Genomic DNA, 115343 nt, shown 5'->3' on the forward strand with positions numbered 1-115343 from the left:
TGCGGATTGCGGAACAAAGCCAACTACTGTTCCTCGGATCTTAGAAAAGTCTTTCTCTCCCCATGCCAGCGGTTTCCCTGCGACACTCACGCGCCCTATCAACTTGGAATACTGCGGCGCAATTCCCACAATTGATTTGCCCAAGGTGGTCTTGCCAGAGCCTGAGGCACCAATCAAACCATGGATAGAACCGGGTTCCACATGAAGCGACGCATCTTTGAGAATACGCTGTTGCGAAGCGTCTTTTCCGTGTACCACAACGCTCACATTGTGAACTTCCATGCCCGTGCTCGGAGCCACCACGTCGGTCTCTATCTGTTCCTCGGCTTCAGTGACATCAAGGTCAGTGACAACCTCAGGAACCTTTCGTGCCAGCGACACAGCAGAAAGCGTCGTGGCCAGCAATACGGCTGCAGGGAACACTAATGCCCACCAAGCGCCCCGCATGATGTCCTCACGCGCTAGGTCCATAAGAGTGCCTAACGACGGCTCATCCGCCTGGATGCCCAATCCCAAGAATGACAAAGCAGACTCGTGCCACACAGCGTGGGGCATCAGCATGATCATGGCAACCACGGCCTGACCAGCAGCTGCAGGAGCTAGATGCTTAATAAGCACCCACTTGAAGGGACCGCCAGCGGCATAAGACGCATCCACATAATCCGAAGTTCGTACTGCAAGCACAGAAGAACGAACAATGCGGGCAACCGGAGACCAGTGCGTTAGCGCAATAGAAAGCACAATTGCGACAAGTGAACCACGGAACAATGCAACAATGACCACTGAAAGAATCAAGTGCGGAATAGAGTTCACCGCATCATTGAGTCGCATGATTATCCGGTCTGTGCGTCCGCCCACTGCAGCAGCAACCAATCCGACTATTACGCCGAGCGCTGTAGCTACTAGCGCTGACAGCGAGCCAATGACAAGCGATACCCGCAAACTCTCCGCTGTGCGGACAAAGAGGTCAAAACCAAAGTGATCGGTGCCAAAAAAGTTAGTGGAACTTGGAGGCTTCAGCGCTTTAGAAAAACTCGGGTTCCCAGCATCAAAAAAGACGGGGATCAGCAAGCCGTACAAAACCACACCGATAAAGACGGAAATGCTGATTCGATGGTACTTAGCCCATTTTTGTACGTGCATTGCCACGGGAGATTTAGCTTGTTTAGACATCGCTCACCCTCGGGTCGATAATCATGTAAGAAACGTCACTGGCCAGCGAACCTAGCATTACGACGACCGTGGTGGCAGCCGTGGTGAAGGCCAACAGCGGGAAATCAACTGCAATCGCAGACTCCACGGTCGCCTGAGCCAATCCCGGCCAAGAGAACACGGTCTCCACGATCACGGCCCCCACAACCAGCTCACCCAAGCGCGCGCCAATCAATGTAATCAAGGGCATCAGCGACAACGGAAGCACGTGGCGCACAAGAATAGTTTTCTCACTTAGTCCCCGTAGTCGTGCATTGGCGACCGCCGGGGATTGCGATGCCTCAAGCGTGGACTGCTGCATGGTCAGCAACGGCCAGGACAGTTGCGAAACCGCTAACACTATAGCGGGCGCAATCAAGTACGGCCCCACTGTCAACAGCGACGGAACATCGCCAACGCGTGACGCTCCACCCACAGGAATGACGTGCAAAAACACTCCAAAAAAGAGAACAGCACCGAGCGCATAAATATATGACGGAGTAGCCGCCACGAAAACTCCGATCGCGTTAACAGAGCGGTCTACCAGGCCCCCAGGACGACGAGCAGCCCAGACACCCAGAATTGCAGCGATCACGAGCATGAGGAGCAGGCCAACTGAAGACAACACAATCGTCCACGGAAGCCGCTCCCAGATCACATCTGCGACCGACTTATTGTAAACACGCGACCATCCAAGGTCGCCCCGTAGAACATCAGCCCACCATTGCAGCCATTGCTGCCACCAAGGCCTATCTACTCCCAATGACGCTGCGATTCGCGCGCGCTCGTCATCGGTGTAATCGCCATATTCAGCGCCCAAATAATGAGCGAGCGGATCAAACGGCGACAATGCCGCCAAAGCAAACATAATGAACGTAACTACGACCGTAGTACATGCGATAACAAGCAGGCGCAGCCCCACCATCACACCTATACCGTCGAGGTTGTCTCTTCTTCCAGGCAACAACACTGAAAAAGATCCTTCCGTAGAGAATGCGTATAGCTCCGGTGCCAAAACGCACGGAGCTATACGTCAAAGATGGGGCGGCTTACTTGGTCCACTCGGCGACACGCCACCATGGTCCCCAGGTGACACCATGAATGTGAGGCTCGAGTAGGTTTTCTGGCTTCTTCCACTCGTTACGCTTGCTTGCGTAAACGTGCTCAAGGTTGAGCAGGCACAGAGCCGACGGATCGTCCATGTACATTGCCTGAGCCTTCTGCCACAGCTTGTTGCGTTTAGCGGTATCCACCTCGCTGCGGGCTTCGTCGAGAAGCTTGTTCAGCTCTTCAGAGCCGTAATCGCCGGGGTTAGCCCACTTGCTGGTAGAAGGTGTGCGGGTATGCAGGTACTCGTACGCCATGATGGTGACGTCATAAGGAGCCGAACCGCCGCCAAGCACTGCTGCTGCCTTGCCCAAAGCCGGGCCGATTTCATCCCACGTTCCAGCCTTGGTCTCAAAATCCAAGCCAAGCTTCTTCATCTGGGAAGCAAACTCAATAGCGATGTCGCGACGCGTGGTATCGCTAGATGCGTAGTAGAGAGGGATGTGGAAGGGCTTGCCGTCCTTCTCACGCATACCTGCGGCATTCTTCTTCCAGCCGGCTTCGTCGAGAAGCTTCTCTGCCTTGGCTACGTCGTAGCCGAAAGTCTTCGACGAGTCGTGTGCGTCGCCGTACAGTGGCGAGATCAGGGTCTCCAAGGTTGTGCCGTAGCCACCCAGCGGCCCATCCACGAATGCCTGACGGTCCACGGCAAAGTTAAGGGCCTGGCGGACCTTGACGTCTTGCAGTTCCGGGACCTTAGGGAAGGAAATTCCACGCCAGTCAGCCGTCTTGGTAGAAACAACCTCAATACCGTCTTTGCCCTTCACCGAGTTGACCTGTGCCGGCGGAATGGCAGCGCCGTCGACCTCTCCGGCCGCGACACGTTGTGCACGCGCTGCATCATCGGAAGCAGTGGTCACTACGATTTCTTTCACCTGAGGTGCCCCACCCCAGTAATCCTCATTAGCTTTGAATACGACCTCATCGCCACGGTTTTCTACCAGCTTATAAGCGCCGGTACCTACTGGCTTGGTATTCAGTTCTGCCTTGGTGATAGGCCCATCTTCCTTCAGTTTCTCCGAAGGGGCGATTGCGTACAGCAACCGTGAATTCATCTCAGCAAGTGGGTGATTCAGCTTGAACACCACGGTGTGAGGATCCTTGACCTCTACCTCTTTGATGACTTCATAGCGAGCAACAATCTGCGATCCCGCATCAATATTGCGGGCCATGTCGTAAGAGGCTTTCACGTCTTGAGCATCAAAGTCCGAGCCATCGCTGAACTTCACTCCCTCACGCAGCTTCACTGTCCACTCAGTTGCATCAGCGTTGTGCTCAGGCATTGCGGAGGCCAACGCTGGAACAAAGTTCGGGATTCGATCTGGACCAGCTGATTCTGGACGCAACAGACCGTCATACACCGGGCTTACGCCAGTTTGACCATATCCAGTGGCCGGATGGAAGCCATCGCCGGCTTCGCGATCAGCTAGCACAATTCGAGACGGGTACCCTTCCTCACCGCTCGCTTCTTTGTGGCTGGGGTCGCCGCAAGCAACAAGAACGCTTCCGGCAAGGGCCATGGACAATAGTGCTGCTCCACTGCGCTTGGAACACAGCGCAAGGAACGAGGGGGAACGTCGCATAGAAAGATCTTTCCTAAGAATGAAGGGTTAGGTATTACTTAGAAAGAACTATCAAGAAGACAATTGAATTTCAATATCTTGAACTCGTCCTTGATGAATCTGAACCCCATTACATGCCCCTACCACCAACTTTAGTTTTAGTGAAAAGAGACACAATGTGTTTTTCGCCCCACCTACCTCACTCATTCTAGGGCCATTTACCCCCTAAATGATTTCACTTTGCAAGTAGCCCCAAGGCGGCAGAGTTGACCCCCTTTTAGAACGACGCCATTTTCATAAATTCAACTTAATGGAAAACTTACATTTTCCACCGTCACACCTAATACAACTGTGACGGTGCTGAGCCTCAAGCTTCCGCTTAACCCCAAATAGCATTCAAAACAAGCACGGCCATACCGGATACAAAAGCCGCAGCCGGAAGCGTGATCACCCACGCCATCGCGATGGGCTTCATCAGGCGCCAGTTGGCAGCTTTGTTCACAATGCCGATACCCAGAATTGCACCGATCAAAATATGCGTAGAAGACACGGGAAGTCCAAGGACAGAGGAACCCATCACGACCGCAGCCGCAGCCAACTCAGCCGAGAACCCGGACGCCGGATGCATCTCCGTAAGCCCCGATCCCACCGTATGGATCACATAGCGCCCGATAAACCACAGGCCAGCGATCAACGCGACACCGCAGGTAACCATCAGTGCGGTAGGAACAGCAGCCTTGCCGTTAATACTGTCAGTCCGCAAGACATCTAGCACTGCAGAGAACGGGCCAATCGCATTCGCGATGTCATTAGAACCGTGGGAAAAGGCGAATGCCGATGCCGTAAAGACTTGCATCCAGGAGAAGATGACAAACGTTGCTCGCGAGAGTTCTTGCTGTTTGAGGGTCCGAGAAAAAATCAGCACTGCCATCCACACAACGGCAGAGATCATCCCAAGAATCAGGATGTTCCCCAACGTACTGATGTGCAAGTTAAGGTTTTTCAGCCCCTTAAAGAGCATCATCGCACCGATCAGAGCCGCTCCACCTGCAGCAAGCAAGGGGACCCAATTTTCCAGGGCCTGATGGGTGTTGAGGTTATCGCGGCGGTGGTTAATACGATAGAGATCGCGATAATACTCGGACTCCAGCTCACTAGGATCAAAATCGCGCTCCTGGATCAACGCAGCGTCGCGCGTCATGGCATTGGTATACGCGAGCTGCTGAATCTCATTCAAGCGCTCAAAAGACGCCTTGAAAGACTTGTGGAGCTCAATGCGGTCAGACTTAATTTGCCGCAATTGCTCGTCCGCATCTTCGTTATAAACCAGAATGTGCCTTTTAATAAACCCGAACAACAGCCACGCAGCCAGGCCCCCCAACACGGGAGAGAGAACCCATGACAACGCGATCTGACCGATTTCTCCCCATTGCACCATTTCCCAGCCGCCGAGGCCCTGAGTAAAGCCCAGCACTAGGGATGCTCCCACAATGCCACCAATGATCGAGTGGGTAGTAGACACCGGCCATCCCATCCGGGTAGCCAGCAACAACCACACTGCAGCCCCCAGAAGAGACGCCATCATAATGAAAGCAAAATGGTGCGGGCTTAAATCGATGGCGTCAAGATCCACGATCCCGGATTTCACCGTATCGGTAACCTCACCGCCTGCAAGAACCGCACCAGAAACTTCAAAAATGGCCGCAATAACCAGGGCTTGCTTCATGGTGAGGGTCCCCGCACCCACAGAGGTGCCAAAGGAATTAGCTACGTCATTACCGCCAATATTGAAGGCCATGAAAACACCAAACAATATTGTGGTGATCAAAATACCCTTGTTAGCGGTATCGCCCACGTAGCCGAATGACCACAGGGTGAAAACAATCAGCGTAATCGCCAAGAGTCCACCAAAAGTAAGGTGCCACCATCGATCTGAACCGGCGCCCTCAGTGGACGGTGTGGTCAGCATAGTGCTGTCCGCCATTGTCGCTCTACTTTCTCGAGTCAGTCATTCCTCCGAGTAGCCAACATGATCAAGGTAAACAGAAAGTTAACCCCAACAGCGTTTACTGCGATAACCATCCCCCGCAGCACACCTATCCCCTCCCCTTCTAGACAATATGGTGTTAAAGTTAAGTACCAACCTGTCTATATCTGCTTTACTCAAAGTAATGGCAGGTCGGAACGTCGTAAAGCACAGCACGAGCAGAAAGGTAACCAGCAATGTCCTCCACATTTCGCATCGCCGTCGTCGGCGCTAACGCAACTGGTCTCTATGCCTCCGATCTGCTCCTGCAGTGTCCACACGCAATCCACGTCGACCTTATTAACGACTCCCCCGTTCCCGCCGGAATCAGCCCCTTCATCCAAGCACCACAGCCTCCTCATGACTCAGGCTTCGGGTCTTCTATCCGTGTTATCGGGAATATCCATCCCGATGTTTTAGCGAAGACTCGCTTGGAGGACTATTACGATTCGGTCATTATCGCCGATTTTGCCGATGCATCGGATGTGCGTAATGCAGTCTTAGCAGCTATATCTTTACCCAGCGATTACTCTTCCGTGAGAAAATCACTCGGCCGAAAAGATTTAGTTGAAGCTCTCCGGGAACGCGGAATCGTGCACACCCTGTGGGCTGATGCTTCCTCGCTACCCACGGGTCGCGACTTGGACGCTTGGCAGCGCGCGATCCATACGGCTCAAGGAGCTCCCATCTGCTTCTGATTAACTAATGCAAGCCACCGCTTGCTAGTTATCGGCCTACGCCAGCGATTACTTTAAGGTAGAGAGCAGTACTCATCCCGTTTTAGCTGTTTCCCCCTCAAGGATCGTGATTTACCGCATGCCGCTTGCAGCAGCCAGTGCAGTCACGCCCACCACTGTAGTGCTGGGCGTTTTCGGCATCGTCTTATCGCTACCCGCGTGGTTTTTCTTCCTCCGCGCGGCATGGCGTCTCTATTCTTTCATTGCTTCTGGGCAACCGTCCCCAGGTCGCATGAATAACCCCGTGCGCAGAGCTTGGCAAACATGCAAGGAAGTCTTCTTCCACACCGAACTCATGCGCAAACCAGCCGTAGCTATTGCACATTGGTTTGTCATGTTGGGGTTCCTCTTTGGCTCTATCGTCTGGTTCGAGGCATACATCCAAACCTTTAACCCAGCAGGTGGCTGGCCTTTCCTCTCACATTGGCGTGCTTACCATCTTGTAGAGGAAATCTTGGCCCTGGGCACTGTCTTTGGAATTCTTTTCCTCATCGTGATCCGTCTCAACGCAGGCATACGCAGCCGTTTTTCCCGTTTTTATGGCTCCAACGCCAAGGCGGCCTACTTTGTGGAAGCTGTTGTCTTTATTGAGGGCCTCGGCATGGTTCTGGTGAAAGCCGCCAAGATCGCCACGTTTGGAGACGGCTCCGCCTGGGCGGATTTTTCCACGATGTACCTAGCCAAGCTCCTCCCCAGCAGTCCAGTTCTGGTCAGCGCCTTTGCCCTGGTAAAGCTACTCAGCGGCATGGTGTGGCTTATCGTCGTTGCTCACAACCTGACATGGGGTGTGGCATGGCACAGATTCCTGGCATTCTTCAACATCTTCTTCCAACGTCATCCTGACGGTAGCCCGGCGTTAGGCAAACTGCAGCCGATGTATTCGGGAGCGAAACAGCTCACGATGGACAACGTGGAAGAAGAGGATAGCCTCGGCGTAGGCAGCCTTGTAGACGCACCCTGGAAGATGCTTCTCGACGCCACCACGTGCACCGAATGCGGCCGATGCCAAGAGCAGTGCCCCGCCTGGCACACCGAAAAGCCTCTCAGCCCGAAGCTCTTTGTCACTGATATTCGTGACGCAGCAGTCGCGCAGTCGTCCTACTTACAAGACCCCACCGCCTTTGCCGCGGATGATTCCCACGCTCACGTCGACGTGCTCAAGTTAGTAGGAGAATCACATGTGATTTCCCCCGATGTTTTGTGGTCCTGCACTAACTGCGGTGCATGCGTCGAGCAATGTCCCGTAGACATAGAACACATCGATCACGTAGCTAATCTTCGGCGCTTCCAGGTCCTCGCAGAATCTGACTTCCCCTCTGAGCTGACGGGGATGTTTAAAAACCTTGAGACTAAAGGCAACCCGTGGGGAAGAAACTCCGTCGAGCGGAAGACGTGGATTGACGAGGCCCGCCGCGACGGCATCGAGGTGCCCGTATTAGGCGAGGATGTTACAGACTTCTCCGACACTGAGTACCTCTTCTGGGTAGGCTGCGCAGGCGCCTTTGACGAGGACGGCAAGAAAACAACGCGTGCCGTCGTCGAGCTACTGCACGTCGCTGGGGTTAAATTCGCGGTGCTTTCCAAAGGTGAAACCTGTACCGGCGATCCCGCGCGCCGCGCCGGTAACGAGTTCCTCTTCCAGATGCTCGCCGTAGAGAACGTGGATACCCTCAATAATGTTTTTGATGGGGTTCCACAGGGCAGTCGCAAAATTATCACCACGTGCCCGCACTGCTTTAACACGCTGCGCAACGAGTACCCGGACTTTGACGGACACTTTGATGTCTTCCATCACACCCAACTACTCAACCGCCTGGTACGTGAAAAACTCCTCACTCCGGTTCCGCGCCGGCCTGAAGATCGCAAGCCCATCACATATCACGACCCATGCTTCCTGGGCCGTCACAATAAAATCTTCGACCCACCCCGTGAACTTCTTAGTGCAACGGGGATGGATCTCACGGAGATGGAGAGAACCAAAAACGAGGGATTCTGCTGCGGTGCCGGCGGCGCCCGGATGTTTATGGAAGAAAAACTCGGCACCCGCATCAATGAAAACCGTGCGGCCGAGGCCATCAAGACTGGCGCTCAAGAAATCGCCGTGGGCTGCCCCTTCTGTAACTCCATGCTCAGTACTGGCGTTAAATCCGTTGCCGACGCACAAAAAGCGCCCAAGGTCCACGACGTCGCGCTGATGCTCCGCGATTCCGTGCTTATCGACGGCCAGCTCCCCGAACCCAAGGACCGGGTATTCCTGGATCCACCCGTCCGCCAACCAAAGAAGAAGCCTGCGGCCACGCCGGAGCCTCCCACAGCTCAACCCACCGCAGCGCCTCCGGCCGCGCCACAACCGCCGTCTATTCCGGCACCGACTATCCCCACCCCACCAGGTGGAACCCCGCCGATGCCACAACCCCCACAGGTGCCTACTCCGACTGTGCCGCCTATACCGATGCCGCCTAGCGCTGTTCCGCCTAGCGCTGTTCCGCCTGTCGCCACACCACCGGCACCAGTTCCTCCAGCAGCAGCTCCTCCAGCGGCTGTGCCGCCAGTTGCAGCACCGCCTATCCCTGTTCCACCAAGCGCTGTGCCCCCGGTAGCCGTGCCACCAGCACCACCCGCAGCTGCACCACCTGCAGCCACGCCTCCGGGAAAGCAATCAGCGTATCCTGAGAATAATTCCAAGGAGCAGTAGAGCATCCCCCGCAAAGATGGAACTTTTTAGCAGTGCTATACGTTTGTCTTATGCGGTCGGGGCAAGCGCTTCTGCTTCGACCGGGAGCATAGTCTACAAGCGCAGATAGGTGGCCTGAGTGCGATGACGAACCCATATCAACCCGATTACCGCATCGGCGATGCCGAGCGCTCACAAGCGATGGATGACCTTGGGGTGCACTTCTCTGCCGGTCGACTCTCGTTTGAAGAATATGACGAACGCCTTAAGCAGGTCACCCAAGCAGTTACCCGATCTGATATTTCTTTGCTTTTCGACGATCTCCCCGCTGCACGTTCACCCAAGGAGACTGCCCCTCCCGCTAACTTCCTACCAGCTACGAATGTGCAAGGAGCCGATTTCCCCGACACATATTCGACTAACGAAATCGACAATGCTTACTCCACCGGACGCAATATCCGCGGTGGAATTCTCGGACTCACCGGGATCACCGCAGTCACGCTCACTGCGCTCACGGAAACTGGCGCGTGGATAATGCTGGTCCCAGCCATCTTCATCATGTTGTATGTGATGAAGCTCGGACCGGAATCCTGGCATGCTCCCAGCCGGATGAAGCTGGACCGCCAGCGGATGAAACAAGCCCGGATGCTCCAGCAACAACAAGTCTTTGCCATCGAGACTCATAATGCACAGCAACGCGCACTCGCCCGTGCCGAGCGTAAACGCAAGCAAGACGAGCTCAACAGCATTGCCACAGAACTCGCAACTGACGCGCTTAAGCGATTCCGGGGGAAGAAGAACGGCTAGTGCCGGTGTTTATCCTTGCCGTGACGCATTCCGATATCGTGAAGTACCCCATGGATGCGTTCGTCGACAAGCGAATACCGCACCTCACGTCCAAAGCGTTCCCCCTTAATTGCGCCCATGTGTTCCATGGCGCGGAGCGCTCCTGACGCAGTAGGGACCCGCACTCCTGCGGCCTCAGCGATCTCGGTGACTGTGGTGGCCCTCGGCCCTGCATAGTGCAAAACTACAAGAATGCGTAGCCGGGTCCGATCCCCCATGAGTTTAAAATAACCAGACCAGTCATCGGCTTGTTCCAAAAGGTCATACATACGGTGTACCTCTTTATCTCGGGGCGGCCGCCAACAAGGCAGCGGCGCCTTCGGGAGAACGGAGAATCTCTGCTTCTACGTTGAAAAACTCAGCAATATTGCGTGACGATAAAACAGTGTCTACCGACCCCTCTGCGACACAACGTCCAGAGTGCAGGATAAGGGCAGTATCAGCATATCGTGCCACCAGGCCCAAATCATGCATAACCGCCACGACAGTCAGCCCTTCTTGGGTGACCAAGCGGTGCAGCACCTGTAGCAAAGTCAGCTGATGTTCGATGTCCAGGTGGTTAGTTGGCTCGTCGAGAAGCAACACGCGTGCCCCCTGCGCGAGGCCGCGCGCGATAGAAACGCGCTGCTGCTGCCCACCCGATAGCTCGCTCCACTGGCGTTCAGCGAGGTATTCCAGCCCAAGTAGTTCCAAGGCATGAGAAACCCGGTCATGATCCTGCTTAGTCCTACGATGGAAAATTCCTCGGCCAGCAACAGCGCCCAGCCCCACGAAATCGACCACCGTCATATCCCCGTTGAGCGTGGCCACTTGGGGAACATAAGCCACGGTCTCCACGCGTTGCCGCGCCGGCATACGAGCGAGAGGCCTATCGTCAAAAACCACGTCACCAGTAAAAGGGACCACTCCCGCCACCGCGTTTAACAACGTGGACTTTCCGCTGCCATTAGGGCCAACCAATGCCGTGATCGTGCCTGGTTGCAGCGTCGCGGTGACACGATGCACTGCGGCGGTATCGTCGTAACTAATACTGACATTTCTGAGATGTATCAAGGTTATTTCTTTCCTTTCTTCCACAAGAGGAAGAAAATCGGAACACCAATGAGAGCAGTAATAATTCCTACCGGGAGTTCTTGACCTTTAAACAAGGAACGAGCAATCGCATCTGCCACTACCAGCAGAATTGCCCCTACCAGGGCACTTATGGGGATTACCCGCACGTGAGCGCTGCCTACCACCAGACGAACCGCATGGGGAACGATAAGGCCTACGAACCCGATGGCGCCCACCGAGGCAACCGTAGCGGACGTCATAAGGGCAACAATGACCAGGACGGCTCCCCGCGTCAGCACTACGGGAACGCCCATGGTGTGCGCAGTGGCGTCGCCAAGCCTCAGCGTATCTAAATGACGCGACAGCGCCCACAAAGCAGCGACCGCCGTCATGCACACAATGGCCGTAACCAATAGCCCGTCTTGACGCGAAGCACCCAACGCGCCCATAAGCCATGCCATCACGGCCTGAATAGAATCAGCGTCACCCTTGCCCATCATGATCAGGAATGTCACGGCCTGAGCGAACTGCCCGACCAACACGCCTGCTAGAACCACCTGTTGAGATTGGAAGCCCGAGCCCCGCAGCAGCATCAACAGGACCACAAAGGATCCCAGCCCGCCCAGCGCGGCGCCAGCCGTAAGCCCCAACACACCTTGAGTTCCGATAACCAGAACAACAACTGCGCCCACAGACGCGCCACCGCTGATGCCTAGGAGATACGGTTCCGCTAGCGGATTATGCGTGACAGTTTGCAAACATGCGCCGGCGACGGCAAGACCCGCCCCCACCACTATCCCCATCAAGATGCGAGGAATACGCAGTTCAAAAAGGATCGATTGCCTTAGCAAACTGGGAGTATCGTATCCGGCAAATCCGAACGCCCCCATCACTTCATTCCAGCTTAACGACGCCGTTCCCACGAACACCGAACCAATCGAAAGGGCGATGAGCAGTATTATTCCGCCCATAACCACCAACGGAAACGCCGGACGAAACCGGCGTTTCTGAGGTGCAGAATCGATTCCTGGCGCAACCGTTTGTGTGGTTAATCCCGAATCAAGATCCACGTCTGAAGTAGTAATGATTACTTCATTTCTGCCAGCTTTTTGCTGACGATCTCTAGAGGCTCAATCGACCTCGCACCTGGGCTCAAACCAGCGCCTGGGACCACAATGAACTTGTCGCCCTGAACGGCCTTCATGTTGCGAGTAGCAGGGTTGGACTTGAGGGCTTCGATCTTCTCAGTAGCCAAGTCTCCCGGAGAACCGCGACCAGGCAAGTCCACCAAAACGATCACATCTGGGTCTGCATCTGCGAAAGCCTCCCAAGAAATCTGGGGCCACGCCTCATCGAGGCCAGCAAACACATTGGTGCTTCCGGTTGCCGTGCTGATAGCGCTAGGAATGCCATAGTTGCCCGCTACATACGGCGCATTATCAAAGATCGAATACAGGTACCCAACAGACTTATGAGAGTTGCTGTTAGCTTCCTTGGCAGCCTTGACAGCGGCACGCTGCTCTTCGATCAGCTCCTTGCCGCGAGCCTCTTTACCCAACAGGGTTCCAAGCTGCTCGTAGTCGCGTTCCAAGACCGTGTACGGATCCTCATCAGGCTTAGCGCACTCTACGTTCGTGGTGAATGTGCCCACGCCCAGCTTGGAGTATTCTTCGCGCGTTCCCGTACCCGACTCAGTCCACACAGATTCAAATGGAGAAAGAACCAAATCCGGGTCTACGCCACGAATAGCCTCAGCATTAGGAATGGAGTCCGAAATCACGGGGAGGTTCTTTGCCCGATCCTCATAGCGCTTCCAGTAGTGGTCTTTGGTGTGTCCAACGCCCACGATGTCCTTTTGAACGTCAAAAGCCAACAGTGTTTCCGTGGTCCCTTGTTCCACACTGACCAAACGGTGAGCAGGCTCCGAAAGGCTTACCTTGACGCCACAGTTTTCCACGCTGACAGCTTGGTTGGCTTTAGCTGAAGAATCCGTCTTGTTGTCGCTGGTGTTCGAGCAAGCAGAAAGGGTGAGACCTGCTGCGACTACCACGCTGGTTGAAATCAATGCCCTGCGGTGGCAGGAGAAAAAGCTCATCATGAATTTTAGTCCTTGGTCAGGAAGAATCGACCCCCGCCGATTCTCATACAATCAATTGACTGTAACCATACCTTTTATTCACAAGCCTCACGTGGGTATTGGAAAAAAATACTTTCCTCCTGCCTTTTCCCCCGCAAAGAATCCCACATTTGATTAAACATACAGTTCAAACAGGTATTTTTCGCATTCACCCCTACCCACCCCCAGGGCTGCCTAATAGACCCATACTTTAAACCTATAAAGCAAGGGCATGGCTACGCAGGCCCAACAACTTTTCCGGCAAGGACAATTGATTGCATGTGCCTGACCAGGGCAATCCTCACCAAAATATGCCGGGCACGCATCCGCCACCACAACAGCAGCGAACGCGCCCGCCAAAACAAACCTTTTTGCCCAAAACCACACTTTCCTTAGCGCAGGGAGAGTAAATGCGACCTTAATCACCCTTGAGACCAGTCAAGTTCCAGCATTGAGTATCAAATTTTTGCGATAGCGTGACAGCCTCGGCGCATGCCGCGACCATCTGCGCCAAAGATTATCAATTAGTTGATTGACAGTGCAAGTTGGGCGGTTCACACATACGAGTTTGGCGGGCGGCATACATGCCACCCGCCAAACATACAGTGCTACCGCCCCTTAATACTGGCGCAAGTTAATAGGCCCTTGGCCTCGCGTCCTACTACGGACGACGTGTGCTACATCCAAGATGAGCTCCATTAATTCTTCAGTGCGGTTACCCAAGGCCCTGAGCACAAATCCAGGCCTATCGCACTCAGAAATCGCAGCGACCACATCCGAGTTTTCCGCAGCGTGCGCAGAAACGCGCTCTCGCACTGCTTCAATGAACTCAGAATCAATGCTCGGATCAAAACAAATCGCAGTCGCAACGTGGGTTTTACCACCCATCATCAGATCAGCGTCTTGAGCAAACTCCGATTCCAATGGGTTAATCCGCAGGTTGTCCACCAAAACAACTTCGCCGTCCATCCGAACCACAGAGCGGATATGGGCCTGCTTATACAAGAAGTTCTCACCCTCGGGCGACCAACCAGGGGTAATTACATCAGAGATAAACAGCGAGCCTTCTGGGTGAACATCCGCAGTAATCTGCTGACGGAAATCTGCATCCCGATACAAAATTAACTGATCAGGGACATACTCCAGAACGCCACCAGCATCTACTTTTATCTCAATATTCTGGACTACAAAGTCACCAGGTGTGCGGTAAACCTTGGCTGCCGACTGATCAGTCAGCAGCATCGAAGCGCCGGATTCCACTCCAAGCTTGAGTCGATATGCATCGCCACCCACATATCCGCCACCCGGGTTGACGATGATGTAATACACCTGGCCCGAGTCATCAAGATAGTGAGGGCGAACGATCTTGAGCGCCCGAGTATGGTACTGGGTCTTTGCAATCGACTTTCCGCCGCTGAGTCCAATGCCCAGCTCAAGCACGCCCATGTCCTCATGAGGCGGGTCGTGCTCAAAAATTCCTTTAGCTACGTCCCACATTTAATCCGCCAGGTCAAGCATTAACACATCATGACGGATCCAATCGATGACCTTGTCCAGGCCCTCATCCGTCTTGAGATTTGTGAGCACAAAAGGCTTATTACCACGGAAGACCTTGGAATCATCTTCCATCACCTTCAGGTCTGCGCCCACATGGGGAGCAAGATCCGTCTTGTTGATCACAAACAAATCAGACTTGATCATGCCCTGACCAGCCTTGCGCGGAATCTTCTCACCTTGAGCAACGTCAATGATGTAGATAGAGAAATCCACGAGTTCAGGGCTGAAGGTTGCAGACAGGTTATCTCCGCCCGACTCCATGAAGACCAACTCAAGATCAGGGTGACGCTTAACAAGCTCTTCAAAAGCCGCATCATTCATCGACGTATCTTCACGGATAGCCGTATGTGGGCAACCACCGGTTTCCACACCAATAATGCGATCCTCTGGCAGAAGGCCTTCACGCGCGAGGATCTTTGCGTCCTCGGTGGTGTAGATATCATTAGTAATGGCAGCCATAGAGATCTCGCCATCCAGTGCACGGGTGATTCGCTCAATTAATGCAGTTTTACCCGACCCGACTGGACCGCCAACACCAATTTTAATAACACTCATCGTAGAACTTTCCTTCAATCTTCTTTTTAAGACATAAACATGCGGCTACGCAGCATCTCATGCTGCATCTGCGCAACTTCTAGCCGTGGGGCGACTACACCCAAATCTGCTACTCCGTGAGACATGGTCATCTCTGCAGCCTGCACAACAGCGTCATAAGCGCTTACCAGCACCCGCTGTCCAGCATCCTGTCCTAGTGGAATCGCACGGATAGCATTCTGAGTCATGGAATTAGCCATCTGCATGAGATACGCCATGACAGCCCTCTCCGGAGAAACGCCCTCCGAACCAAGGACCAAACCAGCAGCGATAGCAGGGTTTCCGCGCATCTCTCCCGCAGCTACGGCACGGCAGTACTCAGCCACCATAGGCTGATCGGGAGAAATGGTAGCTGCGACCTTGGACATGCGCTTTCCCATGGAATTCATGGAAGTACGCACCTGTTTAGGGGTTTGGCAAGCGTGAACCAACTGATCCAGCTCTTTCAAAGAAGCCTGTGCCTCCGCAAAATCCAGCTCAGCCTGTACGAGTTCAACGGCGAAACGCACCGCTAGAGCCTCGGCAAAGCTGGCCTGCCGTAAATAACCATGCAACCAGTGCTTATAGGAATCCGGATCGTGGACTTCATCTGCTTGGATGAAAGTCTCTAGACCTGCAGAATGCGCGAATCCTCCAGTAGGTAAGGCCGAGTCAGTAAGATGCCAAATAACTAACTCGGTCCGAGCACTAGTGGCTATGCTCTGCATGACGGAATGCCTCAGGCATAACATGATCTCCTCGCGTGTATTCCACGCCTACGTGCTCCAGATAGTGCTCTACCGTGTGGTCAAATCGCACTACCATAGCAGGCTTACCAAAGGCGCTGTCCTGGTCAAAGAACTGAGCCTGCAGGTGCCGATTGCCCAGAGTATGAGCGACAGCCAAAGCCTCTCGAATATCGCGAGGGGTGATAACCAAGACATCGGTAGCAGCGATTCGAGCCACAATCACCTTGTTGTCTTCCTTGGCTAGGATATCGCCATCCTTGATCTCGCGGAGTTCATTGCCCAAACGCAATGCATGCTCTGCGCCACTTTCTGTGGTCACTCGCTGCACGCGCTTGAGACGTGACTCGTTATCAAAGATAACTGCATCCAAGTCCAATGCGTCACGCTCTGCTGATTCCAGGTCATTGAGGTTGCCCTGTATCTCAGTAATAATCATTTTTAAATGCTTTCTGCGAAGTTCGTTAAAAAAGGCGGAACCAGTGTACTCACACCGGCTCCGCCTCATTTCCTAATCCCAGCGAATTGTCCACATACAGTAGGACATTCCGGTGACTATCCGGATCAATACTAGAACAGGAAGTAACGCTGAGTCATCGGCAGCTCTGTAGCAGCCTCAGAAGTGACCTTCTCGCCGTCAACCGTCAACTCGTAGGTCTCTGGATCAACCTTGATGTCTGGGGTTGCATTGTTGTGCTTCAGATCAGCCTTGGAGATCGCGCGCATGTTCTTTGCTTCAACGAACTTACGATCAATACCAAGCTTCTCCGGTACGCCAGCCTCGAAAGCTGCCGTGGGGAGGAAGGTAACCGAGGTACGACCAGCAGCTGCACCGCGAGCACCATAGGAGTAACGCATAGTACGTGGCTGCGGGGTCGGGATCGAAGCGTTAGCGTCGCCCATGATGGAGCGAGCGATGATGCCGGACTTGATCACGATGCTTGGCTTCACACCGAAGTAAGCAGGATCCCAAACAACCAGGTCAGCTAGCTTGCCTTCTTCAACAGAACCAATGGTATCTGCAACACCGGAAGCAATAGCTGGGTTGATGGTGTACTTAGCAATGTAACGCTTGATGCGCTCGTTATCGTTGGTAGCGGTGTCACCCTCAAGCGGTCCACGCTGCTGCTTCATACGGTGAGCAACCTGCCATGTGCGCAGGACAACCTCGCCGACGCGACCCATTGCCTGAGAGTCAGAAGAGGTGATTGCCAAAACGCCCATATCGTGCAGGACGTCTTCCGCTGCAATGGTTTCCTTACGGATACGTGAATCAGCGAATGCAATGTCCTCAGGGAGGTCAGAGTTGAGGTGGTGGCACACCATGATCATGTCAAGGTGCTCATCCATCGTGTTCACGGTGAACGGAAGAGTTGGGTTGGTAGATGCTGGAAGAACGTTAGGAAGACCAGCTACCTTCAGGATGTCCGGAGCGTGTCCACCGCCAGCACCTTCGGTGTGGAAGGTGTGGATAACGCGGTCTTTGAACGCCGCAATGGTGTTATCGGCAAAGCCGCCCTCGTTCAGGGTATCCGTGTGGATAGCAACCTGAATGTCCATCTCATCGGCAACGGTCAGTGCGTTGTCGATGGTGTTAGCGGTAGCGCCCCAGTCCTCGTGGATCTTCAGGCCGATAGCACCTGCACGGATCTGCTCGCGCAGACGCTCGGTGTTGGAAGCGTGGCCCTTGCCCAAGAAACCGACGTTCACGGAGAAATCGCGAGAAGCCTCGATCATCTTGGTGATGTTGCCGGCACCTGCGGTAACGGTCGTAGCGTTGGTGGAGTCCACTGGACCCGTTCCGCCGCCAATAAGAGTGGTCGTACCGTTATCTAGTGCTGCTTCCACCTGCTCTGGGGAAATGAAGTGGATGTGCGTATCAATAGCACCAGCGGTGACAATCTTGCCTTCGCCACCGATAACCTCAGTTCCTACACCGACGATGATGTCGATGTTGTCCATAATATCGGGGTTGCCAGCTTTACCGATCTTCATGATCTTGCCGTCTTTCACAGCAATATCAGCAGAGTAAATACCGGTGTAGTCCACGATAATGGTGTTCGTGATAACCAGGTCTGGGACCTGATCTGCCTCGACGCGCGAGTTTTGGCCCATGCCGTCGCGGATAACTTTTCCGCCACCGAAGGAAACCTCGTCGCCGTACTGGGTAAGATCTTTCTCGACAACGGCGATGAGCTCTGTATCAGCCAAACGGATTCCGTCGCCAGTGGTCGGACCGTTCAGTTCTGCGTACTGGCGCCGACTCATTTCAAAAGACATTGTGCTTTGCTCCTCTAAACCTTAATGTGCGCTGTTTGTGGGGTTGTATTTTGAATGCCTGCGCAGGTTAGTCAAGTTTTCCGTTGACTTTGTTGTTGAACCCGTAGACTTCACGCGTACCAGCGAAATCAATGAGGTTAACGGTGCGCGAGTCGCCCGGTTCGAGGCGCACTGCGGTACCAGCCGGGATGTCGAGGCGCTTACCCATAGCTGCATCGCGGTCGAATTCCAGCTCGGAGTTCGCCTCAGCGAAGTGGAAGTGCGAACCAACCTGTACTGGACGGTCGCCCTTGTTAGTTACCACGATGGTGATGGCTTCGCGGCCTTCGTTCATGATGATGGGGGCAGTATCAGAGATGAAGTACTCACCAGGGATCATGTTGTGTCTCCTTAAAGCTTCAGCGCCATTAGCGAATCGGTTTGTGGACGGTAACCAGCTTGGTTCCATCGGGGAAGGTGGCTTCTACCTGAACATCGGAGATCATCTCCGGTACGCCTTCCATGACTTCATCGCGAGTCAAGATAGTCACGCCCTCGCACATAAGCTGGGCCACGGTTTTACCGTCGCGGGCCCCTTCCAAGAGCTCAGCGGTGATAAGCGCAACTGCTTCTGGGTGGTTGAGCTTAAGTCCGCGCTCTTTACGACGTCGAGCCACGTCAGCAGCCACAACAATCATGAGCTTATCTTGTTCACGTTGGGTGAGGTGCATGAGAATCCTCCATAGGAAAGTTGGATTATGAAAAGTTCCTCTACTTTACAGCGATAATGGAACTTCTTCTTTTCGGGTGCTGCATGCATGCACACAAGCACCCTTATCTCAAGGGAAGCCGGCACGTGAGGCAACCTCATGTGCCGGCTCGAGGGTTTTAGTTAGGGGCGATCATCTGGCAGGGGTTTCGCATCATCAGGACTGCGTCCTGGAGCTAACCCTTCTCTTACGAGTTGCTCTTCTATGTTGTCCCCCGGCGCCGCTGGCGCCGCTGTTTTCTTCTTATTCCCAAAGAACTTGTCAAACAGCCCATTCTGATACATCACTGTTCCCAGAATCATAAGGATACCGACGAACTGCAGGATGGATGGGATCTCACCGAACAGAGGCCATGCAATAACAACGGAGCTCACAGGGGAGAGCAGGAGGATACCTGCAGACAGGGTCGGATCCAACCACACGGTACCCCACTGGACGAAGGTCCATGCGATAGCCTGACCCAGGATTGCGAGGGAGATCAGGGAGATCCAGTTCATCGTGGTGAGCGGATCGCCAACAGTGTTCTCAGGATCAACCATTGGGAGCTGTCCGTTGACCAAAACGCCGTGGGTGAAGTCCAGGCCGCCACGTGGTGAGCCGATGTGTGCCCAGGTGAATGGAGCAACCATCTGCGCTGCCATGGTGTACATCATTGGCTGAACGTAAAGGTCCTTACGAGGAGCCGTGGTTCCTGCTTTACGAGAGAAGTAAAGGTAGAAGGAGTAGCAGATACCGGAGGTAAGGCCGAGCATGGTGCCCAACGTGGAGGTCTTGATGCCGTAGATTGTGGCAGGACCCGTAGCTTCTGCAGACTCAAGAACACCACCGGTGAGCAAAACGCCCACGAACATGATGGGAACGAGAATGAGGAATACCGGCGGAATCTTGTACTTGTCAAAGATCGCGGTAAGCATCGGCACAACGATAACCTGAAGGTTCAGAAGAATCGCGGCGATGCCAGCGCCAACATAGAAGATGGAGTAGTTCCAAGCGGTGAAGTCCACACCGAGGAACAAACCAGCGGCGATAGACATCGCCACGCCCTTCTTAGGGAGGGCTTGCTTGTTTTTGATTTCCCACAGGCCGATCGGCAACAGAACAAGGAAGCCAATCAAAACGCGTAGGAATGCCTGAGTTGCCGGATCCATGTTCGAAGCCTTGACCCAGATCGGGGTAAAAGCTAGGCACGCGGTGCCCAGGGCAATAATCAGGACTGCTTTGCCGTGTCCAACTTTTTTGACCGGCAGGGTCTGATTTAGTGATTTGGTCGCATTCACGTTTCGGATGCTACCGATAAATTCACAGTTCGCACCAATCTCAATGAGATCTCAGAAACCACCCCCGCTACGCAACTAGCGCAACGGCCCCTAACTGCGGAAATGAATTTAATACGCATGAAAATAACCCCGTAAACCGCCCCCTTCAGGGGGTATTGCATAGATAACAGAAAAAACGGACTGTGAATTAAGTCACTTTAAAAATGGGAGGAGTTAGATTGACCCCGTACCAACCCACATCGGACTAAAAATAATAGAAAAACAACCATCAGCTCCCCCCTAATGCCAACCCCACAGCAATCGCGGATTGAGTCAACAACATGGAGATTTAGAAAATTCAAACACCTGTTCCATTGGGAAAAACTTCATCTCAGCTTTTTATCCATCAAACGGTTGATTTATTATTATTTTTTAATGTTTCCTGTTAGTGGAAGAACATAAAGATTTTCACTGTTACGTATCACACAAAATTTTGGAGACTTAGGCTAGTGTTCTTGACCACTTTTCACAAAAAATCCGCCAATTAAACGCATAACGGGCCTACATTTTCCGTAATTCTCTATAAGAATTCAGAGAGACAAAACATCCAATCAGCGTCTCCAATAACAGCATTGTGGGTTTAACGGCGCGACAGCTCACTTTGTTCCCGAGCCCCGCGAAAGATAGGTTTTCCGCGTTCCGCCATTCCCCTGCGTTCTAATAGCACCGGTGTTTCCCCCTGATGTGTCCTTAACATTAGGGTGCTACCCCGCGCAGTACCAACGGCCTGTTAATTGCCTCAGAAAAGTGGCAACATTAGGCGGGTGACTAAAAAAGACACCGCTCCCGAATCAACACTTATGGGCTCCGCCAGCAATCCGACGCGACGTAAACGTCGTGTCTTTGACCAGTCGGATAAGCTCAAAAACGTTCTGTATGAAATCCGCGGACCGGTGACTGCTTTAGCCGAAAAAATGGAGCTTGATGGGCACACCATCTTAAAGCTCAACACAGGTAATCCAGCAGTCTTTGGTTTTGAAGCCCCCGATGTCATTATGCGTGACATGATCGCGGCGCTTTCGACGTCGCAAGGCTATTCCACGTCGAAAGGCATCATCCCTGCCCGGCGCGCCATCGTCACGCGCTATGAAGTCATACCCGGTTTCCCCGCATTCGACGTAGATGACGTATATCTAGGCAATGGCGTCTCTGAGCTCATCATGATGACCATGCAGGCTTTGCTGGATAATGGCGATGAAGTCCTCATTCCTATGCCAGATTATCCTCTGTGGACGGCCGCGACCTCGCTGTCCGGCGGCACGCCAGTGCATTATCTCTGCGACGAAGACGACGACTGGAACCCCTCCATCGAGGATATTCGGTCAAAGATCACCGAGAAGACCAAAGCCATCGTGGTCATCAACCCCAATAACCCCACGGGCGCTGTCTATTCTCCTGAGGTCCTCCGAAATATCGTCCAGGTGGCCAGGGAACACGATCTGCTCATTCTGGCCGATGAGATCTACGACCGAATCCTTTACGACGGTGCCGTCCATACCAGCATCGCTGCACTCGCCCCCGACCTGCTGTGCATCACGTATAACGGCTTGTCCAAGGCCTACCGCGTCGCCGGATACCGTGCTGGGTGGATGGTCATCACAGGCCCTAAACACTATGCACGCGGTTTTATCGAGGGAATCGATCTGCTCTCCGGAACTCGCCTGTGCTCCAACGTGCCGGCGCAGCATGCAATTCAGGTGGCGCTGGGAGGTCGACAGTCCATCTACGATCTCACTGCTGAAGGCGGCCGTTTGCTGGAGCAACGCAACGTCGCGTGGGAGAAACTCAATCAGATACCCGGCGTCAGCTGTGTAAAACCCATGGGCGCACTCTATGCATTCCCCAAAATTGATCTGGATTATTATGACATCCACGATGATGCACAGCTCATGCTCGATCTGCTTCGTGCAGAAAAAATCCTCATGGTTCAAGGCACGGGCTTCAACTGGCCCAAACCCGACCATTTCCGTGTGGTTACACTCCCCTGGGCAGCTGATCTTGCCGTAGCAATGGATCGCTTAGGCAACTTCCTCTCTAGTTATAAGCAGTAAGGGATGACCGACAGTGGGAAGGCATAGCATGGACCGAGGAACAAATCCTTCGCGTTCGCAGCGGACATCGCCGCAGCGTCAAGCCGCGCGACAGGGCGGGCACTCCGCTCGCGCCACGCAGCCTGCGTCGCGTCGTCGTTCCCCGGCAAACAGCCGTTCCCACACTGGCGACCATCCTCAAACGCGCAAGCGTCCCCCGTCGGGAAACCGCTCCCACACAGTAGCCCGTCCCCCGTCGCATCATCATTCCCGTGCAAGTAGCCGCTCGCGTATCAGCATCGGCGCGATACCTAAGCTAGCAGCGCTCTATACAGGGTCTTCGCGCCTTGAGCTGTGGCGACGCCTTCTGCTTATCTTCCTTATTGTCTGGGCAATAGCTACTGTTATTGGAGTAGCCAAACTATGGCCGAGCGGTGAACCCAATATTGCCCCCGAGTTTTACAAGACGTTCAGTCTTGGACAGAACCAAGTAAATGGCGAGATTGTTGCGGAATCAAAAGGAAGTTGTACCGCCCCAGAATCTGGAACAGTTTTTACTACGTCACCACGCATCGTGCCTGGTTCGGATACCTCGTGTACTTGGTATATCGCTGAGATAACTGAGGGCGATGACGCCGGAAAGCGAACACTTATTATCAATTCAGGGCAACCTGGTGAAGCAACGCTAGCCACAGGTGATCAGATTCGCTTACTGCAAGCTCAATCCAACGATGGGTCCGTCCACTATTCTTTCAGCGATTATCAACGCGCGCTTCCGCTAACGCTATGGGGAATCCTTATTGCAGGAGCAATCATTCTTTTTGCGGCACTCCGTGGTTTGCGATCCCTGATCGGTTTAATGATCACCATGGTGGTCGTAATCGCCTTTACTCTCCCTGCGCTCCTTTTGGGTACTTCTCCTACCGGGATAGCCATATTCAGCGGTGCTGTTATTTTGTTCCTCGTTGTGTTCCTGGTCCACGGGTTTAACTGGAAATCCGCATCTGCATTAGGCGGGACGCTCCTTGCACTACTGCTTGCAGCACTGCTAGCCAATGTAGCAATCGACAATAACCAGCTCCGCGGCTTGGGCGATGAAGGTAACCTACAAATTCTGTTGTATTTACCAGATGTATCTGTCACTGGTTTGATGCTCTGCGGCTTTATTATCGGCGCTCTAGGTGTGCTCAATGATGTCACCATTGCGCAGTCTTCCACCGTCAACGAGCTAGCAGAGCTGGACAACGACGCGTCCTGGTGGAGGCTCTTCCTAGGCGCAATGAAGGTAGGACGTGACCATATTTCATCTATGGTCTACACCTTGGTGTTGTCTTACACGGGAGCATCCTTACCGTTGCTGCTTCTTTTGTTTGCAGCGCATCGTCCATTCCTGCAGACCCTGACCAGCGATATTATGGCCACAGAGCTGCTGCGCTCTGGAATTGGCGCTTTGACGCTCACCCTCGCGGTGCCATTAACCACAGCTATAGCGGCTCTTACGGTTCCTGAGCAAAAGGATCCCACATAACATCCATTTTCCCGAGCGCGGGTGGGCATTCCGCTCTATGTTGCATATTATCGATTGCATGCAGAAACGCTGGGAAACCCGAGTAATCCTCTTTACAACGCAGTTAGCCACGATCTGGCTACTGATTGGTTTGGTGCTGAAACATATAAACCATGATCTCACCATAAATATTGGTTTTATTTTCTCACTATTCGGTTTCCCTAGTACTCCTACTCTATTCATCACCATTTTGATGGTGTTGCTTACCTCGGGAATGCTGCGAGGTCACCGAGGGGCCTTGCTGTTTTATCTCTTAGGGTTCCAAGTACCTGATTTACTGTCAGGCATCATTTTCTTCGCCTTCGGGTTCTTCAATGATCCCGAGATTACCGGCGATGCTCCTCAATACACGATTATCGCGTTTGCGGTTTCTACGCTTTTTTCTCTGTTCTATCTTGTCTGCGGTTACCGGGCAATCAAGGACTTCCCTGCCAGGGTTGTCGGCTCTTGGGCACGCGCACTCAGCACATTAATCGTTGGCTTGATCATCTCGTTTGCTGTGATGTGGGGTGTTCTGGTTCTGCAAGAGCACCAAAACAGTGGCGCTGCAGCGGCATGGTCCTTCTTTACAGCCATCGGGCTCAGTCCTGCAGAACCACCTTTCCCAACCGACCTGCATAGCCCTCACTTTATCCGCGTTATCGGCGGTATTCTTTCCTCTATTGCGCTTTTTGCGGCTCTTGCCATTCTCTTTGGATCGCGCAAACACGATGCTGCGACTGCTGAGGAGCAGCTCCTTGCACGTAAATTACTGCTCAGCCCTCCTTCTCAAGACTCGTTGGCGTATTTCTCCACTCGCTATGATCGCAGTCTGATCACGTCCCCGGATGAAAAAGCGGCCGTGTCCTTCCGTGTTATAGACGGTGTATGTCTTGCTGCCGGAGACCCTATCGGTGACCCGGAATCCTGGCCCGCTGCAGTAGAGGCGTGGCGCCAGCATAGCCGTAAGAATGGTTGGGTCCTAGGTGCTGCTTCTGTTTCGGAGGCCGGGGCAAAAGCATACTCAGCAGCAGGCATGAGCGTTATCGCCCTTGGCGATGAAGCAGTGGTGGACGCAGAGAATTTCCACCTCAAGAACATGCCGGAGGTGCGTAAGGAAATCGCAGGTCCGCGTAAAGCGGGATATACCGTTCGGGTACAGCGTCAATCGCAAATTCCAGCCGAAGAACTACAACGTTTGTCTCAGCTCGCTGAGACTTGGCGACGCGGCAACGAACGCGGGTTCACAATGGCTTCTGGCCGTATCGGTGATCGCCGTGACTCACGCACGGTTCTAGTCACGGCTCACGACGCCGAAGACAACGTCATGGGATTGCTTTCCTTTGTCCCATGGGGACGACGAGGCCTCTCCCTAGACGTTATGCGTCGAAACCCTGATGCGATCGGCGGCGTCACCGAGTTTATGGTGACAGGTCTTGCACAGGAAGCCGGAAGCCTTGGAGTAACCAAGTTCTCGCTGAACTTTGTTACTTTCCGCGAGGCCCTTGATCGTGGCGCCTATGTGGCTGCTTCTTTGAGGGAACGGCTGCTGCTCAAGCTACTTCTTCTTTCCTCTCGTTGGTGGCAGATCCAGTCGCTGTATCAGTCCAACATCAAGTATCACCCACAGTGGCAGTCGCGTTTCCTGTGCATTGATAATGGCTTCCACACTGCCCGTGTCCTCATTGCCTTTGCTAGTGGTGAGGGATTCCTGCCGTGGATGAAGGAACATGGGTCTCCTGTGGGAGATCCCGAGGAAATCGTCGCTCTTGAAGCCGCTGCACTCATGCCGGCCATCGAGCCCCCAGCCCTGTCGACTCAGGAACGCATGCGCAAGACAAAGCTGGAGGAGCTTGAGGCCCTCAACATGCAGCCTTATCCACCGGCAGTGCCTCGGACTACGTCGATCAAAGAGCTGCTTGCATCGGGTGATTCGGATGCCCCGGTCTCAATCACCGGTAGGGTCGCGTTTATCCGCGATCATGGTGGAGTGCTCTTTGCAGATCTGGTTGAGGAACACACAAAGCTCCAGCTGGTGATTGAACGCACCACAGAGCAGACGCTGCGTTTGTTTAAACGCTTGGTCAGTCGTGGTGATCTGATTTCCGCGACAGGTCAGTTGGGAACGTCTCGCAATGGAACGCGCTCTCTGCTGGTTTCTTCCTGGGATATGGCAGCTAAGTCGCTTACTCCGATGCCGCGCGTGCCGCTCAGCAATCCTCACTTGCGGGCTAAATTCCGCCACATGGACTTTGCGCTTAATCAAAAAGCCACGGACATTTTCATGGCTCGTTCCAAGGCTGTGAGCGCAGTGCGTTCTGTCCTGCAGGAACAGGGGTACATGGAAGCCGAAACGCCCATTCTGCAGACGATTCACGGTGGAGCAAATGCCCGCCCCTTCAGAACTCATATCCGCGCATACGACCAAAATCTCACGCTGAGGATTGCGCCTGAGCTATATCTCAAGCGCCTCGTGGTCGGCGGCATTCCTCGTGTCTTTGAGATAGGAAGAAACTTCCGCAACGAGGGCGTGGACGCCACCCACAATCCCGAGTTCACGTCGCTGGAGGCCTACCAGTCTTATGGAAACTGGGACACCATGCGGATTCTTACGGAAGACCTCATTCGTTCCGCAGCGATCGCAGTCTATGGAAAACCAGAGGTAACTACAGCGGATGGCCAGGTCCTTGATCTGAGCGGATCCTGGCCCGTCGTGCCTGTTTATGACGCGGTGTCCGAGGCCGTCGGCAAGCATATTTCTCCGGACGCGGATGTCTCCGAATACGCAGACATCGCAGAGAAATATAACATCACCGCAGCCACCGTGGGCGATCTGGTCAACGAGCTTTACGACGAACTCATCGAACCAAACACCGTCTTCCCCACCTTCTACGCGGGCTTCCCAGTAGAAACCTCCCCGCTCACGATGGCAGACCCAGATCAGCCACGCATCGCTCAGCGTTGGGACCTCGTGGCCTGCGGCATGGAGCTAGGAACTGCCTACACAGAGCTCGCGGATCCGCTGGAGCAGCACGCTCGACTTTCCGACCAGTCCCTGCGCGCCGCCGGTGGCGACGCCGAGGCCATGGAGTTGGATGAGAACTTCCTCAAAGCCCTGCAATTTGGCATGCCGCCCACTGGTGGCCTCGGAATCGGAATCGATCGTCTGGTCATGTTCCTCACCGGACAAAACATCCGTGAGGTTCTGTCCTTCCCCTTTGTTAAACCAGATACGGACGGATCAGCTCGGGGCTGTTAACCGGGAACATATGGTTCTTGCCGCGTAGGAACACAGTTTCTGCGCGGAGTTGTTCCCCCAGCTTTCTCTGTGACTCCAAAAAACCACGCTGCAAACCCAGGCCCGCGCCAACCAGCAGCGTGGTTTTTGCCATCGGTGCAGGGTTCTTTCCCTCAAAAGCGGTAGCTAAACGACGCTGCCGAGCCTCCACTTTGAGAAATTCATCAAAGAGAAAACGCGCATTGTCTTTCCCGCCAAAGCGACGGTACAGCTCCGAAAATCTGCCATTGGACTCGCCACTAGCCACTTGGGTGAGTTTATGTCCTAAGGGGAAAAGCTCGCCGAGGGCGGCACTCGTTCCTTCCTTGAGCCATTCCGGGACCAGCCTTCTGCGCACATGCACGGGTTCGGAGGGATCGGCTAGAACCAACCGATCGACTTCCTTGGGATACAGCCATGCCCACTCCATGGCGACCAACCCCCCGACGGAGTGCCCAAAGATGTTGATCTTTTCGCCGGGCTGTAAATGCTCGCGCAGATCCGCGATGGAAGAGCTCAACGGTTTCTCCCAGCTATCGAGGATTTTGGCATCCAACCCCGAAACGAGCTCTTCGTAGTTATCTGTTGGGCATGCCCACCCTGGCAGAACGATCCACATGCTTAAGCAGAATAATCGAAGATGTGACGATGAGTACGCAGGCAAAAAATGCTTGGCCGCGTTGCTCGTATCCCATAGGCGCCTGAATTACCGTCGCAAAAAGCAAAGCCGCAGTTGAAGCTATAAAACCCACCCCGGCAGCCACAGGGATAAGGGCCCACTTCCTAGGAGAGGAAAGTTCCTTCCACACGAAAATGATTGCAGCTATAGCGATTGCCCCATGTCCCGAAACCGCCAAACTTGAGGCAAAAACATGGGCGTTAAGATGCGACTGCACGGGGCAGTTTGGAAGCGACTCCGCGCAAGGAAGCGGAAATAGAACATCCAAGATTGTCGCCGCGCTGGCCACAAGCAGACCCGCCAAGATCGTCTTCTGGTGCCATGTCCACCGATCACGCAGCGCACCGACAGAAACAAAGCAAAGCACTCCCACCGTAACAAGTACGGCAGAAAGCACATCGCTACCAGCAAAAATCCAGCGCAGTGGGTTATCCGCCGCTGCATATTCTGAAAGGTACGCATACTTGGGATCCAGCGGATAACCATAGATGGCTTCCGTAATAAAAGAGGCGTATGCCATCCCACCGAGAGCCAACAGTATCTTTCCGAGGTACACCATGCGCATTAAGAAATTCTAACGCACATGTGCTTCAGTACGCCCCCTGATACGCCCGAAGGCCTGCCATCCATCACGACGGCAGGCCTTCTTATTCTTCTCTTTACGCTTGTCAGGGATTGTTCGCGCCCGGTTTTTCAGCTGCAGATGTTGTTCCAGTCTCTCTGGGCTCATCTTCCACATCCGCCTATCGGGTTTCGCCATGATGCACCTCCTTCACGTGCACCTAGAGAGCCTAGCCCCTCCGACCCCGCTGGTACAGCGACCAACCAGACCAGCGCTGCCTATCCACAACATTCCTGGCATCAAGGATATTCTTCTTCCGAACCAGTTTTTCAGCGAAGCACGGATCGAGGGAGACAAACTCCGGCCATTCTGTGGCTAGGACGATCGCGTCGGCGTCGATAAGCGCATGCGCAACAGATTCCACGTAGTCGAGTTCTGGTGCCACGCTGCGAGCAGTCGCCATCGCCTGCGGATCGTAGACGCACACACATGCGCCTTTATGCGCAAGCTGCTGCGCCAAAGCCAACGCTGGCGACTCCCTCACATCATCCGACCCTGGTTTGAAAGCACAGCCTAAAAACGCTACCCGGGCACCACACAAATCCCCAAGCATGTGATTAAGCGCATCAGCATAGGCCCTAGGTAGCTGTCTATTGAGTTTCTCCACACCCCACAGCAGCTCCGCAGCCCCCGCGGCACCCATGTCGCTTGCCGTGGCAGCGAATCCTCTCACATCCTTGGGCAGACAACCCCCGCCAAACCCGAGGCCAGACCCCAAAAACTCCGCGCCAATACGGGCATCACAACCCATCGTCTGCGCAACCGCAACCACGTCCCCGCCCTGCGCCTCACACACCTCTGCGATCGCGTTAATAAAACTCACCTTGGTAGCCAAAAAAGCATTAGCTGCCAACTTGGATAGCTCCGCCGACGCAAAATCCGTGGCAATCAAAGGAGTACCACCAGCCAACGCCTCCGCATATACGTCCCGCAGAATCGCAGCAGCGCGCCCCTCGGGGCGAGATCCCAGCACGATACGGTCCGGCCTTAGTGTGTCCCCGACCGCATGACCTTCCCTCAGAAACTCGGGATTCCACGCGAGTTCCACATCGGCATCCGGATGGCTCAGATCTCTGCACAGTCGCTCCAGTCGTGCGGCCGTGCCCACCGGCACTGTCGATTTCCCCACGATGAGATGAGTTCCGCGTAGTAGCGGCACCAAAGACCGCAGCGCCGACTCAACACACCCCGTATCAATGCTTGCCGACGCCAACGAGCCCGGCGTTCCCACCGTAATAAAATGCACGCTCGCACTCTGAGCGGCGTGAGAAATATCGGTCGTAAAATCCAACCCTCGCCCATTATGGCGCGCCAGTAGCTCGGCGAGGCCTGGCTCAAAAAAGGGCGGGTCTCCGGCACACAACGCAGCTACTTTTGCCGCGTCGATATCAACTCCTATAACCTCATGGCCCAGTTCGGCCATACAGGCAGCATGAGTTGCGCCAAGATAACCCGTCCCGATGACGGAAAGCTGCATCTGACTAGTTACGGAAGTTCAAATACGCCTTCGAGGGAGTAGGACCACGCTGCCCTTGGTACTTAGAACCCAAAGCACCCGTGCCATAAGGCATTTCTGCTGGAGAAGTCATCTTAAACAGCGCCAGCTGGCCCACCTTCATCCCCGGCCACAGGGTGATAGGAAGATTAGCCACATTGGACAGCTCCAGCGTGATGTGCCCTGAGAATCCCGGATCAATAAAACCAGCAGTCGAGTGTGTTAACAGACCTAGGCGTCCCAGCGACGACTTCCCCTCCAAGCGACCCGCGATATGAGCAGGAAGCGTGAACTTTTCCAAGGTCGCACCCAGGACAAATTCCCCAGGGTGCAGAACAAACGGCTCCCCCTCCGGAACTTCCACCAGACTAGTCAACTCGTCCTGCTGCAGCATTGGATCAATGTGGGTGTACTTGGAATTGTTAAAGACCCGGAAAAAACGGTCCATGCGGACGTCAATGGACGATGGTTGGATCAACTCTGGGTCAAAAGGCTCAATGCTGAGCTCACCAGCGTCAATTGTGGCTCGAATATCGTGGTCTGAATAAAGCACGGCACTAGTCTACGTGCTTCGACGCCCCTTTTGGTAACACCCCCGACTATTCGTGCTAAACTAACTCTCGTTGCTTAAGCAGCATTGCCGATGTAGTTCAATGGTAGAACATCAGCTTCCCAAGCTGAATACGCGGGTTCGATTCCCGTCATCGGCTCCATTTTTTGAGCCGGAGCATGGTATTCATCATGTTCCGGCTCCTTTTGTGTTTGTCAGCATCCCCACTAAAACCTGCATTTCCATAGACAAAGTCCCCACATCAGACCGCAAAAGGCCCCTTTGTCTATGGAAATGCAGGCTGCCCGGCTCAACCCCCCAAGGTTTTTGTCGTTTTTGAGAACGCTAGAAAACCTCACCTGGACTTTTACCCAGCGCGCCCCCGCTAGCGTTCTCAAAAACGACAATGCAGGCACAGAGTTCCACGCTGCTTTTCCATTCTGCACAAAAAAGTACCGTAAGAAGCTCCCTCAATAAGCCTCTTACGGTATTTTCTATATCCAACCACTAAACTTTACATTTTAAAAATCGCCATCAATATCGGTGACCACCACCACTTTCTGATTCACAAATTCGTGCAACCCTAAGTCAGTGAGCTCACGGCCAAAACCGGAGCGTTTGGTTCCGCCAAAGGGGATATCTGCTTTCACTCCAGTGGGTTGATTTATGTAGACCATGCCAGTGTCTAGACGGCGCGCAACGGCATGAGCTTTATCTTTATCCTCGGTGAACACGGATCCGCCAAGACCAAAGGGGGAAGAATTGGCAATCGCAACAGCATGATCTACATCCCGAGCACGATAGATCTGCGACACCGGCCCAAAGAATTCCGCATGCGCGGTATCGGAATCAAGGGGAATATCGGTAAGAATCATCGGGGGGAAGAAAGAACCATGCTCGGGTATTATTACGCCTAGCTCCGCTACTGTTGCGCCTTCGCTTCGCGCCTTTTCTACTAGCTTTCCAAGGTCCTCGGCTGCCTGCTGAGAGGATAGAGGCGCCAGCTGAGTCTCGGGGTCCATGGGGTCCCCGGCTTTTAGTTCTGCAACTTTGGCTTTGTATTGGTTAAGGAAGGCGTCGTAAAGCCCCTCTTCAACGATGATGCGCTTGGAGGAACAGCACACCTGTCCAGCATTCCAGTGTCGGCCAAAGACCGCCCAGTCGACGGCTTTATCCAGCTGGGCATCATTGAGCACGATGAAAGCATCCGCACCGCCTAACTCCAGAGTGGACTTTTTCACATGCTTCGCAGCGATAGCGGAAACCGCTGCGCCTGCGGCTTCTGAGCCGGTGAGCGCTACTCCACGGACTCGGGGATCGGAAATGATCGTCTCTGTAGCGTCGTGACCTGCGAATATATTGACCAAAAGCCCTTCAGGAGCACCTGCTTCACGGAAAAGCTCAACCATCTTCAACGCCGACTGAGGCACATTAGATGCATGCTTGAGGATGATAGTGTTACCCGCGGTGAACTGCGGAGCACCAATGCGAATGACCTGGTAGTAAGGGAAATTCCAAGGTTCCACAGCATAAAGAACACCCAAAGGCTCGTTCACTATCTGTACGTCTTGCGCACCAAACCCCTGTGCAGGCAAATAGCGCGGAGCTAGCTGTGCTTCACCGTTCTCCACGTAATAGCGCAGCATGTTTATGCAGATATCTACTTCTGCCTCGGCTTCTGCCAGAAGCTTGCCCATCTCCAATGTCAGGATTTCCGCGTACTCGCGCTTCTTGGATTCCAGAATCTCTGCGGCTTTGGCCAACACCTCCACCCGCTCCGAGACGGGCCTGAGACTCCACTCTTTAAAAGTTTCATCCGCACAAGCAATGCCGTGTTGAATGTCCTCTGGAGTGGCCATAGGGAACTCTTTGAGCACTTCACCGGTATAGGGGTTTGTGGTCTTATAAGCCATATATTTCCTCCTAGGATCTCGCGTGAGCCTCGAACTTTGAGCCCACACTACGCCCGCGTAAGGACACATGCAGTACTTCCTGACCGTGATGTTCGTCCCCTTTTATCTCGTGGGTAACCCTACGAATTTGTGAGATCTAAGCCTTTGCCTAAACCATTCAAAATAAAATGGATTTTTTTATCCATCCAGCCTCTTTCAATCCACGACGGCTCAGGTAAAAAGAACGCCCGCTCCTCTTCCGCCTCTATCTCCTTGTAATGCCTGCGTACCGCCACTATTTGATAATGCGTGGATACCACCGTGTCAAATATAAAATCGATGGCAAATTCCATTCGCTTCTTGTCCCCTGGAAAACCAGCCCTGCGTAGTTGTCCCGTAAATTTTTCAAAGAATTCCTGGAAATATCGAGTAGCCGTCGGCATGGTGATAAGGGTGTGATCGAGCCCCGGATAACGTTCAAACAGTTCCCATAAAAGATCTACTTGTTTTAAAAAAAGCTGATCCCACATGCAATCTGAATCTTCTAAGAGAGATTCTTTGGCAATATATTTTAAACAATCAGCCACCAGATCATCCCGAGACGAGATAACGCGGTACAACGAAGAAGTACCCACCCCCAGCTTCTTTGCCACTTGAGCCAAAGTAAAAGTTTCCAGGCCAATAGATAATGCAGCGTTGATTGCATCCTGCTCGTTAAAGCGTGGCTTCGGGCCGGTTTTTAAGCCTGGGGGTGTCATAAACCTAGCTTAGCGCCCAGCCTTTTGCAGCCTTACGACGCTCCCAAAAGCGGCGATACAATCCAGGTTCTGCGTAGAGTTGGGCATGCGTGCCTTTCTGGCAGATGCGACCCGACTCATCCAAAACGATTATTTGGTCCGCCGAGCGAATCGTATCTAATTTGTGTGCAATAACAATAAATGTGGAACGCTCACGTAATTTCTCTACGGAAATCAGAATATTTTCCTCATTTTCCTGGTCCAAGGCAGACGTGGCTTCGTCGAAAAGCACGATCGGAGCCTGTTTAAGCAATGCCCGTGCCACTGAGACTCTTTGGCGTTCGCCCCCGGAAAGCAAAGCACCGCCCTCCCCTACCGGTGTTTCCCAGCCCAAACGCTCAGCGATCGAGGTCACTCCGGCAAGTTCTGCGGCTTTGCGAATCTCCTCTTCCGATGCTTCAGGGCGACCAACCCGAATATTGGCTAATAAAGTGTCATCAAAAAGATAGACATCTTGGAACACCATGGAAAGCTTGGACATGAGCCGTGTGGTGCCCAAATCCCTGACGTCTACACCATCTATCAACACAGCACCACAGTTAACATCCCAGAACCGAGACGCTAAACGCACAAGAGTTGTTTTACCGGAACCCGATGGTCCCACTATTGCGGTAACAGTCCCTGGTTCTACAACAAAACTAATGTCGTTGACCACTGGTTTTTCCGTGTAGCCAAAGGTGACGTTATGAAACTCAACGCGTCCAGATCCATCCCCTGACACCGGAGAAATCGGTTCAGGTAATGCAGGAGACCCTACAATGGGCTCAGCTTCAGCCACTGCAACTCGACCAACATCCAGCCCAACAAAAGCAGTGCCCATTTGTTCTAAGCATCGAGTAAATCGCAAAGTAATTCCGATAATCGCAATAGCTTCTAAGCCGCTAAGAGATCCTTCAACAAACAAATGCGCGCTGACGCTGATGAGCGCTACTACAAAGAATTGGACCACTATTCCATTCAGCAGAAGTGCGCCCGTTGACTGCCATAGTTCACGAAATCGGACAGACCGATCACGTTCTAATGCCTGAGTTAGGGGCGTGAAATTGTGTGATCTTCCAGTCGCTCGAAGCACAGGTTGATGCCGAACGTATTCAACAATCCGCGCTGAAAGTTCTCGCCCCGAAGGTAGGGCTTGTTGGGAGGCTTTTCCCCGAATTACGCTCGCCAGCTTCATCGCGGCGAGGGCGCATGGTGCGATAATAACAAGTGCTAACCCTAAAAGGGGATCAAAAAACCAACTGCCCACGAGCAAGACGGCTAATGCCGCTGCTTCGCGGAAAAAAGTACCCAGCAAGTGTGCCAGGGTCTCTGTGGCAACCATGAATCGGTCGGAAACCAGTCGCGATATTCCTCCCGTTCGCGCTGGTGTAAACCATCCCAGGGGCAGCGTCGCAAGTTTATCGCCGATAATAGAATGCCCTGTTTTCAAAAAGTCCAATGCAGATTGATAGCCCACCATGGCCGAGAAATACCTCAACGCAAACGAAACGACGGAGATAGCCACCAAGATGCTGAGCCAGCTGCTGATCGACTCACCACGAGTAAGCGCCGTAATAACAGGTAGCAGGATGAGCACGGCAAGGCCGTCGAAAAGCCCGACAAAGGTCACGAGGATCAGATAATAAAGCCGGCGCTTTCTTCCATCCGCACTTTGTAGCTCCCCCAATCTCCGTAAAAGTAGTGGATCAAACATTGGTGGCCTCCTGTGGGATCTCTGTAACCGGTGTCAGATGAATTATTTGATCGACCCCACGGATCGATTCCGGTTTGTGTGCAATAACAAGAACTGTTTTCCCAATGACCAAAGTGCTAAGCGCCGACTGGATCTCAGCCTCACAATCGGGATCAGTAGCCGCTGTTGCCTCATCCAAAATCAAAATCGGGGCCTGCGAAAGTACTGCCCGAGCAATCGAAATTCGCTGCTGCTGGCCGCCGGATAAGGACGTATCTTCTCCCACGATGGTGTCCATCCCCTGAGGTAACGCCCGGATAGCTGCCGCTATGTGGGCTACTCGGGCCGCCTCCCAAATCTCTTCATCCGTGGCATCCGTCCTATACAAAGCAATATTGTCTCGTATGCTCATGCGCAGTATGTGGGGGTCCTGCAACACAAAAGAAACCGTGGAATAAAGTGAACTGAAGCTAAGCTCGCGCAGATTTATGCCGTCAATCATGATGCGCCCAGCATCGGGATCTTGAAACCGCGCCAGCATAGTCGCCACAGTTGATTTTCCGGCACCAGACGGCCCAACCAGCGCTGTTATGGTTCCAGGCGCAAGCGTCGCACTAAAGTTTTTTATTACTGGAACTCCTGAGTAAGCAAAACTCACATGTTCAAATTCCACAGTGGGATTACGCTTCTCGACGCTCCGGCTCCCTTCCGACACCGCTTGCAAGGACATCACGGCATCGAGTCGAAGTGCCGCGTTACCAGCGAGTTGATAGGACCACATCATCATTCCCATGGTTTGGATAGTCCCTGGGATAACAAACGCAACCAGGCTGCTTATCAGTACTTCTGCTACTGTGACCTCACCAGCTGCCAAAAGTATTGAGCCACCACCAACGTTGATGAGTAACAGCAATGGAATCGCAATGACTGAATCGGATACAGCGCTGACCTTTAATAAGGGCCTCACCCACGCGTAGTAAAAAGCAGAAAATCTATCCGCCGCTTCCTGATAACGCCGATGCGCTTTCCCCACGGTCCCAAAGGCTTTCACTACGGCGATCCCCTCTGCAAACTCAACTGCGGTAGCAGAAACATCGCCTAAATAAGTGTCCATTTCTGCCGTTTTGTCTCCCATGCCTTTCATCGAATACGCCTGTATGGCGAGGTAGACAGGTACCGTCGCAACAGCAAGGATCCCCAGACGCCAGTCAATGCTAAAAACATAAAGTAGGAGAGCCAGAGGGGTCGCAATCGCGGTGACCGTATCCACCGGAGCATGAGCGGTCAGCGAATGCAGAGTTATGGTGTCGTCTTCTATCGCCTTGCGTACTTTTCCAGAATTTGTTTGGCCACACCACGCTAGTGGTGCACGTCCAATCGCACGGATAATACGTTGCCGGTTAAGGCTGACCAGTTTCGCATCTGCAAGATGCGAAATAAGAAGGGCTATGAAGTACAAAGAAAGTTGGCTTAAAAAAGCAACGATCAACCATTTCACAGTCTCTTTTATTAAGCCCACGTTGCCTTGTGCAAACGCATCTTCCAAAGCCACCAACGCTATATAAGGAGCTACAGACAATAGCGCAGAACAAAACGCAATAAATTGCGCACAATAGAGCTGGGCTCGAACAGGCTTGAGCAATTTTCGCAATGCCTTCTGCCCATTTTTAAGCTTATCTTTCGGCGAAACTTCTGCTACCGCATTAGTTGTCATTAACCTTCACTTCTTCCCACGATGTATGAGTTATTTTGTTTATGTTCTCCATATTCACCAGCCGAGTTGCAGATTCTTCAATGAGTTCCGCATCGTGTGTGATCACTATGACTACGGCACCTTGTGCGGCGAGACTACGCAGGTGAAGAGCAATTTCTTTGAGATGACGCCATCCCACTCCAGAGGTGGGTTCGTCGAAAATGTAAACCTTGGACTTTTGCGCACGAGCGGTAGCAATCACTAACCGTTGTTGCTGTCCACCAGACAAAGCCTGCGGGTGGCACTTTTCGTATCCGCTTAAACCCGATTGCTTCAAGAGCAAAGGAGTATCCACATAACTACGTGCCGTCGGAGAAAGTCCTAGGGTCACTTCTTCTTCCACTGTGGCAGCAAAAAGTTGGCGACCTACGTCTTGCATCACCAGATAACAAGTTCGTTGCCGTGCCACTGCAGACAATGAGCGACCGTTTAAAGAAATTCGGGCCCCTCGACCCGGTTTTTCTAAACCGCATATAACACGGGCAAGCGTAGTTTTCCCGCTACCATTTGGGCCCACCACTACCGTCACTTCACCCGCAGCAAAACCCACATGATCAATGCTCAACACAGCATTATCGCCGTAGGAGAAGCGGATATTTTCCAGTCTGAGATCGTCTCTATCCGAGGAAGGAAAATCCGTTATCGGTACCGGCTCAAAGGACCTCAACCCCAAATGTTTTCTCTCAGTGTCATGTAGAGCATAGAAGTCTTCAGCCGAAAAGCTTTTCTGTATTCTCCCGTCTCTCAGATACAGAACTTCATCTACCAGGCCTTTCATGCACCCCACACGATGCTCTGCAATAACAAGCGTCATTCCCAGTGCACGAAGCCGGGTTATGCACGAACGCAATGTTTCTATTGCTTTCGGGGATAGATTTGACGTTGGCTCGTCGAAAAGCACGATGTCACCGGGCGTTGTAAGGGCACAAGCACATGCCAATTTTTGTAGTTGTCCGCCAGAAAGCTCTTGCAATCGGCGCCCCCGGAGGCCCGAAATTTCCATAAGCTCAACCGCACGATCTACGCGGCTGTGGATCTCTTGTGGAGAAACCCCTAAGTTCTCCAGACCAAACGCTAGTTCAGAATCTACATGTTCAGTAAAAAACTGTGTGCGAGGGTTCTGAAAAACACTCGCGCTATATTCAATAGCTCGCGATAGTGGTTGTTCCGAAGGGACAAACTTTTCCGTCAAAGTGCTAAGTTGCAGGATTCCGTTCAGTTCGCCGGGATAAAAATGAGGAGCTAGACCACTGATGAGTCGCAGAAAAGTACTTTTCCCCGCCCCGGAGTCTCCCGTAAGCAACACAGTGGTTCCAGGTTTTATCTCATAGGTAATGTCACGCAGACAACCCCGGAGCGCATACGGTCCCGTAGCATATTCAAAGCTAAGGTTCTTTATCTCGATACCAGCGCGTTGGGTCATGCTGACCACCACAAGGAGCTAACCGTCACGAGAAGAAGCGATAATATCCCCGCATCAACCACTCGAAACCGCAATGTAGTGACAGTAGTCGGATATGATTCACCGCCCAGTCCTCGTACGAGCGCCGCAGCAGCCAGCTCATCTCCGACCCTCATTACCGCGCCAAGTAATGGGATCATAAACATCCCTGAGGATTGAACAGGTCGACGAATCCAGGACCATACTCCCGGCCTTAACCCTCGTAGCCGCATGGCGTCATAAATCGCCCGAGCCTCCGCGAGAATAACGGGCACAATCCGCAGGAATACTACAGGCGGGATGGTCAACCACTGCGGCAATTTTAAGCGTCGCAAGGCCGAAGTAAGGTTCGAAGGCGTCAGTGTAGCTAAGGCAAACAACCCTACTGATACGCTGACGGAGAAGCGGCTAAACCACATCAACGTTGCTGCTAGAAAAGCTATTGCCGTGTTTGCACTTGGCAGACTAAGGATTCCACGGTATGCCAAATAGAATCCTAGAAAAAATGCAACGGACCATAGACCATATCGGATCCGCACTAGAGAGAGCGCCAGCGCAGCACATCCTGCGCATAGGAAAAGAGTCGCTGTGGAAGCAGAACTGAGCACCGACATATTGATCACAACAACAGCAACAATTACTGTGCGCGGATCGCATTGCTTGAGAATCACAACAAACCCGAGCTTTCAAAATACTTACGGTGCACTCGAATTCCTATAACGCCACCGACGTATCCGAGTACGAGCGCAGCAATACCCACTCCGACTATCGTCCAGGGTTGAAAAATACGTGCCATTGTTTCCGCATACTCAGGCCCCATCTGAGATGCGATATCCACGTAATAGGCATCAGTGTTTAGGATCAACGGAACAAAAGGCATAACAATCCAGACCGAAAAAACTGCATAAGCAAAGGGATAGCTTGTGTCCAGCGGCATTGACGTTTTTTGAAGGAGAAGGTCCGCGAGAAATCCCAAAGCCACGCATCCTATGAACGACCACACATAGTGTCCGGTCATCATGAACATGAGGCCGTTTACCATTCCGACCAAGGCAAAAGCACCAAATTTTGGTGTTTTTGCCGCATAAAGAGCCAAGACGACGCCGCCCATAATTGTGCTGAGGGCAAAACCGAGCAGCATAAACGCAGGACCTATAAAGCCCGTCATTCCGAAAAGAAATGTAGTGACAAAGTAAAGGGCGGAAAAGATACCTGCATTTATTAAATCTCGGGTACTGAGGTGGGTTTTATAAGACATAAGGAACTTTCAACAGGGAAAATCATGGCAAGGCCACCCTAACTCCGAACATCGTTCGTAGTTATATACGCTACCCCCGCAAACTCATTAATTAGAGATAACATGCACTAAAAAAGCATTTTATTCAAAATGTAAAATATTGATATCCATACCCCCCTTAACGCCTATGCGCTACATATAGCGATCACGCAGCCGACGTGTCTGGCCTTAAATCAACCAGATTCCCTCGCCGCTTTGAAAGCACTAGCTCCCCTACCCTCAGAGCCCCACCGCTTCTTCTAGAGGCCCCAAAGTGCCATTCCATGCAAAAAGCGCGCGACCTGCTGGCCGCGCGCTTTCATACCGCTTAAGAACAAGTCACGATCGGTGACGGATCGTAGACGGTAGTCGTGGTTTCCCGCGAAATTTGGTTGCCGCTGAGATCTCGTACAATGCGGGTATCAGATGTGGTGAAACCTTGGGCACCGCCGGAAGGCGTGCAATCCGGACCAGAGAGTCGGATCGGCCTCGGCGGGGTGTAATTCCAGCGCCCTCCGTTGATGGATTCCACGTTGACGGTCTTTACTCCCGTGAGTTTAACGGTCACGTTGCCGCCACCTGCAGAGGTCACGATTCTGACGGGATATGGGGAGGTGTTCTTAAACTGCAGATCGATAGCACCTTCATAGACCGTGGCCTCGCGTCCCGCGGGATAGCGCGAGATGTAGAAGCTGTGATTGGTGTGTGCTACGTCTTGCATCCCGGCAAAGTAGGAGGCGTTGTACAAGGTAGTGGCAAACTGACTAATGCCACCGCCTACCGCCTTGTCTGCTCGTCCGTTGAGAATGACGCCGGATTCCACAAAACCTTGTGCGCGCCCGCGCGGCCCCGTGTAGCCATTCAATGAGAATGTATCTCCCGGCGCGACAATTGCCCCGTTGACCATCTCCGCAACGCGAGCGATGTTCACGCCCGAGGCTTGCGAATAACCGCCCGTGGTGAATTCGCCTACGACCTCGTCAAAAGTGGCCCGTTCCGCCTGTTCAGTGGTAAAGGTCGCGGGTTCATCAATGTAGACAGCGTCGAAGGTTCGTTTGTCTTTGGAAGTCACACGCTCATGGAAGTTTTCTAGGGTCTTCTCCCAGTCAATGGTGATGCCATCCACGCTAGGGGTGACAGTCTTGGTTCCACCGCGGAAGATGATGTTAGCGTTTTGCCTTTTCACCTCAGTCACCCCGAGGTTCTCCAGGAAAATTCCCTTAGCTGCTTCTACGTTAATGTCTGGTCGCAGCGAGTCATTATCTGGAACAAAGGTGAGGACCTCAGCCAGCCGTTCCACGGGAATGAAGCCGTCGATGTTATCGCGTCCATGCAGTACCAAGGGGCCTTGAAGCGCAGCGTTGGCTGTCTCTTCCGCTTTCTTCAGTGCGGATTCGCCAATAGCCGGCTTGGTGGTGTTGACCTTCACGTTCACACCGTCGGGTTTGAGCCAATCAGAGACGACTGCACTATTGAGCTCCTGACGGCTCAGGCTCTGCCCGTTCACGGATGCGTGTGAGTTGACCTTGCCACCGTGGATATCCAAGCTGGCGTCCTGAGGTGCAGGAGTTAGTTCTTTTTCCACTCGGTCCAGCTGCGGGGTCAACTTAGCCTCATCGACGGTGGAGACAATGTTGATCTCATGGGTGGTGAAGAAGCTAGCCAAGCGGGTAAACGGGTTGGCAGATTGTGCGCCTGCCCCGTCGATTGTTTTCTCCCAATCCACTCCAAGCCCTGAAGCTTCAGGCGAGAGGCTAGAGTGCTGTTCTCCCGCAGTGATCTGCACTTGGGCGCTCAACGCCAAACCCTTTTTTAGTGTCGAGATGGCTTCATCTTTGTCCATCCCGCCGATGTTGATTCCGCCAACGCTTGTCCCCCGAGGGACAGATCCTTGGTTGATCACATAGTCCGTGCCGTACCCGACGCCGCCGAGCAAAGCGATGCCCAGAACCACGCCTGCGCCGAACTTAGCTGCCTTCTTTGAACTCACTCACACCAACTTAGTGGACACGGGGTGTTAGCGACTATTCCAAGAACCCTAAAGCTCCGCTGTGCAATTTTTTCGTACCGCCATTCTCGTGGCTACGAACCCCTTATAACCTTTACTGATCCTGTTTTTATGGATTTTCATCACACGATAATCGCACGATAATAATTTTTTACTTAACTCTTCCCAAAGAGATCAAAGAACACCGACCCTGCGTACAGAGTCTTCAAATTGGGCTCTGGGATATGCGCCCGTTTCGACGGCCGCAACGGTAGCGTCGATAGCCTCTTTGAGCCCAGCAGTGGTCACCCACAATGCTTGATCGGCACCTGACTGCAACGACGCCACCACAGCCTGGGGAACAGGCATAATTCCTGTGATTGCGCCCATAGCAAGATCGTCGGTATAGACCACACCATCGAAAGGATGCCCGCCGCGATAAGAACCAGTGCGTAGCAGCTGGTAGGCGGCTGGATTAAGGGTGGAGGGAAGACCATTCTTGGGCGAGCCTAGGTCGGGAACCACCATGTGCCCGAGCATCACGCCAGCACCGGGGACATTAATCCGGCTATAGGGCACCAAATCAATGTTCTCTAGGTCTCCCAATGGCGGGGTAAACACCTGCCCTGTGTGGGAGTCGCCACTGGCACGTCCGTGTCCGGGGAAATGCTTAAACACTGGCCGGACCCCTGCGTCTAGCATTCCTTGAGCAAAGGCTGCCGCATACTCTGCATCAATATTGGGGTCCGCGCTAAAGGCGCGATCGCCCACGACATCGAGTCCAGCGTCTATGTCCGCAACTGGCGCAAAGTTCACCGTCACCCCGTGTGCGAACAGTGAGTCGCCCATCGTTTTAGCCATGCCTCGAACCTGCTCAGGGTTCATGGTTTGCGCCATCACTTGAGGTGAGGGGAAGGTCCCTAGGATTCCTTGGTGTCGGAGAACCCGCCCGCCTTCAAAGTCGATGGAGACAGAGAAATCGCGCCCCACGGCCTTACGCAATGCCTCGATGTTTCTACCCGGCGCGGTGAGAAGGTTGGGATCTGTACCTGACCCTATGAAGATGCCTCCAACACCTTGGTTTAAGGCAGAGAGGGCGTCGTCGTAGTTGCTTACTCCCACCATCATGAGGCTCGCGGCTTGAGCGCGGACGTCGTTAGGCTGCGTCTTTGCGCTTGGGGGCGCACTGGTTTCCTGCGTTGCAGACGCAGTAGTGGACGCAGTAGTGGACGCAGTAGTGACCTCGGTGCTGGCGGAATCCGTATCGGTTCCGGCGTCGCTGCATGCGGCGAGCGCACCGAGGAGGGCGGCGGCGAGAAGTCGTTTCATGTGCATTGCCCATCCAGTAAACCACGGTATTGTTATATGTATGGCTTTTGAATCCGATTCCCTTAACCGCCGCACCCTCGGCCCCACCATAGCCAGCGCCGTTATCGGTATCGCGGTGGGTATTGTGGCTGTGATTGGTGTGTCGCTCGTCGATTCTGGGCCAGCCAACGGTGCCGCGAACGCCGATTCTTCGGTCCTCGGTGACCCGGAGTATGGCTCACGTCAGTAGACCCGGCTTTGGCATCCCCTTCACAGATACAGGCACCAAAGACTCGGAGCATAGCTGACTTCCTGGTCGCGCATGTGTCTTTGCTCTTGTTGTTCTTCGCTCGCCGATCTCATCTTTCCGGCTGGATATGCGCTGCTCTGATTAGTTTTTCACAACCGTGGGGCTTAACTGCTGCAGACACAAAACACGATCTCGTTGCTAATCCAGCTCGTTTTCTTAGCGCAGCTCTTCATCCATGGACTGATATTTTCCCCATGGGCCAGCTGCAAAATCAGGCCTACGGTTACCTCTTCCCACAGGGGGCCTTTTTTCTCCTTGCTTCCCCGCTCCCGGATTGGATAGCCCAGCGTCTGTGGTGGACCTTGCTTCTGGGCTTGGCTTTTTCGGGTTTTTTGTTGCTTACCCACAGACTAGGGGTCGGCTCCAGCGGCTCGCGTGCGTTAGCAGCCGCGTTGTATGCACTTTCTCCTCGGATTCTGACCACCTTGACCGCCATTTCCTCAGAGGCCTGGCCGGTGGCGCTGGCGCCCTGGGTGCTGTGGCCGCTGCTCCCGGTGGTTGGCACGGTGGCTGGCACTCCCCACGCTAGCCGACGGCCTCCCGTACAGGGTTTCCCCGGAGTAGCAGCATCGTTGCTGGCAGTGATAGGTATGGGCGCGGTGAATGCGACGGCCACGGTGGCCGCGTGTGTTCCCGCCGCGTTGTTGTTGCTGTGGCTGCGGCGCTGGCGGTTCTTTGCTGTTTGGGCTGTTGGTTGCATTGCGGTGAGCGTGTGGTGGTTGGTGCCGCTGGCCGTCCTCGGTACGTATTCCACTCCTTTTACTGATTTTATCGAGAGCTCCTTTGTCACCACGCGCTGGCTCAACGCCGCTGAAGCCTTACGCGGCACCACGTCGTGGACGCCTTTCGTAGAAACCGAGCGAGAAGCCGGCCATGCGCTTGCCACCAGCCCCTATTTTGTCGTGGTGACGCTGGCCATCGCAGCCATCGGGCTGATCGGCCTATGCCGCCCCGGCCTGAGGTTTCGTTCATTCTGGATTGCGTTGCTCTTTGTGGGCGTGATTGTTGTGTGCGGGGCGCATTTAGTACCTGAGTTTCTCGACGGCCCCGGCGCCGCACTGCGCAACGTGCATAAGTTTGACCCGCTTTTACGAATCCCACTGCTCATAGGCGTTGCCCACGCTATCCAGATTCGCTGGACTCGGGATGTTCCCCGTCGCGCAGCGGTTTATGCCCTCGTCATGCTCGTTGCGGCAGCAGCGGTTTCTCCTGCATGGTCGGGACGCTTGCTTCCCTCGGGTGCCTATAGTCAGGTCCCCTCGTATTGGCCGGAGGCTGCTGATTTTCTCAATGAGAAAGCCTCGGGCACCCGCACCTTGATACTGCCCGCGGCCAGTTTTGCCCGCCAAGACTGGGGGTGGACCAGGGATGAGCCGCTGCAGCCGTTGTTGTCTGTTCCGTGGCTTGTTCGCGATGCCGTGCCCCTTGTTCCTCCAGAGGCAATCCGCACGCTCGATGGAACGCTTGCGGCTATTGATGAAGGCGAATTGAGCGAGCTACCAGCCCAGCTCGAACGTCTCGGTGTCGGCGCGCTGGTACTCCGACATGATCTTGACGATTCCGTCGTGGGCACCACCGGGACAGCGCTCACCTTGAGCAAAGTCCAGCGCCTGTTCCCCACTGCAGAGGTCCGCACCTTTGGCGAGGTCGATGTGATCGTGTTTGCCCCCCAGCGCAACATGCTGCTTGCCGACGCAGAAACGGCCGCCCCCACACCCACAAAGCTTGCAGGTGGCGGCGAAATCCTCCCGCTGCTACCCCGCGGCCTCTACGAACTCACTCATGAAGGCGCAGAGATAGTCACCGATACGCCCATGTTGATGGCTCGCAACTTTGGCACCATAGAGTCTGCGATCTCCGCCCCGCTCGCCTCCGCTGACGAAGCCCATGATGCTAAGGGCGCAGCGCTCGATTATCCGTCGCAAGGCTCTTATACGCGCGTCGTAGAGACCGGCGGCAGCGTGGCAGCATCTTCGTCTGCCTCGGATGCCACTGCTTTCGGCGGCGCGCACCCCGAGCGTTCCCTGACCGCTGCCGTTGATGGCGACCCAGACACCGCATGGTTTCCCGCCCCAGGGACGCAAGAAGGGCAATGGCTAGAACTACGGGCGCACTCCGATAACCCAACGCTGAGGCTCACCATCACTGGCTCTCCCGCAGAGGTCACCATAAGCAGCGCAGGAGCCCACACAAAGGTCAAGCTCAAACCTGGAATTCCCACCACCATCAAAGTGCCCGGCGGCCCCACCGATGCCGTGCGCATCACCTTGGGACCACAACGTCCAACCACAACGCAATCCGGAAAAGTAGGCATTGCCGAGGCCACCATTGAAGGCACATCGATCCAACGGGTGGTCACGGTACCGGAAGCCCCCGCGAGCGTCCGGGAATTCCTGTTTCAAAAGGTTGCGGTGGATACCGGCGTGATCATCAGGAGTTTTAGCCTCCCCAAAGACCTCACAGTTCGACTGTCCCAGTCCGACTGCCATCAACCCACGCATATCGACGACACCCCCCACACCTGCGGCGACGACCTCGTGCTCACCGCCGGTCACCATGAGATCCGCACTCGCTCCAACTGGGTCCGCCTCAGCGAACCGGGCTACTCACCGAGGAGTAATCTGCGCGATATCGCTCGCGGAGAAAGCATTCCTCCCGCTGACCACGACAGAATCCTCGTAACCACCCGCGCCGCCAACAAAGGGCTCACGGCAACGTTGAGCGATGGCACGGAACTACGTCCGGCGGAGTTTAACGCGGCGTCGCAAAGCTTTATCGTCCCGCCAGGCGCCCACGGCACCGTAACACTCAGCATGCGTGCCGACGCCACCTACCGCCGCGGGCTGCTCGGCGGCGGGGTGCTTGCGATGGTGATCGCGGTGGGGTGTGTCCTGGCGATCAGCCGGCGACGGCGCACCACCGAGCCTCCTGTCAAGCCCTGGCCTGCGCTCATCCTTCCCCTTGTTGGTGCGGCGGCGATCTGCTGCGTCGTGGGATGGTGGGGACTGCTGATGCTTCCTAGCCTCTGGGCTATCCGGCGTTTTACCACCATCACTCCCACCATCATCATCGGCGCAATGATGGCAATCACCGCCCTCTGGCTCGCGCGTACCCCCTGGCCCAGCGCCCACTACTTTGATCTTGTGCCTTTTACTGACGTGCTGTGTTGCCTGGCGTTACTATGCCCGTTGCTAAGCAAGAATTGTCGTTTTTGGGAACGCTAGCGCTTGTGGCTCACATAAAACCCCAGGATGCATTTTCTAGCGTTCTCAAAAACGACATTATCGCGCCCAACGGGCATTCTTTTCCACCAACGTAAAGCTCGCCGCTGCCACAACGACGCTTGCCACAAAGCAGACTGCGGTGACAAGAATGAAATGCCCAGAAAACGGCGCGATCCCCAACAGCGGGAAGACCATCGACAACACCGGGAGGTGCCAAAGAAACAGCGAGTAGCTCCACCGTCCCAAAGTAAGCAGGGGCCGACTACTGAGAAGCGATGCCCGCGCGCTCCCTGTCCCCCAGGCATAAGGCAGCAATATCAGCGCCCCAAAAAGCGCCCCTGCCAGGATTTTTCGCACAAATTCTCCGGGTGTGGGATGCGTCAAACCCTGCGGACCAAACCATGGCTGGCTCGCCACCCACGCCACGCCAAGGGCTAGCACCCACCACAGCCACGTGAGATTAAAGCCTTTCCATGCGGTTATCCGTGTCCCCTCCAGCTCAGCTGCGATAAGGCCGACGACAAACCAGGGCGCATAGGAAGGCGGGAAAATCTGAAAGTTAATTCCGCCGGCTAGATCGAGAGGCCACGGCACCGCAGCCCATCCGATCCCCGCCGCAAACATCCCGAAAAAGCACAGCAGGCGCTTGCTTTTCGACGCCCCCCGCAGCGCCCACACCAGCACCGGCAGGAAAAGGTAAAACGCTACTTCCACGCTCAGCGACCAGAGGTGAGTCAAACCGCCGGCAAGGCTGTGAGCTGGGTACACCTGAGTGAGGGTCAAGGTGGCTAAGATTGTGCGCCATCCCGTGCCAAAAGAATCCGGCAAGAACGCAAAAACAAGCAGAACGCACACCCAATAGGCCGGGAGGATGCGTAAGGCACGGCGGCGGAAATACGAGAGTGGGGAGCCCGAGTGATCACCACGCCAGAGCAAGAATGCTGAAAGACCAAAAAATACTGCGACAAAGAAGTCAAAGCGCGCGAGTATCGCCCCTACGATTCCCGATTGGCTCATCCCTGTTTGAAAAGCCGTGTGTGTGAGGAGCACCCCGGTGGCAGCCACACCTCGTAGCCCCTCGAGCTGGGGGAGGAAGTTTCGCGTGCGCGGTGGGTACGATGGAGACACTTTAAGGGATCCTAGCGGAAAGTAGAGAGTCGTCAGGGTGATGGACAGCAAAGACACCGGTGTGGATGCTGCTGGTATGGGCGCACGGAATACCCTATTTGTGCGTTCCGAAAAGCATGCACGACGTGCCCCTATTATTGCCTTTGTGGCGGCAGCCGCGCTCTTTATCATTGCAGCGGCTGGACCTGCACTTATGATTAGCAGAATCAAGCCTATTCCGGTAAACACCACCAGACAGATCACCACTACCCCTGCGGCCACTACTCTCTACGATCCTGAGGCCCCTTGCCCCGCCGATGCCCCGCAAAGCTGCTTTGTGGTTAACACCACCACCCAACTGCATCGAGAGATCAAAACGGTCAAAACCGATGTCCGCGACGAAGTCGACCTCCACGTCACGGAAAACCTCATACGTACAGACACCAAAAAATCCATCATCGATATCGATGACAAACTGCGCCTTATCAGGCATTCCACCTATCCGGTCTTGGATTTCGCTTCGCATATGAAGGTCACCGCACCAAGCCTTAATTTGAGCTTTGACACCGGAGATTTTGCCCGCGACGGACTCCAATACTTTTACCCGTTCAATACAGAACGCCGCTCGTATCAATTCTTTGACCCCATCGCACAAAAACCCTGGCCACTGGATTATGTGGAGGAAGATAACGGGATCTACAGGTTTACCCAAAATATCCCCGCCACGGACTTGGTCAAAGCCGCGACACGATCTTTCACCCAACCCGAGGACATCTCCGATGAGCCCTCGATGGAAGCCACCACGAGTGATCTCAGCCAGGAACAGCAAGACCAGATACGCAAGATGCAGATCACGGCCCCCGCGTCCAAGTTCTATGGCGAGGGTCGTCCCGGTACGGTCAAGCTCACCCCTTATTACACCGTCAAGCGCACCCTGTGGGTAGAGCCCAAGAGCGGTGTGGTGGTTAATCAGAGCGAAGACGTGTTCATGTTCTATGCCACCGACCAGCAGGACGCAGATGCTACCGCGCAGCGTGGTCAGGATCCCATGCGCACAATTTTAAAGACCAAACTTCAATGGGATGCCACGACTCAAGAATATGCCCACGATGAAGCTCAGCCGACAGTGAATACTTTGCACCGGCTGCGCATCGGCGGGTTCGTCGCAAAAATGCTTGGTTTTGCCCTGCTTGTGGTAGGTCTTTGGCTTGCTGTACGACGCCCCCACGACGTTCCTTCACAGCCTTAGCATGTCTGCCCCCGGCGCGCGTTCTTCGTCGTATCTGCTCGTCGCATGGACTGCGATGCTGCTCACCCTGCTCATGTGGGCCTTGTGGCTACCTTCCGGGTGGTCCGGAATGTTGGGGCTGCGCGACATGGTGGTGCTCAATCACCCAGCACTGACCGCGGGCGCCGTGGGTTTTGGCGATCTTCCCGCACGTAATGCGCCCCAAGACGGAGTGCTTGCGCTGTTGGGCCACGTGGTTCCAGCTACGTGGGTAGTGCGGCTGCTGTTGCTGGCGGCTGCTGTCGCCGGGGCTATCGGGGCTGCCCGACTGGGTAACACTCCATGGTCACGGGCTGCCGCGATAACGCTTACCCTGTGGAATCCGTTTGTGGTGGAGCGGCTATTGCAAGGTCATTGGTCTTTGGTAATCGCTGCATGGTTATTGCCGATGGTGATCACGGCCCCGACGCGGGGGCGGATTGCGGCGATGTGGCTGAGTTCTTTGACCCCCACGGGGGCGGTCGTGGCAACTATCACGGGTCTGGTTGCCGCTCGTTCTAAACTCCCTGTCTTGTTAGCTGGTGCGGCTGCCAGCCTGCCGTGGCTCATCCCGAGCCTTGTCACTGTGCCGGCGTCTTCCACAACAGTGTTTCTCGCCCGCGCAGAAACCTGGACTGGCACCTTGGGCGCACTTATGGGTCTAGGTGGCATATGGAATGCTGAGGCGGTGCCGCCTTCACGAGCTGCGGGCTTTGCGGTGTTTGGGATAGCACTAGGCGTGCTCACATTCTGGAAAGCTCCCCGGCGGTGGCAGTTGCTCGGTGCCGCAGCAGTGGCGGCCTGCCTCGTGCTGAATACTCCGGCTGGCGGGTGGTTGCTCACCCATGTACCCGGTGCAAGCCTTTTCCGCGATTCTCAAAAACTCATCATGCTGCTTATCCCCGCGCTGGTGACAGGAGCGGGCAGGATGCGATACCGACCGCTTGCTCTTATCACTCTCTTTCTTGTGATTCTGCAGGTTCCTGATGCCCCGGTGGCTCTCAAACAGCTCACCCCGGTAACCGAGCGCCCCTGGCCAAGCTCCGAGGGGGACGTGCTCTTCCCGGATTCTCGGGGGCTGGTGACCTACCGCGGGCGAACCATGGTGGATCCGAGGATCAAAGCTCAGTCGAGTGTGGAAGCAGGAGGCCTGGTGGTAGATGGCACGCTGGTAGACGAGCTTTCCCCTCGGTATGTGGCTGCGGTGCAGGAATGGCGCCGCGGCTGTACCGAGTGTCTTAAGGAACGCGGTATTGGGGCGGTGGTGACGTCGACAAGCTCCGGCGCGGAAATCATCACGGAGATCGGCGGCACCACCCACCGCGGGCGTAGTTACTGGTTAGGCGTATCGCTTGCCTCGTTGTGGCTGGCGGGAGGCGTGGGCGTCGCCGGAGCATGGGCGACGCGTTCCATGAGATCGAGGAAGCGGCGACCGGTGTCGTCCCAGGAGTAATCCTGTGCCGCTTCATAAGCAAGCGCACCTACAGCTTCTCGACGATCCGAGTCCGCCAACAACCGGCGAGTCTCCGCAACAAACTCGTCCCGATCCCCGACCAGCACGCCACCTTCCCGGACGGAGTCTACAAGCCCGCCCGAGGAGCGATAACCGATCGTTGGCACCCGATGCTGAGCCGCCTCAATCACCGCCAGCCCCCAACCCTCCTTGCGGGAAGGCATGAGGTGTATCGCTGCGCGGTCCAAAAGGGCGTGCTTGTATTCCTCGGAAACCTGGCCGTGGAATACCACCCGGTCTGCAACATCCGCCGCTTTATCCCGTAACTGCTGCCCCCACCAGCCAGAACCGATGATGTCTAACACTACGCCGTCAAGCGAGCGCACCACCTCGATGGCATCTTCAATCTGTTTGTGAGGCACCAGGCGCGAAAGCGTGACCAGGTGCAGTCGGCCATCGTCTTCCAGCCGCATATGCGTGGGTGGATGATCCACCCCATTGCGAATGATGTCCACACGTTCGGGATGCACTCCGAGCCCAACGAGTTCATCCTTGCTGGGTTGGGAGACCGTGACATAACGCAACGACTGATGCAACCACGGCGATACTCGAGATTCCAAAAACCAGCCGATCTTGGACAGGATCTTTCCGGCCACTGGCCATTGCTCACGATGGCAGTGGTGAGTGAGCAAGATGGTGGGCTTGCCAGAAAAAAGTGCAGCAAAAAAGGGAATTCCGTTTTGGGTATCCACCACAACGTCAACTCCACGCATGGTGCCCAATCCTAAGCGTCCAGCAATCATCCCCAATGCGGCTTTAGGATAAACCCCAAATTTGCCACCGCTGCGAGAAAACCTCACGCCTTCGCGCATGCTGCGACGAGGAGCATCTGTATAAGACGATGTACGGAAGATGACCTCGTGTCCGTGGCGTGCACAATATTCCGCGACCCGTTCAAGGTAGCGTTCACTCCCGCCACCTTGAGGATGCGTCGTATCACGCCAACATAATAAGAGAATCTTCATATCACAACCCACCCTAGAGCATGAAAAGATAATCTCCATGGCGAAACCACCACAGCATACTGCAAAACTTGCCAACCTACGTCGATCCCTCACCCTTCTGAGGAGTTTTCGCCATGAGCAAACCGCGCCTGACAAATTCTATGCCCCATTAGCAGCAGACACTGCGAATCTCATAACAAGTCTGTGTAGAGACACTCACTCGCCCATAGGCAGTGTCTTAGACGTCGGAGGTGGTCCCGGATATTTTGCTGACGAGTTTGAGCGTCGCGGGATTCATTACGTCAGTGTTGAACCCGACGCTGGGGAAATGTCAGCTGCAGGTATTAGCATCGCGAATGCTGTCCGCGCTAGCGGAACTGCCTTGCCCTTTAGCGCAGATGCTTTTGATGTTGTGTATTCCTCTAATGTGGCAGAACACATCGCTGACCCTTGGCTCATGGGTGAAGAAATGCTGCGAGTAACACGGCCGGGTGGTCTAGCAATCCTGAGTTATACCGTGTGGCTCGGGCCCTTTGGCGGGCACGAGACCGGCCTATGGCAACACTATATTGGCGGTAATTTCGCCCGCGATTATTACAGCCGCCGCCACGGGCATCCGCCCAAAAATGTTTTTGGGACATCCTTATTTAATGTCTCGTGTGCCGCGGGATTGCGCTGGGCGCGTAGTGTATCCGACGCTCAACTGGTTCTGGCTTTTCCTCGTTACCACCCCCGCTGGGCATGGTGGCTAGTACGGATCCCGATCCTCCGTGAATTTCTTGTGAGTAACCTCGTGGTAGTTCTGAAAAAGCCGGAGCTCCCTTACGACTAAAGAGAAGCTCCGGCCCAACAGTTCTTGCTATTCTGCAGCAGCCACGCGCTGCTTCAGAGCCTCAAACTGCTCAAGCACCTCTGCAGGCACTGCGGATCCCTTGGAACCAAGGAACTCAAGGTACTGCTCGTTATCCTCAAGGTCGCCCTTCCATTGAGCGGCAGGGGCAGAGAGTGCCTCCTTGACGTCTTCAATCGGGGTGTCCAGACCAGTAAGGTCGAGGTCCTCTACGCGTGCGGTGTAGCCAGCGATGGTCTCATCGGCTTCTACGCGGCCTTCAATGCGGTCCACAATCCACTTAAGAACGCGGCTGTTGTCTCCGAAGCCAGGCCACAGGAAGCGGCCATCGTCGCCACGGCGGAACCAGTTCACGAGGAAGACAGCCGGCATCTTGTCGCCGCCCTTCTTGCCCATGTCGATCCAGTGCTGCAAGTAATCAGCAGCGTTGTAGCCGATGAACGGCAGCATAGCCATGGGGTCGTGACGCAAAGCACCCACGGTGCCCTCGGCGGCGGCCGTCTGGCCGGAGGATAGCAGCGCACCGATCATGGTGGCGTGGTTCCAATCGTGAGCCTGAGACACCAGCGGAACAGTGTCTGGGCGACGTCCACCGAAAAGGATTGCGGAGATCGGAACGCCTTCTGGGTTGTTGAACTCTGCGGCGGCAACGGGGCACTGCTCTAGTGGCACGCAGTAACGAGAGTTCGGGTGGCTGGAAGGCTGATCGCTCTCCGGAGTCCAGTCGTTGCCTTTCCAGTCGATAAGGTGCTCCGGCTGGTTTTCCAGTTCCTCCCACCAGATGTCGCCGTCGTCGGTAAGCGCAACGTTGGTGAACAGGGTGTTGCCCGGCTCCATGGTCTTCATGGCGTTGGGGTTAGAGGAGTAGTTGGTTCCTGGTGCTACGCCAAAGAATCCGTTCTCCGGGTTGATGGCGTAAAGACGTCCGTCCTCGCCAAAGCGCAGCCATGCGATATCATCGCCAACGACCTCGGCCTTCCATCCTTCGATGGTCGGCTGCAGCATCGCCAGGTTGGTCTTGCCACATGCCGATGGGAAGGCGGCGGCAATGTAATAGACCTTGTCTTCTGGAGAGGTGAGCTTGAGGATGAGCATGTGCTCAGCCATCCAGCCTTCTTCTTTAGCCATGACAGAAGCAATACGCAGCGCGTAGCACTTCTTGGCCAGGATGGCGTTTCCGCCGTAACCGGATCCAAAGGACCAGATCTCCTTGGTCTCCGGGAACTGCGTAATGTACTTGGTTTCATTGCAAGGCCACGCAACATCTTCCTGGCCCGGCTCTAATGGCGCGCCCACGGAGTGGAGACACGGAACGAAAGAACCGTTGTCGCCAATCTTGGCGAGCGCCTCAGCACCCATGCGGGTCATCACGCGCATGGAAAGCACCACATAGGCGGAGTCCGTGAGCTGGACACCCAGCTTGGGCGCGGGGTCGTCGATAGGCCCCATACAGAACGGAACTACGTACATGGTGCGCCCCTTCATGGCACCACGGTATTGTTCCGTCATCTCGGCTTTCATCTCTACCGGATCTGCCCAGTTATTGGTTGGGCCAGCACCCTCCGGAGTGGAGGTACAAATAAAGGTACGAGACTCAACGCGTGCGACGTCCGCAGGGTTGGAACGTGCGAGGAAGCTATTTGGGCGCTTCTCATCGTTGAGGCGGATAAGCGTGCCTGATTCAACGAGCTCCGAGGTAAGTCGGTCCCACTCTTCTTGAGAGCCGTCTGCAAAGACGACTTGCTCCGGCTGGAAAAGCTCTACATTCTCCGCAATCCAATTCAGTAATACTTCATTCTTTGTAGGGGCTTCACCCTTAAGGCCCTTAATGGACACGGTGGACATCGCTTCTCCTGACATAGTTGCGCGTGTCAATTGACTGTTCTTCCTCACCACACAGTAGCCATTAAGACACGAGGAAAGGAACACTAACTCAGAGACGCGCATCACAAAAAGTGCCCATTCGCAGCTCCACCCCCGATATTCGCACCAGACCGAGGGAAAATCTTTGAAAATTCCCCCTCACACACCCACCCCTTTCGGGGGCAAAAGTGTGCAAAATATTCATAAGGTGCCGCAAATAATCGCGCGCGCTGCAGTTTTGCCAACCAAGAATGTACACAACGCCACACACAAAACAGAGACCATTACCGAACTCCCAACGTCCACTATGGACCTGCGCTACACATCCACCTCCCCCGGAAAATCTCCACATCTTCCCGCACCAACCAACCCAAAGAGGTCTGACGTCTAAGTAATCCATAGGGGAATATCAGCTAAAAATCGCTCCCCCAACAACCACTTTGGTCACACTTTTCACTTTAATTCACTCTTTTTTGCCCTGCGCTGGGGCTTACACATTGAACAAATTCCAGCGGAGGGGCAAAATAGCAGGGATGTCTAATTCTGATAATTCCCAAAATTCGCTCGGAGAGCTCCCCTCCGGGCGCCCTTTGCAAACCGATTTTAATAACCAGTTCAACAACGACCTTGATTATCCCCGCCTCGGATCCGTCAGTTTCCGTCGCGGAACACTCACCGATAATCAAGAGAGTATGTGGGAGGAACACTGGCCTAAGCTGGGAACAGTCCTGTCCGACGAGCGCATAAACGTCGCGGAATGGTTCGGTCGTGACGGCGCCCGCACCATCTTAGAAATCGGATCCGGAACCGGAACCTCTACCGCAGCCATGGCCCCACTTGAGGCCGATACCAACGTTATTGCCGTCGAGCTGTATAAGCCTGGTCTTGCCAAGCTCCTCGGCGCGATCGTCCGCAATGACATCGATAACATCCGCATGGTCCGAGGCGACGGGGTGGAAGTCCTCACCCGCATGTTCGGAGAATCCTCCCTCGACGGAGTCCGTATCTATTTCCCGGATCCCTGGCCCAAAGCGCGTCACCATAAACGTCGCATCATCCAGTCGGGCGTGCTTAACCTGATTGCCACCCGGCTTAAGCCTGGCGGTGTTCTTCACGTAGCCACCGATCACGCCGACTATGCCGAGTGGATTACCGAGCTGGTCGATGTAGAACCCATGCTGGAGTACATGGGCTGGCCGTGGCCAGAGTGCCCGCAGCTCACAGATCGTCAGGTCATCACCAAATTTGAGGGTAAGGGCCTGGACAAAGACCACACCATCACGGAATTCCTGTGGAGGAAGAAATAAAATGACTTCCTTTGATATCCCTCTCCACATCCCCGTAGCACCCGATAATGAGCTTCTTCTGGTGTGGGACGCCCCCAACCTAGACATGGGGCTGGGTGCCATCCTTGGTGGCCGCCCTAATGCAGCCCACCGCCCGCGTTTCGACGCCGTAGGTAAATGGCTGCTAGCAAAAGCAGGCGAACTCAGCCACACCACCGGCATCAAGATCGAGGCTGAGGCGACCGTCTTTGCCAATATCACCCCCGGTGGTGCGGATAATGTTCGCCCTTGGGTTGAGGCATTGCGCAACATCGGATTCGCGGTGTTTGCCAAGCCCAAGCTGTCCGAAGAAACCGACGTGGATCCGGACATGCTCGCCCATATTCGCCTACGTCACCAGGCCGGCAAGCTCAAGGGCTTAGTGGTAGCCAGCGCAGACGGGCAGAATTTTAAAGACCTCCTCGATGAGCTAGCCGCCGAGGGAGTCGCCGTCACCGTCCTAGGATTCCACGAACACGCAGCTTGGGCAGTAGCCGATGAAGCATTGACGTTCGTAGACTTAGAGGAAGTGCCCGGAGTATTCCGTGACCCGCTACCCCGTGTCAGCCTGGACAAGCTTCCTGACGAAGGCGCATGGCTACAGCCATTCCGCCCACTTACTGCCTTATTGTCTAATCGCTAGGATCAATACACATGTTCTCACGCTGGGGAGACTTCGCTTACCGCCACCGTCGCGTGGTGCCCGTAGCAATCGTCGTGTTTATCGTGGCGATCTACGGTATCTTTGGCATCCGCCTTGCCGAACGCATGAGCCAAGAAGGCTGGGACGATCCCGGTTCTTCCTCGACTCAGGCTGCCAATATTGAGCAAGAAGTCTTTGGTCGCGACAACTCCGGCGACGTTGTTCTCCTCTTCTCTTCCGAAGATGGAATAGCTAAGAACAAGAACTTCGATGAGATCAAGCAGTATCTGGGCGACCTCAAAGCTTTACATCCCGACCAGATCGCGGACGTCACATCGTACTTTGATAATCGCAATGCTCAGTTGCTATCCAAGGACGGAAAAACGGCCTTTGCCGCGGTCTCCCTCAAAGGTGACCACGAGCAGACCTTGAAAGATTTCCGAGCGATCAAAGGAAATCTGAAGCCGAAATTTGACGGTGTGACTGTCCAAGTAGCCGGAGCTACTGCAGTCGCCGACGCCCTGGATTCCGGTATGGCGGGCGATATCAAACGTGCGGAAGTGGTAGCACTTCCGCTCGTGGCTATTTTGCTGTTGTTTGTTTTCGGCTCAGTGGTAGCCGCTTTTATGCCGCTTATCGTGGGCATTCTCTCCATTCTGGGTTCCCTCGGCGTGCTGTCCATTCTCGCCGGTTTCGCTCAAGTAAATGTGTTCGCACAATCTGTGGTCACGCTGCTTGGTTTGGGCCTAGCCATTGACTACGGACTTTTCATGGTGTCCCGCTTCCGCGAGGAGATGGACCAGGGCCGAGATATCCGCGACGCAGTGCGCATCACTACGTCTACCGCTGGAAAGACCGTGGTCTTCTCTGCAGCCATGGTGGCCGTGGCCCTTTCCGGGCTACTGGTCTTCCCGCAAGCATTCCTCAAGTCGGTGGCCTACGGCGCCATCAGCGCCGTCGGTCTCGCCGCTTTGCTGTCCATCACGGTGCTGCCCTCGATCTTTGCGATGCTAGGGACAAAGATCGACAAGTGGACACTGCGCCGCACTAAGCGCAGCGCTCGCACACTCGCCGATACCTGGTGGTACAAGCTACCCGCCTGGGCCATGAAGCGTTCCAAAACCGTCGTTGTCTCTCTCGTCTTCCTTTTGATCGCGTTGACGGTTCCGCTCGCGGGAATCACGTTCGGCGGAATCAATGAGACATACCTGCCGCCTAACAGCGATGTCCGTAAGGCTCAGTCCACTTTTGATCAGGAGTTCCCTGCGTTCCGCACAGAACCCATCAAACTGGTGGTCTCCAACGCTACTAACGATCAGCTGATCAAGGTATACCAGCAGGCAAACGCGATCACGGGCCTCACCGATAGGTTTAAGCCGTCGACTGCCACTAAAGACGGCACCACCGTTCTTTCTGCTGGCATCGCCGAGCGCAAAGACAACGAGTCAGTGGTAAAACAGCTCCGAGCAATCGAGGTTCCTGAAGGCGTCAGCGTGCACATCGGCGGCACCCCGGCAATGGAGGTTGAATCCATTGAGGCGCTCTTTGACAAGCTGCCGTGGATGGCAATCTACATCGTGCTAGCCACATTCATTTTGATGTCTCTGGTGTTCGGCTCGATGATCCTGCCGGCAAAAGCCATCATCATGACTATCTTGGGCATGGGAGCCACCCTGGGCATCCTCACCGCAATGTTCGTTGACGGCATCGGCTCCAGCCTCTTTAATTTCTCCGCCGGCCCATTGATGAGCCCCGTCTTGGTTCTCATCATGGCGATTGTCTACGGCCTATCCACGGACTACGAGGTGTTCTTGGTCTCCCGCATGGTGGAGGCACGCGACAACGGCGAGTCCACCGACGAAGCCATCAAGTACGGCACCGCCCACACCGGCGGCATTATTACGGCTGCCGCGCTGATCATGATCGTGGTCTGTGGCGCGTTTGGATTCTCCGAGATCGTGATGATGAAGTACATCGCGTTTGGCATGGTCGTAGCATTGCTTTTCGACGCCACCATCATCCGCATGCTTCTAGTCCCCGCGGTCATGCACCTGCTGCGTGAAGACAACTGGTGGGCTCCCCGATGGGTCAAGCGAGCCTCCGAAGCCATGGGCCATAACTCTGCCCCTGAACCACTGCCTGTTGCTTCTCCACCGGCGGAGAGCGTCGATACGCCTGTGAGGCGCGTCGAACCCGTGCAACCTCGCGTCCCAGTATCCGCCTATATGGACGACACGAGCACCATGGCCCCAGTGAAGGAACGTCTTTACCCACCTCGCCCCGCTCAGCAGCAGCCTGCTCCCCAGCAGCCCACTCCCCCACGGCCCGCACCTCCGCGACCTGCGCCTCCGCGCACACCTCCGCACGCTGCTGCACCTGCTTTTAACCCAAAGCGCACATGGGGCAGCACTGCTGCTACATCGCACGATTCAGGAGCCGCCGATACAGTGGAGGAGCAAGGCTCACATACCTCGAAGCGTAAACTCCATCACTCGCGACGCGAAACCCTCGTGTCCGATACAACAGTGGTGGATCCCCGGACCGCAGGTCGATCCGGACGTATCGCCTCCGAGGATAACGAGCTCGTCCCCTTCTCTGAGCTGGTGAAGCGTCTGCGTGAAGAACATTAGAGCCCGATGGTGGCATAACAAGTGGGTGCGGTTTTTAGGGCCGCTGGTGATCCTTGTGATCGCCGCCTTCTTGCTACGCGATAAAATGCCGTTCCTCGCCGAGGGTTACCGCGAGGTGTTAGAGGCAAACAACACTGGGCTCGTTCTGTCCGTTGTCGCGGTTCTTATCTCTTTGATCGCGATGGCCGAAGTCATGCGCCAGCTCCTCCGGGCCGGCGGCTCCAAGGTTAGCCTGCTGCACACCACTCAGCTGGTGTTCATCGCCAACTCCTGGTCGGGCACGTTCCCCGGGGGCGCAGCAATTTCCACGGTGTATCAATTCAAAACCATGCGCACCTGGGGCGTGAGTATCCTCGTGAGCTCGTGGTTTATCGTAGTCTCCGGCGCCCTGTCCACGCTCTGGCTGGTGGCCTTGGGAATTGTCGGCGTCTTATTCATGGGGGCCCAGTTCAGCATATGGCCACTGCTAGGCACCGCTGGCGTTATGATCGGCGTCTCCGTCTTGCTCTACGCAGCAACCAATAATCCACGCACGACCAGTCGATACGCCACCGGCATCGTCCGCGCCTTTAACCGCCTCATGCGCAAGGACCCCGAACGCTGGATCCCCACCATCAAAGGGCAGATCTCTCAGCTCGACGCCGTACGCCTCACCCCCAGCCGTTTTCGCGTGGTTTCATTACTCTCGCTCTCCAACTGGCTTTTCGACGTCGCCAGCCTCTGGCTGTGCATCTGGGCTGTTACGGGCAATCTCCCCGGGTTGGAACGCGTCGGCGAGATCCCCTCATTCTTGGGTGTGACTCTCGCCTTTGTCACCGCAAAAATCGTGGGCACTGCGCAGATCACCCCGGCCGGTGTGGGGCCCGTCGAGGCCGCCATGACAGCGAGCCTCGTGGCAGTGGGTATGACCGTGTCCACAGCCTTTGGCGCAGTCTTTGTCTACCGCATTGTGTCCTTTGCGCTCATCACAGCCATCGGCTGGATCATCTACTTCATCACCGTCGCCCGTGGCGGGATACGCGCAAGCTATGGTGATCAGGACAACGAACCTTATAAGGAGACCGCAACCTCATGAAGTACTTCTGGTACGACGTTATCGCCGTCCTCGCATTCGCCATCTTCGCCCGCGCTGCGCATGGCGGCCTGGGTATACTCCAAATCCTCGATACCTGGTGGCCATTCCTCATCGGCACAGCCTTGGGCTGGCTTCTCATACGCGCCCGCAACCCGCTGGCCTTGGGTAATGGCGCTATCGTTTGGGTCGCTACGGCAGCAGCCGGCCTCACCGTATGGGGTATCCGTCACGGCCAGGTTCCCCATTGGTCCTTCATGATCGTCGCTACAGTGATGAGCGGAATCTTGCTCTTAGGCTGGCGTGTTGTGGTAGGCAAGCTGAATGGCACAAAGCTCAGTTAGTTAACCAAACTCCCAGGAAAATAAGCATTCCCTTAACGTATACTTTTTGTTATGTTAATTTCTGAAAGTAATCGCATACTTTAGGTTCCTTTACCAGGGCCCTTTGCGGCTTTGGAAATGGATCTTGATTCAACACAACATCCAGAACAACACAGCAAAGAGGTCTTTTATGTCCACGTCTTCACGCCGGATTTCCCTTATCGTCAGCGGCATCCTCGCCACAGCCGTTATCGCCCCCGCCGCCCCTGCACTAGCAGCAGATGCTGGCCTTGCGGGAGCAGTGGCCGAAGCACAGGGCACCGAAGAAGCCCCCAAGACCCACGAGGAAAAGCTCCAAGAGGCAACAGAGCTGCTCACCAAGATCACTTCCCAGGGCGGAGCCGTTGCTTATATCCAGCATGAGGGGAAGGAAGTACTCAACAACTACACCCCAGGGGAGGGTGAGATTGAGTCTTTCATCCAAAGCGCCGATAGAAAGCACTCCGAAGAGCAACTCCAGGAAGCGATCGACGCCACTCGCGAAGACGCCACCACAGTCAAAGAACGCATCACGGATATGCTGAGCACACTGACTGAGCAGTATTCTGACGCTCAAACCTCCAAAGAAGAAGCCTTTATCCAGGCTGCCCAGAAGGTACAAAGCGCCGTAAGCGATCTCAAGCTCTCCGCGGAATGGCTAGCCATCATGCAGAAGGTCGCAACACACTTCAACGTGCCAACAGACGGCGTTAAAGACGCTTTCACCCCAAACGCGTAGGCCTTTAATATCTCCTGGGGGTGGCACACATGATATTCGTATGCCACCCCCAGGGGCTTAAGGGGGAACTCATCGCTCACACAGCTCTCTCTTGTCAGCATCTTCGACTAACCTAAACACAATGACAGTGGAGACTTTTCTTACGGGGCTTAGCCCAGTAATTGTGTATGCAATCGTAGGATTCGGAGTGTTGATTGAAAGCATCGGAATCCCTATCCCCGGTGAAACCGCAGTAATTGCCGCCTCTCTCCTATCCACCACACACACTGCGAATATTCATTTGCAATGGGTCTTCGCCGCAGCATGCATCGGGGCAGTTATCGGCGATAACATAGGTTATTCCCTAGGACATCGCTACGGTCATCACCTCACCTCTTGGTTAGAAAAGCGCTTCCCTCGCCATTTATCACCCAACAGAATGCGTTACGCGGAACACCTTATGCGTACTAAAGGAGTTCCTGTAGTCCTCGGCGGCCGTTTCATAGCGCTGCTTCGCATTCTCGCAGGACCACTCTCAGGCGTAACGCGTATGCCCTATAGTCACTTCTTTTTTGCCAACGTTGCGGGAGCTATAGCCTGGGCGGGAACTGTCACCCTCATGGTTGGTCTTTTGGGCAAAGCTGCGCATACCTGGATCAACGATATTTCCTGGGTGCTCGGCGGAGCTGTTCTGGCCATGGCGCTCGCTGCCCTTCTCTTTGGCAAGGTAACAGGACGCTGGTTGGATAAAAAGGCAGAAGAATACGCGCAGCGCACTAGCTAATACGCAAAAATCCCCTGGTTCTATAGCCAGGGGATTTTTACGTGCCATAGAGCACTTAGGAGCACTACATGGGCGAAATAGTGTGCTTCTTAGGCAGATCGTGCAGATCTTTAGTTTCTAGCTGACGCAGTGCGCGTCGCAAAGCAATACGCGTCTCATGAGGCTGGATCATCGCGTCAATATAGCCACGCTCGGCAGCGACATAGGGGCTGGTCATGTTCTCGTCGTAGAAATCCATGAAGACCTTCTTCATGTACGCCCGCTGCGTCTCATCTTCGATCATGGCCAGCTGCTTGCCCTGGATCATCACGGACGCCGCCGCAGCGCCCATCACGGCGATCTGAGCAGTTGGCCATGCCAGGTTGATGTCACCAGTAAGGTTCTTGGATCCCATCACCGCATACGCTCCGCCATAGGCCTTGCGCACGATCAACGAGATCTTAGGAACCGTAGCTTCCACCAGCGCAAAGGCCAGTTTGGCACCGCGGTGGATCAGTCCAGCTTTCTCCTGATCCACACCTGGCAAGTAGCCTGGAGTATCTACCACGAACAAAACAGGGATGTTGTAGGCATCGCAAATGCGGATAAAACGAGCGCCCTTGTCCGCAGCGTCAGCGTCGATACAACCAGCAAACTCCAGTGGTTGGTTGGCCACCACGCCCACAGATTTGCCGTCGATACGCGCAAAACCTGTAATCAGGTTAGGCGCGAAGTTCGGCTGTACCTCAAGGAAATCATCGGAGTCAAAAAGACGCTTGAGCAGATCGTGCATGTCATAGCCGGCGTTGGTGTCATCCGGCATGAAGGTATCCAAGGCTTCGTCGCCGGTGAGATCCTCGTCCGCGGGGGCCCAATACTCAGGGTTGGGATCCTGACACGTCAACGGAAGGTGCTGCAAAAGATCATGGACATAATTGAATGCATCCTCCTCATCGGCAGCGACATAGGAGACGTTGCCGTTGAGTTCCTGCTGACGAGCCGAGCCCAGATCATGGGAGCTAATGTCCTCGCCAGTGACCTCCTTGATCACGGCAGGGCCAGTAACGTAGAGCTCTGCACGCCCATCGACGGCCACCACAAAGTCAGTAGTCACCGGCGCATATACGGCACCGCCGGCAGACTTGCCCATCATGATAGAGATCTGCGGGCTACGGCCAGACAGCGGAAGTTGCCTGCGAGAGATCTCCGAATACATGGCTAGCGAGGTCACAGCATCCTGGATGCGGGCGCCGCCAGAATCCTGAATACCGATCACCGGGCAACCAATTTTGATGGCCATGTCCATGACCTCACAGACCTTACGGCCAAAGGTCACACCCACGGAACCGCCATACACCGTCTTGTCGTGGGCGTAAATGGCCACGGGGCGGCCGTCGATACGCCCGTATCCGGTAACAACGCCGTCACCGTAAGGGGCATCTTTTTCGTCAGGAGTACGGCCAAGTGCGCCGATTTCTACGAAAGAGCCGTCATCAAGGAGTCGCTGAATACGCTGACGAGGGGTCGTAAAACCTGCCTCGTCGCGCTTCGCGCGGGCACGCTCACTGCCCGGGTCTTGAGCCTTCTCAAGGCGCGCGCGTAGGTCAGCTAGCTTTTCCGCAGTTGTCTTCATGCTCACTTAGTCAGTCACCTGCTTGGGAGATTATTTACTGTGCAGTTCTGCAATTCGCTTGGTCAGTTCAAGACCCACCGTAGCGATTTCCGGCTCATCGACCACCGCAAGGTGGTCACCGCGCAGTTGCACAATGTCCAACTGCTCCACGATAGCCGACCAACCACCATCCTGATTAATCTCAGCGTACGCCGGCTCAAGCTCAATCGCTCCATCATGCATACGTTCCGCACGGAACAGGATCACAGGAGCCTTCACACCGGCCCAGCGCTGCATATCCATCTTGTCCAGAATTCGGTTATCCACAAAGGAAGCGCGCTGGTGCTCTAACACGCCAGCAGAAAGGCCGTGCTCCGAGGCATCTGTGTTGGCCAAGAACTCACTCATCATGGTCAGAAGAGCGTCTTCACCAGCGGTTTCCAAGAGCTCATAGGGAACCGGGAAGTCAAGGCCGTAGGTCTTCTTGGCAAACGCCGAGTACCGTTCCCACCGCTTCTTGGTCTCTTCCATTGTGTCTGGCGCGGGATTCTTTGGCTGAACCGTATCCAGCAGAGCAATCGTGGCAATCTCTACGCCACTGCCCTGTAGCTGATGAGCAACCTCATAGGCCAGCGCGCCACCAAAGCTCCAGCCACCCAAAATAACAGGAAGCCCATCGGAGTAGCGCTTAATCTCATCGAGGTATTGAGCCGCACGCTCCTCCAAAGCACCCTCAAGGCGCTCCACACCATAAACGGGAACCTCTGCTGGAAGTCGTCGCATCAGCGGTTGGTATACAACCGAAGATCCGCCGGCCGGGTGGAACATGAACACGGCCGGGGCGGTCGAGCCTTCCGGACGCGCGCGCAGCACGCGGATGTTACCTTCCACGTCGGTTTCCAAGCCTTCGCGAACAATGTTGGCCAGCGGCTCTAGAGTCTCAGCTGTAAAAACCTGCTCCGTAGTCACTTCAATGCCGCCGCGCTCGGTGAGGCGCTCAGCAATGTCCTTGGCCTGTTCCTCAGTGATTGATGGAAGCTCGCTGGTCACTCCCGCTGCGGCAGCACCAGTGATTCCCGCCCAGGTAGCAAAGACGAGGCGTTCCGACGCGTCACGCGGAGCCACTCCGACGCCTTTAGCACCGTCACGGGGTGCTTCGCTCTTCTCTACAACAGCGGGTACCGGTGAAGGGGTGCTCTCTGCATCGGCGGTGACCGCGGACGCAGTACCGTCGCCAGCTGGTTTGGCCGCAACTAACCCTTCTACCAGGGTGACTACCTCGGCTGCGGAGGCGTCGCGAAGCGCCTGCACCTGCAATGGTGGAATCTGGAAGTCATACTCAATGCGGTTCTTGATGCGCATACCCATCAAGGAGTCCAGGCCCAAGTCAATAAGAGGAAGTTCAAGCGGAAGATCTTCCACGTCATAACCCATTGCCTCGGAAACGATAGCGCGCATCCGCTGCTCCACGGTTTCCCCGCTCGTGGGATCCCAGCGCAGGGACTCGCCCACAAAATCAGAAGGCTGTTCCGGCTGGTTTACCGGGAGATCCTGAGTCAGCGGCGCCGGAGTCTCAAAAGAATCAGCTGCTAGTGCCACAGCGGTGGCAAAGCCCTCAGCAACGGCAACGGTGGTGTCACCCATAACGCGGTGAATCTCTACGCTTACGCCACCGATATTGCGGGTGACCACAGTGGTCAGATCACCCGACGGCGGCAACGTGCCCGTCTCCTCGACTGCGATAAGCGTGGCCCCTGGAAGAACAGCCTCAACGGCTGCTTCCAGTAGCGCTGCTGCAGAAGGAACGAGGTCAGCCGTGGTGGAGAAAGCCACCGCACCCTTGGGCAGAGTTACCTTTGTACCAGGCAATGCTGCATGGTTGCCCGATGACGGACGCGCAGCGGTCCAATACCGTTGGCGCTTCCAAGGGATATGGGGAGCGTGAATAGTTTCGCCTTCCCCGTAAAGACGGCTGAAATCTATCGGGGCACCCTGGACATACATCTTGCCCAAGAGGTCCCGAATCGACTCGGCCTCGCTCACCTTGCGCTTGAGCGCGAACAGGAGTTGGGCGTCGCCTCTGCCTACGCTGAACGCCGTATTCATCATCCCCATCAAGGCAACCGGGTTCGGCGAAATTTCCACCAACATCGTATGACCTGCCGCAAATGCCTGCTCAGTGGCATCCTGGAACCATACAGCCTGACGGGTACAGCGCAGCCAATAGTCCGAGCCGTGCACCACAGATCCCACAGGGTATGTGACTCCCCGATCCACAGAGCTAAACAGCGGAATGGTGATCGGCAACGGAGTGATGTCTGAGGTCTCCGCGGCAAGTTCGCCAAGGAGCGGTTCGACGGCACTCGTATGCCCGGCGCCCTTAACGTTAAGAAGTCGAGCGAATTTCTCCTCCGACTCCAGCTTCTCCACAAGGCGCACCACAGCCTCTCGTGGGCCGCCCACTGTAGTCATGCCCGGTCCGGCATATACTGCAGGCTCAATACCTGCGAAGTCTGGGTGGGTGGCAATAAATTCGTCGAGTGCCTCCACAGAGAATTCCACCACGGCCATTGCGCCGAGTTCATCCTCCGGAAGAGACTTCTCGCCCTCACCCATAAGCCTGGAGCGGTGGCAAGCAATGCGCATAGCGTCCTCAGCGCTAAGACCGCCGGCTGCATAGGCCGCTGCGATCTCGCCCATGGACATGCCCATCACTGCAGCCGGGCGCGCCCCATAGGAAGCCAGAAGATCAGTCAGCGCGATCTGAATTGCGGTGATAGCCACCTGTGCGGTTTCAGTGTCATACGTCTGTTCGTCGTCAGCGACGATGTCCAGGATGGACCAGCCCGATTCAAAAACTACCAGTTGATCAAGCTCTTCCAGGCGCTCCCGGAACTCGGAGGACATAGCCACCAGGTTCTTCACCATCTTGCGATGCTGGGAACCAAAACCGGAGTACACAAAAACGGGGCCGACGGTAGCCGGCGAATCTGCGGCGGCGATGCCTGCACTAATCTTGCCTTCCGCGACCTGGCGCAGACGCTTCACAGCATCAGCAGTGGTATCCGCGTGGACCACGGCACGAGAGCGCCCATGGTTACGCTTAGCCACGCTACGCGCAACCTTAATCAGGTCCTCATCTGCACGGCCTTCCAAGAAGTCTGCAAGCTGTGCAGCGACTTCCCTGCGTCGCGACGGCAACAGCCCCGATACCTCAAGGGTGACCGCATTCGGGTTCTCAGGATCTATAAGCTGCGGGGTGGGCTGGTGCTGAGTGGTGTATTCCTCAGGCTCGAAGGAGGACACAACCACGTGAGCGTTGGTGCCGCCAAAGCCGAATCCGGACACGCCTGCGATCTTGTGACCTGAGTACTGTGGCCATTCGCGAGGATCTTCGATGACCTCAAGGTGCTCCGCATCAAAGTCAACATAGCGGTTCGGCGCCGTGTAGTTAAGCGACGGCGGCAGCACGTCGTTAGTCATAGAAAGCACGACCTTGATCAGGCCTGCAGCGCCCGCAGCGGACTCGGTGTGCCCGAAGTTTGTCTTAGCTGAACCGAGCAACGTGGGCGTGGCAAAATCACGTCCGGGGCCCAAAACCTTGCCCAGGGAGGTGGCCTCAATGGGATCACCGAGGATCGTGCCGGTGCCGTGTGCCTCTACATAGTCCACAGTCGCGGGGTCCACGCCGGCATCGTTATATGCGCGATGGAGGACATCTACCTGTGCGTCAGGGTTGGGTGCAGTTAGGCCATTGGAGTGCCCGTCCGAGTTGACTGCGGAACCCTTGATCACGGCGAGGATAGTGTCGCCGTCCGTAATGGCGTCCTGGACGCGCTTCAAAATGAGTACGCCGGCGCCGTCGGAACGCACAAAGCCGTCTGCGTCATCGGAGAAAGCATGGATCTTTCCTGTGGGGCTGAAAACACCCAACTCGCCAAAGCCTGTGGACACAAAAGGCGCAGCGAGGATGTTCACGCCACCAGCCACAGCGACGGAGGCTTCTCCCTCACGCAGCGCACGAACAGCTTGGTGCACAGACACCAACGAGGAGGAACACGCAGTGTCCACGTTGACCGATGGGCCACGGAAGTCAAACGCATAAGAGATGCGGTTAGGAATAATCGAGCTGGCAGTTCCCGTGAGCGCATAAGGATGAGACTCGGAGGGGTCCGCGCTGATCAGCATGCCGTAGTCGTTGCTAGAAGAACCAACGAACACGCCTACCGGCTCCCCGCGCAGGCTGGAGGGCGCAATGTGCGCGTGCTCCAATGCCTCCCACGTCAGCTCAAGCATGATGCGCTGCTGCGGGTCGATGTTCACGGTCTCTAACGGCGACAGCCCGAAAAACTCGGCATCAAAGCTGGAAATATCGTCCAGGTAGCCACCCCGGAAATCGATGTCAGCCATCTTTTTGGTCGTAACCTCATCGGCTGCGTATTCCGACCAACGCCCGATGGGAAGATCGGTGATGCCGTCACGCCCCTCCACAAGCATGGACCACATCTCATCGATGTTGTGCGCGCCTGGGTAACGAGCCGCCATGCCAACGATCGCAATGTCGTGGTTACCTGGGGTGTTCGAGGTACGAGTGAGCTTCTGCAAACGTGCAGATTGCTCGCGAGGAGCGCCCTCTACCAAGCGCTTAGACAACGCCGTAATAGTCGGATATTCATAGGCAATTGTTGCATCAAGCTGAACACCAAGGAGGTTCTCCAACTCGCCGGACAGCAGCACAACATCACGAGAAGACAGGCCGAAAGACTGCATCGGCTTGTCATCTGTGATCTCTTCGGCCGGTAGCCCAGTGGTAGCAATAACCCAGTCCCGCAACCACGCTCGCAGTTGCTCGGTGGTCATCGCATTTTTGGCACCCTGGCGAGAATCCATACGTATAAAACCTTCTCAGTGATCGGCGAAATATCGGCACCTCTAAGGGAGGGGTGCCGATAAGATTTACCTACGACAGTCGTTCTATTCTATATCGTCACTGAGGCACCAAGTGTTTCATCCGGTGCAATTCACCAAAGCCGCACTACAAAGCACAAGAGGGGCCGTCGAACACTAAGCTTTTCGACGCCCCTCTCCTTCCGTAAACAACTACTGCTCTAGGTATGCCTTCTTGTTCACGCGGCGTGCGATCTTTCCAGAGGATGAACGAAGAATCTCACCAGGGGCAAGCACACGAATGTCGGTAGGCACCACGCCATGAGACTCGGTCACTGCTGCACGGATTGCCTCTATAGCTTCAGCGTCACCGGAAGCGTCGCGCTCAAGGTCACGTTCAGCCAGGATGATCAGCTTCTCTACGTCGTCGCCTTCAATAGCAAACGCAGCGACGGCTGCTGGGCGAATATGCTCAGAAGCGTGATCCACGGTGTACTCAATATCCTGCGGATAGTGGTTACGCCCAGCGATAATGACCAGATCCTTGAGACGACCCGTAATAAACAGATCTCCATCAACCATTGTGCCAAGATCGCCGGTGGCCATCCAACGGTCATCCTCAGGAGCACCCTCCGCACGAGAGTTCTCAGCCAAGCGGCCCTGCAATGTGTTACGGAAGGTTTCCGCCGTGTCCGCATCGCGGTCTAGGTAACCAGCAGCCACGTTATCTCCATGAACCCAGATCTCACCGATGGAGCCGTCGGCAAGCTCCTGCTTGGTCTCGGGGTCTACGATCACAAGCTTCTGCGGGGCAACTGCCTGGCCACAGCCCATCATGGACACTGCTGCAGGAGAATCGGAATCAACGCGTACGGCCTTGTTTGCAGCGAGTTCATCACGATCAAAGTACGCAATGCTCGGGCGCTCCGGAGTCTGCGGCGTGGTCACCAGGAGGGAAGCCTCTGCCAGACCGTAGGAAGGACGGATTGCGGAACGATTAAGGCCAAAGGGACCAAATGCTTCCACGAAGGCGTTCACTGCCTTTTCTGTGACAGGCTCGGAGCCTACGATCAGACCATCAACCTTTGAGAAATCCGCATCCGAACCGGCTTCAGGAGCAGCATAACGAGCAGCCAACTCCAGTGCGAAGTTAGGAACGACGGTATACACCGCATTGTCGCCTTCTCGGCGCTTAAGCTGGTTTACCCAACGTGACGGCTGCTGGATGAAGTCGCGTGGAGCCATCAGCTCAAACTCCAGGCCTAGCAAGGTCACAAACGCGGCCAAGATGATGCCCATGTCATGGTGCAGTGGAAGCCAGGAAACAAGACGCAGTGGTGTCTTAAGCTGGATGGCCGTAAAAATCTGCAAGACGTTGGTCAAGATGGAACGGTTAGTCAGCACGACGCCTGCAGGAGTGCGTGTGGATCCCGAGGTGTACTGCAAGAATGCAGGAAGATCGACCGGCGCCGTCTTCAATGCTGCAGCGAAAGCCTGTCCCTCCTCGGTGAGCAACGGGTTAACAAAGCTCTGCGCGCCGGAATCAGGCAAGGAGTCAATAGAAATGATGCGTGGGCGTTCTGCGCCTGGGATCTCCGCAAAGAAACGACGAACAGCCGTAGCGCACGTGCTGTTAGTCAACACGATGGTCGGCTTGGCGTCTCCCATGACTGCAGTGAGGTGGTCTGCGTGCCCCGGCTCTGTGGGGTCATACAGAGGAACTGGAACCATACCGGCGTAGAGCGAACCAAGGAAGCCAAAGAGATACTCTGGGCTGTTGTTAGCCAAAATCGCCACACGGTCACCGATGCTGCCTACCTGCTGAAGCCGCGCTGCGACAACTTTAATTCGGGTGTTAACCTCAGTTCGGTTAAAGTCGCGGGCCTCGCCTTCCCGAGAGGAAGAGAAATCCCAGAAGCGGATGCAGTGGCGGTCAGCTCCACCCATTGCAGCATCAGCTTGGAAGAGAACCTCGCCAAGGCCAGCGAGGGTCAGCTCGGGCCGAAGGTTAATCTCGCCCTTCTCGTCAAAGAACTGGCGCATAGCCTGATTCAGATCCATAAGTCTCCTTGAGGGGTTCCTGGCGCGGGGCCATTGCAGAGCCGTCCGTCCGCACCGAAAGTGCTTCATGTTCCATCTACTCTATTAGTTTTGATTGCGAAAGTGTTACACGATAATCAAAAAAGTAGATATTTAGGGGAAATCTTCAGGTATAAGGCTACCAATCCCCGTGCCATGCGGCACGACGACGCACTCAGTACCTGCCAAAGCTCATCGTGTTTTACCCCTTCAAAGGCAAAAGCTGGAAACTTCTGTAAAGTTTCCAGCTTTTTCATAATGCTCGTTTAGCCGATCAGGCCTTTTGCCCATTCTACTGTCCATTGGTTGGCAGTAGTTCCAGGGATCACGTGTGGATTGGTGGCATAGAGCGCATGAACACCGTTCGCCTCCACCAACGCTTGAGCCCGAGCCAGCGCGTTTCCAACATCAGCTGGGGCATCACAAATCGTGTCATCTGGTGCACAGATCTCAAAAGTCTTTGCATCCAGCTCACCAAAACCATTCACACGGGGACCGCGCATGGTGGCTCCCGGCACAATGGGCTGAACAACAAGATTGAGTGGTTGGAGAGCAACTTCTGCACCAACTCCACCTACAGGATTTCCTACAGCCTGGCCCACACCTGGCTGTCTCCTGCCATCGGCGATGAGGGCGACACCCCTCACGCGCTCGGCAGGAATGACTCCCTGCCCGGTACCAATCTTGTTAGCAATGTCTCCAGCAATCACTGCACCCTGGGAGAAACCAGCCAGGATAAAGTCAGTCAACGGACATTCCTGGTGAGTACGAATCAGCTCGCCCTCAAGAGTGGACGTTCCTTCTTGCCTTGACGCGTCATAGCTCAGCTCATGCTGAGCATTAATGTTCCTAAACTGCGCCGTATACGGCAGAGTCCAGACTTTTACATGGTCAGCAGAATACTGTTCTTGCAACGGTCGAGAAATCGACAACATAAACGATGCAGGATTGGCCATTGGATTGATGGGATCATCATCCTTAGCCGACTCCCACGTACCTGGTGCAGAAATAAACTCCACAGCCGGGCAATGATCGGGTTGAACAGGCTCGGATGTCTCTCCCGGCTTGGGTGCAGCACCCTTATCACCGGGATCGAGCGGGTTGTTATCCGTATTGTTCATCCACCGAACGATGCCCATAAGAATCAGCATCAACACCACGATGGTCGCTATGACCGTGAGCAGTTTTTTCATAAGCTCTAGCAGTACGCGGATCGGGCCGAAGAATCAATGAGCTTGGTCAGCTCATCAAAGGAAAGCTTTGATCGTTGCTGCTCTAAGAGCTGCCCCGCAACTGCCTGAACAGTGGCTGGACTCAACGATTGACTATTTCCTTGGCATACAACTCCGGCAGCGCCGATCATCTGGTTTTCCACTCCAGCAATGTTCACGCCGCTCTTGGTTAAGGAATCCAAAAATGCCTTTTCTTTTGCAGAGAAGGATTCTCCTGGAGTCGGTTTAGCTGTGATCTCCTGGCCCGCGCCATCCTTGAATGGCTCGTCGACGCGCCCGCCGCCATTCGGGGCAGAGCCCGAATCTTGCGCAGACGTTGTCTCAGAAGCCGAGCTCTTAGCCGACGTAGACTCAGAGGATTTAGCCTCCCGCGTCAGCGGGGCGATACTCGTGTTCGTGCCAGAATCCTCAACGGTAGCTCCCCCGCCACAGGCGGAAAGAGTTACGCCGACGGAAGCCAGAAGAGCTCCAACAAGGAGGCGGTTGCTATGCATTATCGACGGTCCTCCACTACGCGTCCGTTTATTTCACTGATCTTGCCGTGCTGGAAGGAGATTTCTTCACCGCCAGCAGGGATCGAGGTTTGGTCAGAGGTTGGCCAACCATATTCTCCCTGTTCCCACTTCTTAGCACCCCAAGCATCAAAGATCGCACCCTTGTAGATCACGTGCGCGCCAGTTGTTGCGGACCAGTAGATGTTACCGTGCTCAAACTGCTGGAAAGCACCACCTGGGATGAGGTATTCGTCGGAGGTCGGGAAGCCCAGCTTGGACTTCGCGGTGTCCATCTCGCCATACTTCTTGGCGATCTCGCCACGGACCCAGTGGTTCTTATGGTCCTTATCGCGGGTAACGTAGCCGCCCTGGAACTTCTGCACCAGGCCACCATTGATTTCCTTCGCATCCTCTACCGGATATCCCAGAGATCCGTTCTCCCATTTCAGCTCGCCCCACTTATCCACGAGGTCCTTAGGAACCTCAAAAGCGCCGCGCTCTGGAGACCAATAGATGTTTCCGCGCTCAAACAGTGCAACTACGACGTTGTCCTTGATCTTAAAGTCGCTGGAAACTGGGAAGCCCAACCAGGAGTTAGGGCCACCAATCTCAGAATAACGAGCGCCGACGCGACCACCGAGTGCATGAGCCCCAGTTGCTGGCGACCAGTAGGCGCGGCCATCAACAAAGTCTTCAGCCTTGCCACCAGCGATGTCGTACTCGTTATTTACGCAGGCTCCCACCTGTCCGCCCTTGGTTGCCTCGGCAATGGCACCGATGGCTGCGCAGGATGCGCCGCGGTCTTCAGAAGAAAGTCCAAGCGCATCAGCCATGTACGGCCATGCCTGGGTCATTTCAAACTGCCAGTAAGGCCAATCGTGTACGCCGGAAGGACGGAAGTGCGATACTACGTCCACGCCTGCACGCTTGGCATAATCCACGAAGGTCTGGGTGGTCATACGGGAAATAACTTCAAGACCAATGCCGGCATAGGTTCCCTGGTTCTTAGCAACGGAACCGGGCTGACCGTAGTCGTCACGTCCAGAGCCAGCAGAGACATAGGTCTTAATGCCTTTGAGGGCCTCGATACCCAGCTTAGGATCGTGGTCAATCCAGTCCTGAGAGCCGTCCGGTCCCCACATCGCAGTGGTGTCATATCCGCCAGCATCCTGCTGTGCTGCGCGAATCGCCGTAGGCATACCGATAGAGGTGGTGTCTAGGTAACCCGAGAAGGATCCAACAAACTTGAACAGGTCAGGACGACGCTCAGCCAAGTTAACTGCGGCGGTTCCACCCATGGAAAGGCCAACAACGGCGCGGGAGTCGTTAGTACGGTAGCCGTGAGACAACACAGGCACGAGTTCCTGAGTAAGGAAGGTCTCCCACTTGTAGTGCTTACCGTTGTTCTCTCGTTGCCAATCGGAGTAGAACGAGGACTCGCCACCAACTGGCATGACTACGTTGACGTTCTTGTCTGCGTAGAACTGCTCGATATTGGTGTTGATAGTCCAGCCGCTCTCGTTTTCCACAGCACGCAGGCCGTCAAGCGCCCACACAGACGGGAAGGTACGGTTGGGATCCTGATGCCAGTCGCGGGCTAGAAGAACCTGAACCTGGATGGGGTTGCCGGGCATCGCAGCCGACTTGATAAACAGCGCTATGCGGCGGTTGGTGATCCACTCGACACGGTCGATAGACACGCCCTCTGGCAGGCCTTCGATCTTCGGGTGGTCGGTACGAATCGGAGTCCGGCGAACTCCCTCGTTTTTGAGATAGCCAGTTTGGTCGTCGATAAGCCCACCAATGTGGGAGCTCTGAGCCGTCGTCGTGGCTGGAACGATAACTGCAGCGCCTACTGCCAAAGCAGCAGGTACAGCAGCCGCAGCGATCCAGAGGGAACCACGTTTACTGAGACGGGATGCGGTGTCGCGCATAGAGTCTTTGTCCTTCTAGTAGTTACGGTTGATTGTGTTTCAGCGCCAACCACGACATGCCAAAGGCAAGCATGATGCAGACGGGGCATCTCCGGAGGTTCCCCGCCTCCGGAAATTCCCTAATACTATCTGCGCTTACCCCGATCGCCGTTACAGACGCCTCGATGCAACCGAGTTATTGACTTGTTCTCGCCGCAGTGACTCTCGCGTATCGTGTGTGGGCACGAAGACAATAGAGCCACAAGGTCGTTTCTCAAGTTTAAGTTCAACTTGAGACTTTGGCCAGTGACACACCGGCACTTTCTGCTCTTCTTTAGCTCTAATACGCTATTTTCACACCAATATCAGGGTACCCAAGCCGTTGCTTATCCGCGCCCACCCGTCGTTTCCACCACCGCTTCCACCAGAGAACTCCACCGAATTTTCCTGTCAGCGCGAATTTCTGGACGCGCCCCCAGCCCAATTCCAGCCAACGCGATCATCGGGAGAATCAGCGACAGAAAGCCCGCCCACATGAGGGAATTAGGTGTTCTTTCCACTGAAACGAATGCTTCTCCGAACGGTGGGAATAGTAATACCGCAGGAAGAACTCCCAGCACTGGCCACCAGGAGGACCTATCAGACAGCGCCACTAACCCTGCCACGGCCAAAAATGCGACCATCGTGTAGTGAGTCCATACGATTCCCGATAATGCCGTGACGCCGATAAATGCGATAACCGCACAAATCTCAAACCGAAAATCCTTCAGTTTGATCAGGCTCACCAGGAACAAGGCAACAGTAACCAGCACTATCCCCATGCTCCACCACATCACGGCTGCGGGAGCATCGTCGATAACGGCAACAATGCTTCCCTCTGGCTGTTGACCCCGCGCCAAGAGCGATGCCAACGACTGATTGATCGCAGAAACCAACGTCTTTGACCCCAACCATCCCAAAGCCTGCCACCATGCACTAATAACAGACCATGGCGCCACCACGAGGGTAAGCGCGCCCCAGAGCAGGCTTAGACCCGCAGCCCACGCACCGGCACGCCTGCGCTCCGCAAAGCTCAGCATTATCACCACAATGAGCACAGGCGTGAGCTTAATCAGAACGGCAATCGATAAAAGCAATCCCGATAACCACGGTCGGCGCACGCTCATAGAAAGGCCTACAGCAATTAGCATCATAATGATTGGGGTGGTCTGCCCGATCCAAAAGCTGAGCTGTGTCGCCGCAGACACCCACACTGCCACCGACAGAACTACAAGAGGGATTATCTGAGGAGTCCGCCGCGTCCATAAATTAATGCAAGCAGCGCTAAACAAGACCACCGATATGCCGCTAAGCACCAACAACACCGAAGCACTCGCGGCAAAGCTCATTAGCCGGGTCACCGGCGCCAGCGCATAGGCTACCAGCGGGTTGTGAACAAAGGGATGCACAAAAGGAGCAAGGTCACTCACTTGCTCCGCATACGCTGCCCACACCGGCCCTATAGGATTGCCAAAATCTGTGGGATCAATGGAATAAAGGCTATCCACATGCCCATCCGCAACAATCTGTCCACCAACCCACAAGCTTCCCCAGTCATCAGGTTGAGAATTGCGCGAACCTTGCCACCACGCAGCCCACCCTGCAAAGAGCGCCAGCAACCACCCAAGTGGAGTCAAGAATGGCTGAGACTTCTCAGACATAGGCACATGCGATCACCTTGGAAGCAGAAAACAGTAATGAATAATGAGGACAGTCGTAGACCAATGTAATGGCCAGGCGCAGCAAGAGCATAAAAATCCCCAGAGGTACAAAGCCCTCTGGGGATGCACAACACAGTGCGCGAAGTTTACCAGGCGTTCATCACGTTCAGGATGCGTTCCTTGGTGATAGCCAACTGGTAGTTCCACTGCAACCAGTTGTGGATACCAACAGCTGGGTAGTCCGCAGTGTAGTTCAAGCCAAAGCCCTTTGCCTTAGCTTCCCAAATCTTGGTGGAAAGGCGGGATGCGACCTCAAGGATAGAGCCATTGACACGGTCCTTGAAAGAATAATTTTCGATGTCCGGGCCACCCCATGCGCCGCTAGCAGCAGAAACATAGACGTCCTTACCATCAAGGCCACGCATGTTAAACAGAGGATCGAGCTGAACACGACGCGGGCTGAAGAAGCTGCCGTACATGGAGTTAATGCTCAGTCCGCCAACCTCAAGGAGAGCCAGACCCAGCAGGCTGTACATGCCAGGAGCGGTCATCGCGAGGTAACCGGAATAGCTCAGCACCTGACGGAACTGCTCTGGGTGCAAAGCAGCAAGGTTCATTGCGGCAGTAGCACCCATGGAGAGGCCACCAATGGAGTTGTTATTGCGAGCAACACCAAAATGCGCTTCGAGGTACGCAGGAAGCTCTTGAGTAAGGAAGGTCTCCCATTTGAAGACTTGTCCAACAGAACCGATTCCGGACGGCGCTGCCCAGTCAGTGTAGAAGCTGCCGGCACCACCGACAGGCATGGCCAAGGTAATGTTGTTATCCACGAACATGGTCTGTGCGGAAGCATCAAAAGTCCAAGCGTTAGCCGCATCGGAAGCACGTGCACCATCGAGCAGATAGAGCGCAGCGTTGCCGCCACGACCTGCAGGCTGAATCTGCACTGTAACGTTATGCCCCATAGCCGGGGAGGCAACGTCGCAACGCTGTACCCAGTAGTTTGCAGCATCCCACTCACAGTGGCCGGTCGCATCTGGTCGCAGCCAGTCGCGAGGGCCTGCAGAGGCAACGCCTGTGCCTACAACGGTCAGGGCTGCTGCCGTAGCCACAGCCGTAAGTGTGGCGGTGGCTTTCTTGCCCACCTTTTTCAATCGGGACGCGATCGTCATAAATCTCCTCGAACTAAGTATGCGGCGTCGCAGTTATTATGTGCACGCAAACGCCCCGTCTCATTCCTGCTTAAGTATCGCGCAGGACGTCCGGGCCGTTACAGAACCGATATAATCCAAGCTAGATTAACTCGCTTATGCTCTTTTTCATAGTTGGAACTTAGTTTTTGGAAAGTTCCCTGCCCCACCAGCACTCTTTACTACCCACTTTTGCGGGGGATATATGCAATCAAGGCAAAGCGTGACTAGTCAGTACGGGCACTAACCGGCCAAGAAATACGAGCCGTCGAGTCCACATCAGCCCCATAGTGGGCAGGATCTGGGTTAAGTTCCAGCGAGCGTCCTTGGCCTAGTGCAAAAGCAATATTTTTAAAGAATCGCGAGACGCTCATCGGTTCCCGATAAGTAGCGATGAACTCGGAGACCTCTTCTGTGTAGAGGACCTTCCGCACACTCGTCGCCTCAGGGCTATCAACCCACACAGGCAACTCGTCGAGATTCGCCGCGGAATCCGCAGCCTGCCAGGACAAAGGAAGGTGCTTATTATGGCCAACCCGCGAGCCCTCAATACGTGGCTGGCGTGCACCTAACGGGTTGGATAGGCCCACCGAGTCCACAACGCGTACGTCCAAAGGAGCATTCATTGAAGTCATGCCCAGATTAATGCGAGTAATGGTAAGCGGAATGTCTTTTTCCTTGGCGGAGTTATCCCGAGGGATTGGCTGCCAATCATAGAGCTCTTGTTTGTCATCAATTACAAAGTCGAGCATGAGTGCGTCATTGCTTGCTTGGGCCTGCGCCAGACGTTCCTTGAATGTTCGCATCACTGGCACCTCAAGGAAGTCCTCTGCTGTCTTTGGTGCGTTATTAGGCTCACGTCCCATCGACTGCGTCCAATACGCCCGCTCATCCACGATGCCGATTTCCTTCTGGGCATCCCCACTTCCGGGACGTTCATAGCTATGACCGCCAGCCACTACTAAGAAGGACCAGGTCACGGCACCGCAGAAAATCCCAAAGCTAGCCAGCTCGTGAAGCTTCCCCTCACTCGTGGCCCGAATTGGAATAACAATAACAGGCAGCAGCAGTACAAATAGTGGAAGCAGCAGCATCCTGCCATGCATAAAGTCGCCGCCGACGCGGGTCACATAAAGCACATGCAAAAAGGCACAGCCTAACAACACCACGACCATAACGCGCGCTGTCCGCAGCTCTGAACGCATGGCGGCAAACTTCTGAGTCAATGCAGCGTCAGGCTGCGCACCGATCCCCCACGACCCCTGGAAAAATCCACCATGAACAAACACCGTGTATCCCACGGCGAGCACAAGCAACGCAGCGATAATCATCCCGTAGGGGTCATTAAAGTCCCGCAAATACATCCAACCGCTTGCCCAGTCACTGAGCTTTGCAGACTTGGCCACGGCGGTTTGTGGGACGATCAGTCCGTAGTAACCCATCCGGAAGATCTCATATCCCAAGGGGAATGGAAGGGCCACCAAGAGAATCAGTCCGCGTCGCCGCCACGTCTCAGCATTAATAAAAATAACCAGCCCGATCACGCCGCCATAAAGCGCCATCTCTGGGCGTATGAGCCAGCTCAGGCCACACCAAAAAGCTAAGAAGAGCGTTGCTCGGAATACCCGATCTACCCGCTGGCCGGCGCGTGCCTCCTCTGCCGGCAGGCGAACAACGTTGACCCAAGCAACGACGAACCACCACAGAAGCGCAAGCCAGAAAAGCGACAGCCCCCACTCCAGCCCAGATGTAGCAAAATCTCGCGCGGGAGGCAGCGCTATATAGATGAGAGCGCCAAAGGGAAGAATCAGTGCATTGCGCTCCGTATGGAGGCGCGCCGTCGCGAGCGCAGCTATAGCAAGCGCAGCTGTGGTCAGGAGCAGAGCTAGCCACAACGCGATAGTGGTAAGGTCCCCACCCGTTACTTTGGCAACAGCAAAAATGAGGTACTGCCACAGAGTGGAAGTGTTGGCTTCTACTCGCTCACCGGCGTTGAACACTGGCCCGTTACCAGCAAGAAGATTGCGAACGGTCCGCAAAACTATCAGACCATCATCGCTAATCCACCGGCGTCGCCAGCCTCCTACAAATGCAATCACCGCGATAGCCGTGGTAGACACAAACGCAGTGGTCACTGACAACGACCGAGCCTTATTCATGATTGCTCATGCTAACACTGAAGACGGGGCTATTGTGAATCCGAGTGATGCATGGTGCACCATTAGTCTTTGTTCTCACAATTTTCCCGTTCACCATTAAAACCACCACTGAACAGCTCTAGAAAACTGTCCTGTGGTGGTTTGCACGTAGGTCGAATAAACCTACAACGCCGGGACTATGTACACCGCAATGCCGATGCACACTACCCAGGCAATAGCCAGAACCTGCAAAGCGCGATCTGACAGTGCAAGTTCATCAGGCGCGCCACCATCACCACGGTCAACGTCAGCTGCGTAGCGCAAGATAGCAACGGTAAACGGAACCATCGATACCTGGTACCACACTGAAGCAGTTCCGGAAGACAACGCAGCCATTTCAAAGCCCCACAGCGAATACGCAATCACCACAGCGGTCGCAGAAAGCGTCCATACAAAGCGAAGATACGTGGGCGTGTATCCCTCAAGTGACTTGCGGATCTTCGCACCCGACTTCTGGGCCAGCAGAATTTCCGCATAACGCTTACCTGATGCCATGAACAACGAACCAAATGCTGCAACCAACAGGAACCACTGCGAAAGGTTGATACCTGCAGCCACGCCTCCAGCCATGGCCCTCAGCATGAAGCCCGAGGAAACCAGGGCAATATCGATCACTGGCTGATGCTTCCAGCCAAAGCAATAACCCAGCTGCAGCGCGATATAAACCACTACCACAATGACAAGCCCATGACCTGAGGAAGCAAAATAGCTGATGAACACAGCTGCAAACATCAGGAACACTGCCATGGCATAAGCCAGATTGATGGGCAGGACACCAGCAGCAATCGGCCTAAAACGCTTGGTCGGATGCTGCCTGTCTGCCTCAACATCACGGGCATCATTAATCAGATAAATCGCAGATGCCGACATGCAAAAAGCAACAAAAGCGATAAGAATGTCCACGAGGGTACGAGGCGCGAAGAGCGCTTCCGTTCCGGCCGCAGCAGGGGCTGCAAGAACCAGAACGTTTTTCACCCATTGCTTAGGGCGCAGCGCTTTGATCATCGCGTCAGGGAGGTTCTTCGGCGGACGACGCTTCTTGTTGTCCTCCACGCCACGTGTGTGGGGCTCAGGCTCAAGGAAGCTCTTGTTTTGCTCGGTCACTTACTTTTCCTTCTTATCCATTCGCGATACTGCTTGCGCGGTAGCTGCGCCGAGAAGCGCGCCGACGGTCACGTCGGTTGGGTAATGCACTCCGAGCACCATACGCGATGTCATCATCACAGGGATACCGAGCAGCGGGAGAGGACTGCGCGTGAGCTTAGCAAGACTCACCAAGGCAGCGCTTGTCGACGTCGCATGTGAACTAGGAAAGCTCAGCTTAGAGGGCGTTCCCACCCCAATAGTGATCCGCTCATCATGAGGACGCTTCCGCCGCACAATGCGCTTGATCACAACGCTAGCAGCATGGCTTACAAAGGCAGACACACCAACATATATCCACTGCCGGCGTCTTCCCTTATCCACGCAGGCGCCCAGGGCGGCCAATCCCATCCACCCCAGAGCGTGCTCACCGAAATGGCTAAGCGCGCGTGCGGTGGGCAGAACGCCGCGTCGAGAAGCTAAAAGCGATTGAATTCCAACGAGAACGTCTGATTCCACTTTACTCATCCACACCACCTGCAAAAATCTCGGACCATGCCTCGCGGCTGGTCAGGCGCGTGTGGGCGGCGCGGTATTCGCCGCGCAGTCGATCAAAGTTCTCTGCGACTTCCTTTTGCAGACGACGCGACTCCTTGAGCAGCTCCTTTGCCTGCTCCAGGTCACGCTTGCGGTAGACCACTCCGCGACCATCAGCAGTGGTCACCGTGGCACCGTCGAGGCGAGAGAGGCTAAACCAGCGCGCCTCGATGGGAGAAAGATTTGCCTGTGGAACCTCGTGATGATCTTTGTTTTCCTTGGATAACGAGTGCTTGAGCCCCTTAGCCAGCCACACGGCCTTCTTGAGCGGCGCCAAACGGCCTCCGATGTCGCGAATCGGCACACCGGGGATACCAGTGGGCTTAGGCAGGTCCGCGGCGGTAGGCAGCACAACAGCATCCGAGTAGGTCTTACGAATCGCCGCGATACGGGGCAACGAAGACTCTAGGATGTCAAAGAGCTGATCCGGGCCAGCGAGGAAGTCCTTCATGGCCTCATTTTGGATAGCCACGGTCGAGTACTCCAGGCACATCAGGTGCTTAATCGTGGCCTTTTGCATCGACTTGATGATGCCCTCAACAGGACCGTCATGGTAGTTAGCAGCCACGACGAGGCGGTTACGCAGGTGGAAATACGCCTGCCAATCGATCGCGTCGTCCTTGTCCGACCAAGCCATGTGCCAGATCGCGATGCCCGGCCAGGTGGCCGTCGGGTAGCCGTGACGCCCGGCGCGAAGGCCGAATTCAGCGTCATCCCACTTGATAAACAGCGGCAGCGGCTGTCCTATTTCTTCTGCGACAACGCGCGGGATCATGCACATCCACCAGCCATTGAACTCTGCGTCAATACGACGGTGCAGGTCAACGGAGTTGGGCATATCTGGTTTGTCACCTGGCTTTCCACGATCTGAAAGCGGGTGCTTGGCAAAGTCATGGTCGTAGTGCACGTGGGGCGCGGAGGTCCACATAAAGTCGTGGCGTCCGATGACCTCGCCCATGGTGTGCAGGTGGCTGCGCTCCTGGAGGTTGAGCATCTGGCCGCCAACCAGCATCGGGGACTTAGCGTAACGAGCCACCTGAAGAGCACGCAGCACTGAGTCAGGCTCAATGGCAATGTCATCATCCATGTACAGGATATAAGGGCTCTTTTTGGCGCCAGCCTCACCGGTTCCGTCCACACCGCCGAGTGCCTCATACATGATGCGGGAATAGCCGCCCGAGCCGCCGAGGTTGCCCTGGCGGAACTCGAAGAAACGCTCTCCGAAGTGCTCAGTTGCGGCTTTATAACCCGGTTCATCAGCGGGATGCTTGGTGCCTTGATCCGGCATGATCATCGTGTCGATGACCGCATCCACCTCTGGGTCAGAGGCCAGGGCTTCGAGCGCCGCCACTGCGTCTGCTGGACGGTTAAAGGTGGGGATACCCACGGTCACGCGCGGCTCGAAAGGTCCTACCTGGGTGCCGTCGGGAAGCGTCTGGGGGCCCGGCGCCTGCGTTGCGTACCAACCAGCTTCTAGAACGGTGGTGTCGGTCTCTGCGGTGAGGTCGAACCACAGCCAGCCGCCATCCTCGAAAGGCTGCAAAGAAAGCTCAAATTCAGCGGTTCCGTCGGTGACCACTTGGCCTTCCACAGCGATGCGGGCGCCATCGATCTTGGAACGGTACACGTCTACGCGTGCGGTGCCGGCGACCTCAACCTTGAGGATCACAGAATCCAGCTGAGACCAGCGGCGCCAATAGCTTGCGGGGAATGCGTTGAAATACGTCAAGAAGCTCAGCTCGTTGCCGGCAGCAAGCGAGACCGAACCGCGGTCTTCCCACGTCGCACGCGCAGTGTTGTGTTCTGCCTCGATGAGGTACAACATCCGCACGTCATAAGGCTCGCCTGCTCGCGGTAGCAGGAATCGCTGCAGCTTTTCCACTGCCTTAGTAGCCGTGCTCTTATCAGCGTTCATTGACGCCAAACCTTTCTAAAAGTTTTGATGTTGCCCCGCTCTCGAAGGGCACAGTTCACCCGGTCTAGCATAATGCTACTGAGTACGCCCTTCTTTAAATAACGCGCGCACCATCCGGATTTCTCAGTCGGTTCCTTCTCACGTTTGTGAACCCGTTGTACTGTAGTCTCCTTATGCTTCCCGGGGGAACTCCATGGCCTAGCAAGCAAGCGGAAAGGCTTTATACTCGGCAGTATCGTCGTCAACGTTTGCTGAAAGGTGCGCGTATGCGTGTTGTCATGAAGTTTTCGAGCTTGATTACGGCAGTAGTGTTGTCGCTGCTCTTGCTACCTTCCGGAGTGCTAGCAACCGCGCGTGCCGACGCTCCCCTGAACGTGACGATTTATGACCAAGACAACGTCTTATCCCCCGAGGAAGAAGCCGAGCTTACCGAGAAAACCCGGGCCTTGAATTTCCCTACCCGAGTTCCCAACGTCGACTACATCATCAGTGCTACCGCTACTACGCCTTATGACGATTGGGTGAAGGACTTTGGTCTACATCAACACCGAGAGCTCATTAATCAAGAAGGAAACAAATGGGCTGACGGACACGTGTTGTTCACCGTGGATGTTAATCTCCGAAAAATGGGCACCTACGTGGGTGAAGATCTCAAGGGACCTCTCGGATACACCAAGCATTCCACGCGTTATTCCGATTCCATGCAGAAGTCCTTTAAAAACGGCGACTGGGTAGGTGGTTTGCTCACCGGTGCCACGACTGTGGCTAAGTATGATCCGAACGCTACCGACAACAGCAGCAAGATATTCGGCGGCCTCTTCGCCGCTGCTGGCGCAGTTTTCGCTGCGATAGTGGGGGTTTTCTCCTTCTATTACCGCAAACGGAACCGGAAGCGTGCAATGGAGGATTACCAGACGGTAGCCACCAACTACACGCATCTTGCTAACAACTTAGACAGCATCGATATTCGTGCGCATTCCCTTACCTCCTCCATCGCTGATGCCACTCTGCGCCGCGAGTGGGAGGACATTAAGAATGGTTTCCTGGCTCAGCACGACACCATGATGCAGCTTCCGGAAAACGCCGATGCGAAAGCTATTTATGCGCGGCGCAAGGAATTGGCCACGGCCGCCGCTAGCGTCACGCAGCTCCGCAACGCTGAGAACAACATCGATACCCTCTTCCGAATGGAAAAAGGCAACACCGATGTGCGATTAAAGGAGCTCACGGCCTTACACGAAGATATAGTCAAAGCCCAGGTTGAGGCTAACGACGCCGCCATCCAAGCACGCATCGGCGAGCTCAGCACCCGTTGCCAGGCACTCATCACTAATCCTTCTGCAGCGAACTTTATGGATGAATACGCGCTCATCATCTCCGAATACGGGGCAGTGACTCAAGCGTTGGCCCAGAAGCAATTCTCCCAAGCCGACCTTGAGAACAACCACACTCCAAGTCTCGGTGCTAGCGATTGGCACCCCGGCTACGGCAATTACGTGCCGTTCGTTCTCATGAACTCCTGGCATAACGACGCAGTCAGCGCCGCCAACGCCTCTAGTTCCTCGTCCACCGCCTCCTACTCCGGTGGCTTCTCCGGCGCGGGTTCATCGGGAAGCTTCTAGCGTGCTCTCTTCGCCGCCACTTTCCGCATCACCGCGAAGGTGGCGGCTACAACTATAGAGCCCAGTAGCGCGCCTGCCAGCACGTCGCTAGGCCAATGCACGCCCACATACAGCCTGCTCAGACCTACTGCTGCCGCCACGATCCATGCGGTGAGCACCCACCAGCGACGACACAGAAGCGTGAATACCATAGCCGCAGCGAAGGCTGCCGTCGCATGGCCCGAGGGGAACGACGGGTTGTATTCATAAAGAAGCTGTAGCTCTCGTCCTGGGCGCTCTCGGCCGCACACGTACTTCAACGCGGTGCTGCTCACCCACGCAAGCCCCACTGCCACCGCGGGAAACAACGGCATCGCACGATGCGTGAACATAAGCAGTGCCGACGCCACCAGCGCCGCAACCATAACAAATGCTGGGCGCGTCGCCGTGGTCAATGCAACCACCCACGGCGTCACAGCCTCATTGCGGTGCTGAATTACAAAATCTAAAAGATACGCATCCACCCCAGCGAGCCTACGGCACCATAAAGGAAAGCAAGGGCATGGGCTTGCCGGCCCTCAGCTGATTTGTCGTTTTTGAGAACGCTAGCAAAGGTTCTCCCGATAAACCCCCAAGTCGCGATTTCTAGCGTTCTCAAAAACGACAATAATCGCTCATCCAACGCACAAAAGAAGGCGTACTCCGAGTTGGAGCACGCCTTCAAATGACCTCTCACCTATTTCGCCGGATACTTCGCAGGAAGATCGAGTTTCATTTCTTCTGCGAGTTCACGCAAGGTGGTGGGATAGTCAGTAATGATGCCGTCGATACCAGCTTCAATCTGGGATTTCATCGTAGCTTTGTCATTGACTGTCCATGGAACCACTTTAAGCCCCAGATCATGGGCCTTCTTCACATACTCAGGAGTAGTTACGGGCTTATAGTCTGCATCTGCGACAGTCTTACCGTATGGGACTGCGTAGCCGGGACTTACTATGTCTGCGCCGAGTTTCTTTACTGCTTCGAGCGCGTCGCCATTGACGGACTTGTAGTCGATGTCGCCGAGCCATGGGGAACCCTCAAGCCATGTGGTTTCATCGTAAAGCGCTACGGTACGGATCTTGGGATTGTGTTTCTTTGCCAACGGAAGTGAGCGCCAATCAAAGCTTTGGAGCATTACTTTGTCTGTCACGCCGGCTTTATCTGAGGCGTTGAGGATGGCGTCGACAAATTCTTGTGGGCTGGCCGACTTCTCCGGATGGTCCGCCTCAATTTTGGTTTCGATGTTGTACATCACATCTGCACCACGCTCTTGAGTGAGCTGGAAGACCCTTTCCAACCGGATCATCTGATTATCTTTAGCTGGTTCCGCGTTGGGGAATTTATCCAACTTTTTGTCGCAGCGCAGAGTGCTCAGCTGATCCCAGGTGAGGTCATGGAGCAACTTGCCCACATACGGAAACTGCGGGTCATTGGGGGTGGCAGGCTCAGTGTCGCGGCATTTCTCTTCCTGGACATCCGGGTCATGCCAGACCACGGGAACCCCATCCTTGGACATCACAATGTCAAATTCCAGAGTGCTTACGCCAAGCGAAAGCGCGTGTTCAAAAGCAGTAAGCGACTCCTCAGTATGCTCCCCGCGCCCGCCCCGATGTGCTTGCATATCTAGGTGTTTAACCACTGGGTTTACCACGGCCGATTCCTTTGTCGCCGCAGCAGAGCTACTCGACGCCCCCTTATCAGATTCCTGCGACGTACCACACGCTGTGAGAACTAAAGCTCCTGAAAGCACAAGCGCACTTGCAGACTTTGTGTATTTTCCAACTAAACGCATTATTACGGTTCCTCCAAATAAATAGCGGCAGATGGGTAGTGAAAAAGCGGGCCCGGTGGGACCCGCTTTAGTGGTTAAGCACGCGACTGTGCTTTTTCATTGTGGCTGCGCATAAGCTCACGCTCATCGCGTCCGACCACGGCGAAGAGAATCACGGTAACAACGGAGAACGCTACGAACACAATGAAGGTAACGTCCCAACCGTAGTGCTGCACGAGGAAGCCCACACCACTTGATGCCAGGGTGGCTCCCAGCAAGTAGCCGAACAAGCCGGTGAAGCCTGCCGCGGTGCCCGCAACGTTGTGCGGGGAGAGGTCGATGGCCTGCAGACCGATCAACATCACCGGGCCGTAAATCAAGCCGCCGATAAGGCCAACCAGCAAAATCAGCATCCACATCGGCGCCCCCACAGGAAGCTGCCAGTACACGAATATGCACACAGCTACGAGAACTGTAAACAGCATGCCGACGCCCGAACGATATCCCTTGAAGATCTTGTCGGACATCCAACCGCAGAGGATTGTTCCCAGGATGCCGGCAAGCTCAAAGGCGGCAAAGCCGGTAAGGCCCGCGCCGATTTCTGCATGGTGCTTCTCGTGCAGGAACACAGTGATCCAGTTGAGAACGCCATAGCGCAGGGCATAGACAAAGACGTTTGCTACGGCGAGCATCACAATGGTGCGGTTGGTCAACACATGCTTGCGGATGCGCTGGAAAGTGGTCAAGCCGTCTTGAAGATCAACTTCCACTTTCGCTGGATCATCGCGGTATTCCTCGATAGGCGGCAGACCCTGCGACTGTGGCGTATCCCTGATCAAAATGAAGCCAAGAGCTGCTACGATCAGCGCCACCAGCGCCGGAAGCCAGAAAGCTATCTGCCAGGTATTGCTCATGTGCGCTAGACCGATACCAACAAGGAACGGCAACGCGGCACCGCCGACGTTGTGCGCTGTATTCCACAAAGAGGTCTTCCAGCCGCGCTCATTAGTTGAGTACCAATAAACGAGCACACGTCCTGCTGGTGGCCACCCCATGCCCTGCACCCAGCCATTGATAAACATCACGATGGCAAAAACTGCCACGGAGGCCGAGAACCACGGAACAAATGCAACGCCCAGGTTAACCACCGCAGACAGTGCCAACCCCAAAGGCATAAAATACCGAGCATTGGATTGGTCCGAGATCATCGCCGAGAAGAACTTGGACAGGCCATAGGCAAAAAGAACGGCATTAGCAATAAGACCAATGCCTACTTTGTCAATGCCAGTGTCGCTTATCAGCAGTGGCGCGATAAGCGAGATGTTGTTGCGAATCAGGTAAAAACCCGCATACCCGATGAAAATACCCATAAAGACCTGCAACCGCAGGCGTGGGTAAAGCCGCGCAACCTCCTCCTCACTACGACGAGGTGCCGCAGGAGGCGCAGCTAACCATCCAAGGTTCATTTCTGTTCCTTTCACGCGAGGTTGGTAGCGCATGACAATGCTTGAGCTACTCGACGCCCGCCAGTACATGAGGGAATGCAAAGCATAGGATTACCATCCATATTAGCTAGCGACGGGGGGTGTTTTTCCTAAAAAATCCCACAATATCCACAAACCTTTTGCCTAGTTAGTGAGATTTTCCCAGGCTTACAATCATTTCCTACTGCACCGTAGGTAACTGCACACAGTAAGAATGTGAAAAATTTCTCATCCAGATTGGAGCGTCTCGTGACACAATCCCCCCACGGTTGTGTCACTTGGGGTTGTGCACGTGGGCAAGCAGAAAAAGGGGCCGTAAAGATACAGAATTCACTGCGTCTTTACGGCCCTGATTTTTACGGTCGTTTAGTGTCCGCGCTCTTGCTCGATCGGTTGCCCCTCGTTGAAATAAGGAACGAGTTTGTTATCAAACATGCTCAGAGCAGCACCAATGGCCATGTGCATATCCAGGTACTGGTAGGTTCCTAGGCGCCCACCAAACAGGACCTTGTTATCCCGTGCTTCCACTGCAGCTAGTTTGCGATATGCCTCAAGCTTTGCCCGGTCCTCAGGAGTGTTGATCGGGTAATAAGGCTCGTCGCCTTCCTCGGCAAAGCGAGAGAATTCCTTCATAATCACGGTTTTGTCTGAAGGATACTGTTTAGCACGCTCTGGGTGGAAGTGACGGAACTCGTGGATGCGGGTGTAAGGGAACTCAGCATCGTTGTAGTTCATCACCGGTGTGCCTTGGAAATCACCAGTTTCTAGAACTTCGGTCTCAAAATCGAGGGTGCGCCAGCCCAGATCGCCTTCCGCGAAATCAAAGTAGCGATCCAGTGGCCCCGTGTAAACCACGGGCGCATCGGGGCTTGCAGCACGAATCTCATCGCGGACTTCAAACCAATCCGTGTCCAGAAGGATCTCGATGTTCTCGCTGTCTGCCATGCGCTCCAACCATGCGGCATAACCGTCGACAGGCAGACCCTCGTAATCATCGTTGAAGTAGCGGTTGTCAAAGGTATAGCGGACAGGCAAACGAGTGATGTTTCCGGCAGGAAGTTCCTTGGGATCCGTCTGCCACTGCTTCGCCGTGTAATCGCGGATAAACGCCTCATAGAGCGGACGACCAATGAGGGAAATCGCCTTCTCTTCCAGGTTCGCTGCTTTATCAGAATCGATCTCAGAAGCCTGCTCGGCAATCAACGCGCGAGCTTCGTCTGGCGAGTAGTACTTGCCAAAGAACTGGTTGATCAAACCCAAACCCATGGGGAACTGGTATGCGGTGCCCTTGTGCATGGCAAACACGCGGTGCTGGTAGCCGGTGAAATCCGTGAATTGATTGACGTACTCCCACACGCGCTTGTTAGAAGTGTGGAAGAGATGTGCACCGTATTTGTGGATCTCGATGCCAGTCTCAGGTTCAGCTTCAGAATAGGCGTTTCCACCCATGTGACTGCGGCGTTCAACAATGAGCACCTTTTTGTTGAGCTGGCTAGCGGCGCGCTCTGCGATGGTGAGACCAAAGAGACCTGAGCCTACGACAATGAGATCAAATTCCTTCATGATGCAAAAGCCTATCGGAGTTTTGCACATTATGAACATCCGGGTTACTTGTTTAAGCGCACATGAATCTCATAACAGCTAACTCCAAATATAAAGCCGCAGCTTAGGGCGATTCTTCTAGACGAAAGCATGGTCTTCGCGGAATCACGGCCGGAGTCCCGCCAATAGAGGTCACGTCTACAGTGGCCTCATAGATATTTTCTATAGTTTCTTCGGTCAGCACTTCCGCCGGTGTTCCGTGCGCGACTATTCGACCTTGATCCAGCAACGCCACCTCGTCGCTGTACTCCGCTGCCAACGTCAGATCATGCATGGCTGCAACGACGGTAAGCCGTCGGGTGATGCGGAGCGCGTCGACAAGCTCAAGAACTTCTTGAGCATGTCCAATGTCCAGGGCTGACGTGGGTTCGTCGAGAAGCAAGACAGCAGGCTCTTGCACTAAAGCACGCGCTAAGGCCACCCGCTGCAGCTCCCCTCCCGATAACTCAGTCACACACGAAGTCACAAAGGACTCCAGATCGAGGTCACGAATAGTGTGCTCTATCAGCTCATTGTTGCTGGTGCGATGAGGATAACGACCAAGTTTGATGTAGTCGATCACGCCCATCCCCTCAGGGAACGTGGGGTGTTGTGGCATAAGAGCTACCGTGCGTGCCCATTCTTTCCGGTTCCGGCCTCGCACAGACGCACCATCCACGTACACGTCACCCGATGCTTGCCGACGCACCCCCGCGATCACGCTCAGCAACGTCGATTTTCCGCACCCGTTAGGCCCAACGAGGGACAACCATCGTCCTGTTGAACACGACACACTCACGTGTTCCAAGGCCGCCCACTGCGCCCTGGCATAAGAAAAACTGAGGTTGCGTACGTCAAGCATGCTACGACCTTCCGCGACGATGGCGGTGGAGTACGACAAGGAAGAAAGGCGCTCCGACGAAAGCCGTGACCACGCCCACTGGCAGTTCTGCCGGGGCCATCGCGGTTCTCCCCGCGGTATCAGCGGCAAGAAGAAAAATACCTCCCCAGATCACACTGACCGGGATAAGACGCCGGTGGGCTGGTCCCACCACCAAGCGAACCGCATGCGGAACAATAATTCCCACAAACCCGATGAGACCGGATACTGCGACAACCACAGAAGTTCCCAGCGTGGCCACTCCTACCAGCATTAACCGTGCGCGTTGCGGGTGCACGCCCAATGCTGCTGCTTCCTCATCGCCCAAAGTCATCACGTCGAGCAGACGAACACTCAAGCACAGCAGTACCACGCATGCCGCCACGGGCAGTATCACCAATCCCACCGTTAACCAGCCAGCTGTATTAAGGCTTCCCAGCATCCACGCGTAGATACGTTGAATGGTGTCTATGTTGCGCTGCTGCACAAAAGTCTGCGCCGCAGACGCACATGCCGCCACTGCTACTCCTGCGAGAACAACGGTCGTAGCGTCGCTCGACGTTGCCTGGCCGCCCACCACGCCAGCGCAAACGCACGTCACAGCAACCGCAGCTACGCCACCTATAAAAGCCGCACCAATGATTCCCGCGCCACCAAGACTAAAGCCTATGGTGGCCCCAAAGACCACCGCCAGAGTGACTCCAAGGCCCGCACCAGCGCTTACTCCCAAAAGATAGGGATCTGCGAGGGGATTATGAAACACCGCCTGGTATGCAGCACCCGCTATAGAAAGCATGGCTCCCACGATCACGGCCAGCACGATTCTGGGCAACCGAACGTTGAGCACTATCGCACGATGACGTTCGCTCAACACGTGCCCGCCAAGAAGCTCGCGGAGAACGTCGTCAGGCCCGATGCCGACCGCGCCCACAAGAGCCGCGGCGATAACCACGCATCCCAGCACGATCATGCTCAACACTATGATCACTGGAAATAGCGTTACGTTTCGCTCTCTCATGGGCTAGGACGCTAGTGGACCGTCGACGATGCAGGCTCATGGGCACGTGCTTCCTGCGGAAGCGCCACGAGCTGTTCTGCAATCTGCTTGACCAACAACGGCAACCGAGTGCCCCAACGAGCAGCCAGATCCTGGTCGAGCTGCACTATCGCACCATGCTTTATAGCCTTGATTGTGTTCCAACCAGGCCGGGCAGCCAGCTCCTGCGGAGTGATCTTTTCCGATCCTTGGTTGGCTTGGAAGATAACGTCCGGATTGGCGTCGATAACAGCCTCGTTTGTGAGCTGCGGGTAGTCCTTTGCGCCTGACGCGATGGACTTCATACCGAAGAGTGCATAGACCTGACCGATAAACGAGCTATCGGCCGCCGCGTAAAGCTTGCTGCTGATCTCGTGATAATAAGAGAGATGGGCACTCGTAATGGACTCTGGCACGGTCTTCACCGCTGCCTCAATATCGGACTGCATCTCCGAAACCCGCAGGGTAGCGTCTGCAATATGGCCAGTAGCTGCCCCTAGCCTTTCAATCTGTGAGTACGCATCATCGATTTTCTTTGCAGCAGGCAGCACCAACACGGGGATCTTTGCCGCGTTTAGCCCAGCCACAAAGGTGTCGTCTTCCCGCGAGACCACCACAAGATCCGGGTCGTGGGATACTACTGCCTCAAGGTTGGGCTTAAATCCTGATAGCCCTTCCACGATAGGGGTTCCCGCTGGATAAGTGGAGTGTTTATCTACCGCAACCACACGCTCTCCAGCGCCGATCGCATAGAGAACTTCAGTGGCCGTCGGCGACAAACTCACAATCCTTGTGGGTTCTTGTTCCAGGGTGACGCTCTCGCCTTCGCCGGAAACTCCTGATTTCACAGTGACGGGAAAATTCTGCGATGCATCCGCATTGTGTGTGTTGTTCGATGCGGTTCCGCCGTCGTTAGAACCGCAGCCAACTAATGCTGCTGCAGCGATAGCAATGCCACAAAGGGCACTTCCTATAGTGCGAGCTAACGAGTTCTTGCGTGACATCATTATGGACGTGCTGCCTTCTTTTTCTTTTGGGGTACGTGAAGCTATCTCCGTACCCGAGGGACTTCCTTTTATGAGATAGGGACGTGACTACCGTGCCCTATCGGGCAGGCCTAGCGCCGGCAATGTGCTGGGGTTCACGATATGGGTCACACATGAAAGAAAAATCATTTTTACCCGCCACTAGCTGCTGTTTTATCGCTTTAGTTAGGAGCTATTTTTTGAGTTCCCGTGAAGTTTTCCACAATAAAAGCTTCGGAATACGGCGCATTTCATTCGGGTTTTGTCTAGCCATTTGTTCAGTCCAGGCAGCGCATATGACTCTCTTTTTTGCACAATTCCTTGATAAAAATTCCGCCACACCTATCACAAGTGTTCCAACTTTCACATAAGTGCACTAGAGTGAACAGGGATTTTGCATTTTCTCAACAGTTCGCAATATTCCCAGACGCACCTCATTAGGGAGTTCACTATCGTGCAGCAACGACGTCGCCTAGTCCCCACACCGACTCGGCCAGTCACTGCCATCGTCTCCGCAGTGGCACTTTTGGCCTCCGCAGTCGTTGGCATTGGCGCCAACCAGATCTTGCATACCGATAACACCGGTATCGACCCCATCGAAGCCAGCGTAAGCACAGACAGCCTCGCCTCTGGCCAGAGTGTCACCGTTAACGACGCAGCCATTTCCGCCCAAGGCGAAACAGGCGCCCGCACCGTCAAGCAGTTCCACCGCGACCAGCCATTCTCCCAGTTTGCGATCACATGGAACGGCGAAAAGGACATCGCAGCTTTCGTCCGCGCTCAGCGTGCCGACGGAACCTGGTCCGAGTGGTACGACACCGAGCCGCTCGATTACGGCGCAGGCGACACAGAAAAACGCGGCACCGACCTGATCTACATCGAGCCAACCAATACGATCCAAGTCTCTATGTCCGGTGTGGATATCACCGGCGGCGCTCCAGCAACACCACCGAATGCCGAGGCGGCACCTCAGCCGGCGGCCGAGCAACCAGCAGCAGATGCCCAGCCAGCGGCTCCCGTTGAGAACCCAGAAGTGCATGGCATGGCGCCTTTGCCCTCCAACTTTGGTGACATCAAACCCGTAGCAGAGACAACAAATATCACGGCTACCAATGATGTCTCAGAATTCGATGTCGTCTTTATCGAGGGCGGCGAATCTCAACTGCCAGAAAACGGCATCCAAATGACCGCCGATTCCGATGGCATGCCCCGCGTTATTTCCCGTAAGGGCTGGGGCGCTAATGAGTCCATCCGATGCCAACAGCCAAGCTACTTTGACGGCGTCAAAGGCATTACGATTCACCACACCGCGGGCTCCAACAACTACACCGAGTCGCAAGCACCCGGAATTGTCCGAGGCATCTACCAGTACCACGCTCAGACCTTGGGATGGTGCGACGTGGGATACCAGTCACTAGCGGACAAGTACGGCAACCTGTATGAGGGACGCTACGGTGGACTTAACCGCAACGTATGGGGTGCTCACGCTGGCGGATTCAACGAAAATACCTGGGCTATCTCCATGCTGGGTAACTACGACACCGCTCCTACGACACCGGCAATGATCAAATCTGTCGGAGAGCTCGCAGGTTGGCGCTCAGCCGTCGCAGGCATCGACCCCACCGGCTCCGGAACGCATTACTCCGAGGGAACCAGCTACACCCCTTACCCCAAGGGCCAAGCTGTAAATCTGCCGAATATCTTCGCTCACCGCGACGTTGGTAACACCGCATGCCCAGGCCAGCACGCCTACGCTCAAATGGGCAACATCCGAACAACCGCCAAGCAGAAGTACGATTCCATCAAAAGAGGCACCGCTCAATCTGGCGGAATACAAAACACCCCACCACGTGGGGATGCACCGGCACCTCATCATCCAGCACCCGCTCAGCCGAATGCTCAAATCGCAAACATCGCCGAGCTAGTAAACAAATTAGCTGGATCGTCGATGCCTAAGGATCTTAATTCTGCTGTGGCCGCAGGCGGTTCCTTGTTGCTCCTCGCTGCAACCATTGCCTCCACCCAAGGACTCATCCCTGGAAACCTGGGCACCATAGGCAATGTACCGGTGATCAACGGATTGAAGCTTTCACAAATCCCGCCGATCATCACTCGCGTGGTTGACCTGCTCAGCAACTCTCAGATCACGCGTGCATGGAATGACATTAAAACTGTCTTTGGCCCGGTATTAGGCAATCCCCGCTCCGGCGTGGCAACCTATGCTTCCAAGACCGGCGAAGAGGTTGAATACGCCCTCTTTGACAACGGCATCATTGTCTCCACCCCGTCTACCGGCACAAACGCCCTGTGGGGTGCGATCGGCGATGCGTGGGCTCAACAGGGCTTCGACGCCGGCCCTCTGGGTCTTCCCACCGGAACGCAGTACCAGTCTGGCGAGGAATACCGCGTAGATTTCCAGCACGGTTACATCACGTTCAACCCAGCTACCGGAGCAGTAAATATTCACACAAACTAGTGCTCCAGGTGCGTCTTAAAGAAAATGCTTAACGACGGGGACAAGCTACTCACAGCTTGTCCCCGTCGTTTTCTTCTAGAACCAACGTTGAAGGATCCTTGCCACACCAGCATCATTGTTGCTCGTGGTTATCTCATCTGCGACCTGCTTAAGCGCCTCGTGAGCGTTGCCCATAGCCACACCGTGCCCTGCCCACTGCAACATTTCCACGTCATTAGGCATATCACCAAAGGCCACTGCATCCGCGGGGTCCACACCCAGCAGCTCAGCCAGGTCCTGCAGCCCCGCCGCTTTGTTCACGCCTGGCGCAGAAACTTCTAAAAGCCCATGGTCAATAGAAAAGGTGACATGCGCTAGTTCTTCGGGGATAGCTGGCACAGCCAGCGCGTACATTTCGTTGGCGGTGAGGGCGTCGTTACGCAAAAGAAGCTTCATAGCAGGGCGCGACAAGAGTTCATTCTCTGTCTCCATCCCGTGCTCATCGCTCTCCCACGCATGGACATAGCCCGGTGTCACCGCGAACAGTTCCGCAGGGTGGTCAAAGGCAGAAGCCCCCGAACGTTCAACGGCAATTCCACAATCAAGATTTTCCCTCACTGCGCTGACCACAGTACGCAGAACCTCGGGGCTGAGCGTATGCGCGCGCAGAACACGATCGCTCGCCGAATCATAAAGAACAGCGCCATTGGCACATACGCAAATAGGTCGAACGCTCAGCTGATCCAACACATGGTAAATCCACCGTGGAGGACGCCCAGTAGCCAAAGCAAAGAAGACTCCCTGAGCCCCGGCGCGCTCAACAACCTCGCGTAGCTCCGGCGACACCCGCTCCCGAGAATCGAGGAACGTTCCGTCTACGTCGCTCACGATGAGCTTGGGTTCCCACGTCACAATGCGGTCCTCCGGTTCCAGGGGAAAGTGAATACGTCATCTATCATTGTCCCGTCCTGACGTGACAAATGTCTAGGGCGGAGACGCCCACGGGGGCAGCATAAAGATGACGCCCACGACGGTAGCGTCGATAAGCTACTGCCATGGGCGTCAAGCGCTAAAAACCTCTTATTTCTGTTTCTTAGCCTTTTTCTCAGCGCGAATACGGCGCTGTTCTGCGTCGATACGTTCAGCTTCTTCCACGGTAGGCGCAGAACCTCCCATGGACGCAGGACGCCATGACTCACCGCCGGCAAAGGGCCCATAGGCCTTTTCATATTCCGTGCGTACTCCGTCGAGTAGCTCGATCATCGCTTCGCGGAGGCGTTGCGTAGCTTCTTCTACGGTGCCTTCGAGCGACACTGGTTCACCGATCCGAATCCACACGGGAATGTGGCTGCGCCCGATGTCACGCTTCAGCCCCTTAGTCCATACGCGTTGACTACCCCAGACCGCGACGGGGATGAGGGGGGCGTCCGCTTGCTGAGCGATACGCACGGCACCGCTCTTTAGCTCTTTGACCTCAAAACTCCGAGAGATCGTGGCCTCTGGGAAAATGCCCACAAGTTGCCCTTGTTGAAGATGCTTAATTGCCTCATCAAGAGCCCCTGCACCTGCAGCACGGTTAACCGGAATGTGCTTCATCATCCGCACCAGTGTGCCCACTACAGGTACATCGAAGATTTCCTTCTTAGCCATGAATCGGGTCAGTCGCCCACCACGAAGATTGGCTGCAGCGCCGCTAAAGATGAAGTCGTAATAGCCTGTGTGATTGATCGCCAACAGCGCCGATCCCTGAGCTGGAACATTTTCCGAGCCCTCTACCGTAAGTTCGATAGCTTGGGCGCGAAGAAGGCCTTTTACCAGCCTTGCCACGATTCGGCCGTAAAACCACTCGCGGCTTTCTGGATGCCTCGGGACCTTATGCAAGCCCTTTGGCACCCAGCAAATGCCCTGCTTTTCCCATCCGGTGTTCATGGTTTACCCAAATACCTCTTACTTGATTGGCTCCAAGACATCTTTACCCACGAATGGGCGTAGAGCTTCAGGAACGATGACTGAGCCATCTGCTTGCTGGTTGTTCTCAAGGATCGCAACCAACCAACGTGTGGTGGCGAGGGTTCCGTTAAGGGTGGCGCACGTCTGGGCTTTCCCGGACTCGTCACGATAACGAGTCTGAAGGCGTCGTGCCTGGAACGTGGTGCAGTTTGAGGTAGATGTCAGCTCACGGTAGGTGTTCTGGGTAGGGATCCATGCTTCTGTATCAAACTTACGGGCCGCAGAAGAGCCTAGGTCTCCGCCGGCGACGTCGATAACGCGGTAAGGAACCTCCACGGCTGCGAGCATGTCGCGTTCCATCTTAAGGAGCGCTTGGTGCTGCTCGACGGCATCTTCTGGCTTGCAGAAAACGAACATCTCAAGCTTGTCAAACTGGTGAACACGCAGGATACCGCGGGTATCTTTGCCATAAGAGCCGGCCTCACGACGGAAGCAGGAAGACCAACCAGCGTACTTAATCGGACCTTTATTGAGGTCAATGATTTCATCCTTGTGGTAGCCAGCCAAGGCCACCTCAGAGGTTCCGACTAGATAAAGGTCATCGCGCTCAAGGTAGTAAATCTCATCGGAGTGAGCGCCCAAGAAGCCGGTTCCCTGCATGATCTCGGGTCGTACCAACACTGGTGGAATCATCAGCTGGAAGCCGTTGTCGCGGGCCTTCTGAGCAGCAAGGTTGAGCATCCCCAGCTGCAAGAATGCACCATCGCCGGTGAGGTAGTAGAAACGCGCACCGCCTACCTTAGTGCCGCGCTTGGTGTCGATCAGCCCCAGGGACTCGCCAAGTTCCAGGTGATCCTTGGGCTCAAAGTCAAAGGTGCGAGGCTCACCAACGTGCTCCAAAACAATGAAGTCATCTTCTCCACCAGCAGGGGCGTCGGTGACCACATTGCTAAAGAGCATTTGGAGCTCGTCTACCTTTGACTCTGCGGCAGACTGCGCTTCCTCAGCTTCTTTTACCTTTGCCTTCAACTCATTCGAGCCTTCAAGCAGGGCGGCGCGCTCTTCCGGAGCGGCCTGGCCAATTTTCTTGCCAAAAGCCTTGTGCTCGGAACGTAGCTCATCTGCAACCTGGATTGCAGCACGTCGTTCTTCATCAGCGACCAGAAGTTTGTCTACCAATTCAGGGTCTTCGCCGCGGATACGCTGGGATTCGCGGACAATATCGGGGTTCTCGCGGAGGAATTTCAGATCAATCACACATCCGACCTTACCGCCTTCCATTAACTAGTAGGTCACAACATGACCAAAATCATGGCTGGTTATGACCAGCACGGCTACACTGATACCTATGGTCGACACTCGATTGGGGTTGCCCGCCAGAACCCTAACTGACGGAACCAGCACGCCAAAGCATCAACAGCTCAGGGAAATACTTGAAGAACTCTGCCGAACCGAGCTCAAACCTGGCGACATGCTGCCTGGTGAGCGCGTTTTAGAAGAGGCCTATGGAGTAAGCAGAATCACCGTAAGACGTGCCATCGGCGACCTCGTAGCCACCGGCCAGCTCCGCCGTAGCCGAGGCAAAGGCACCTTTGTGGCGCAATCTCCTATGGTCACTCGTCTACAACTCGCTTCTTTTACAGATGAGATGTCTGCGCGGCGTATTGAGCCTTCCAGCAAGATTTTGGCGTCCGCTTGGTCCGCCCCCAATTCTGTGGTTCAAGAGTTCTTCCGTACGGACGCCACTACGCCGCATACCCACCTCGTGCGTCTCCGCCTAGGAAATGGCAAACCTTTCTGCCTCAACGACGCATGGTACAACTCAAACTTCGCGCCAGATTTACTAGAAAACGACGTGTATAAGTCCGTTTATCAGATTCTGGAAAATTCTTACAACATTTCCATTACCGGCGCGGAACAAATCACCACGGCGGTCGCCGCGACAGCTGAGACAGCCCGAATTCTCGACGTTGAAGTGGGAGAACCCCTCCTCAAAGTTGAGCGTCATGCCAGTGCAGGCAACCATCCCATCGAGTGGTGTTCCTCCCTTTACCGCACAGATAGATTTGCGTTGCGGACCTTTATTTCAAAGTAAGTAAGTAGACTGAGGTCACTATGACTCAATCTTGGCGCAGTGCTACAGCAGTTCGTATCCTGCTTGTCGGAGCTTTGGTCTCCACAGCAGGCGTCGGCGCGTACTCTTTTTCTTCCCAGAATGAGGGCTCGTCCAAGCAGTCTCAGTCACGTCCTTCCTCTGACAGCAAAGCGTCTGCAGCGTCTTTTACCACTGCTGACTCGGGGTCATGCCTTACATGGAAAGACGGCGCGGGAAAGATCACTAACTTTGAGCAGGCCGACTGCGCAGGCGAGCACCGCTTTGAGGTCTCTTCCCGCGAAGACCTCCGGGCTTACCCGGCATCTGAGTTTGGCGACGAAGCCCCCATGCCAGATCTCACCCGCCAAGCTCAGCTGCGTGAGGAGTTATGCCTTAACCCCACGATCCAGTACTTGAAAGGCACCTTCGACCAGATGGGCAAGTATTCGGTTGCCTCGATCTTGCCGCCGCAAGATGCCTGGTCAAAGGGCGATAGAACCTTGCTCTGCGGCATTCAGGCAACTGATGACAAAGGCACTCTTATCCCGACGTCTGGCCGCGCCGCTGAGCAAGACCAATCCCGCATATTCCGCCCCAATGAATGCGTGCTTGTCGACGCCGCCAGCGCCACCCGAGTCGTCGATTGCGGTGCCGAACACCAGCTAGAAATCACCTCCATCGTAGATTTGCAGCCGGTCTTCCCCGAGGGAACCCCCTCCCTTGAGCAACAAGATAAACATCTCCAGCAGGTGTGTACTCAAGCGGCTCAGGACTATTTAGGAGGTGACGACCCTCTCTACTTCTCCACGCTACAGCCCTTCTGGACTACCCTCCCCGAAAACTCGTGGGCGGGCGGCTCCCGCAGTGTTAACTGCGCGCTGGTCTTTGGGCAGGATCGTAAATTTGCCACACTCGCCGGCAGCGCTAAAACCGGTTTCACTATTAACGGTCAGCCCCCGGCTTCCCGTCCGGTACGTGCACCTATCGTGAATCCAGAGGCTCTCATTGGCCCTCACCCAGAACCGGCACGCTAATGATTCAGATCAGCGATGAGCACTTTGAAGAACTCGTAGACCAAGCGTTATCTGCTATCCCCGAGTCCATCACTGAACACATCACCAACCTTGCCATCCTCATCGAAGACTATGCCGAGGACTCCCCCTATATCCTCGGCCTCTACCACGGTGTGGCACTCACCGAGCGCAGTTTTGATCACGCCGGGTTCCTCCCCGACACCATCACTATTTATAAAGAAGCCCTCAAAAAGTACTGTTCCTCCGAAGAAGAACTCGTAGAACAGGTTCGCATCACCGTTATGCACGAGATCGGCCACTATTTTGGGCTCGAAGAAGAAGATCTGCATCGATTGGGCTATGCCTAGACCGGTCTAGCCGGGCCTAGCCTGCATTTCCATAGACATACGCATGATGAGGAGGCCTCTGAGCGGCTAACGTCTATGGAAATGCAGGCTCATCCTTACTTCATGGCTGATCCAGAGGCGTGCTGCCCCACATCTCGCAATGCCATTGACCAAATTCTCCTCGAGGTTCAAGGATCATAAGAGAGGTATTCCCCACGTAAGTGTCCCGAGCCACGCGTTCAGGCACGTCGGAAGAATATCGAGTAGCAATACGGATCGCAGCCCCGTGGCTCACCGCGAGATAGTCTTTTCCTGTTTCCCGGCATAACGTCGCAAGGCTTTCTAGGGGCGGACGCATCCGGGTAATCACCTCATGCGCAGTTTCCCCTTCCGGCATTGCGGCGTGAAGGTCCCCGCTCATCCAGGCGTCGAGAGCACGGATATATGCCTCATGGGCCTCAGGGGCTGAGCTTCCTTCTAAAGCCCCTGAAAAGACTTCTCGCAGATGAGGGTCTACGTCGATGGGATAGGTATCCGCCGGAAGTCCCAAGGTTTTCTCATACGCTTTCACCACGGCAACAGCCGTCTGCTGAGTGCGGATTGCGACAGAAGACACCACCCCGCCAAGATTCTGGGTGATATGGGCCAAATGCACGCCCGCTTCTGCGGCTTGGAGCCGGCCCAGAACAGTCAGTTCCGCCCCTGGTGGCCGCGTATCAAATATGCGGGCAGCGTTAGCAAAAGTGCGCGCATGGCGCATCAGAATAATTCGGCCCATGGTTCCCATCCTCTAGAGACGTCCTTCTCTGATGCTGTTTACCCACCTAGCAGCTTGATCTATGAGTTCAGTATCAGCGGCGAGGGCAACTTCCCTCGGATTTGCTTGGTGTGCAGGCCAGGATCCTAGGAACTGGAGTACGGAGCAACGCAGGTAGAGGGCGCGCAATGCTTCTGCGACTGGGGCGTCGTCGATATGCCCGTTGACGTCCACATGGAAACGGTAATAGCCAAGGCCACTTTCAATGGGACGAGATTCTATGCGTGATAGGTCGACTCCTCGCAGCGCAAATTCGGAGAGCGCTGCTACCAAGCTCCCTGGCTCGTTTTTCAGGATAAACATGATCGCCGTGCGGTCTGTTCCGGTTCGTGGAGTTGATCGCGCAGGTTGCCCAATCAGAACAAAGCGGGTGCGAGCGCCGGCCACATCGGCAACGTTATCGCTGATCACGGAGAGACCATAAACCTCGGCTGCGCGTAACGGAGCGGCGGCAAGATCTGCTTTTCCTTCGGCCACCAACTGCGCAGCTGCAGCGTTGGAGGTAGCAGCTACAAATTCTGCTTGCGGAGCATGCCGCGCAAGCCAACCTTTGACCTGCTGGTAGGCCACGGGATGCGTGGCTATGGTCTGTGCGGTGGCGGGGTCTGTGCCCTCAAGGCTCATGATGGCAAAGGCGATGGGGAGGTCGATTTCTTCAAAAATCTGCACGTTGTCGGCCACTGCGAGCGCGTCAAAGGTGGGGGTCACAGCACCGTCGACGGAATTTTCTATGGCTACGCATGCGTATTCTGCTTCACCGGCACGAACCGCATCCACGGCCTCGCGCGGACTGCGCATAGGAATCGCCCGAACATCCACAAAATCCTGCCGCTCTGCGAGTTTCCATAGCGCGGCCTCGGTGAATGTGCCCTCAGGGCCTAAATAGGCGATCTTCATGAGCGCTAGTTTATCTGCCTAGTAGTGTGTTCGTCATGGCAATTCATGAGCGAATCGACGCACTCGCAACGCAGGTCGCCGGCTTGTCCGCGCAAGAGCATGGCTTCGCTCATTTTGATGCTGATGCGGCACATCGTCAGGCAGACATGCGCGCGTCCCTACCACCGCAGCGGCTCTCCGGGTGGATCATACCGGCCAAGGACCTCTCCGATGTGGCCGGCATGCCTACCAGTTATGGCTCAATCCATCGCAGAGTTATGGCGACGGAAACAGACCCTTTTATAGCCAGATACATGGCGCGGGGTGCGATAGTCCCTGGTAAATCGCTGGTTCCAGAGCTGGGACTCACTGCGTACACAGAACCTGTGGGATTAGCTGCCCCAGTTTTTCATGGTCATACGCCCGGTGGTTCTTCAGGAGGTGCTGCGGTAATGGTCGCTCGTGGATTGGTGCGAGCCGCTCATGCTTCTGATGGTGGTGGTTCGATCCGCGTTCCGGCGGCGTGCACCGGGATCGTGGGCTTCAAGCCACCCCACGATGCGTCGCGAGCCAACCCGGTGACACAGGGATTCCTCACCCGTACGCTTGCCGACGCCGCCTACCTCCACAACATCCGTCCACTACAACGCCCGTTGCGCATTGGCGTGCTCACGCAACCTGTCCATGCAGAGGTAGATGTTGCACCTCATATTCTTGCCGCAGTAGAGGACGCCGCCGCGCTGCTGTCCGCTGCTGGCCATACGGTAAGCGCAGTGAGCAGACCTTATGGCGACGAGCCGTTTGCGGCTTTTCATGACATTCTGGCGCTAAAATCTACAAAAATTCATGGGCCGGCGTCTCCGATCGTGGAGTGGCTACGCGATTGCGGGCGCCGCGTGTCCCCATCCCGGAAGGCGGAGGCCATGCGGACTTTCGTGGGCGTCGACAAGCTTCTGCGCGATGCTTGGGACATCGACGTCGTACTCACCCCCACTCTGGCGTTTGATCCACCACCCGTGGGGCATTTCTCCGCGATGGCGCCGGAGGACGATTTTGCAGCACAGACTCGTTGGACCCCGTGGGGAACGATGTTCAACATGTCTGGGGGCGCCGCGTTATCGGTGCCGCACCGTGGGGTGGGAATTCAGCTCGGCGCCATCCGCGCGACCGTGTCAGAGCTTTTTGGCGTGGCGGAGGCATTATGAGTCGCCGCATTCACGTAGAGATCTGGTTGGTTCTTGCTATCACGTTCGGCATGTCCGGATTGCGTTCGCTTTTAAGGCTTATCGACGCCACCCTCTCCCCCATAGCCCTCAACGAGCAGAGCACCACTCTCAATTCTTCCCGGGCAGATTCCCCCTGGCTCGACCTCGCGCTGCAGCTGTGCGGCGCAGGAACTCTCATCGCGTGGGGGTTGCTTTCCTTATTCCTCCTAGCCATCAACGCCCCTGAACACCGCATTCCTGGCCCGCTGCTTCGACTCGCGTCTGCAAAGGCGTGGCTCACAGAGGTCGGCTGGGGCGCTGTGCTCGCACTTGCTATCGGAGTACCCGGCCTGGCTTTCTACGTCACAGCGGTACATCTGGGACTATCCAAGCAGGTTATTCCGAGTTCGCTCGATATATGGTGGGCGATTCCCATTTTGCTGCTTTATTCGTTTGCCAACGCCTTTGCAGAGGAAATCGTGGTAGTCGGATGGCTGAGCACGCGACTGCAACAACTCGGCAAATCGACCGGCTTTATCCTCCTGGCGTCCTCCTTATTGCGCGGCTCTTATCATCTCTACCAGGGCTTTTCCGCAGGAGTCGGCAATATGATTATGGGGTTCCTCTTCACGTGGTTCTATCTCAGATGGCGCCCACGACACGTCTGGCCGCTCATCGTCGGGCACTTCCTTATTGACGCCGTCGCCTTTGTCGGTTACTCCCTCATCGGTGGAAATCTGCAGTTCTTGGGCCTTTAAATCTGCGATGAGTTAGCCGCAATCGGCTTTGGCTTACTACGCTTATTCTCATGAACCCACAGGAGCCACAGGCAGGACACGGATCGCGTGACGAGTTCATGCGCGACTCCCAAGGAAATCCCCTGCTCGATCGCTACGGGCGCCCCGTACGCCGCCGAGGTAGGAGCGCACCGCAACGACGGCCGCGTCGTAACGCTCAGGCTCCCCAGCCGGAGGCAACGCGTTTCGACGCCCCCGCGCAACCGCAGCGCCCCCAGCAATACTTCCCGTCGGAGCACGAACAACAGCAGCTGCGGCAGCAACAGCTATCCCAAGGCTACGCCGACCCCCGTGGACACCAATCCCAGAATTTCCAACCCAACCGCCACTTTGAACGCCACCAGGCCGCTATCCAGCAGCCCAAAGCACCCCGACGCCGCCGGCGGATTCTGCGCCCGCGTGGCTGTCTGTCCAGCTTAACGTGGCTGGTTGTCATCGTTATGGTCCTCAGTGTCGCCGGCACGCTCTGGATGGATACCAAGCTCAACCGCACCGATGCCCGCCCCGCGAACCGCATCGCTAACACTGCTGGAACAAACTGGTTACTCGTCGGCTCAGATTCCCGCACAGGACTCAGCGAAGCCGATGCCCAACGACTAGGCACCGGTGGCGACCTCGGCTCCATGCGAACCGACACCATCATGCTGCTCCACATACCCACCAGCGGCAAAGCAACTCTGCTGTCCCTCCCCCGCGACTCCTACGTCAGTATTCCTGGGTATGGAATGGATAAAATCAATGCGGCTTTCACCTATGGTGGCGCACCGCTGCTCACCCAAACTGTCGAAGGAGCCACCGGACTGCGCGTGGACCACTACGCAGAAATCGGCATGGGCGGATTGGCCAACGTTGTTGATGCGGTTGGTGGCATCGAAGTCTGCCCGGCAGAACCCATCACAGACCCCCTAGCGGCACTTTCCATTAATGCTGGATGCCAAAAAGTCAACGGCCCGACGGCCCTCGGATATGTCCGCACGCGTGCTACTCCCTTAGGCGATCTTGATCGTGTGCAACGCCAACGAGAATTTTTCGCCGCACTGGTCAATAAACTCACATCCACCAGCACCTTTGCCAATCCATTCCGGTTCTTCCCCACCATAACCAGCGTGGCAGGAAGCTTCACCGTGGGCAGCAATGACCACGTCTGGCACCTCTTCCGCGTCGCCCTAGCGATGCGTGAAGGAGTAGACACCGTCACTGTCCCCTACTCAGGTTTTGCCAACTACGACGTAGGAAGCGTGGTCCTGTGGGACGAAGCAGCAGCTGAACAGCTATTCTCCTCTTTGCGATAATCATCGCCCCACGCATAATGCCGTTGTGACTGTTCTAATCACAACGGCATTGCTGCTTTTACAGCATCCTAGTGAACCTTTGGCTCAGGTTTTGGGGTGCCTTTAACGAGGCAAGAACGGCAACAGTATATGCACCAAACCAGCAAGCAAGCCCACGCCACCCAAAGACACAATCGCCTTCAACCATGCAGGCCACGTGGTGGGAGACCAAGAAATCTGCGGTGACTTAGCAGGCGGAACCTTATCCTGATCCTTCGTCTCAGGAGCCTTATTCTCTGTATCTACCTTGGGCTTATCCGACTCTGCTTTAGGCTTCTCTGCGTCTGCTTTAGGCTTCTCGGGAGCCGGCTTCGCATCTTCTTTTTCTTTGGGTGCCTCTGGCTTTTCCTGAGGCTTTGGTGCCGGAATATCAGAGCCACCGTGCTTTTTAAGAAGCTTTTCTTGATTTTCCGCACCTGAGGATTCAGCCTCTTCAGCCATTTTTTCTTTTTCAGAACTGCCTAGATCCGCTTTATAGGTCTTCAATCCTTTTTCATCACTATCCAAATGATGTTGCTCTAGAAGCGGCGTGACAAAACGCTCCTCAACACCCCAGTCGGCTATTGAGAACGCATTCCTTTCATTCTCATCCATTTTTTCAGCCTTGACTACTTCTTCTAATCGATAGAGACCGTCATTAGCTATCTTGTGCGTATTTGAGTATTTGTCTCTATTGGGGTCAGATTCTTTAAAAGAAAGATCCCAATATTTGCTCTTGACCTTTTTCAGCAACGGGATAGCTTTCTTTGTGGTCTCTAGATCAATACCAACTTTAGAGATATCAAGGGCACGTGCGTCAGCATCACCTTCCACCTGCAAAATAGCCAGTGTTACTCGGGCTTTAGCCACATAACAAGCTCTCTCAGATTCTTCATGAGCTGTTCGTTGCGCCTGAGTACCAGGATATTTCTCAAATTTTTGTTCACCAGTTGCAGTGTGATAAACGTGTCGCAACTTAGCTACAGAGACATAAGAATTAAGCATAGGAAGATACTGCTGCGCGTCAGTAGCAGGCTCAATATAATACTTCCCCGGCATCGCATCGTGCGTCTGTGCACTAGCCACCGCAGTGACTAATGGCGACGTCGCTGCCAGCGAAGATGCAGTGAACACAGAAGCTGTGGCCAAAGCGCTGATGGTGAGAGAAAGTATGCGGTTGTTTTTCATGTTTATATCCTTTAGAGACCCAAGAAGCTACGAATATGGTTTTGGAAGAAGAAAGAAAGAACGGAAAGTCCACCTAAGACTCCCAGGACAATGCCAATGATCTTTCCTATTTGCTCAGCTTTCCCGCTGGTTGAAGGCTTTGTTTTGTCGGACTCAAGCCGCTCAATTTCCTTGAGGCGGTTTTCGTTATCAGACTTAGCCGCAGGCGGTTTGGACATATCTGTCATACGAGTGAGCACGTAATATTCCTTGAGATCGCCAGTCGATTCATCCAAGGTCTGCACATAAACGTCGCCGTTTTTGTTGATTAAAAAGTCACCGTGTCGCCGGTTAGACGTCTCTCTGCCATTAGTGATGGGAAGCGACTTTTCTACTTTCAAATCTGCGGGATTGAGCCAGTTCAGATTGCCGTTCTTGCCGTCTAACTGAACAATTTTTCCGTCATGGAAAACTGAACCTGCCCAAAGCCCTCCTCCAGAAAGCTGTATGGATTCCGTCACTGCAGAAACATCCCGGTCGGCGTACTTCAACATTTGTGCGCCACCTCGGCCAAAGTGGGTAGATCGCAGGATAGTTTCACCATCAGTAGACACCCCAAAAAGAGCCGTACGCTCTAGGTACTGAGACCTCTTCATGTACTTGAAAGCTTCTTCATCGGAGGCATTCAGATCAATGGAGAAAAGGAAGCCCTTGGTAGCGATGTCATTATCCTCCAACGTGACGGCAGCACCTGGATGGAAGATAAAGGTTCCGTCGTTCATCTTCGCAACTTCGGCAAAGTCATCAATATTAAAGATCTTGGCGTACACCGACTCGCCATCGACAACCTTCGCCTCCAGAACTTCTGCGGTCTTTGGAAGAGCTATCGAGCGCTGTTTCTCAGACTTATCAAAAATGGTGAGATGACCACCGTTTTCCCTGGCTGAGTCGTCGCCTGATTCAGCGCTAATTGCAAAGAACTTGCCGGAATCTGGATCCACGCCGATTCCCCGAATAGTCTCAGGAACGGTTCCCACGCTGGTAGGCTCACCAATCGCGTCTCCAGAGACAGCGACTTTCATGAGCGTCTTTGCATCAGAGGAACCCTCCGACGCTGCGTAGAAGAGTTCGCCCGTTGCTTCATTAAAAGCGACCGTGGCCAGCTTATCTATGGGTAGTTCTTTTGTAGCTATGGGTCGCAGTTCTGCGTCGAGAAGCGTCACTCCGTATTCAGCGGTCACAACCACAATCTTCTCGCCGTAGAGGAATGGGCGGGAGATGTGATCGTAGTCCTTTGGAGCTGTCCATTTTTGGGCCGCAGTTCGCAGACCACCTTGATCGCCGGCCGGGCGCACACCCTTGCCTTTGTAAGTGAAACCAAGAGGGTCTAGGCCTTCATTCTCGTTATAAAAATCAGAGAACATTTTCACGCCGTCGGGAGTCAGCGCAGTAGCGATATCAGACCAGCTGATTTTGCCCTCGCTATCCGTAAATTGCGCTCCCGACGTATACAGGTTTGCAATTCGGACAGGTTCTTCAGGGGAGAAGTACTGGCCCGTGGTGTATTGCTTCGAGCGCACAGTGGCTTCCATGTAGGAGCCCTCTGGAGCAATGACCACCTTGGGGTTCTTCATGGAGAGGTCGAGCGAGCACTCATCATCAACAGGGTCTTTTTTCCCTGTATTTTTGCAGTACTTCTTGTACAGGACCTCGCCTTTAAATTGGGCTTCAAGCTTTGAGGTGGACTCATTAAAAGTCTGGGAGACCAAAGGGAAGGTAAAGGATTTATCGGAACGGGCGGCGCCGTCGGAAAGCTTTGTAGCGCCACCAGTGTAATTGTTAAAGCTAGAACGTATTCCCCAAGACAGGGAGCCTTCAGCTGAGGCATCCTGCGAATATGCAACTGGTGTGAGGGAAACGAGGGAGGATGCCATAACCGTTGCCACGATAGTGGCCGTATGGCGTCGCATTCGGTTCAACGCAGTTCCTTTCGAGTTATGCAATTCACCCGGCACTAGCCGAGCGCACATAACCCTATACCCGTTTTATTAGGCGTGCCTAACCTTAGTTAAAGACGGGGGTAAGTAAGCCTCCCTCACCTCCCTTTGCATATCCAATAAGCTCGGCAAATTGATCTCTCAGGAAAAACTTCTTATTTTGCATAACACAATGGTTGACCCTGTTACCCAGCCCATAAAAAGAAAACGGGCACCCGCAGTGGAGTGCCCGTTAAAGATTAATTTTTAGGGTTCATAGGGTGCGTCGCCAAGGCGAGGATCGATATGAGCACCGCGCTCAGCCCCAACCGCTTCACGACGCTTCTTGCGCTCGACCCAGAAATCAGCATTCTTAATACCCACGGCATCTGGATCAAAGTCCGGTTCCAGCCCAGCCTTCTTCTGCCGATAATAATCACGCAAGCATTTAAGGGCCGGTACCTGCAGAATAAGTATTCCGATCACGTTAAGCCAGGCAGTAGTGCCTACTCCAATATCGCCCAGCGTCCACGCCGCGCCAGGAGTAGAAGTCGCGCCAATAATCACAGACACAATCATGAGCGACCTAAGCGCCCAGATAATAACCCTGCGCAGTCCCTTGCTGTGCACCCAGCGATTCAGATACGCAAAATTGGTCTCTGACAAGTAGTAATAAGCAACCACCGTGGTAAAGGCAAAGAACATAATGGCGACCGCGATAAACGACGGCCCCAGACCCGAAGCAACCGAATCCAAACCCGACTGCACAAATCCCGGCCCCACAGGAACACCATCCGGCAGCGAACCTTGGTAAACCACCGCGCCCTCTTCGCTCTCACCGGAAAAGACCTTGTACATATCGGTCGAGATGATGATGAACGCCGTTGCAGAACACACAAAAAGCGTATCGACGTACACGGCAAACGCTTGCGCAAAGCCCTGCTTTGCCGGGTGCGAGACCTCCGCAGCAGCTGCAGCCTGCGGGCCAGTGCCCTGACCAGCCTCATTGGAATAAATACCGCGACGAACACCCCACATGATCGCGGATCCAAACAGCCCCGAGAAAGTGGCCTCAGCGTTAAACGCAGACTTAAAAATCAAACCAAAGACGTGAGGAATCTGATCAAAGTTCATGAACAAGATGACAACGGCGACCGCGATATAAATAGCAGCCATGGCCGGCACCACCATCGTGGCAAAGTTTGCGATGCGCTTCACCCCGCCGATAATGATCAGGGCAAGCACCACAGCGAGCACCACAGCGGTAATCTTTACATCCACTCCCCATGCATTATTAACTGCCGCAGCCACGCCGTTTGCCTGGATGCCAGGGAGAAAGTAGCTGGTGGAAAGAATCATCGCGACGGCAAAAACAATGCCATAAACCAGCATAAATGGGGCAGCCTTGGTGTGGCGATACGCCTTTTCCAGATAAAACGCCGGCCCGCCACGGTACTCGCCGGTATCGCGATCTTGTTCTTTATAAATCTGGGCGAGGGTACATTCCACAAAAGATGTTGAGGCACCCAAAAAGGCAACCATCCACATCCAAAACACTGCGCCGGGGCCACCGAATGCGATAGCCGTAGCCACACCAGCAATGTTGCCCACGCCCACACGACCCGCAAGGGACATCATCAACGATTGGAAAGAGGAGACACCGTTTTCTGATTTCTCACCGCGTCGCAGCTGACGGAGCATATCCGGAAGGCCTCGCAGCTGCACAAACCGGGTAGCCACAGTGAAGTAGATGCCTGCAGCCAAGCACAAAAACACAAGCGCTGGAGACCAGATTATTGAGTTCAGAGTACTAAGTGCATCAGCCATATAAACTCCCTAGATGTGATTGGCATCTCTTTTTGAAGATTTATACATCATGCACCACAATGGCGTGGAATGCACTGATTCCTAGAAAACCGCCACCATGTGGGGGCACGGACACTCTGAAAACGTGCCCCCGTCATCGCTACCTAACGTTGCCTAACGTGGTCTAGCGAATAGTCACCTGGCGAGACTTGATGTTCTCCAGTTGACGCCGCTCATCAGCATTCAGCTGAGAGTCATTGCCCAGCTCGGCCTCAATCTTCTCATTCAAGGACACAAGATCAGCAGCATAGTCCTCGTGAGAGCGCTCAGGATCCAGATCCCACACCGGGACGGCAAGACCGTGGGTACGGAAGACACCGGCAAACTTGGTTTCGTCGCCAAGCTTTAGCTCCCCACGAGCAGCAATGCGGGCAAGTGCACGCAACAACGTGTCTTCTTCCTCGCCGCGCACCCACCGAATGTGAGCCTTCTGACCTGGGTTAATCCACCATACAGTTCCCGGAACTTCTGCTTCTACGCGATGCGAAGGCAAAACGGAGTCGTTGGCTGCCTGAATCGCCTGAGCATGCATAGGGCTTACGGCGGTGCCTTCCGGAATCCACCAGTTGAAATCGCTGAACTCAGTGATCTCGATCTCCTGGTCAGCGCCAAGCAGCTCGTTTAGCTTTGGCTCCGTGCCATCTGCCACAGCGCGATCCAAGGTTTCCCCTGGCTTAGCACTCTTCGCCCAGTTCAAGGCATAGGCCAGGTCACGATTCGGATTGTTGGAACGGGCCTGGGTCTGCAAAGCGACGAGGATGTCTCCTCCTACCGACTCTTCGCGCACCAATGCCGCGCTACCACCTGGCAAAACCGTGCACAACGACACCTCGCCGAGCCCCTCAACCGTGACTTTAGCCACCGCGGACGGCACGAATTCCTGCATAGCCACCAGATCCGTCTCAAAAGCGAATCCGCCATACGGCCGCGGGTCGCGCTCAAATGCCGCGCGTTCTGCAGCGCGAGCAGCAAGCTTAGCCTGACGACGGCTCATGCCCTCAGGAAGTTGTTCCTTCTTTTTGTTCTTCTTAGCCATGCCACACAACTTACCGGTAGTCAGGCCTCAACACAGCCTCAGGGTTTCTTCACCTTGAACCCCTTACCCTCCACGCACCACCTCAAGAGCCCTATCGGGATAATCGGTAGCGATCATATCGGCACCATGTTCGAGCGCCCATTGCATATCCTCACGCTCATTCACAGTCCATATATAAGTTCTCTTACCTTTTTGCCCGACCAGACCAGGACGGAGCTTCGCATGTGCAATAGAGAGTCCCCGGGCTGTCGGGCGCGATGGTACAACGTCCAAGGGGTTGTAGCGAGCCTCCCATTCCCTTCTCAGATAAATCGTGTCGTTCCCGGGAGCCAAACGACGCATCCTGCTAATCGACGCATGCGAGAAGGAAATAATGTGAATCCGCGAGTCCGCGAGCAGCCCCCGGTAGCGCAAGCGCATGGCGATGCTTTCCTCTAACATCGCGCCGTAGCGCAGCGGGTGTTTAGTCTCCACATAAAGGTGCTTGTCTGGGTAAGCGAGCACTATATCTAGGAGCTCGTCAAGAGTGAGAATGTGCTGCGGATTATCGCTAGTACCGATGTTGGCATGACGTAACTGTTGGAGGGTGGCCGTAGATATTCGTGTCTTCTCACCGGCAGTGCGCAATAAGGTTCGATCATGGTGGCAGACCACATGCCCGTCGCTAGTTAAACGGACATCGCATTCAACTCCATGAATAGGAAGTTCCAGTGCCTTCTCAAAGGCCTGGGCACTCATCTCAGGATACGCCGATCTAAAGCCTCGATGTGCAATAATCTGCACGTCACACCCCTATTCCCACACGTTGCTCCGCAGTACTTTCTTCTCTCCTTAGACTACCTTGCACAAAGCCGGGCCCCTCTTAAGAAGAGACCCGGCTCACGTGCCTACTCAAACCCAAAGCACCTTATTTACATAGCGACCACACCAACAATTGCTGCGTTGAGCATGTTGGTAGCAAAACCAGTGATGAGGGCTATCGGAGCAAGCTTGGCGACTTCACCACGACGCTCCGGCACAAGGCCTCCGAGCGCACCGATCTGGATTGCAATAGAGCTGATATTGGCAAAGCCTGCGAGAGCAAAAGTACTGATCATGATGGACTTCGGCGACAGATTCTCAAGGTTGGCGCCAAAGCTGGTGTATCCCACGAACTCATTAATAATGGTCTTCTCGCCGATGAAGGACCCCACAAGATGGGCCTCGTTCCACGGAACACCAATAAGCCATGCAACAGGAGAGAACAGCAGGCCAAAGAGCCCTTCCAGAGACCATCCTTCTTGTCCAAAGAGGCTACCAATGCCACCAAGGATCGCAGAGAGCATGGAGATCATAGCGATGAAGGCAATGAGCAAGCAGCCCACGGCAACGGCAATCTGTCCGCCGCTCATGGCACCACGGCCGATGGCGTCCACAACGTTTTTGCTCTCTGTGTCGCGGACGTTCCGAACATTCGCGTCAAGAGTTGATTTCTCTGTCTCTGGCATAAAGGCTTTAGCCACAAGAATAGAGCCCGGCGCGTTCATCACGCTGGCAGCAAGGAGATACTCCAACGGGGCACCAAGCAAGGAATAACCAATAAGGGTCGAACCTGCAACGGAAGCGAAACCGCCTGTCATACAGGTGAAGAGCTCGGAACGAGTGAGCTTTTTCAGATACGGCTGGATCACCAAAGGAGCCTCGGATTGTCCCAAGAAAATCACTGTCGATGCCCACACCGACTCCACTTTGGACGTCCCCAGCAGCCACTTCAACGCGCCGCCGACGATATCTACGAAGAATTGGATCACTCGGAAGTAGTACAAAGCGCCAATGATCGCGCCAAGGAAGATGATTACTGGCAGCACATTGAGGGCGAAAACAAAGGAGTTCTCGGTTCCAAAGAGCGAACCGAAAACAAATGATGTGCCCTCGTTAGTGAAGTCGGTGAGCTTCTGCAGACCTTTGGATACCGACTTCATTGCGTTAAAGCCCACACTCCACTTGAGAACGAGCAGCGAAAGCAGAACTTGTAATGCCAGGCCTACCCCGAGGGTCCGCCAGTTAATTTGTTTGCGTGCGCGGGAAAAGAGAATGAGCAATCCTAGGATCGCTACGATTCCTAAAAGTCCCTGAAGCCTTTCCATTATGTGTCCCCTTATAGAGATTCTGGGCCGAAGGAATGCGGAAGAATTGTGGCAAAGTCAACGCTGAGGGAAGTGTCACCGTCTTCCACGATGACGCGTTGACAATTGAATTCGCGGAGAACCTGACGGCACGCCCCACAGGGCCAACACGGTTCTCCAGCTTTACCGACGATGGCCACCGCCTCGATGCGGAATGGAAGCTCATCGCCCGAACGTGGCTCTCCCCCTACAATTGCGCCACCAATTCCGTTACGCTCAGCACAAATGGTTAAACCGTAGGATGCGTTTTCAAAATTGCATCCGTGGATGAGGCGGCCGTCGTCAAGCAAAAGTGCCGCGCCGACCGGGAAATGTGAATATGGCGAGTAGGAACGTTGGGCAGCAATTCGAGCTTCCGCAAGGAGCTCGTCGTCGGTCCACGTTGTACTGGCTCCCGAGGCCGCGCGGGCGGGCTGACCAGTGGTTGTAGCCCCGGAGGTCATGTCACCACATCCTTTTACATTTGTGCTTTTAACCCTTGACATTCGTGCTACCAGTGATGATAATCAAGAATGTCAAATCGCACAATAGGTTAAGAGAAGTGTTCCACAGCACAATTCAGTCACTCTGTGGGTACTCTGGCCGAATTGCCATCCAACACTTCCCAAGCCTCAACAGCCCTCATGGAAGGTGATTACCGTGGCCGAGAAGTTCGACGCCGTAGACGTCATCCGCACAAAGCGGGATAAAGGAAAGCTGAGTAAGGGGCAAATCGACTGGATCATCGATGCCTACACTCGCAGTGTCGTCGGCGACGACCAAATGGCCGCCCTCAACATGGCAATATTCCTCAATGGCATGGATCGAGAAGAAATCGTCCAGTGGACCCAGGCCATGATCGACTCCGGCGAAACCATGAGCTTTGCCAGCCTCTCCCGCCCCACCACAGACAAGCACTCCACCGGCGGCGTTGGCGATAAAATCACCCTCCCTCTCGCACCGCTCGTTGCCAGCTATGGCGTTGCCGTGCCACAGCTCTCCGGAAGAGGACTAGGCCACACCGGCGGAACCCTGGACAAACTAGAGGCCATCCCCGGCTGGGAAGCCGACATAGATAACGCCCGCATGATGAAGATCCTGGAAGACCCAGGCTGCGTAGTATGCGCCGCGGGAGCCGGACTGGCACCCGCAGACAAGAAAATCTATGCGCTGCGCGACATCACCGCTACCGTCGACTGCATCCCTTTGATCGCCAGCTCCATCATGAGTAAAAAGATCGCCGAAGGAACCGCGAACCTGGTCCTCGACGTCAAGGTCGGCTCTGGCGCCTTTATGAAGGAGCTTGATCAGGCACGCGAGCTTGCCCGCACCATGGTTGACCTTGGACGCGATGCCGGAACCAACATGGTCGCACTCCTCACAGACATGTCCGTACCTCTAGGTCGCACCATCGGCAACGCCCTGGAAGTTCGCGAGTCCGTAGAAGTACTCGCAGGTGGCGGGCCTTCCGACGTCATAGAGCTCACCTGCGCCCTTGCAACAGAAATGCTTGAACTCGCCGGCGTCCACGATCCTGACGTGCATGAAGCGCTTGCCGACGGCCGCGCAATGGATTCCTGGAAGAAGATGATCCGTGCACAGGGCGGCGACCCCGACGCTGCACTCCCCACCGCACGCCACACCCACGAGATCACTGCCGACCGCGACGGCTACCTCACAGAAATGGATGCCCTCGCACTAGGCGTAGCCAGCTGGCGACTTGGCGCAGGACGTGCCCGCAAGGAAGACCCAGTCCAGCTTGGCGCTGGCATCGAGATTCATGCAGGACTCGGCGAGAAGGTAACAAAAGGCCAGAAGCTCTTCACCCTCCACACCGACGATGAAGACCGTTTTGACCGCGCCCTAGAGTCTCTCGAACCCGGCGTCAAGATTGGCGACGAGTCCCCGGCCCCACGCACTTCGGTCATCCTCGACCGCATCAGCTAGCTTGTTCGACGTGGCGAGAGCTGCGTCGAACCCAGCCAAATACGCATTAAACCTGCATTTCCATGGACATTACGTCCACAATCATGCTCACACCGCACGATTGTCTATGGAAATGCAGGTTTTTACGCTCCCAAAGCCGATCAGCCTAAGCCGGGAAGAACTGCTCCTGGATGCCACGCAAGGTGTCTGCGGAGTGCGTGAATCGCTCCATCTCATGGTCAGTGAGCTCAAGCTCAACCACTCGGTTGATTCCACCACGGTTAATCACAGCTGGTGTGCCAATATAGATGTCCTCTTGCCCATATTCGCCCTGCAGGAGAGCCGACACAGGCAACGCAACCTCCTGATTATGAATTACTGCGCGCGTAATACGGGCGAGCCCCATGCCAATGCCATAAGAGGTGGAACCTTTGGCGTCGATAATGGCGTAAGCGGCGTCGCGGGTTTCCTCGAAGATCTTCTCTAGCTCGGCGTCTAGACCTGGGTTTTTCTCCAGCTGACGGCGCATGGACACACCCGCAACGGTGGCCGAAGAAAGAACCGGAAGCTCTGTATCGCCGTGCTCGCCGATGA

The 115343-nt window shown here is 55.0% G+C and carries 90 protein-coding genes, 1 tRNA gene and 2 pseudogenes (2 of these 93 running past the window's edge); 27 read left to right on the top strand and 66 right to left on the bottom strand.

Annotated elements, in window-relative coordinates; all coding sequences use genetic code 11:
• From CULFRC11_RS09860 to CULFRC11_RS09875, 4 genes are all read right to left on the bottom strand, one after another.
• Window positions 1-1173 carry the 5' portion of an ATP-binding cassette domain-containing protein gene (locus tag CULFRC11_RS09860; protein WP_023636417.1) on the bottom strand. 504 nt of this gene lie to the left of the window's left edge, so the window shows 1173 of its 1677 coding nt (coding positions 1-1173); it begins with the start codon at window positions 1171-1173; its stop codon lies beyond the left edge, outside the window.
• On the bottom strand, window positions 1166-2116 hold the full coding sequence (locus tag CULFRC11_RS09865; protein WP_046096664.1) for an ABC transporter permease: 951 nt from the start codon (window positions 2114-2116) through the stop codon (window positions 1166-1168). Before CULFRC11_RS09865 ends, CULFRC11_RS09860 begins: the two co-directional genes overlap by 8 nt.
• A gap of 124 nt (window positions 2117-2240) precedes the next feature.
• Window positions 2241-3881: an ABC transporter substrate-binding protein gene (locus CULFRC11_RS09870; RefSeq protein ID WP_023636418.1), complete on the bottom strand. Its 1641-nt coding sequence runs from the start codon at window positions 3879-3881 to the stop codon at window positions 2241-2243.
• 358 nt (window positions 3882-4239) lie between these two features.
• The gene (locus tag CULFRC11_RS09875) at window positions 4240-5844 is read right to left on the bottom strand and encodes an inorganic phosphate transporter (RefSeq protein ID WP_023636419.1); all 1605 of its coding nucleotides are present in this window, start codon (window positions 5842-5844) and stop codon (window positions 4240-4242) included.
• A 239-nt stretch (window positions 5845-6083) separates the two neighbouring features.
• Here CULFRC11_RS09875 and CULFRC11_RS09880 point away from each other — a divergent pair, with 239 nt between their 5' ends.
• The 3 genes from CULFRC11_RS09880 (at window position 6084) to CULFRC11_RS09890 (ending at window position 10104) form a co-directional block, all read left to right on the top strand.
• Window positions 6084-6584 (top strand): hypothetical protein, encoded by a 501-nt coding sequence (locus CULFRC11_RS09880; protein WP_023636420.1) that lies wholly within the window; start codon window positions 6084-6086, stop codon window positions 6582-6584.
• 118 nt (window positions 6585-6702) lie between these two features.
• Window positions 6703-9318 (top strand): (Fe-S)-binding protein, encoded by a 2616-nt coding sequence (locus CULFRC11_RS09885; RefSeq protein ID WP_023636421.1) that lies wholly within the window; start codon window positions 6703-6705, stop codon window positions 9316-9318.
• 123 nt (window positions 9319-9441) lie between these two features.
• The gene (locus CULFRC11_RS09890) at window positions 9442-10104 is read left to right on the top strand and encodes a DUF1707 SHOCT-like domain-containing protein (RefSeq protein ID WP_023636422.1); all 663 of its coding nucleotides are present in this window, start codon (window positions 9442-9444) and stop codon (window positions 10102-10104) included.
• Here CULFRC11_RS09890 and CULFRC11_RS09895 read toward each other — a convergent pair.
• From CULFRC11_RS09895 to CULFRC11_RS09950, 12 genes are all read right to left on the bottom strand, one after another.
• Window positions 10101-10412, bottom strand: coding sequence for an ArsR/SmtB family transcription factor (locus CULFRC11_RS09895; RefSeq protein WP_013912483.1), 312 nt, complete (start codon window positions 10410-10412; stop codon window positions 10101-10103). The genes CULFRC11_RS09890 and CULFRC11_RS09895 overlap by 4 nt on opposite strands.
• A 13-nt stretch (window positions 10413-10425) precedes the next feature.
• Window positions 10426-11196 (bottom strand): ABC transporter ATP-binding protein, encoded by a 771-nt coding sequence (locus CULFRC11_RS09900; protein ID WP_038620836.1) that lies wholly within the window; start codon window positions 11194-11196, stop codon window positions 10426-10428.
• Between the two features lie 2 nt (window positions 11197-11198).
• Window positions 11199-12266, bottom strand: a complete 1068-nt coding sequence (locus CULFRC11_RS09905) for a FecCD family ABC transporter permease (protein ID WP_023636424.1) — start codon at window positions 12264-12266, stop codon at window positions 11199-11201.
• Window positions 12267-12283: 17 nt separating this feature from the next.
• On the bottom strand, window positions 12284-13294 hold the full coding sequence (locus CULFRC11_RS09910) for an ABC transporter substrate-binding protein (RefSeq protein WP_023636425.1): 1011 nt from the start codon (window positions 13292-13294) through the stop codon (window positions 12284-12286).
• 636 nt (window positions 13295-13930) lie between these two features.
• Window positions 13931-14809: an urease accessory protein UreD gene (locus CULFRC11_RS09915; protein WP_038620838.1), complete on the bottom strand. Its 879-nt coding sequence runs from the start codon at window positions 14807-14809 to the stop codon at window positions 13931-13933.
• Complete coding sequence (gene ureG, locus CULFRC11_RS09920; RefSeq protein WP_013912489.1) at window positions 14810-15424, bottom strand: urease accessory protein UreG; 615 nt, start codon at window positions 15422-15424, stop codon at window positions 14810-14812.
• Window positions 15425-15450: 26 nt separating this feature from the next.
• The gene (locus CULFRC11_RS09925; protein WP_031270665.1) at window positions 15451-16170 is read right to left on the bottom strand and encodes an urease accessory protein UreF; all 720 of its coding nucleotides are present in this window, start codon (window positions 16168-16170) and stop codon (window positions 15451-15453) included.
• Window positions 16151-16627 (bottom strand): urease accessory protein UreE, encoded by a 477-nt coding sequence (locus CULFRC11_RS09930; RefSeq protein WP_023636428.1) that lies wholly within the window; start codon window positions 16625-16627, stop codon window positions 16151-16153. The genes CULFRC11_RS09925 and CULFRC11_RS09930 overlap by 20 nt, the downstream gene beginning before the upstream one ends.
• A gap of 131 nt (window positions 16628-16758) precedes the next feature.
• A complete protein-coding gene (gene ureC / locus CULFRC11_RS09935) occupies window positions 16759-18468 on the bottom strand; it encodes an urease subunit alpha (protein WP_023636429.1) in 1710 nt (569 codons plus the stop codon).
• 67 nt (window positions 18469-18535) lie between these two features.
• A complete protein-coding gene (locus tag CULFRC11_RS09940; RefSeq protein WP_013912493.1) occupies window positions 18536-18847 on the bottom strand; it encodes an urease subunit beta in 312 nt (103 codons plus the stop codon).
• A 28-nt stretch (window positions 18848-18875) separates the two neighbouring features.
• Entirely contained in the window at window positions 18876-19178 is a 303-nt protein-coding gene (locus CULFRC11_RS09945; RefSeq protein ID WP_013912494.1) for an urease subunit gamma, read from the bottom strand.
• A gap of 161 nt (window positions 19179-19339) precedes the next feature.
• On the bottom strand, window positions 19340-20494 hold the full coding sequence (locus tag CULFRC11_RS09950; protein WP_023636431.1) for a DMT family transporter: 1155 nt from the start codon (window positions 20492-20494) through the stop codon (window positions 19340-19342).
• Between the two features lie 839 nt (window positions 20495-21333).
• Here CULFRC11_RS09950 and CULFRC11_RS09955 point away from each other — a divergent pair.
• Genes CULFRC11_RS09955 through lysX form a run of 3 tightly spaced genes read left to right on the top strand, consistent with a single transcriptional unit; the run spans window position 21334 to window position 27368 of the window.
• Complete coding sequence (locus CULFRC11_RS09955; protein WP_051373213.1) at window positions 21334-22584, top strand: pyridoxal phosphate-dependent aminotransferase; 1251 nt, start codon at window positions 21334-21336, stop codon at window positions 22582-22584.
• A 28-nt stretch (window positions 22585-22612) separates the two neighbouring features.
• Window positions 22613-24091 (top strand): YibE/F family protein, encoded by a 1479-nt coding sequence (locus CULFRC11_RS09960; protein WP_023636433.1) that lies wholly within the window; start codon window positions 22613-22615, stop codon window positions 24089-24091.
• Between the two features lie 37 nt (window positions 24092-24128).
• Window positions 24129-27368: a bifunctional lysylphosphatidylglycerol synthetase/lysine--tRNA ligase LysX gene (lysX, locus tag CULFRC11_RS09965; protein ID WP_023636434.1), complete on the top strand. Its 3240-nt coding sequence runs from the start codon at window positions 24129-24131 to the stop codon at window positions 27366-27368.
• Here lysX and CULFRC11_RS09970 read toward each other — a convergent pair.
• Genes CULFRC11_RS09970 through dcd form a run of 5 tightly spaced genes read right to left on the bottom strand, consistent with a single transcriptional unit; the run spans window position 27331 to window position 30735 of the window.
• Window positions 27331-27942, bottom strand: coding sequence for an alpha/beta fold hydrolase (locus tag CULFRC11_RS09970; RefSeq protein WP_031270667.1), 612 nt, complete (start codon window positions 27940-27942; stop codon window positions 27331-27333). The genes lysX and CULFRC11_RS09970 overlap by 38 nt on opposite strands.
• 22 nt (window positions 27943-27964) lie before the next feature.
• Window positions 27965-28630, bottom strand: coding sequence for a DUF998 domain-containing protein (locus tag CULFRC11_RS09975; protein ID WP_023636436.1), 666 nt, complete (start codon window positions 28628-28630; stop codon window positions 27965-27967).
• Between the two features lie 9 nt (window positions 28631-28639).
• Complete coding sequence (locus tag CULFRC11_RS09980) at window positions 28640-28825, bottom strand: hypothetical protein (RefSeq protein ID WP_023636437.1); 186 nt, start codon at window positions 28823-28825, stop codon at window positions 28640-28642.
• A gap of 31 nt (window positions 28826-28856) precedes the next feature.
• Window positions 28857-30164: a UDP-glucose dehydrogenase family protein gene (locus tag CULFRC11_RS09985; protein ID WP_038620843.1), complete on the bottom strand. Its 1308-nt coding sequence runs from the start codon at window positions 30162-30164 to the stop codon at window positions 28857-28859.
• 4 nt (window positions 30165-30168) lie between these two features.
• Window positions 30169-30735: a dCTP deaminase gene (gene dcd / locus CULFRC11_RS09990; RefSeq protein WP_013912502.1), complete on the bottom strand. Its 567-nt coding sequence runs from the start codon at window positions 30733-30735 to the stop codon at window positions 30169-30171.
• An 86-nt stretch (window positions 30736-30821) separates the two neighbouring features.
• Here dcd and CULFRC11_RS09995 point away from each other — a divergent pair.
• A tRNA-Gly gene (locus CULFRC11_RS09995) sits at window positions 30822-30895 on the top strand.
• 358 nt (window positions 30896-31253) lie between these two features.
• Here the strand turns inward: CULFRC11_RS09995 and CULFRC11_RS10005 are convergent.
• The 9 genes from CULFRC11_RS10005 to CULFRC11_RS10045 form a co-directional block, all read right to left on the bottom strand.
• A complete protein-coding gene (locus CULFRC11_RS10005) occupies window positions 31254-32645 on the bottom strand; it encodes an NAD-dependent succinate-semialdehyde dehydrogenase (protein WP_031270671.1) in 1392 nt (463 codons plus the stop codon).
• A gap of 119 nt (window positions 32646-32764) precedes the next feature.
• Complete coding sequence (locus CULFRC11_RS10010) at window positions 32765-33382, bottom strand: TetR/AcrR family transcriptional regulator (RefSeq protein WP_038620847.1); 618 nt, start codon at window positions 33380-33382, stop codon at window positions 32765-32767.
• 4 nt (window positions 33383-33386) lie between these two features.
• Window positions 33387-35114 carry an ABC transporter ATP-binding protein gene (locus tag CULFRC11_RS10015; protein ID WP_023636440.1) on the bottom strand — a complete coding sequence of 576 codons (1728 nt, stop codon included), beginning with the start codon at window positions 35112-35114 and terminating at the stop codon, window positions 33387-33389.
• Entirely contained in the window at window positions 35107-36807 is a 1701-nt protein-coding gene (locus tag CULFRC11_RS10020) for an ABC transporter ATP-binding protein (protein ID WP_038620850.1), read from the bottom strand. The genes CULFRC11_RS10015 and CULFRC11_RS10020 overlap by 8 nt, the downstream gene beginning before the upstream one ends.
• Window positions 36797-38269 (bottom strand): ABC transporter ATP-binding protein, encoded by a 1473-nt coding sequence (locus CULFRC11_RS10025; protein ID WP_023636441.1) that lies wholly within the window; start codon window positions 38267-38269, stop codon window positions 36797-36799. The genes CULFRC11_RS10020 and CULFRC11_RS10025 overlap by 11 nt, the downstream gene beginning before the upstream one ends.
• The gene (locus tag CULFRC11_RS11140) at window positions 38266-38958 is read right to left on the bottom strand and encodes an energy-coupling factor transporter transmembrane component T family protein (protein ID WP_080742807.1); all 693 of its coding nucleotides are present in this window, start codon (window positions 38956-38958) and stop codon (window positions 38266-38268) included. The genes CULFRC11_RS10025 and CULFRC11_RS11140 overlap by 4 nt, the downstream gene beginning before the upstream one ends.
• Window positions 38955-39545, bottom strand: coding sequence for an MptD family putative ECF transporter S component (locus CULFRC11_RS10035; RefSeq protein ID WP_023636444.1), 591 nt, complete (start codon window positions 39543-39545; stop codon window positions 38955-38957). Before CULFRC11_RS10035 ends, CULFRC11_RS11140 begins: the two co-directional genes overlap by 4 nt.
• A 346-nt stretch (window positions 39546-39891) precedes the next feature.
• Entirely contained in the window at window positions 39892-41553 is a 1662-nt protein-coding gene (locus tag CULFRC11_RS10040; RefSeq protein WP_014526355.1) for a VanW family protein, read from the bottom strand.
• 192 nt (window positions 41554-41745) lie between these two features.
• Entirely contained in the window at window positions 41746-42885 is a 1140-nt protein-coding gene (locus CULFRC11_RS10045) for a glycoside hydrolase family 3 N-terminal domain-containing protein (protein WP_031270673.1), read from the bottom strand.
• Between the two features lie 34 nt (window positions 42886-42919).
• On the opposite strand from CULFRC11_RS10045, the gene CULFRC11_RS10050 reads away from it, so the two are divergent.
• Window positions 42920-43108: a DUF2613 domain-containing protein gene (locus CULFRC11_RS10050; protein ID WP_014836883.1), complete on the top strand. Its 189-nt coding sequence runs from the start codon at window positions 42920-42922 to the stop codon at window positions 43106-43108.
• A gap of 62 nt (window positions 43109-43170) precedes the next feature.
• The gene (locus tag CULFRC11_RS10055; protein ID WP_051373215.1) at window positions 43171-46392 is read left to right on the top strand and encodes an alpha-(1->3)-arabinofuranosyltransferase domain-containing protein; all 3222 of its coding nucleotides are present in this window, start codon (window positions 43171-43173) and stop codon (window positions 46390-46392) included.
• Between the two features lie 57 nt (window positions 46393-46449).
• Here the strand turns inward: CULFRC11_RS10055 and CULFRC11_RS10060 are convergent, their stop codons facing one another.
• Window positions 46450-47520: an acyltransferase family protein gene (locus CULFRC11_RS10060; RefSeq protein ID WP_031270677.1), complete on the bottom strand. Its 1071-nt coding sequence runs from the start codon at window positions 47518-47520 to the stop codon at window positions 46450-46452.
• Between the two features lie 40 nt (window positions 47521-47560).
• Here CULFRC11_RS10060 and CULFRC11_RS10065 point away from each other — a divergent pair, with 40 nt between their 5' ends.
• Complete coding sequence (locus CULFRC11_RS10065; RefSeq protein WP_023636448.1) at window positions 47561-48748, top strand: PorA family protein; 1188 nt, start codon at window positions 47561-47563, stop codon at window positions 48746-48748.
• 1350 nt (window positions 48749-50098) lie between these two features.
• Here CULFRC11_RS10065 and CULFRC11_RS11400 read toward each other — a convergent pair.
• A complete protein-coding gene (locus CULFRC11_RS11400; RefSeq protein WP_080669079.1) occupies window positions 50099-51244 on the bottom strand; it encodes a glycosyltransferase family 4 protein in 1146 nt (381 codons plus the stop codon).
• 37 nt (window positions 51245-51281) lie between these two features.
• On the opposite strand from CULFRC11_RS11400, the gene CULFRC11_RS10085 reads away from it, so the two are divergent.
• Complete coding sequence (locus CULFRC11_RS10085) at window positions 51282-52055, top strand: class I SAM-dependent methyltransferase (RefSeq protein WP_038620854.1); 774 nt, start codon at window positions 51282-51284, stop codon at window positions 52053-52055.
• A 27-nt stretch (window positions 52056-52082) separates the two neighbouring features.
• Here the strand turns inward: CULFRC11_RS10085 and CULFRC11_RS10090 are convergent, their stop codons facing one another.
• On the bottom strand, window positions 52083-53918 hold the full coding sequence (locus tag CULFRC11_RS10090; protein WP_014836889.1) for a phosphoenolpyruvate carboxykinase (GTP): 1836 nt from the start codon (window positions 53916-53918) through the stop codon (window positions 52083-52085).
• 551 nt (window positions 53919-54469) lie between these two features.
• Between CULFRC11_RS10090 and trmB the strand changes: the two genes are divergently transcribed.
• The 7 genes from trmB (at window position 54470) to CULFRC11_RS10125 (ending at window position 61470) form a co-directional block, all read left to right on the top strand.
• Complete coding sequence (gene trmB / locus CULFRC11_RS10095) at window positions 54470-55243, top strand: tRNA (guanosine(46)-N7)-methyltransferase TrmB (RefSeq protein WP_023636453.1); 774 nt, start codon at window positions 54470-54472, stop codon at window positions 55241-55243.
• A 1-nt stretch (window position 55244) separates the two neighbouring features.
• Window positions 55245-55904: an NYN domain-containing protein gene (locus CULFRC11_RS10100; RefSeq protein ID WP_023636454.1), complete on the top strand. Its 660-nt coding sequence runs from the start codon at window positions 55245-55247 to the stop codon at window positions 55902-55904.
• 11 nt (window positions 55905-55915) lie between these two features.
• Window positions 55916-58534 (top strand): MMPL family transporter, encoded by a 2619-nt coding sequence (locus CULFRC11_RS10105; protein ID WP_023636455.1) that lies wholly within the window; start codon window positions 55916-55918, stop codon window positions 58532-58534.
• Between the two features lie 25 nt (window positions 58535-58559).
• Window positions 58560-59609 carry a lysylphosphatidylglycerol synthase transmembrane domain-containing protein gene (locus CULFRC11_RS10110; protein ID WP_031270682.1) on the top strand — a complete coding sequence of 350 codons (1050 nt, stop codon included), beginning with the start codon at window positions 58560-58562 and terminating at the stop codon, window positions 59607-59609.
• Entirely contained in the window at window positions 59606-59950 is a 345-nt protein-coding gene (locus CULFRC11_RS10115; protein WP_023636457.1) for a DUF3054 domain-containing protein, read from the top strand. The genes CULFRC11_RS10110 and CULFRC11_RS10115 overlap by 4 nt, the downstream gene beginning before the upstream one ends.
• 169 nt (window positions 59951-60119) lie before the next feature.
• Entirely contained in the window at window positions 60120-60707 is a 588-nt protein-coding gene (locus CULFRC11_RS10120; protein WP_023636458.1) for a hypothetical protein, read from the top strand.
• A 121-nt stretch (window positions 60708-60828) separates the two neighbouring features.
• Window positions 60829-61470, top strand: coding sequence for a DedA family protein (locus CULFRC11_RS10125; RefSeq protein ID WP_031270684.1), 642 nt, complete (start codon window positions 60829-60831; stop codon window positions 61468-61470).
• Between the two features lie 64 nt (window positions 61471-61534).
• Here the strand turns inward: CULFRC11_RS10125 and CULFRC11_RS10130 are convergent, their stop codons facing one another.
• The 13 genes and pseudogenes from CULFRC11_RS10130 to CULFRC11_RS10185 all read right to left on the bottom strand — a co-directional run bounded on the left by CULFRC11_RS10130 (window position 61535) and on the right by CULFRC11_RS10185 (window position 82349).
• Window positions 61535-63082 carry an acyl-CoA carboxylase subunit beta gene (locus CULFRC11_RS10130; RefSeq protein WP_014836895.1) on the bottom strand — a complete coding sequence of 516 codons (1548 nt, stop codon included), beginning with the start codon at window positions 63080-63082 and terminating at the stop codon, window positions 61535-61537.
• A gap of 30 nt (window positions 63083-63112) precedes the next feature.
• Window positions 63113-64192 (bottom strand): annotated as a pseudogene (locus tag CULFRC11_RS11485) (alpha/beta fold hydrolase); the annotation flags it as partial.
• Between the two features lie 110 nt (window positions 64193-64302).
• Window positions 64303-67951, bottom strand: a pseudogene (locus CULFRC11_RS10135) (beta-ketoacyl synthase N-terminal-like domain-containing protein); the annotation flags it as partial.
• 210 nt (window positions 67952-68161) lie between these two features.
• Window positions 68162-70009: a FadD32-like long-chain-fatty-acid--AMP ligase gene (locus CULFRC11_RS10140; protein ID WP_023636460.1), complete on the bottom strand. Its 1848-nt coding sequence runs from the start codon at window positions 70007-70009 to the stop codon at window positions 68162-68164.
• Window positions 70010-70293: 284 nt separating this feature from the next.
• Window positions 70294-71220 carry a cutinase family protein gene (locus CULFRC11_RS10145; protein WP_023636461.1) on the bottom strand — a complete coding sequence of 309 codons (927 nt, stop codon included), beginning with the start codon at window positions 71218-71220 and terminating at the stop codon, window positions 70294-70296.
• Window positions 71221-71225: 5 nt separating this feature from the next.
• Window positions 71226-71753: a DUF732 domain-containing protein gene (locus CULFRC11_RS10150; RefSeq protein WP_023636462.1), complete on the bottom strand. Its 528-nt coding sequence runs from the start codon at window positions 71751-71753 to the stop codon at window positions 71226-71228.
• A complete protein-coding gene (locus CULFRC11_RS10155) occupies window positions 71753-73687 on the bottom strand; it encodes an alpha/beta hydrolase-fold protein (protein WP_023636463.1) in 1935 nt (644 codons plus the stop codon). The genes CULFRC11_RS10150 and CULFRC11_RS10155 overlap by 1 nt, the downstream gene beginning before the upstream one ends.
• Window positions 73688-74052: 365 nt before the next feature.
• The gene (locus CULFRC11_RS10160; protein ID WP_031270686.1) at window positions 74053-75366 is read right to left on the bottom strand and encodes a glycosyltransferase family 87 protein; all 1314 of its coding nucleotides are present in this window, start codon (window positions 75364-75366) and stop codon (window positions 74053-74055) included.
• A gap of 146 nt (window positions 75367-75512) precedes the next feature.
• Window positions 75513-76538 (bottom strand): alpha/beta hydrolase, encoded by a 1026-nt coding sequence (locus CULFRC11_RS10165; protein ID WP_023636465.1) that lies wholly within the window; start codon window positions 76536-76538, stop codon window positions 75513-75515.
• Window positions 76539-76783: 245 nt separating this feature from the next.
• Complete coding sequence (zomB, locus tag CULFRC11_RS10170; protein WP_023636466.1) at window positions 76784-78715, bottom strand: arabinofuranosyltransferase AftB family protein; 1932 nt, start codon at window positions 78713-78715, stop codon at window positions 76784-76786.
• A gap of 162 nt (window positions 78716-78877) precedes the next feature.
• On the bottom strand, window positions 78878-79858 hold the full coding sequence (locus tag CULFRC11_RS10175) for a decaprenyl-phosphate phosphoribosyltransferase (RefSeq protein ID WP_023636467.1): 981 nt from the start codon (window positions 79856-79858) through the stop codon (window positions 78878-78880).
• Window positions 79859-80365: a phosphatase PAP2 family protein gene (locus tag CULFRC11_RS11250; protein ID WP_023636468.1), complete on the bottom strand. Its 507-nt coding sequence runs from the start codon at window positions 80363-80365 to the stop codon at window positions 79859-79861.
• A complete protein-coding gene (locus tag CULFRC11_RS10185; protein ID WP_023636469.1) occupies window positions 80358-82349 on the bottom strand; it encodes a glycosyltransferase in 1992 nt (663 codons plus the stop codon). The genes CULFRC11_RS11250 and CULFRC11_RS10185 overlap by 8 nt, the downstream gene beginning before the upstream one ends.
• A gap of 266 nt (window positions 82350-82615) precedes the next feature.
• Between CULFRC11_RS10185 and CULFRC11_RS10190 the strand changes: the two genes are divergently transcribed.
• Complete coding sequence (locus CULFRC11_RS10190) at window positions 82616-83971, top strand: DUF5129 domain-containing protein (RefSeq protein ID WP_023636470.1); 1356 nt, start codon at window positions 82616-82618, stop codon at window positions 83969-83971.
• On the opposite strand, the gene CULFRC11_RS10195 is transcribed toward CULFRC11_RS10190, so the two are convergent.
• From CULFRC11_RS10195 to CULFRC11_RS10230, 7 genes are all read right to left on the bottom strand, one after another.
• Window positions 83968-84474, bottom strand: a complete 507-nt coding sequence (locus tag CULFRC11_RS10195) for a phosphatase PAP2 family protein (RefSeq protein ID WP_023636471.1) — start codon at window positions 84472-84474, stop codon at window positions 83968-83970. The genes CULFRC11_RS10190 and CULFRC11_RS10195 overlap by 4 nt on opposite strands.
• A gap of 212 nt (window positions 84475-84686) precedes the next feature.
• A complete protein-coding gene (locus CULFRC11_RS10205) occupies window positions 84687-85784 on the bottom strand; it encodes a glycerophosphodiester phosphodiesterase (RefSeq protein ID WP_023636473.1) in 1098 nt (365 codons plus the stop codon).
• A 74-nt stretch (window positions 85785-85858) separates the two neighbouring features.
• Window positions 85859-87229: an MFS transporter gene (locus tag CULFRC11_RS10210; protein WP_014526379.1), complete on the bottom strand. Its 1371-nt coding sequence runs from the start codon at window positions 87227-87229 to the stop codon at window positions 85859-85861.
• 384 nt (window positions 87230-87613) lie between these two features.
• Entirely contained in the window at window positions 87614-88810 is a 1197-nt protein-coding gene (gene glf, locus CULFRC11_RS10215; RefSeq protein WP_031270688.1) for a UDP-galactopyranose mutase, read from the bottom strand.
• Window positions 88811-88913: 103 nt separating this feature from the next.
• Window positions 88914-89690, bottom strand: a complete 777-nt coding sequence (locus CULFRC11_RS10220) for an ABC transporter ATP-binding protein (protein WP_038620863.1) — start codon at window positions 89688-89690, stop codon at window positions 88914-88916.
• A 1-nt stretch (window position 89691) separates the two neighbouring features.
• Entirely contained in the window at window positions 89692-90726 is a 1035-nt protein-coding gene (locus tag CULFRC11_RS10225) for a FecCD family ABC transporter permease (RefSeq protein ID WP_023636475.1), read from the bottom strand.
• Window positions 90727-90737: 11 nt separating this feature from the next.
• The gene (locus tag CULFRC11_RS10230; protein WP_023636476.1) at window positions 90738-91751 is read right to left on the bottom strand and encodes an ABC transporter substrate-binding protein; all 1014 of its coding nucleotides are present in this window, start codon (window positions 91749-91751) and stop codon (window positions 90738-90740) included.
• 472 nt (window positions 91752-92223) lie between these two features.
• Between CULFRC11_RS10230 and CULFRC11_RS10235 the strand changes: the two genes are divergently transcribed.
• Window positions 92224-94245 (top strand): N-acetylmuramoyl-L-alanine amidase, encoded by a 2022-nt coding sequence (locus CULFRC11_RS10235; protein ID WP_023636477.1) that lies wholly within the window; start codon window positions 92224-92226, stop codon window positions 94243-94245.
• A gap of 75 nt (window positions 94246-94320) precedes the next feature.
• Here the strand turns inward: CULFRC11_RS10235 and CULFRC11_RS10240 are convergent, their stop codons facing one another.
• The 3 genes from CULFRC11_RS10240 to serS form a co-directional block, all read right to left on the bottom strand.
• Window positions 94321-95157, bottom strand: coding sequence for a Cof-type HAD-IIB family hydrolase (locus CULFRC11_RS10240; RefSeq protein WP_031270692.1), 837 nt, complete (start codon window positions 95155-95157; stop codon window positions 94321-94323).
• Window positions 95158-95304: 147 nt separating this feature from the next.
• A complete protein-coding gene (locus CULFRC11_RS10245) occupies window positions 95305-96153 on the bottom strand; it encodes a lysophospholipid acyltransferase family protein (protein ID WP_023636479.1) in 849 nt (282 codons plus the stop codon).
• Between the two features lie 18 nt (window positions 96154-96171).
• Window positions 96172-97431, bottom strand: a complete 1260-nt coding sequence (gene serS, locus CULFRC11_RS10250; protein ID WP_014836910.1) for a serine--tRNA ligase — start codon at window positions 97429-97431, stop codon at window positions 96172-96174.
• Window positions 97432-97495: 64 nt separating this feature from the next.
• Between serS and CULFRC11_RS10255 the strand changes: the two genes are divergently transcribed.
• Genes CULFRC11_RS10255 through CULFRC11_RS10265 form a run of 3 tightly spaced genes read left to right on the top strand, consistent with a single transcriptional unit; the run spans window position 97496 to window position 99650 of the window.
• The gene (locus tag CULFRC11_RS10255; RefSeq protein WP_013912551.1) at window positions 97496-98269 is read left to right on the top strand and encodes a GntR family transcriptional regulator; all 774 of its coding nucleotides are present in this window, start codon (window positions 97496-97498) and stop codon (window positions 98267-98269) included.
• A 20-nt stretch (window positions 98270-98289) separates the two neighbouring features.
• The gene (locus tag CULFRC11_RS10260) at window positions 98290-99303 is read left to right on the top strand and encodes a septum formation family protein (protein WP_023636480.1); all 1014 of its coding nucleotides are present in this window, start codon (window positions 98290-98292) and stop codon (window positions 99301-99303) included.
• A complete protein-coding gene (locus CULFRC11_RS10265) occupies window positions 99303-99650 on the top strand; it encodes a metallopeptidase family protein (protein WP_023636481.1) in 348 nt (115 codons plus the stop codon). The genes CULFRC11_RS10260 and CULFRC11_RS10265 overlap by 1 nt, the downstream gene beginning before the upstream one ends.
• A gap of 100 nt (window positions 99651-99750) precedes the next feature.
• Here CULFRC11_RS10265 and CULFRC11_RS10270 read toward each other — a convergent pair whose 3' ends face one another.
• Both CULFRC11_RS10270 and pheA read right to left on the bottom strand, forming a co-directional pair.
• Entirely contained in the window at window positions 99751-100416 is a 666-nt protein-coding gene (locus CULFRC11_RS10270; RefSeq protein WP_023636482.1) for a histidine phosphatase family protein, read from the bottom strand.
• A 3-nt stretch (window positions 100417-100419) separates the two neighbouring features.
• The gene (pheA, locus tag CULFRC11_RS10275) at window positions 100420-101343 is read right to left on the bottom strand and encodes a prephenate dehydratase (protein WP_023636483.1); all 924 of its coding nucleotides are present in this window, start codon (window positions 101341-101343) and stop codon (window positions 100420-100422) included.
• A 35-nt stretch (window positions 101344-101378) separates the two neighbouring features.
• Between pheA and CULFRC11_RS10280 the strand changes: the two genes are divergently transcribed.
• Genes CULFRC11_RS10280 through CULFRC11_RS10290 form a run of 3 tightly spaced genes read left to right on the top strand, consistent with a single transcriptional unit; the run spans window position 101379 to window position 104616 of the window.
• A complete protein-coding gene (locus CULFRC11_RS10280; RefSeq protein WP_023636484.1) occupies window positions 101379-102527 on the top strand; it encodes an amidase in 1149 nt (382 codons plus the stop codon).
• Window positions 102524-103285, top strand: coding sequence for a CPBP family intramembrane glutamic endopeptidase (locus CULFRC11_RS10285; RefSeq protein ID WP_023636485.1), 762 nt, complete (start codon window positions 102524-102526; stop codon window positions 103283-103285). Before CULFRC11_RS10280 ends, CULFRC11_RS10285 begins: the two co-directional genes overlap by 4 nt.
• A gap of 50 nt (window positions 103286-103335) precedes the next feature.
• Window positions 103336-104616, top strand: a complete 1281-nt coding sequence (locus CULFRC11_RS10290) for an LCP family protein (protein WP_052096435.1) — start codon at window positions 103336-103338, stop codon at window positions 104614-104616.
• A gap of 102 nt (window positions 104617-104718) precedes the next feature.
• On the opposite strand, the gene CULFRC11_RS10295 is transcribed toward CULFRC11_RS10290, so the two are convergent.
• The 7 genes from CULFRC11_RS10295 to CULFRC11_RS10325 all read right to left on the bottom strand — a co-directional run bounded on the left by CULFRC11_RS10295 (window position 104719) and on the right by CULFRC11_RS10325 (window position 113287).
• Complete coding sequence (locus CULFRC11_RS10295; RefSeq protein ID WP_023636486.1) at window positions 104719-105822, bottom strand: hypothetical protein; 1104 nt, start codon at window positions 105820-105822, stop codon at window positions 104719-104721.
• Window positions 105823-105833: 11 nt separating this feature from the next.
• Entirely contained in the window at window positions 105834-107831 is a 1998-nt protein-coding gene (locus CULFRC11_RS10300) for an HtaA domain-containing protein (RefSeq protein WP_023636487.1), read from the bottom strand.
• Between the two features lie 213 nt (window positions 107832-108044).
• Window positions 108045-109604, bottom strand: coding sequence for an alanine/glycine:cation symporter family protein (locus CULFRC11_RS10305; RefSeq protein ID WP_023636488.1), 1560 nt, complete (start codon window positions 109602-109604; stop codon window positions 108045-108047).
• A 163-nt stretch (window positions 109605-109767) separates the two neighbouring features.
• Complete coding sequence (locus CULFRC11_RS10310) at window positions 109768-110679, bottom strand: DUF5926 family protein (protein WP_038620867.1); 912 nt, start codon at window positions 110677-110679, stop codon at window positions 109768-109770.
• A gap of 63 nt (window positions 110680-110742) precedes the next feature.
• Window positions 110743-111462, bottom strand: coding sequence for a glycerophosphodiester phosphodiesterase (locus CULFRC11_RS10315; protein ID WP_038620869.1), 720 nt, complete (start codon window positions 111460-111462; stop codon window positions 110743-110745).
• Between the two features lie 128 nt (window positions 111463-111590).
• Complete coding sequence (locus CULFRC11_RS10320; protein WP_023636491.1) at window positions 111591-112805, bottom strand: NupC/NupG family nucleoside CNT transporter; 1215 nt, start codon at window positions 112803-112805, stop codon at window positions 111591-111593.
• A gap of 11 nt (window positions 112806-112816) precedes the next feature.
• Window positions 112817-113287, bottom strand: a complete 471-nt coding sequence (locus CULFRC11_RS10325; RefSeq protein ID WP_023636492.1) for a cytidine deaminase — start codon at window positions 113285-113287, stop codon at window positions 112817-112819.
• Window positions 113288-113483: 196 nt separating this feature from the next.
• Here CULFRC11_RS10325 and CULFRC11_RS10330 point away from each other — a divergent pair, with 196 nt between their 5' ends.
• Entirely contained in the window at window positions 113484-114770 is a 1287-nt protein-coding gene (locus CULFRC11_RS10330) for a thymidine phosphorylase (protein ID WP_023636493.1), read from the top strand.
• Window positions 114771-114915: 145 nt separating this feature from the next.
• On the opposite strand, the gene CULFRC11_RS10335 is transcribed toward CULFRC11_RS10330, so the two are convergent.
• Window positions 114916-115343 carry the end of an L-lactate dehydrogenase gene (locus CULFRC11_RS10335; protein WP_014526399.1) on the bottom strand. 523 nt of this gene lie beyond the right edge of the window, so 428 of the gene's 951 nt are visible here — the last part of the coding sequence; the start codon falls outside the window, past its right edge — the gene reads right to left on this strand; its stop codon occupies window positions 114916-114918.

This window comes from Corynebacterium ulcerans (assembly GCF_000767685.1).
Classification (GTDB): domain Bacteria; phylum Actinomycetota; class Actinomycetes; order Mycobacteriales; family Mycobacteriaceae; genus Corynebacterium; species Corynebacterium ulcerans.

What these genes read in the sequence shown, in the direction of transcription:
- CULFRC11_RS09865 (WP_046096664.1), bottom strand. Translation starts at nt 2,116, where the DNA reads ATGGTGGGGCTGCGCCTGCTTGTTATCGCATGTACTACGGTCGTAGTT.
- CULFRC11_RS09870 (WP_023636418.1), bottom strand. Translation starts at nt 3,881, where the DNA reads ATGCGACGTTCCCCCTCGTTCCTTGCGCTGTGTTCCAAGCGCAGTGGA.
- CULFRC11_RS09875 (WP_023636419.1), bottom strand. Translation starts at nt 5,844, where the DNA reads ATGGCGGACAGCACTATGCTGACCACACCGTCCACTGAGGGCGCCGGT.
- CULFRC11_RS09880 (WP_023636420.1), top strand. Translation starts at nt 6,084, where the DNA reads ATGTCCTCCACATTTCGCATCGCCGTCGTCGGCGCTAACGCAACTGGT.
- CULFRC11_RS09885 (WP_023636421.1), top strand. Translation starts at nt 6,703, where the DNA reads ATGCCGCTTGCAGCAGCCAGTGCAGTCACGCCCACCACTGTAGTGCTG.
- CULFRC11_RS09890 (WP_023636422.1), top strand. Translation starts at nt 9,442, where the DNA reads ATGACGAACCCATATCAACCCGATTACCGCATCGGCGATGCCGAGCGC.
- CULFRC11_RS09895 (WP_013912483.1), bottom strand. Translation starts at nt 10,412, where the DNA reads ATGTATGACCTTTTGGAACAAGCCGATGACTGGTCTGGTTATTTTAAA.
- CULFRC11_RS09910 (WP_023636425.1), bottom strand. Translation starts at nt 13,294, where the DNA reads ATGATGAGCTTTTTCTCCTGCCACCGCAGGGCATTGATTTCAACCAGC.
- CULFRC11_RS09915 (WP_038620838.1), bottom strand. Translation starts at nt 14,809, where the DNA reads ATGTGGGACGTAGCTAAAGGAATTTTTGAGCACGACCCGCCTCATGAG.
- ureG (WP_013912489.1), bottom strand. Translation starts at nt 15,424, where the DNA reads ATGAGTGTTATTAAAATTGGTGTTGGCGGTCCAGTCGGGTCGGGTAAA.
- CULFRC11_RS09925 (WP_031270665.1), bottom strand. Translation starts at nt 16,170, where the DNA reads ATGCAGAGCATAGCCACTAGTGCTCGGACCGAGTTAGTTATTTGGCAT.
- CULFRC11_RS09930 (WP_023636428.1), bottom strand. Translation starts at nt 16,627, where the DNA reads ATGATTATTACTGAGATACAGGGCAACCTCAATGACCTGGAATCAGCA.
- ureC (WP_023636429.1), bottom strand. Translation starts at nt 18,468, where the DNA reads ATGTCTTTTGAAATGAGTCGGCGCCAGTACGCAGAACTGAACGGTCCG.
- CULFRC11_RS09940 (WP_013912493.1), bottom strand. Translation starts at nt 18,847, where the DNA reads ATGATCCCTGGTGAGTACTTCATCTCTGATACTGCCCCCATCATCATG.
- CULFRC11_RS09945 (WP_013912494.1), bottom strand. Translation starts at nt 19,178, where the DNA reads ATGCACCTCACCCAACGTGAACAAGATAAGCTCATGATTGTTGTGGCT.
- CULFRC11_RS09955 (WP_051373213.1), top strand. Translation starts at nt 21,334, where the DNA reads ATGGGCTCCGCCAGCAATCCGACGCGACGTAAACGTCGTGTCTTTGAC.
- CULFRC11_RS09960 (WP_023636433.1), top strand. Translation starts at nt 22,613, where the DNA reads ATGGACCGAGGAACAAATCCTTCGCGTTCGCAGCGGACATCGCCGCAG.
- lysX (WP_023636434.1), top strand. Translation starts at nt 24,129, where the DNA reads ATGTTGCATATTATCGATTGCATGCAGAAACGCTGGGAAACCCGAGTA.
- CULFRC11_RS09975 (WP_023636436.1), bottom strand. Translation starts at nt 28,630, where the DNA reads ATGCGCATGGTGTACCTCGGAAAGATACTGTTGGCTCTCGGTGGGATG.
- CULFRC11_RS09980 (WP_023636437.1), bottom strand. Translation starts at nt 28,825, where the DNA reads ATGGCGAAACCCGATAGGCGGATGTGGAAGATGAGCCCAGAGAGACTG.
- CULFRC11_RS09985 (WP_038620843.1), bottom strand. Translation starts at nt 30,164, where the DNA reads ATGCAGCTTTCCGTCATCGGGACGGGTTATCTTGGCGCAACTCATGCT.
- CULFRC11_RS10005 (WP_031270671.1), bottom strand. Translation starts at nt 32,645, where the DNA reads ATGGCTTATAAGACCACAAACCCCTATACCGGTGAAGTGCTCAAAGAG.
- CULFRC11_RS10010 (WP_038620847.1), bottom strand. Translation starts at nt 33,382, where the DNA reads ATGACACCCCCAGGCTTAAAAACCGGCCCGAAGCCACGCTTTAACGAG.
- CULFRC11_RS10015 (WP_023636440.1), bottom strand. Translation starts at nt 35,114, where the DNA reads ATGTTTGATCCACTACTTTTACGGAGATTGGGGGAGCTACAAAGTGCG.
- CULFRC11_RS10020 (WP_038620850.1), bottom strand. Translation starts at nt 36,807, where the DNA reads ATGACAACTAATGCGGTAGCAGAAGTTTCGCCGAAAGATAAGCTTAAA.
- CULFRC11_RS10025 (WP_023636441.1), bottom strand. Translation starts at nt 38,269, where the DNA reads ATGACCCAACGCGCTGGTATCGAGATAAAGAACCTTAGCTTTGAATAT.
- CULFRC11_RS10035 (WP_023636444.1), bottom strand. Translation starts at nt 39,545, where the DNA reads ATGTCTTATAAAACCCACCTCAGTACCCGAGATTTAATAAATGCAGGT.
- CULFRC11_RS10045 (WP_031270673.1), bottom strand. Translation starts at nt 42,885, where the DNA reads ATGCACATGAAACGACTTCTCGCCGCCGCCCTCCTCGGTGCGCTCGCC.
- CULFRC11_RS10050 (WP_014836883.1), top strand. Translation starts at nt 42,920, where the DNA reads ATGGCTTTTGAATCCGATTCCCTTAACCGCCGCACCCTCGGCCCCACC.
- CULFRC11_RS10065 (WP_023636448.1), top strand. Translation starts at nt 47,561, where the DNA reads ATGGACAGCAAAGACACCGGTGTGGATGCTGCTGGTATGGGCGCACGG.
- CULFRC11_RS11400 (WP_080669079.1), bottom strand. Translation starts at nt 51,244, where the DNA reads ATGAAGATTCTCTTATTATGTTGGCGTGATACGACGCATCCTCAAGGT.
- CULFRC11_RS10085 (WP_038620854.1), top strand. Translation starts at nt 51,282, where the DNA reads ATGGCGAAACCACCACAGCATACTGCAAAACTTGCCAACCTACGTCGA.
- CULFRC11_RS10090 (WP_014836889.1), bottom strand. Translation starts at nt 53,918, where the DNA reads ATGTCCACCGTGTCCATTAAGGGCCTTAAGGGTGAAGCCCCTACAAAG.
- trmB (WP_023636453.1), top strand. Translation starts at nt 54,470, where the DNA reads ATGTCTAATTCTGATAATTCCCAAAATTCGCTCGGAGAGCTCCCCTCC.
- CULFRC11_RS10100 (WP_023636454.1), top strand. Translation starts at nt 55,245, where the DNA reads ATGACTTCCTTTGATATCCCTCTCCACATCCCCGTAGCACCCGATAAT.
- CULFRC11_RS10105 (WP_023636455.1), top strand. Translation starts at nt 55,916, where the DNA reads ATGTTCTCACGCTGGGGAGACTTCGCTTACCGCCACCGTCGCGTGGTG.
- CULFRC11_RS10115 (WP_023636457.1), top strand. Translation starts at nt 59,606, where the DNA reads ATGAAGTACTTCTGGTACGACGTTATCGCCGTCCTCGCATTCGCCATC.
- CULFRC11_RS10120 (WP_023636458.1), top strand. Translation starts at nt 60,120, where the DNA reads ATGTCCACGTCTTCACGCCGGATTTCCCTTATCGTCAGCGGCATCCTC.
- CULFRC11_RS10125 (WP_031270684.1), top strand. Translation starts at nt 60,829, where the DNA reads ATGACAGTGGAGACTTTTCTTACGGGGCTTAGCCCAGTAATTGTGTAT.
- CULFRC11_RS10130 (WP_014836895.1), bottom strand. Translation starts at nt 63,082, where the DNA reads ATGAAGACAACTGCGGAAAAGCTAGCTGACCTACGCGCGCGCCTTGAG.
- CULFRC11_RS10140 (WP_023636460.1), bottom strand. Translation starts at nt 70,009, where the DNA reads ATGGATCTGAATCAGGCTATGCGCCAGTTCTTTGACGAGAAGGGCGAG.
- CULFRC11_RS10145 (WP_023636461.1), bottom strand. Translation starts at nt 71,220, where the DNA reads ATGAAAAAACTGCTCACGGTCATAGCGACCATCGTGGTGTTGATGCTG.
- CULFRC11_RS10150 (WP_023636462.1), bottom strand. Translation starts at nt 71,753, where the DNA reads ATGCATAGCAACCGCCTCCTTGTTGGAGCTCTTCTGGCTTCCGTCGGC.
- CULFRC11_RS10155 (WP_023636463.1), bottom strand. Translation starts at nt 73,687, where the DNA reads ATGCGCGACACCGCATCCCGTCTCAGTAAACGTGGTTCCCTCTGGATC.
- CULFRC11_RS10160 (WP_031270686.1), bottom strand. Translation starts at nt 75,366, where the DNA reads ATGTCTGAGAAGTCTCAGCCATTCTTGACTCCACTTGGGTGGTTGCTG.
- CULFRC11_RS10165 (WP_023636465.1), bottom strand. Translation starts at nt 76,538, where the DNA reads ATGACGATCGCGTCCCGATTGAAAAAGGTGGGCAAGAAAGCCACCGCC.
- zomB (WP_023636466.1), bottom strand. Translation starts at nt 78,715, where the DNA reads ATGAATAAGGCTCGGTCGTTGTCAGTGACCACTGCGTTTGTGTCTACC.
- CULFRC11_RS11250 (WP_023636468.1), bottom strand. Translation starts at nt 80,365, where the DNA reads ATGAGTAAAGTGGAATCAGACGTTCTCGTTGGAATTCAATCGCTTTTA.
- CULFRC11_RS10185 (WP_023636469.1), bottom strand. Translation starts at nt 82,349, where the DNA reads ATGAACGCTGATAAGAGCACGGCTACTAAGGCAGTGGAAAAGCTGCAG.
- CULFRC11_RS10190 (WP_023636470.1), top strand. Translation starts at nt 82,616, where the DNA reads ATGCGTGTTGTCATGAAGTTTTCGAGCTTGATTACGGCAGTAGTGTTG.
- CULFRC11_RS10205 (WP_023636473.1), bottom strand. Translation starts at nt 85,784, where the DNA reads ATGCGTTTAGTTGGAAAATACACAAAGTCTGCAAGTGCGCTTGTGCTT.
- CULFRC11_RS10210 (WP_014526379.1), bottom strand. Translation starts at nt 87,229, where the DNA reads ATGAACCTTGGATGGTTAGCTGCGCCTCCTGCGGCACCTCGTCGTAGT.
- glf (WP_031270688.1), bottom strand. Translation starts at nt 88,810, where the DNA reads ATGAAGGAATTTGATCTCATTGTCGTAGGCTCAGGTCTCTTTGGTCTC.
- CULFRC11_RS10220 (WP_038620863.1), bottom strand. Translation starts at nt 89,690, where the DNA reads ATGCTTGACGTACGCAACCTCAGTTTTTCTTATGCCAGGGCGCAGTGG.
- CULFRC11_RS10225 (WP_023636475.1), bottom strand. Translation starts at nt 90,726, where the DNA reads ATGAGAGAGCGAAACGTAACGCTATTTCCAGTGATCATAGTGTTGAGC.
- CULFRC11_RS10230 (WP_023636476.1), bottom strand. Translation starts at nt 91,751, where the DNA reads ATGATGTCACGCAAGAACTCGTTAGCTCGCACTATAGGAAGTGCCCTT.
- CULFRC11_RS10245 (WP_023636479.1), bottom strand. Translation starts at nt 96,153, where the DNA reads ATGAACACCGGATGGGAAAAGCAGGGCATTTGCTGGGTGCCAAAGGGC.
- CULFRC11_RS10255 (WP_013912551.1), top strand. Translation starts at nt 97,496, where the DNA reads ATGACCAGCACGGCTACACTGATACCTATGGTCGACACTCGATTGGGG.
- CULFRC11_RS10260 (WP_023636480.1), top strand. Translation starts at nt 98,290, where the DNA reads ATGACTCAATCTTGGCGCAGTGCTACAGCAGTTCGTATCCTGCTTGTC.
- CULFRC11_RS10265 (WP_023636481.1), top strand. Translation starts at nt 99,303, where the DNA reads ATGATTCAGATCAGCGATGAGCACTTTGAAGAACTCGTAGACCAAGCG.
- CULFRC11_RS10270 (WP_023636482.1), bottom strand. Translation starts at nt 100,416, where the DNA reads ATGGGAACCATGGGCCGAATTATTCTGATGCGCCATGCGCGCACTTTT.
- pheA (WP_023636483.1), bottom strand. Translation starts at nt 101,343, where the DNA reads ATGAAGATCGCCTATTTAGGCCCTGAGGGCACATTCACCGAGGCCGCG.
- CULFRC11_RS10280 (WP_023636484.1), top strand. Translation starts at nt 101,379, where the DNA reads ATGGCAATTCATGAGCGAATCGACGCACTCGCAACGCAGGTCGCCGGC.
- CULFRC11_RS10285 (WP_023636485.1), top strand. Translation starts at nt 102,524, where the DNA reads ATGAGTCGCCGCATTCACGTAGAGATCTGGTTGGTTCTTGCTATCACG.
- CULFRC11_RS10290 (WP_052096435.1), top strand. Translation starts at nt 103,336, where the DNA reads ATGAACCCACAGGAGCCACAGGCAGGACACGGATCGCGTGACGAGTTC.
- CULFRC11_RS10295 (WP_023636486.1), bottom strand. Translation starts at nt 105,822, where the DNA reads ATGAAAAACAACCGCATACTTTCTCTCACCATCAGCGCTTTGGCCACA.
- CULFRC11_RS10300 (WP_023636487.1), bottom strand. Translation starts at nt 107,831, where the DNA reads ATGTGCGCTCGGCTAGTGCCGGGTGAATTGCATAACTCGAAAGGAACT.
- CULFRC11_RS10305 (WP_023636488.1), bottom strand. Translation starts at nt 109,604, where the DNA reads ATGGCTGATGCACTTAGTACTCTGAACTCAATAATCTGGTCTCCAGCG.
- CULFRC11_RS10310 (WP_038620867.1), bottom strand. Translation starts at nt 110,679, where the DNA reads ATGGCTAAGAAGAACAAAAAGAAGGAACAACTTCCTGAGGGCATGAGC.
- CULFRC11_RS10320 (WP_023636491.1), bottom strand. Translation starts at nt 112,805, where the DNA reads ATGGAAAGGCTTCAGGGACTTTTAGGAATCGTAGCGATCCTAGGATTG.
- CULFRC11_RS10325 (WP_023636492.1), bottom strand. Translation starts at nt 113,287, where the DNA reads ATGACCTCCGGGGCTACAACCACTGGTCAGCCCGCCCGCGCGGCCTCG.